Origin of the sequence: Nocardia sp. NPDC019395 (assembly GCF_040632335.1) — a bacterium.
In the GTDB taxonomy this organism is placed as follows: Bacteria; Actinomycetota; Actinomycetes; order Mycobacteriales; family Mycobacteriaceae; genus Nocardia.
The window spans coordinates 170822-283710 of record NZ_JBEYBT010000006.1; the positions used below are offsets into that span (position 1 = coordinate 170822).

General features: G+C 66.5%; 116 protein-coding genes and 1 tRNA gene (2 of these 117 running past the window's edge). 59 read left to right on the forward strand and 58 right to left on the reverse strand.

Annotated elements, in window-relative coordinates; genetic code table 11:
- From ABZ827_RS17875 to kstR, 6 genes are all read right to left on the reverse strand, one after another.
- Positions 1-506, reverse strand: the start of a protein-coding gene (locus ABZ827_RS17875) for an acyl-CoA dehydrogenase (protein WP_357237872.1). 664 nt of this gene lie to the left of the window's left edge; 506 of the gene's 1170 nt are visible here — the first part of the coding sequence; the start codon lies at positions 504-506; the stop codon falls past the left edge of the window.
- 616 nt (positions 507-1122) lie between these two features.
- On the reverse strand, positions 1123-1989 hold the full coding sequence (locus ABZ827_RS17880) for a metal ABC transporter permease (protein ID WP_357237873.1): 867 nt from the start codon (positions 1987-1989) through the stop codon (positions 1123-1125).
- The gene (locus tag ABZ827_RS17885; protein WP_357237874.1) at positions 1990-3027 is read right to left on the reverse strand and encodes a metal ABC transporter ATP-binding protein; all 1038 of its coding nucleotides are present in this window, start codon (positions 3025-3027) and stop codon (positions 1990-1992) included.
- Positions 3028-3058: 31 nt separating this feature from the next.
- Positions 3059-3910 (reverse strand): zinc ABC transporter substrate-binding protein, encoded by an 852-nt coding sequence (locus tag ABZ827_RS17890; RefSeq protein WP_357237875.1) that lies wholly within the window; start codon positions 3908-3910, stop codon positions 3059-3061.
- A 926-nt stretch (positions 3911-4836) separates the two neighbouring features.
- A complete protein-coding gene (otsB, locus tag ABZ827_RS17895) occupies positions 4837-7389 on the reverse strand; it encodes a trehalose-phosphatase (protein WP_357237876.1) in 2553 nt (850 codons plus the stop codon).
- 117 nt (positions 7390-7506) lie between these two features.
- Positions 7507-8151, reverse strand: a complete 645-nt coding sequence (gene kstR, locus ABZ827_RS17900) for a cholesterol catabolism transcriptional regulator KstR (protein ID WP_357237877.1) — start codon at positions 8149-8151, stop codon at positions 7507-7509.
- Between the two features lie 133 nt (positions 8152-8284).
- On the opposite strand from kstR, the gene ABZ827_RS17905 reads away from it, so the two are divergent.
- The 12 genes from ABZ827_RS17905 (at position 8285) to ABZ827_RS17960 (ending at position 21383) form a co-directional block, all read left to right on the forward strand.
- Positions 8285-10456 carry an acyl-CoA dehydrogenase gene (locus ABZ827_RS17905; protein WP_357237878.1) on the forward strand — a complete coding sequence of 724 codons (2172 nt, stop codon included), beginning with the start codon at positions 8285-8287 and terminating at the stop codon, positions 10454-10456.
- 26 nt (positions 10457-10482) lie between these two features.
- Positions 10483-11547 (forward strand): acyl-CoA dehydrogenase family protein, encoded by a 1065-nt coding sequence (locus tag ABZ827_RS17910; RefSeq protein WP_357237879.1) that lies wholly within the window; start codon positions 10483-10485, stop codon positions 11545-11547.
- Positions 11532-12701 carry an acyl-CoA dehydrogenase family protein gene (locus tag ABZ827_RS17915; RefSeq protein WP_357237880.1) on the forward strand — a complete coding sequence of 390 codons (1170 nt, stop codon included), beginning with the start codon at positions 11532-11534 and terminating at the stop codon, positions 12699-12701. The genes ABZ827_RS17910 and ABZ827_RS17915 overlap by 16 nt, the downstream gene beginning before the upstream one ends.
- An 80-nt stretch (positions 12702-12781) precedes the next feature.
- Positions 12782-13669 carry a MaoC family dehydratase N-terminal domain-containing protein gene (locus ABZ827_RS17920; protein ID WP_357238003.1) on the forward strand — a complete coding sequence of 296 codons (888 nt, stop codon included), beginning with the start codon at positions 12782-12784 and terminating at the stop codon, positions 13667-13669.
- Positions 13666-14088 (forward strand): MaoC family dehydratase, encoded by a 423-nt coding sequence (locus ABZ827_RS17925; protein ID WP_357237881.1) that lies wholly within the window; start codon positions 13666-13668, stop codon positions 14086-14088. Before ABZ827_RS17920 ends, ABZ827_RS17925 begins: the two co-directional genes overlap by 4 nt.
- A gap of 199 nt (positions 14089-14287) precedes the next feature.
- On the forward strand, positions 14288-15481 hold the full coding sequence (locus tag ABZ827_RS17930) for a lipid-transfer protein (RefSeq protein WP_357237882.1): 1194 nt from the start codon (positions 14288-14290) through the stop codon (positions 15479-15481).
- A 445-nt stretch (positions 15482-15926) separates the two neighbouring features.
- Positions 15927-16955, forward strand: coding sequence for a DUF4129 domain-containing protein (locus tag ABZ827_RS17935; RefSeq protein WP_357237883.1), 1029 nt, complete (start codon positions 15927-15929; stop codon positions 16953-16955).
- Positions 16952-17446 (forward strand): hypothetical protein, encoded by a 495-nt coding sequence (locus ABZ827_RS17940; protein WP_357237884.1) that lies wholly within the window; start codon positions 16952-16954, stop codon positions 17444-17446. The genes ABZ827_RS17935 and ABZ827_RS17940 overlap by 4 nt, the downstream gene beginning before the upstream one ends.
- Before the next feature lie 28 nt (positions 17447-17474).
- The gene (locus tag ABZ827_RS17945; protein ID WP_357237885.1) at positions 17475-18437 is read left to right on the forward strand and encodes a MoxR family ATPase; all 963 of its coding nucleotides are present in this window, start codon (positions 17475-17477) and stop codon (positions 18435-18437) included.
- The gene (locus ABZ827_RS17950) at positions 18434-19708 is read left to right on the forward strand and encodes a DUF58 domain-containing protein (protein WP_357237886.1); all 1275 of its coding nucleotides are present in this window, start codon (positions 18434-18436) and stop codon (positions 19706-19708) included. Before ABZ827_RS17945 ends, ABZ827_RS17950 begins: the two co-directional genes overlap by 4 nt.
- On the forward strand, positions 19705-20181 hold the full coding sequence (locus tag ABZ827_RS17955) for a hypothetical protein (RefSeq protein WP_357237887.1): 477 nt from the start codon (positions 19705-19707) through the stop codon (positions 20179-20181). Before ABZ827_RS17950 ends, ABZ827_RS17955 begins: the two co-directional genes overlap by 4 nt.
- Before the next feature lie 257 nt (positions 20182-20438).
- Positions 20439-21383 carry a MerR family transcriptional regulator gene (locus tag ABZ827_RS17960; protein ID WP_357237888.1) on the forward strand — a complete coding sequence of 315 codons (945 nt, stop codon included), beginning with the start codon at positions 20439-20441 and terminating at the stop codon, positions 21381-21383.
- Between the two features lie 11 nt (positions 21384-21394).
- On the opposite strand, the gene ABZ827_RS17965 is transcribed toward ABZ827_RS17960, so the two are convergent.
- Positions 21395-22318 (reverse strand): NmrA family NAD(P)-binding protein, encoded by a 924-nt coding sequence (locus tag ABZ827_RS17965; protein ID WP_357237889.1) that lies wholly within the window; start codon positions 22316-22318, stop codon positions 21395-21397.
- A gap of 100 nt (positions 22319-22418) precedes the next feature.
- Here ABZ827_RS17965 and ABZ827_RS17970 point away from each other — a divergent pair, with 100 nt between their 5' ends.
- Positions 22419-22985 (forward strand): helix-turn-helix domain-containing protein, encoded by a 567-nt coding sequence (locus ABZ827_RS17970; RefSeq protein ID WP_357237890.1) that lies wholly within the window; start codon positions 22419-22421, stop codon positions 22983-22985.
- A gap of 140 nt (positions 22986-23125) precedes the next feature.
- Positions 23126-23860 (forward strand): alpha/beta fold hydrolase, encoded by a 735-nt coding sequence (locus ABZ827_RS17975; RefSeq protein WP_357237891.1) that lies wholly within the window; start codon positions 23126-23128, stop codon positions 23858-23860.
- A gap of 9 nt (positions 23861-23869) precedes the next feature.
- On the opposite strand, the gene ABZ827_RS17980 is transcribed toward ABZ827_RS17975, so the two are convergent.
- The 4 genes from ABZ827_RS17980 to kstD form a co-directional block, all read right to left on the reverse strand.
- The gene (locus ABZ827_RS17980) at positions 23870-24556 is read right to left on the reverse strand and encodes a class I SAM-dependent methyltransferase (RefSeq protein WP_357237892.1); all 687 of its coding nucleotides are present in this window, start codon (positions 24554-24556) and stop codon (positions 23870-23872) included.
- A gap of 30 nt (positions 24557-24586) precedes the next feature.
- A complete protein-coding gene (locus ABZ827_RS17985) occupies positions 24587-25240 on the reverse strand; it encodes a Uma2 family endonuclease (RefSeq protein ID WP_357237893.1) in 654 nt (217 codons plus the stop codon).
- Positions 25241-25343: 103 nt separating this feature from the next.
- Positions 25344-26207 (reverse strand): MaoC/PaaZ C-terminal domain-containing protein, encoded by an 864-nt coding sequence (locus ABZ827_RS17990; RefSeq protein ID WP_357237894.1) that lies wholly within the window; start codon positions 26205-26207, stop codon positions 25344-25346.
- 16 nt (positions 26208-26223) lie between these two features.
- Positions 26224-27918 carry a 3-oxosteroid 1-dehydrogenase gene (gene kstD / locus ABZ827_RS17995; RefSeq protein ID WP_357237895.1) on the reverse strand — a complete coding sequence of 565 codons (1695 nt, stop codon included), beginning with the start codon at positions 27916-27918 and terminating at the stop codon, positions 26224-26226.
- A gap of 94 nt (positions 27919-28012) precedes the next feature.
- Between kstD and ABZ827_RS18000 the strand changes: the two genes are divergently transcribed.
- A complete protein-coding gene (locus ABZ827_RS18000; protein WP_357237896.1) occupies positions 28013-29662 on the forward strand; it encodes an FAD-binding protein in 1650 nt (549 codons plus the stop codon).
- Positions 29663-29750: 88 nt separating this feature from the next.
- Here ABZ827_RS18000 and ABZ827_RS18005 read toward each other — a convergent pair whose 3' ends face one another.
- The 3 genes from ABZ827_RS18005 to ABZ827_RS18015 form a co-directional block, all read right to left on the reverse strand.
- Positions 29751-30197: a PIN domain-containing protein gene (locus tag ABZ827_RS18005; RefSeq protein WP_357237897.1), complete on the reverse strand. Its 447-nt coding sequence runs from the start codon at positions 30195-30197 to the stop codon at positions 29751-29753.
- On the reverse strand, positions 30194-30430 hold the full coding sequence (locus ABZ827_RS18010; protein WP_357237898.1) for a ribbon-helix-helix protein, CopG family: 237 nt from the start codon (positions 30428-30430) through the stop codon (positions 30194-30196). Before ABZ827_RS18010 ends, ABZ827_RS18005 begins: the two co-directional genes overlap by 4 nt.
- Before the next feature lie 90 nt (positions 30431-30520).
- Positions 30521-31684 carry an alkene reductase gene (locus ABZ827_RS18015; protein WP_357237899.1) on the reverse strand — a complete coding sequence of 388 codons (1164 nt, stop codon included), beginning with the start codon at positions 31682-31684 and terminating at the stop codon, positions 30521-30523.
- 65 nt (positions 31685-31749) lie between these two features.
- Between ABZ827_RS18015 and ABZ827_RS18020 the strand changes: the two genes are divergently transcribed.
- From ABZ827_RS18020 to ABZ827_RS18030, 3 genes are all read left to right on the forward strand, one after another.
- Positions 31750-32127, forward strand: coding sequence for a MerR family transcriptional regulator (locus tag ABZ827_RS18020; protein WP_357238004.1), 378 nt, complete (start codon positions 31750-31752; stop codon positions 32125-32127).
- A 192-nt stretch (positions 32128-32319) separates the two neighbouring features.
- Complete coding sequence (locus tag ABZ827_RS18025; RefSeq protein WP_357237900.1) at positions 32320-32535, forward strand: type II toxin-antitoxin system VapB family antitoxin; 216 nt, start codon at positions 32320-32322, stop codon at positions 32533-32535.
- Complete coding sequence (locus ABZ827_RS18030; RefSeq protein WP_357237901.1) at positions 32532-32948, forward strand: PIN domain nuclease; 417 nt, start codon at positions 32532-32534, stop codon at positions 32946-32948. Before ABZ827_RS18025 ends, ABZ827_RS18030 begins: the two co-directional genes overlap by 4 nt.
- A gap of 28 nt (positions 32949-32976) precedes the next feature.
- Here the strand turns inward: ABZ827_RS18030 and hsaB are convergent, their stop codons facing one another.
- From hsaB to hsaA, 4 genes are all read right to left on the reverse strand, one after another.
- A complete protein-coding gene (gene hsaB, locus ABZ827_RS18035) occupies positions 32977-33594 on the reverse strand; it encodes a 3-hydroxy-9,10-secoandrosta-1,3,5(10)-triene-9,17-dione monooxygenase reductase subunit (protein WP_357237902.1) in 618 nt (205 codons plus the stop codon).
- Between the two features lie 99 nt (positions 33595-33693).
- Positions 33694-34593, reverse strand: a complete 900-nt coding sequence (gene hsaC / locus ABZ827_RS18040; RefSeq protein WP_357237903.1) for an iron-dependent extradiol dioxygenase HsaC — start codon at positions 34591-34593, stop codon at positions 33694-33696.
- A gap of 2 nt (positions 34594-34595) precedes the next feature.
- Positions 34596-35474 (reverse strand): 4,5:9,10-diseco-3-hydroxy-5,9,17-trioxoandrosta-1(10),2-diene-4-oate hydrolase, encoded by an 879-nt coding sequence (hsaD, locus tag ABZ827_RS18045; protein ID WP_357237904.1) that lies wholly within the window; start codon positions 35472-35474, stop codon positions 34596-34598.
- Positions 35474-36637 (reverse strand): 3-hydroxy-9,10-secoandrosta-1,3,5(10)-triene-9,17-dione monooxygenase oxygenase subunit, encoded by a 1164-nt coding sequence (gene hsaA, locus ABZ827_RS18050; RefSeq protein ID WP_357237905.1) that lies wholly within the window; start codon positions 36635-36637, stop codon positions 35474-35476. The genes hsaD and hsaA overlap by 1 nt, the downstream gene beginning before the upstream one ends.
- A gap of 214 nt (positions 36638-36851) precedes the next feature.
- Here hsaA and ABZ827_RS18055 point away from each other — a divergent pair, with 214 nt between their 5' ends.
- The 3 genes from ABZ827_RS18055 (at position 36852) to ABZ827_RS18065 (ending at position 39987) form a co-directional block, all read left to right on the forward strand.
- Entirely contained in the window at positions 36852-38072 is a 1221-nt protein-coding gene (locus ABZ827_RS18055) for a Rieske 2Fe-2S domain-containing protein (RefSeq protein WP_357237906.1), read from the forward strand.
- A gap of 1 nt (position 38073) precedes the next feature.
- Entirely contained in the window at positions 38074-38403 is a 330-nt protein-coding gene (locus ABZ827_RS18060; protein ID WP_357237907.1) for a hypothetical protein, read from the forward strand.
- Positions 38404-38565: 162 nt separating this feature from the next.
- Positions 38566-39987, forward strand: a complete 1422-nt coding sequence (locus tag ABZ827_RS18065; protein ID WP_357237908.1) for a hypothetical protein — start codon at positions 38566-38568, stop codon at positions 39985-39987.
- A gap of 249 nt (positions 39988-40236) precedes the next feature.
- Here the strand turns inward: ABZ827_RS18065 and rsgA are convergent, their stop codons facing one another.
- From rsgA to ABZ827_RS18095, 6 genes are all read right to left on the reverse strand, one after another.
- Positions 40237-41280, reverse strand: coding sequence for a ribosome small subunit-dependent GTPase A (gene rsgA, locus ABZ827_RS18070; RefSeq protein WP_357237909.1), 1044 nt, complete (start codon positions 41278-41280; stop codon positions 40237-40239).
- Between the two features lie 522 nt (positions 41281-41802).
- Complete coding sequence (locus tag ABZ827_RS18075) at positions 41803-42855, reverse strand: acyl-CoA dehydrogenase family protein (RefSeq protein ID WP_357237910.1); 1053 nt, start codon at positions 42853-42855, stop codon at positions 41803-41805.
- 77 nt (positions 42856-42932) lie between these two features.
- Entirely contained in the window at positions 42933-43967 is a 1035-nt protein-coding gene (locus tag ABZ827_RS18080) for an acyl-CoA dehydrogenase family protein (RefSeq protein ID WP_357237911.1), read from the reverse strand.
- Positions 43964-45103: an acyl-CoA dehydrogenase family protein gene (locus ABZ827_RS18085; RefSeq protein WP_357237912.1), complete on the reverse strand. Its 1140-nt coding sequence runs from the start codon at positions 45101-45103 to the stop codon at positions 43964-43966. The genes ABZ827_RS18080 and ABZ827_RS18085 overlap by 4 nt, the downstream gene beginning before the upstream one ends.
- Entirely contained in the window at positions 45104-46024 is a 921-nt protein-coding gene (locus ABZ827_RS18090) for an enoyl-CoA hydratase (protein WP_357237913.1), read from the reverse strand. It lies immediately after the preceding gene.
- Positions 46024-47592 (reverse strand): FadD3 family acyl-CoA ligase, encoded by a 1569-nt coding sequence (locus ABZ827_RS18095; RefSeq protein ID WP_357237914.1) that lies wholly within the window; start codon positions 47590-47592, stop codon positions 46024-46026. The genes ABZ827_RS18090 and ABZ827_RS18095 overlap by 1 nt, the downstream gene beginning before the upstream one ends.
- 216 nt (positions 47593-47808) lie before the next feature.
- Here ABZ827_RS18095 and ABZ827_RS18100 point away from each other — a divergent pair, with 216 nt between their 5' ends.
- Both ABZ827_RS18100 and ABZ827_RS18105 read left to right on the forward strand, forming a co-directional pair.
- Positions 47809-48960, forward strand: a complete 1152-nt coding sequence (locus ABZ827_RS18100) for an acyl-CoA dehydrogenase family protein (RefSeq protein ID WP_357238005.1) — start codon at positions 47809-47811, stop codon at positions 48958-48960.
- Positions 48957-49754, forward strand: a complete 798-nt coding sequence (locus ABZ827_RS18105) for an SDR family oxidoreductase (RefSeq protein ID WP_357237915.1) — start codon at positions 48957-48959, stop codon at positions 49752-49754. Before ABZ827_RS18100 ends, ABZ827_RS18105 begins: the two co-directional genes overlap by 4 nt.
- A gap of 9 nt (positions 49755-49763) precedes the next feature.
- On the opposite strand, the gene ABZ827_RS18110 is transcribed toward ABZ827_RS18105, so the two are convergent.
- The gene (locus ABZ827_RS18110; protein WP_357237916.1) at positions 49764-50270 is read right to left on the reverse strand and encodes a nitroreductase/quinone reductase family protein; all 507 of its coding nucleotides are present in this window, start codon (positions 50268-50270) and stop codon (positions 49764-49766) included.
- Between the two features lie 298 nt (positions 50271-50568).
- Between ABZ827_RS18110 and ABZ827_RS18115 the strand changes: the two genes are divergently transcribed.
- Positions 50569-51180: a TetR/AcrR family transcriptional regulator gene (locus tag ABZ827_RS18115; protein ID WP_357237917.1), complete on the forward strand. Its 612-nt coding sequence runs from the start codon at positions 50569-50571 to the stop codon at positions 51178-51180.
- Positions 51181-51190: 10 nt separating this feature from the next.
- The gene (locus tag ABZ827_RS18120) at positions 51191-52375 is read left to right on the forward strand and encodes an acetyl-CoA C-acetyltransferase (protein ID WP_357237918.1); all 1185 of its coding nucleotides are present in this window, start codon (positions 51191-51193) and stop codon (positions 52373-52375) included.
- Positions 52376-52565: 190 nt separating this feature from the next.
- Here ABZ827_RS18120 and ABZ827_RS18125 read toward each other — a convergent pair whose 3' ends face one another.
- On the reverse strand, positions 52566-53786 hold the full coding sequence (locus ABZ827_RS18125; RefSeq protein ID WP_357237919.1) for a cytochrome P450: 1221 nt from the start codon (positions 53784-53786) through the stop codon (positions 52566-52568).
- A 181-nt stretch (positions 53787-53967) separates the two neighbouring features.
- Between ABZ827_RS18125 and ABZ827_RS18130 the strand changes: the two genes are divergently transcribed.
- From ABZ827_RS18130 to ABZ827_RS18150, 5 genes are all read left to right on the forward strand, one after another.
- Positions 53968-54513: a helix-turn-helix domain-containing protein gene (locus ABZ827_RS18130; protein WP_357237920.1), complete on the forward strand. Its 546-nt coding sequence runs from the start codon at positions 53968-53970 to the stop codon at positions 54511-54513.
- Between the two features lie 19 nt (positions 54514-54532).
- A complete protein-coding gene (locus ABZ827_RS18135; protein ID WP_357237921.1) occupies positions 54533-54985 on the forward strand; it encodes a MarR family transcriptional regulator in 453 nt (150 codons plus the stop codon).
- A 14-nt stretch (positions 54986-54999) separates the two neighbouring features.
- Positions 55000-56241 (forward strand): MFS transporter, encoded by a 1242-nt coding sequence (locus ABZ827_RS18140; RefSeq protein ID WP_357237922.1) that lies wholly within the window; start codon positions 55000-55002, stop codon positions 56239-56241.
- Positions 56242-56408: 167 nt separating this feature from the next.
- A complete protein-coding gene (locus tag ABZ827_RS18145) occupies positions 56409-57350 on the forward strand; it encodes an alpha/beta fold hydrolase (RefSeq protein ID WP_357237923.1) in 942 nt (313 codons plus the stop codon).
- 157 nt (positions 57351-57507) lie between these two features.
- Positions 57508-58254: a DUF427 domain-containing protein gene (locus ABZ827_RS18150; RefSeq protein ID WP_357237924.1), complete on the forward strand. Its 747-nt coding sequence runs from the start codon at positions 57508-57510 to the stop codon at positions 58252-58254.
- A gap of 21 nt (positions 58255-58275) precedes the next feature.
- Here ABZ827_RS18150 and ABZ827_RS18155 read toward each other — a convergent pair whose 3' ends face one another.
- The 4 genes from ABZ827_RS18155 to ABZ827_RS18170 are packed head-to-tail and all read right to left on the reverse strand — an operon-like array spanning position 58276 to position 61772.
- On the reverse strand, positions 58276-59358 hold the full coding sequence (locus tag ABZ827_RS18155) for a nitronate monooxygenase (protein WP_357237925.1): 1083 nt from the start codon (positions 59356-59358) through the stop codon (positions 58276-58278).
- Positions 59355-60113 carry a CoA-transferase gene (locus tag ABZ827_RS18160; RefSeq protein WP_357237926.1) on the reverse strand — a complete coding sequence of 253 codons (759 nt, stop codon included), beginning with the start codon at positions 60111-60113 and terminating at the stop codon, positions 59355-59357. Before ABZ827_RS18160 ends, ABZ827_RS18155 begins: the two co-directional genes overlap by 4 nt.
- Positions 60110-60991, reverse strand: a complete 882-nt coding sequence (locus ABZ827_RS18165; RefSeq protein ID WP_357238006.1) for a CoA-transferase — start codon at positions 60989-60991, stop codon at positions 60110-60112. The genes ABZ827_RS18160 and ABZ827_RS18165 overlap by 4 nt, the downstream gene beginning before the upstream one ends.
- A gap of 16 nt (positions 60992-61007) precedes the next feature.
- Positions 61008-61772, reverse strand: a complete 765-nt coding sequence (locus ABZ827_RS18170) for an enoyl-CoA hydratase family protein (protein ID WP_357238007.1) — start codon at positions 61770-61772, stop codon at positions 61008-61010.
- 65 nt (positions 61773-61837) lie between these two features.
- Between ABZ827_RS18170 and ABZ827_RS18175 the strand changes: the two genes are divergently transcribed.
- The 5 genes from ABZ827_RS18175 to ABZ827_RS18195 all read left to right on the forward strand — a co-directional run bounded on the left by ABZ827_RS18175 (position 61838) and on the right by ABZ827_RS18195 (position 66763).
- On the forward strand, positions 61838-62644 hold the full coding sequence (locus ABZ827_RS18175; RefSeq protein ID WP_357237927.1) for an SDR family oxidoreductase: 807 nt from the start codon (positions 61838-61840) through the stop codon (positions 62642-62644).
- A 41-nt stretch (positions 62645-62685) separates the two neighbouring features.
- Positions 62686-63597, forward strand: coding sequence for an SDR family oxidoreductase (locus ABZ827_RS18180; protein WP_357237928.1), 912 nt, complete (start codon positions 62686-62688; stop codon positions 63595-63597).
- A gap of 747 nt (positions 63598-64344) precedes the next feature.
- Positions 64345-65196, forward strand: coding sequence for a hypothetical protein (locus ABZ827_RS18185; protein ID WP_357237929.1), 852 nt, complete (start codon positions 64345-64347; stop codon positions 65194-65196).
- A gap of 5 nt (positions 65197-65201) precedes the next feature.
- Positions 65202-65744, forward strand: a complete 543-nt coding sequence (locus tag ABZ827_RS18190) for an ImmA/IrrE family metallo-endopeptidase (RefSeq protein ID WP_357237930.1) — start codon at positions 65202-65204, stop codon at positions 65742-65744.
- Positions 65741-66763, forward strand: a complete 1023-nt coding sequence (locus ABZ827_RS18195) for a hypothetical protein (RefSeq protein ID WP_357237931.1) — start codon at positions 65741-65743, stop codon at positions 66761-66763. Before ABZ827_RS18190 ends, ABZ827_RS18195 begins: the two co-directional genes overlap by 4 nt.
- 235 nt (positions 66764-66998) lie before the next feature.
- Here the strand turns inward: ABZ827_RS18195 and ABZ827_RS18200 are convergent, their stop codons facing one another.
- On the reverse strand, positions 66999-67415 hold the full coding sequence (locus tag ABZ827_RS18200; protein WP_014348820.1) for a helix-turn-helix domain-containing protein: 417 nt from the start codon (positions 67413-67415) through the stop codon (positions 66999-67001).
- Between the two features lie 431 nt (positions 67416-67846).
- Positions 67847-69010: a steroid 3-ketoacyl-CoA thiolase gene (locus tag ABZ827_RS18205; protein WP_357237932.1), complete on the reverse strand. Its 1164-nt coding sequence runs from the start codon at positions 69008-69010 to the stop codon at positions 67847-67849.
- Between the two features lie 158 nt (positions 69011-69168).
- Between ABZ827_RS18205 and ABZ827_RS18210 the strand changes: the two genes are divergently transcribed.
- Positions 69169-70425 (forward strand): cytochrome P450, encoded by a 1257-nt coding sequence (locus tag ABZ827_RS18210; protein WP_357238008.1) that lies wholly within the window; start codon positions 69169-69171, stop codon positions 70423-70425.
- A 263-nt stretch (positions 70426-70688) separates the two neighbouring features.
- Here the strand turns inward: ABZ827_RS18210 and ABZ827_RS18215 are convergent, their stop codons facing one another.
- From ABZ827_RS18215 to ABZ827_RS18235, 5 genes are read right to left on the reverse strand one after another with little or no spacing between them, the layout of a single operon-like run.
- Entirely contained in the window at positions 70689-71105 is a 417-nt protein-coding gene (locus ABZ827_RS18215; RefSeq protein ID WP_357237933.1) for a nuclear transport factor 2 family protein, read from the reverse strand.
- Positions 71106-71123: 18 nt separating this feature from the next.
- The gene (locus tag ABZ827_RS18220) at positions 71124-71999 is read right to left on the reverse strand and encodes a TIGR03619 family F420-dependent LLM class oxidoreductase (protein ID WP_357238009.1); all 876 of its coding nucleotides are present in this window, start codon (positions 71997-71999) and stop codon (positions 71124-71126) included.
- A 2-nt stretch (positions 72000-72001) separates the two neighbouring features.
- Positions 72002-73168 carry a thiolase domain-containing protein gene (locus ABZ827_RS18225; protein WP_357237934.1) on the reverse strand — a complete coding sequence of 389 codons (1167 nt, stop codon included), beginning with the start codon at positions 73166-73168 and terminating at the stop codon, positions 72002-72004.
- The gene (locus ABZ827_RS18230) at positions 73165-74232 is read right to left on the reverse strand and encodes a thiolase domain-containing protein (protein ID WP_357237935.1); all 1068 of its coding nucleotides are present in this window, start codon (positions 74230-74232) and stop codon (positions 73165-73167) included. The genes ABZ827_RS18225 and ABZ827_RS18230 overlap by 4 nt, the downstream gene beginning before the upstream one ends.
- Positions 74233-74245: 13 nt before the next feature.
- Entirely contained in the window at positions 74246-75169 is a 924-nt protein-coding gene (locus ABZ827_RS18235; protein WP_357238010.1) for an OB-fold domain-containing protein, read from the reverse strand.
- A gap of 151 nt (positions 75170-75320) precedes the next feature.
- On the opposite strand from ABZ827_RS18235, the gene ABZ827_RS18240 reads away from it, so the two are divergent.
- Positions 75321-76361: an LLM class F420-dependent oxidoreductase gene (locus ABZ827_RS18240; protein ID WP_357237936.1), complete on the forward strand. Its 1041-nt coding sequence runs from the start codon at positions 75321-75323 to the stop codon at positions 76359-76361.
- Between the two features lie 119 nt (positions 76362-76480).
- Here the strand turns inward: ABZ827_RS18240 and ABZ827_RS18245 are convergent, their stop codons facing one another.
- From ABZ827_RS18245 to ABZ827_RS18260, 4 genes are all read right to left on the reverse strand, one after another.
- A complete protein-coding gene (locus ABZ827_RS18245) occupies positions 76481-76903 on the reverse strand; it encodes a type II toxin-antitoxin system VapC family toxin (RefSeq protein ID WP_357237937.1) in 423 nt (140 codons plus the stop codon).
- Positions 76900-77121, reverse strand: coding sequence for an Arc family DNA-binding protein (locus ABZ827_RS18250; RefSeq protein ID WP_357237938.1), 222 nt, complete (start codon positions 77119-77121; stop codon positions 76900-76902). Before ABZ827_RS18250 ends, ABZ827_RS18245 begins: the two co-directional genes overlap by 4 nt.
- Positions 77122-77294: 173 nt before the next feature.
- The gene (locus ABZ827_RS18255; protein ID WP_357237939.1) at positions 77295-77738 is read right to left on the reverse strand and encodes a hypothetical protein; all 444 of its coding nucleotides are present in this window, start codon (positions 77736-77738) and stop codon (positions 77295-77297) included.
- Positions 77735-78070 (reverse strand): hypothetical protein, encoded by a 336-nt coding sequence (locus ABZ827_RS18260; RefSeq protein ID WP_357237940.1) that lies wholly within the window; start codon positions 78068-78070, stop codon positions 77735-77737. Before ABZ827_RS18260 ends, ABZ827_RS18255 begins: the two co-directional genes overlap by 4 nt.
- Positions 78071-78410: 340 nt before the next feature.
- On the opposite strand from ABZ827_RS18260, the gene ABZ827_RS18265 reads away from it, so the two are divergent.
- Together ABZ827_RS18265 and ABZ827_RS18270 are read left to right on the forward strand one after the other, a co-directional pair.
- The gene (locus ABZ827_RS18265; protein ID WP_357237941.1) at positions 78411-79289 is read left to right on the forward strand and encodes a helix-turn-helix transcriptional regulator; all 879 of its coding nucleotides are present in this window, start codon (positions 78411-78413) and stop codon (positions 79287-79289) included.
- Positions 79286-79492: a DUF397 domain-containing protein gene (locus tag ABZ827_RS18270; RefSeq protein WP_357237942.1), complete on the forward strand. Its 207-nt coding sequence runs from the start codon at positions 79286-79288 to the stop codon at positions 79490-79492. The genes ABZ827_RS18265 and ABZ827_RS18270 overlap by 4 nt, the downstream gene beginning before the upstream one ends.
- 102 nt (positions 79493-79594) lie before the next feature.
- Here the strand turns inward: ABZ827_RS18270 and ABZ827_RS18275 are convergent, their stop codons facing one another.
- The 4 genes from ABZ827_RS18275 to ABZ827_RS18290 all read right to left on the reverse strand — a co-directional run bounded on the left by ABZ827_RS18275 (position 79595) and on the right by ABZ827_RS18290 (position 83775).
- On the reverse strand, positions 79595-80155 hold the full coding sequence (locus tag ABZ827_RS18275; protein ID WP_357237943.1) for an LppA family lipoprotein: 561 nt from the start codon (positions 80153-80155) through the stop codon (positions 79595-79597).
- Positions 80152-81897: an alpha/beta hydrolase gene (locus ABZ827_RS18280; RefSeq protein WP_357237944.1), complete on the reverse strand. Its 1746-nt coding sequence runs from the start codon at positions 81895-81897 to the stop codon at positions 80152-80154. Before ABZ827_RS18280 ends, ABZ827_RS18275 begins: the two co-directional genes overlap by 4 nt.
- 1 nt (position 81898) lies before the next feature.
- Entirely contained in the window at positions 81899-82210 is a 312-nt protein-coding gene (locus ABZ827_RS18285; RefSeq protein WP_357237945.1) for a type VII secretion target, read from the reverse strand.
- Between the two features lie 560 nt (positions 82211-82770).
- Entirely contained in the window at positions 82771-83775 is a 1005-nt protein-coding gene (locus ABZ827_RS18290) for a sigma-70 family RNA polymerase sigma factor (protein WP_357237946.1), read from the reverse strand.
- A gap of 310 nt (positions 83776-84085) precedes the next feature.
- On the opposite strand from ABZ827_RS18290, the gene ABZ827_RS18295 reads away from it, so the two are divergent.
- On the forward strand, positions 84086-84502 hold the full coding sequence (locus ABZ827_RS18295) for a VOC family protein (RefSeq protein ID WP_357237947.1): 417 nt from the start codon (positions 84086-84088) through the stop codon (positions 84500-84502).
- Between the two features lie 138 nt (positions 84503-84640).
- Here ABZ827_RS18295 and ABZ827_RS18300 read toward each other — a convergent pair whose 3' ends face one another.
- Positions 84641-85423 carry a crotonase/enoyl-CoA hydratase family protein gene (locus ABZ827_RS18300; protein ID WP_357237948.1) on the reverse strand — a complete coding sequence of 261 codons (783 nt, stop codon included), beginning with the start codon at positions 85421-85423 and terminating at the stop codon, positions 84641-84643.
- A 61-nt stretch (positions 85424-85484) separates the two neighbouring features.
- Here ABZ827_RS18300 and ABZ827_RS18305 point away from each other — a divergent pair, with 61 nt between their 5' ends.
- Positions 85485-87134, forward strand: coding sequence for an acyl-CoA synthetase (locus ABZ827_RS18305; protein ID WP_357237949.1), 1650 nt, complete (start codon positions 85485-85487; stop codon positions 87132-87134).
- Between the two features lie 63 nt (positions 87135-87197).
- Here the strand turns inward: ABZ827_RS18305 and ABZ827_RS18310 are convergent, their stop codons facing one another.
- Positions 87198-87608 (reverse strand): Fic family protein, encoded by a 411-nt coding sequence (locus ABZ827_RS18310; protein ID WP_357237950.1) that lies wholly within the window; start codon positions 87606-87608, stop codon positions 87198-87200.
- Complete coding sequence (locus ABZ827_RS18315; RefSeq protein WP_357237951.1) at positions 87605-87844, reverse strand: type II toxin-antitoxin system prevent-host-death family antitoxin; 240 nt, start codon at positions 87842-87844, stop codon at positions 87605-87607. Before ABZ827_RS18315 ends, ABZ827_RS18310 begins: the two co-directional genes overlap by 4 nt.
- Positions 87845-87912: 68 nt before the next feature.
- Here ABZ827_RS18315 and ABZ827_RS18320 point away from each other — a divergent pair, with 68 nt between their 5' ends.
- A complete protein-coding gene (locus ABZ827_RS18320) occupies positions 87913-88110 on the forward strand; it encodes an antitoxin Phd (RefSeq protein WP_357237952.1) in 198 nt (65 codons plus the stop codon).
- Positions 88111-88321: 211 nt separating this feature from the next.
- Here the strand turns inward: ABZ827_RS18320 and ABZ827_RS18325 are convergent, their stop codons facing one another.
- Together ABZ827_RS18325 and ABZ827_RS18330 are read right to left on the reverse strand one after the other, a co-directional pair.
- Positions 88322-89428 carry an acyl-CoA dehydrogenase family protein gene (locus tag ABZ827_RS18325; protein ID WP_357237953.1) on the reverse strand — a complete coding sequence of 369 codons (1107 nt, stop codon included), beginning with the start codon at positions 89426-89428 and terminating at the stop codon, positions 88322-88324.
- A 33-nt stretch (positions 89429-89461) separates the two neighbouring features.
- A complete protein-coding gene (locus tag ABZ827_RS18330; protein ID WP_357237954.1) occupies positions 89462-90655 on the reverse strand; it encodes an acyl-CoA dehydrogenase family protein in 1194 nt (397 codons plus the stop codon).
- 248 nt (positions 90656-90903) lie between these two features.
- Here ABZ827_RS18330 and ABZ827_RS18335 point away from each other — a divergent pair, with 248 nt between their 5' ends.
- The 12 genes from ABZ827_RS18335 (at position 90904) to ABZ827_RS18390 (ending at position 102952) form a co-directional block, all read left to right on the forward strand.
- Entirely contained in the window at positions 90904-91092 is a 189-nt protein-coding gene (locus tag ABZ827_RS18335) for a ferredoxin (RefSeq protein WP_357237955.1), read from the forward strand.
- 44 nt (positions 91093-91136) lie between these two features.
- Positions 91137-92042 carry a 3-oxoacyl-ACP reductase gene (locus ABZ827_RS18340; RefSeq protein ID WP_357237956.1) on the forward strand — a complete coding sequence of 302 codons (906 nt, stop codon included), beginning with the start codon at positions 91137-91139 and terminating at the stop codon, positions 92040-92042.
- 300 nt (positions 92043-92342) lie between these two features.
- A complete protein-coding gene (locus ABZ827_RS18345) occupies positions 92343-93107 on the forward strand; it encodes an ABC transporter permease (protein WP_357237957.1) in 765 nt (254 codons plus the stop codon).
- 2 nt (positions 93108-93109) lie between these two features.
- Positions 93110-93967: an ABC transporter permease gene (locus tag ABZ827_RS18350; RefSeq protein WP_357238011.1), complete on the forward strand. Its 858-nt coding sequence runs from the start codon at positions 93110-93112 to the stop codon at positions 93965-93967.
- A gap of 17 nt (positions 93968-93984) precedes the next feature.
- Positions 93985-95277 carry an MCE family protein gene (locus ABZ827_RS18355; protein WP_357237958.1) on the forward strand — a complete coding sequence of 431 codons (1293 nt, stop codon included), beginning with the start codon at positions 93985-93987 and terminating at the stop codon, positions 95275-95277.
- Positions 95274-96299: an MCE family protein gene (locus tag ABZ827_RS18360; RefSeq protein WP_357237959.1), complete on the forward strand. Its 1026-nt coding sequence runs from the start codon at positions 95274-95276 to the stop codon at positions 96297-96299. The genes ABZ827_RS18355 and ABZ827_RS18360 overlap by 4 nt, the downstream gene beginning before the upstream one ends.
- Positions 96296-97357 (forward strand): MCE family protein, encoded by a 1062-nt coding sequence (locus tag ABZ827_RS18365; RefSeq protein WP_357237960.1) that lies wholly within the window; start codon positions 96296-96298, stop codon positions 97355-97357. The genes ABZ827_RS18360 and ABZ827_RS18365 overlap by 4 nt, the downstream gene beginning before the upstream one ends.
- 64 nt (positions 97358-97421) lie before the next feature.
- Complete coding sequence (locus ABZ827_RS18370; protein ID WP_357237961.1) at positions 97422-98732, forward strand: MCE family protein; 1311 nt, start codon at positions 97422-97424, stop codon at positions 98730-98732.
- Entirely contained in the window at positions 98732-100030 is a 1299-nt protein-coding gene (locus ABZ827_RS18375; protein ID WP_357238012.1) for an MCE family protein, read from the forward strand. Before ABZ827_RS18370 ends, ABZ827_RS18375 begins: the two co-directional genes overlap by 1 nt.
- Entirely contained in the window at positions 100027-101496 is a 1470-nt protein-coding gene (locus ABZ827_RS18380) for an MlaD family protein (protein WP_357237962.1), read from the forward strand. Before ABZ827_RS18375 ends, ABZ827_RS18380 begins: the two co-directional genes overlap by 4 nt.
- On the forward strand, positions 101493-102380 hold the full coding sequence (locus tag ABZ827_RS18385) for a hypothetical protein (RefSeq protein ID WP_357237963.1): 888 nt from the start codon (positions 101493-101495) through the stop codon (positions 102378-102380). The genes ABZ827_RS18380 and ABZ827_RS18385 overlap by 4 nt, the downstream gene beginning before the upstream one ends.
- An 86-nt stretch (positions 102381-102466) precedes the next feature.
- The gene (locus ABZ827_RS18390) at positions 102467-102952 is read left to right on the forward strand and encodes a h domain protein (protein WP_357237964.1); all 486 of its coding nucleotides are present in this window, start codon (positions 102467-102469) and stop codon (positions 102950-102952) included.
- Positions 102953-102957: 5 nt separating this feature from the next.
- On the opposite strand, the gene ABZ827_RS18395 is transcribed toward ABZ827_RS18390, so the two are convergent.
- The 4 genes from ABZ827_RS18395 to ABZ827_RS18410 all read right to left on the reverse strand — a co-directional run bounded on the left by ABZ827_RS18395 (position 102958) and on the right by ABZ827_RS18410 (position 104925).
- Entirely contained in the window at positions 102958-103362 is a 405-nt protein-coding gene (locus ABZ827_RS18395; protein WP_357237965.1) for an HNH endonuclease, read from the reverse strand.
- A 54-nt stretch (positions 103363-103416) separates the two neighbouring features.
- Positions 103417-103489 (reverse strand) — tRNA-Thr (locus ABZ827_RS18400).
- Between the two features lie 227 nt (positions 103490-103716).
- On the reverse strand, positions 103717-103947 hold the full coding sequence (locus ABZ827_RS18405) for an MbtH family protein (RefSeq protein ID WP_030522889.1): 231 nt from the start codon (positions 103945-103947) through the stop codon (positions 103717-103719).
- Positions 103948-104091: 144 nt separating this feature from the next.
- Positions 104092-104925 (reverse strand): alpha/beta hydrolase, encoded by an 834-nt coding sequence (locus tag ABZ827_RS18410; protein ID WP_357237966.1) that lies wholly within the window; start codon positions 104923-104925, stop codon positions 104092-104094.
- A gap of 143 nt (positions 104926-105068) precedes the next feature.
- Here ABZ827_RS18410 and ABZ827_RS18415 point away from each other — a divergent pair, with 143 nt between their 5' ends.
- The 4 genes from ABZ827_RS18415 (at position 105069) to ABZ827_RS18430 (ending at position 109283) form a co-directional block, all read left to right on the forward strand.
- On the forward strand, positions 105069-105239 hold the full coding sequence (locus ABZ827_RS18415; RefSeq protein WP_357237967.1) for a hypothetical protein: 171 nt from the start codon (positions 105069-105071) through the stop codon (positions 105237-105239).
- A 106-nt stretch (positions 105240-105345) separates the two neighbouring features.
- Positions 105346-106968 (forward strand): trehalose-6-phosphate synthase, encoded by a 1623-nt coding sequence (locus tag ABZ827_RS18420; protein ID WP_357238013.1) that lies wholly within the window; start codon positions 105346-105348, stop codon positions 106966-106968.
- Between the two features lie 90 nt (positions 106969-107058).
- Entirely contained in the window at positions 107059-107784 is a 726-nt protein-coding gene (locus ABZ827_RS18425; protein ID WP_357237968.1) for a response regulator transcription factor, read from the forward strand.
- Positions 107781-109283, forward strand: coding sequence for a HAMP domain-containing sensor histidine kinase (locus tag ABZ827_RS18430; protein ID WP_357237969.1), 1503 nt, complete (start codon positions 107781-107783; stop codon positions 109281-109283). Before ABZ827_RS18425 ends, ABZ827_RS18430 begins: the two co-directional genes overlap by 4 nt.
- A gap of 1 nt (position 109284) precedes the next feature.
- Here the strand turns inward: ABZ827_RS18430 and ABZ827_RS18435 are convergent, their stop codons facing one another.
- Entirely contained in the window at positions 109285-109710 is a 426-nt protein-coding gene (locus ABZ827_RS18435) for an HIT family protein (protein ID WP_357237970.1), read from the reverse strand.
- Between the two features lie 20 nt (positions 109711-109730).
- Positions 109731-110108: a PH domain-containing protein gene (locus ABZ827_RS18440; protein WP_357238014.1), complete on the reverse strand. Its 378-nt coding sequence runs from the start codon at positions 110106-110108 to the stop codon at positions 109731-109733.
- Between the two features lie 190 nt (positions 110109-110298).
- On the opposite strand from ABZ827_RS18440, the gene purD reads away from it, so the two are divergent.
- The gene (gene purD / locus ABZ827_RS18445) at positions 110299-111570 is read left to right on the forward strand and encodes a phosphoribosylamine--glycine ligase (RefSeq protein ID WP_357237971.1); all 1272 of its coding nucleotides are present in this window, start codon (positions 110299-110301) and stop codon (positions 111568-111570) included.
- Between the two features lie 52 nt (positions 111571-111622).
- Here the strand turns inward: purD and ABZ827_RS18450 are convergent, their stop codons facing one another.
- Both ABZ827_RS18450 and ABZ827_RS18455 read right to left on the reverse strand, forming a co-directional pair.
- Positions 111623-112183, reverse strand: coding sequence for a transglycosylase SLT domain-containing protein (locus tag ABZ827_RS18450; protein ID WP_357237972.1), 561 nt, complete (start codon positions 112181-112183; stop codon positions 111623-111625).
- Positions 112184-112600: 417 nt separating this feature from the next.
- Positions 112601-112889, reverse strand: partial view of a M23 family metallopeptidase gene (locus ABZ827_RS18455; protein ID WP_357237973.1) — the final stretch only. Its footprint extends 776 nt past the window's final position; only the last 289 of its 1065 coding nucleotides appear in the window; its start codon lies beyond the right edge, outside the window; it ends in the stop codon at positions 112601-112603.

A 112889-nucleotide genomic window follows, 5' to 3' on the forward strand; every position in this document is an offset into this window, starting at 1 on the left:
TTCGCGCCGGTGATGAGCCATTTGCGGCCGTCGACGGTGAAATTCTCGCCGTCGAAGGTGGCGGTGGTGGCCAGCTGGCCCGGATCGGAACCGGCGCCGTCGGGTTCGGTCATGGCGAATACCGAACGCTGGTGCCCATCGATGACCGGTTGCAGATAGCGTTCGGTCTGCACCGGGTCGGCGATCTTGGAGAGCAGGAACATATTGCCCTCGTCGGGAGCCGCGCAGTTCATCGCGACCGGGCCGAGGGTGGACCAGCCGGCCGCCTCGTAGAGGACAGCCTGTTCGATATGGGTGAGCCCGCGGCCACCGAGTTCGGCCGGCGCCTGGATGGTGAGCAGTTTCTCGGCCCGGGCGAGTTCGACGAGTTCCTGCCGGAGTTCATCGGTCGGTCCGTGCGCGGTGAGGCGGGGGTCGCGCTCGTAGGGCACGATCTTGTCGGCGACGAATCGGCGGATCCGGTCCCGCTCGGCAGCCAAGTCGGCGGGAATCGTGAAGTCGATCATGTTGTCACCTTCGTTCCGGGAGCGTTGGCATGAGCATACGAAACCCCGCCACCCCGACTGAAGGCACCTGCCAGCACAACCGGGTCCTCGCCACACCCGCACCCCCTTCGCACTTATCCCACACCAACTGCCCGCATCCGACCGCATCCCTTCCCGCCTGCGGCCGGTCCGCAACCAGCGCGCCAAAAACACAGCCCAACCACGGAGCGCGAACCTCCGCCGCAAACCCCGTGCCCGTGCCCACCTGGGAACCTCACCCCCTCCGAATCTCACCACCCGCCCGACCTGGCCGTCGCCCCCGGCGCGTTTGATTCCCTTACCGCCAGTCTGTCCGCATCCGTCCCCGCCCTCGTTTCCCGCATGCGGCCGGTCGACCTTGGTGGTTCGGGGCCCGTCTCGTTCTGGAGCGACCAGAGCGAAGGAGCGCAGCGACTGAGCGCCGGGAGTGAAGAACGAGACCAAGGGGGCCCCGAACCCGCGACGCCGCAGGCGGCGCCAAAAACACAGAACCTTCACGAACTGATCAGCATCTCACCTTCGCGCGCTGGCTCTGCTGATCACCTTCGCGGTCCGGCTCACCTCACGCCTCGACGCCGCAGGCACCACCAAAATACATTTACCGCACCTTCGCGACCTGTCGCCGCTGCGCGCCGATCACCCGGCAGATCAGGTAGATCACAAACGAGATCGTGGTGACGAACGTCGAGACCGGGGCCCCCGGGGCCAGGGACAGCAGGATCCCGCCGACCGCCGAGATCTCGGCGAAGATCACCGCCAGCACCGTGGCCCGCACCGGGTCCGCAGTCAGTTGCGCCGCCGCCGCAGCCGGTGTGATCAGGAGCGCGAGTACCAGCAGCGCGCCCACGATCTGCACCCCGAACGCCGCGGTGATACCCAGCATCACCGCGAACAGAATCGACAGGGCGCGAACCGGCACCCCGCGGGCCACCGCGACCTCGGGATCGGTACTGGCGAACAGCAGCGGACGGTAGACCACCGCGAGCACCGCCAGCACCGCGGCGGTGCAGGTGGCCAGCAACGTCAGCCCACCGAATCCGACACTGACCACCTGCCCCGTCAGCAGCGAGAACTTCGATCCGGCGCGTTCGGGGCCGAGCCAGAGGAACAGCACCGAAAGGCCGAGGCCGAACGAGAGCACCACCGCGATCACCGAGTCGCGTTCCCGTGCCCGGGTGCCGAGCACCCCGAACAACACCGCCGCGACCACCGAACCCGCGATCGCGCCCACCCCCACCCCGGCGCCGACCAGCAGTGCGGCCGCGGCGCCGGTCAGCGACAGCTCACTGGTGCCGTGCACCGCGAACGACATCTGCCGGCTGATGATCAGCGGTCCGATGACCCCGGCCAGTAATCCCAGCAGTGCCGCCGCGAGTACCGCCTGTTGGACGAAGTCGTAGCCGAGCAGGTGAACGGTGGTCTGTAGATCGAAGACCTGGGTGACCACATCGGAGAGCTTGTCCATCTACCTGTGTGCCTGTCGGGATTGTTGGATGAGGTCGGCGGTGTGCGGGGTACCGGGGTCGCCGTGGCAGTGCGCCCCGGCGGTGCCGAGCGCGTCCATCGTGTCTCCCGTGCCGACCACCACCAGCCGGCCGCGTACGCGCAGCACATCGACTTCGGTCTGATACAGCTCGGACAGCACCGCCGAGGTCATCACCTCGTCCGGGGTGCCGATCCGGAACTTCCCGTCGACCAGGTAGAGCACCCGGTCCACCAGCGGCAGGATCGGATTGATCTCGTGGGTGACGAACAGCACCGCGGTCCCGTGTGCCCGGCGCCGGGCGTCGATCAAACCGGCGACCAGTTGCTGACTGGCCAGGTCCAGGCTCAGCAGCGGCTCGTCGCAGAGCAGTACCGCTGGATCGCCGATCAGCGCCTGGGCGACCCGCAACCGCTGCTGCTCGCCACCGGACATACTTTCCAGCGGAGCCTGCGCGAATGCTTCGGCACCTACCTCGGCGATGGCGGCGGCGACTTTGCGACGGCGTTCGGCCCGGCCGCGCAGACCCAGCCCCCAGCGATGTCCGTCGACTCCGAGGCCGACCAGATCGGTGCCGCGTAACTGCACCCCGGCATCGATGGTGCGTTGCTGCGGGATATACCCGATGTCCGGGTGCCCGGCCCGCGGCGCGGCTCCGCCGATCCGGGCAGTGCCGGAAGCCAGGGCGAGTTGGCCGAGCAGCACCCGGAGCAGAGAGGTCTTACCGGACCCGTTGGGTCCGAGCACCGCGATGAATTCGCCGCGGCCCACACTCAGGTTCAGTTCCCGCCACAGGGTGCGGTCGCCGAACGCGAGCGTGGCCGATTCGAGCGCGACGGCCGGCGGCGCGGTCCGTTGCGAGCCGGGCAGGCCGTTGCGGGCGTCGGCCGGCGCATCTCCGGCAGGCGGATGGGCGCCGTTACCGTTCGGCCCGGCCGCGGGGCCCATCGCGCCCGCCGCGGGCGTGGAATCCGCACCGGGCCGTGCGCCGCGACCGCCCGGCGACGCGGTTTCGCTCATCGGTTTCATCCGTTCTCGATCCGGGTTGGTCTCAGCTGATCGCATCGGCCAGCGCCTGCGTGTTCTGGGTCTGCCATCCCACGAAATCGAGGCCGGGCGGCAGGGTCTCGGTCACTTCGACCACCGGAATTCCGGCCGAGTCGGCCGCTGCACGCAGGTCCTGGCTGACCTTGTCCTCGGTTTGGACGTTGTAGACCAGTACGTCGATCTGCTTACTGTTGATCAGGTCCCGGGTTGCGGCGACCGCCGCCGGGGCGGGGTCGGTTTCCTGTTCGATCGCGTTCTGGTACTCGGGCGGTGTCCGGTCGACGGTGCCGGCGTCCTGGAGCAGGTAGTACGCCAGCGGTTCGGTCTGCAGGATCGGGGTTCCGGGGTGATCCGCGGCGATACGGTCGCTGAGGGAGGTGACCTGGTTGAGCCGGTCGGTGAACTGTGCGGCGCGGTCGGCGTATCCGGCCGCATGGGCGGAGTCGAGTTCGCCCAGGGCGGTGCTGATCTGTTCGGCGACGGCGGCGACTGTCTCCATGTCGTACCAGAGGTGTTCGTTCGTATCGCCCTGGATCTCGGGGTCCCGCGCGGCGGCGGCTTCGACGGTCCGCTGGCCACGGCCCTCGATCGCTTTCGACATGAACTCGTCGTAGTGCCCGCCGTTGTAGACCACCAGATCGGCATCGCTGATCTGCGCGGACTCGGCGGCTGAGGTCTCATGGGAATGTGGATCGGCGGCGGGGTCGGAGATGATGGCAGAAACTTCCGCATCCGGGCCGGCGATCGAGGTCGCGATATCGGCCCAGACGTTTGTCGACGCGACTACTGCGGGTTTCCCGGAATCGTCGCCGGTGCCCCCGCAGGCGGTGAGCGTTGCGGCTGTCGTGACGCTCACGGCGAGGAGTAGAGCACTGCGGGCAGATTTCAGTGACACGGCAAAGTCCTACCAGGAATAATGGAAATCGTTTCCGTTTTACTTTAGCAGTCGGTTGGAAGGTGGTTGAACCGACCGCCCGGTCTTGGATGGGGTGTGGAGGGTGTGCCGTTGGGGGAGGAGGGGCTGGGTGTGGGCGGTTCGTGAAGGGAGGGGGGAGCTGGCTTGCGAAGGGTTGGGTGTGGGGTGTGGGGTGTGTTGAGCTCGCGAAGAGTTGGGGTGTGTGGCGTGCTGCGCTCGTGAAGGGGTGGGGGTGTGTGGCGTGCTGCGCTCACGAAGGGTGGGGGTGTGTGGCGTGCTGCGCTCACGAAGGGTGGGGGTGAGCTGGTTTGTGAAGGCGGGAAGCTGATCGGTTCGTGAAGGTTCTGTGTTTTTGGCGCCGCCTGCGGCGTCGCGGGGTTCGGGGCCCCCTTGGTCTCGTTCTTCACTCCCGGCGCTCAGTCGCTGCGCTCCTTCGCTCTGGTCGCTCCAGAACGAGACGGGCCCCGAACCACCAACGCTGACCGGCCGCATGCGGAGAAACGGGGCAGAGGTCGGATGCGGACAGACCGGCGGTAGGGGAATCAAACGCGCCGAGGGCGGCGGCCGGTCGGTTGAGTGAGGGGCGGATGTGGACGGACTGGCGGTTGGGGGATTGAACGCGCCGGGGGCGGCGGCCGGGTCGGTTGAGTGGGGGGCGGATGTGGACGGTTGGGGGATTGAACGCGCCGGGGGTGGCGGGTGAGGGCGGCTACATCCGCGAAGGCTCGGGCGCGCATCGGACCGGACGCGCCCGATGGTGGCGGCTCGGCGGTGGGGTCGGGGGCGTCCGGACGAATACTGGGCCGGGGCGGCAACCGGCCCGCGGCGGCATGGTATGCCGCCGCGGGTGGGGTGGGGTTGTGCTCTCAGGCTCCCAGGAGCTGGGCGCAGCGGAGCAGGCCCAGGTGACTGTAGGCCTGTGGGTGGTTGCCGAGGGACCGTTCGGCGACGGGGTCGTACTCCTCGCTGAGCAGGCCCGTCGGGCCGGCCACGTCCACCAGTTGCGCGAACAGTGCTTCCGCGTCCGAGCGTTTGCCGATCAGCAGGTAGGCCTCCACCAGCCAGGCCGCGCAGAGGTGGAATCCGCCTTCGCCGCCGGGCAGGCCGTCGTCGTGGTGGTAGCGGTAGACCGTGGAGCCGCTGCGCAGCTCGGCTTCGGTGGCCACCACCGTTGCCGCGAAGCGCGGGTCCGTGGGGTCGATCAGGCCGCTGAGTCCGATGTGCAGGGTCGCCGCGTCCAGGTCGGTGCCGTCGTAGGCGGCGGTGTAGGACTGGACCTCGTCGTTCCAGCCCTTGGCTTTGACCTCGTCGGCGATGGTTCGGCGCAGCGGGATCCAGTCGGTGTCGACCGGGCGGTCGAATTTCTCGGCGAGGGTGAGGGCGCGGTCCACTGTGAGCCAGCCCATCACCTTCGAGTACACGTGGTGGCGGGGGTTGCCGCGGATCTCCCAGATGCCGTGGTCGGGTTCGGTCCAGCGGCGCTGTACCGCCGAGACCATGTTGTGCACCAGGTCCCAGTCGGCGTCGGGCAGTACCTTGCGCGGATCGGTGATGCCCTGTTTTTCGCGTGCGTGGGCCAGCGAGGTGATCAGGTCCACGATCGGGCCGAAAACATCCAGCTGCACCTGCATATTCGCGGCGTTGCCGACGCGCACGGGGCGTGATCCGGCGTAGCCGGGCAGCTGGTCGATCACCGCTTCCGGGGGCAGGGTCTCGCCGTAGATGGTGTACAGCGGGTGCAGGCGTTCGGGGCCCGGCAGGGTTTCCAGTACGCGGTGTACCCAGTCCAGATAGCGCTCGGCTTCGTCCAGTGAGCCCAGCGATACCAGCGCGCTCGCGGTGAGCGCGGCATCACGCAGCCAGCAGTAGCGGTAGTCCCAGTTGCGGACGCCGCCGATATCTTCCGGGAGCGAGGTGGTGGCGGCCGCCAGGATCGACCCGGAGGGGGCGTGCACCAGACCGCGCAGAGTGAGCGCGGAACGTTTCATCAGATCCGGTTTGAGCCGGGGCAGGTCCAGCGTCCGCGCCCATTCCGACCAGTACAGCTCCGCGTTACGGCGCCGTTCCGGTTCATCGATGGCGGCCGGGCCGAGATCTTTCGATCCGCAACGCAATTCGAGGATCACGGCACCGAGCGACGGGTCGATGACGGCGGTGGCCGAATCGTGGACGCCGTCGCTGTGGATCTGCCATTGGACGCCGGGGGAGCGCAGTACCACCGGGTCGTTGGTGCCCCACACCCGCAGGCCGTCGCTTTCCACTTCGATGGACACCGGCACCTGGCCGAATTCCGGCCGCGGTGCGAAGGTGACCTCGGCGGGGGTCGCACCGGTGATCACTCGGGTGAGGTCGGTGCGGTCGGGGTCGACGTCGTGTGGGAGATAGTCGACGACCTGTAGTTTCGCCCATCGCGTCTCGACCGTCATGGTGCCGTCGACGTAGCGCTGCGACAGCGGCAGGCCCGGCCGCTGCGGGGTCACGGAGAAATGACCGGCGTCGAGACCGCCGAGCAGGTGCGCGAATACGGCCGCCGAATCCGGTTCCGGATGGCAGAACCAGGTCACGGTGGCATCCGGCGTGAGCAGAGCCACCGACCGTGGGCTGGCGAGCATGGACAGTCGTTCGATCGGCGGTGCGCTGGCCCCGGCCAGCCAGGTCCGCCGCTCCTCGAGCAGGAAAGCCAGCGCGTGCGAGACGGCCTCGGTGCTGTCCACCCGGTACTTCGCGACGGAATCGCCTTCGCCGACCTTGATCCCGATATCGGGACCGCACAGAACCCGGAAGGCTTTCTCGTCGGTGACATCGTCGCCGAAGAACACCGCCGCCGACGCGCTCTCCTGATGCCGCACCGTGCTCAGCGCGGAACCCTTGTCCGTCGGGACCACGGCCAGTTCGATAACGGCCTTGCCCTCGGTGACCTGTACGCCGACCCAGCTGGCCGGACCCTGCTGCGCCTGATCGAGCGCCCGGCGGCCGATCTCGGGGGTGGCGTTGCGAACGTGCAGGGCGACGCTGGCCGGTTTGACCTCCACGGAAGCGCCCGGATTCTCCGTGGCGATCGTATTCAGCGCGGCGACCACTTCGCGCAGCAGTTGTCTGGCGTCGTTATCGATGGCATGGACGAATCCCACATCGAATTCCGAGCCGTGGCTGCCGATCAGTTGTACTTCGACCGGTAACCGCGAGAGCGCGGCCAGATCACGCAGGGCGCGGCCGGAGATGACCGCGGCCGTGGTGCCGGACAGCCCGGCCAGCGCGCGTAATGCCCGCACGGATTCACCGTGCGGGTAGGCCTTGGACGGATCGGAGACGATGGGTGCGATGGTCCCGTCGTAATCCGATGCGACCAGTAGCCGAGGTACGCGCGCGATTGTCGCCAGCGCTCGGCGGAGTTCCAGTGGCAGATCCTGTGCGCTCACACATCCAACCTATGGATCGGAGTTTTCGTTAAGAGGGGGCGCGCATGACAATACTGTGTCATCATCCCTCGTCCGATTCGGCGGGAAGCGTGGACGGTTTCCTGCGGTGTGCGCGGGTTACGAACGGCTGCCGAGTAGCAGGTCGACGGTCAGTTCGAGGCGTTCGGAGACATCGGTCGCGGAAGCGCGGCGGGTGAGCCAGGCGACGAGGTTCGACAGCCACACATCGCTGATGACGCGAGCGATGGCGAGCTGGCGGTCGGTGGGATCGCCGTCGTTCATGGCGCGCGCGAACACCCGGTCCATCACCTTGCCCACTCGGTCCACCTCGGCGGCGGCCGAGGCGTCGGCGAACATGAAGGCGCGGGTCATGGCCTCGGTCAGCAGCGGATCCCGCTGCATCATCCGGGTGATCTGGGAGAGCAGCGTATGCATCCGCTCCTCCGGCGATTGGCCGGCCAGCGGTTTGCGCTTGCCCTCGAACTGCTCGAATTCCCGGGCCAGGGCCGAGACCAGTAGATGGACTTTGGACGGGAAGTACCGGTACAGCGTTCCCACCGCGACATCGGCCCGTTCGGCGACGGCCCGCATCTGCACCGCGTCGTAGCCGCCCTTGGAGGCCAGGGCGAGGGTCGCGTCCAGGATCCGCTTGCGCCGTTCCCGCTGGGCCGCCGAGCTCAATTCGTCCTCCCGCAGCGTGGTGACGGGCGCGGCGGAGGCCGCATCCGAGTCGCCGGGCTGGGAACGGGAGGGGCTGGCCATGGAGCGGAGTCCTTTCCGTGACGTGATCTTGCGCGTGCTGCGGCCGGTGGGCGCCATGCCTTGACTTCCGCCCGCCGAGGATATTAGAACATGTTCTAGGTGTGGGAGTCACGCCGGAAAGGCGGTATGGACTGTGACCATCGCCACCACTGACGAGCATAAAGCCGTTCAACAGTCGATGAGCGGGTGGGCTGCAGCGGCGAAACCGATTGCAACAATGCGGGCCGATACCTCCGGCTTCTGGCGTTCGTACTGGCCAACGCTCACCGAACTCGGAATCTTCCATGTCGCGGTGGCAGAGGAGGTCGGTGGCGCGGGCGGATCGGTCACCGATCTGGCCGTATTCCTCGAACAGGCGGCACACGACCTGGTCGGCGGGCCGGTACTGACGACGGCGGTGGCCGGGCTGGTGACGGCCGGCGCCCTGCCGGAGGATCAGCCCTGCGGGGTCGCGCTGGATACGGTTGTCGCCGACGATGCCGAACCCGGCGCGGATGCGGCCGTCCCGGTGCTCGAATCGGGAACGCTGAACGGCAGCTGGGAATCGGTGCTCGGCGCCGCGCCCGGCACCGCGGTACTCCTGCCGGTTACCACCTCGGGGGGCCGGCGCTGGTGCCTGGTGCCGCCGGATGTGGCCGGGCTGCAGGTCGAACCACTCGAACCACTCGATCTGGCGATGCCGCTGGCCCGGGTGCGTTGCACCGATGTGCGTGTGGACCCCGCCGCGGTGTTCGCGCCCGCATTCGCGGTGGAAGACCTACTGGTCGCGCTGGCCGTCGCGGAACTCGCGGGCGTGACCGGGTGGTGTCTGTCCACCGCGGTCGAATACGCCAAGGTGCGCGAACAGTTCGGCCGCAGTATCGGTTCGTTCCAGGCCGTCAAACATATCTGCGCGTGGATGCTGTGCCGGACCGAGCTCATCCGGGCAGTGGCCGCCGACGCCGCGGCCGCCGTCGATTCCGGTGCCGCCGAACTGCCCATCGCCACGGCGATCGCCGCGGCCATCAGCCTGGACGCCGCGGTGGAGACCGCCAAGGACTGCATCCAGGTGCTCGGCGGTATCGGGTTCACCTGGGAGCACGACGCGCACCTCTATCTGCGGCGGGCGGTGGCGCTGAGCCAACTGCTCGGCGGCGGTGAGTACTGGCGTAGCCGGGTCACCGAATTGACCCGCGCCGGGCAGCGTCGCACCACCGGTGCCGACCGGGTGTTCGCCGACGCGGCCGCGGTCGGCGGCGATTCCGGCGCCGTCACCGATGAACTCGCGACCGAGGTCGCCCGGATCGCGGCCCTGCCGGCCGAACAGCAGCGCACCGCGCTGGCCGAAGCCGGCATGATCATGCCGCACTGGCCCGAACCCTACGGTCGCGCGGCCGATCCGATGACCGGCCTGGTCATCTCCGAGGAGCTGCGCCGGGCCGGGCTGACGGTCCCCGATCTCACCATCGGCGGCTGGGCGATCCCGACCCTGCTGCAACACGGAACGCCCGAACAGATCGAACGTTTCGCCTGGCCGACGCTGCGCGGCGAGGTGGTCTGGTGCCAGCTGTTCAGCGAACCCGGGGCCGGTTCGGACCTCGCCGCGCTGCGCACCAGCGCCGAACGAACCGACGGCGGCTGGATCCTGCGCGGTCAGAAAGTGTGGACCTCGCTGGCCAAGGAAGCGAACTGGGCGATCTGCCTGGCCCGCACCGATCCCGCCGCGCCGAAACACAAGGGCATCAGCTATTTCCTGGTCGATATGCGCAGCGCCGGAATCGATATCCGGCCGCTGGTGCAGATCACCGGTGAGGCCCGGTTCAGCGAGGTGTTCCTCGACGAGGTCTTCGTACCCGACGACTGTGTGGTCGGCGCGCTGGGCAACGGCTGGAAGATCGCGCGCTCCACGCTGTCGGCCGAACGGGTCGCCATGAGCGGCAGCGGGATCGGGCCGGCGCTGGAGGAACTGATCGCCAAACTGCCCGCCACCGGACGGGGTTCGGAACTTCGCAACGACCGGCTGGGCGGTTTCGTCGCCGACGCGATCGCCGGGTTGCTGCTGGAACAACGTGCGGCCGTGCGGATCCTGGCCGGTGCCGATCCGAGCGCGCAGAGCAGTGTGCGCAAACTGGTGGGTGTACGGCACCGGCAAGCGGTCGCCGAGTTCGCGGTACAGGTAGCCGGCCCGGCCGGTGCGCGAACGACCGAGGACACCTCGGAATTCCTGCTCACCCGCTGTCTGTCGATCGCGGGCGGAACCGAGCAGATCCTGTTGACCGTGGCCGCCGAGCGGATCCTGGGCTTGCCCCGCGACGCGGCCGGTTAGATCGTTCGACGACTGGAGAGCAGAACGTGGACTTCACCCGAGACGAAGCTCAGGAGGCGGTGGCCGAGGTCGTCGTCGGACTCCTGGAGCGGGAGGCGGCGCGCGACAGCGAGCTGTGGCCGAAACTGGCGGCGACCGGTCTGCTGTCGGTCGCGCTACCGGCGCGGTTCGGCGGCGACGATATGGGTATCGACGCGGTATCGGTACTACTGACCGAACTGGCCACCGACGCCGTCGCCGCGCCTGCCCTGCCCACCCTGGGTTTCGGCGTACTGCCCCTGCTGGGCGCGGTGCCCGAGGCGGTGGCCGCGGAGGTTTTCCCGGCCGTTGCGGAGGGCGCGGTCCTGACGGCGGCCATCAGTGAACGCGGTGCCCCGCTGACCACCGAGCCCACGACCAAGGCCGAGGTGTCCGGTGATACCGCGCGTATCACCGGCTACAAGGTGGCGGTGCCCTGCGCGGATCAGGCCCGCTGGCTCCTGGTGACCACGGATTCCGGTGTCGCCCTGGTGGATTCGAACGCATCCGGCCTCTCGTTGGCGCCGTCCGCGGTTTCCGGGGAACTACCGGAATTCTCGGTGAAACTGGACGGGGTCGCGATCCCGGCCGACCGGCTGCTACCCGATGCGGGCCCGCGGCTGCACCGGCTCGTGCTCGCCGCCATCGGCGCCGCCGCCGACGGGTTGCTCTCCGGCGCGGTGAAACTCACCGCCGCGCATGTCGGCACCCGGCACCAGTTCAACCGGCCGCTCGCGGAGTTCCAGGCGGTCGCGCAGCAGATCGCCGATCTGTACGTGGTATCGCGAACACTGCACGTCGCGGCGGTTTCCGCGAACTGGGCGCTGGGCCAGGACGACTCGGGCCCCGAACAGCAGCAGCGGATCGACGACGATCTGAACGTGCTGGCCTACACTGTTGCCGCGGAATTGCCGCGTGCCATGCAGAAATGTCACCACCTGCACGGCGGTATCGGGGTGGATGTCACCCACTCCATGCACCGCTACTACTCACAGTCCAAAGACCTCGCCCGCTGGCTGGGCGGCGCCGCGCTGCGGCTCGAACGATTGGGGGCAGGGTGTTCATCGATCTGACCAGCGAACAACGCAAACTTCGCGCCGACCTGCGCGCCTATTTCGCCGATCTCGTCACGCCGGAGGAGGACGCCGAGATGGCGGTCAACCGGCACGGCGACGCCTACCGTGCGGTGGTCCGCCGGATGGGCAGCGACGGCTGGCTGGGTGTCGGCTGGCCGAAGGAGTACGGCGGCCAGGGCTTCGGCCCGGTCGAACAGCAGATCTTCTACAACGAAGCCTCCCGCGCCGATGTCCCGCTGCCCCTGGTCACTCTGCTGACCGTCGGCCCGACGCTGCAGCAGTTCGGTACGAGTGAGCAGAAAGAGAAGTTCCTGCCCGGGATCCTTTCCGGCGATATCCATTTCGCGATCGGCTATTCCGAACCGGAAGCCGGCACGGACCTGGCTGCGCTGCGCACCAGCGCGGTGAAGGACGACGCCGGTGATTGGGTCGTCAACGGCCAGAAGATCTTCACCACCGGCGCGCACGAGGCCGATTACATCTGGCTGGCCTGCCGCACGGGTTCGGTGGAATCCCGGCATCGCGGAATCACGATTCTGATCGCCGATACCTCCGATCCGGGCTATTCGTGGACCCCGATCATCACCGCCGACGGTGCGCATCACACAAATGCCACCTATTTCGACGATGTCCGCGTTCCGGCGGGCATGCTGGTCGGCGAGGAGAACAAGGGCTGGCGGCTGATCACCACTCAGCTCAATCACGAGCGGGTCAGCCTGGGCCCGTCCGGCAAGATCGAACAGCTCTACGACAAGGTCCGCGATTGGGCCCGCCCCCGGGCCATCCTCGACGAACCCGAAGCGCAGCGCGCACTGGGCCGCATCCACGCCATGACCAGGCTCAACGAACTGCTGAACTGGCAGGTGGCGGCCACTGCCGACGATAAGGACATCGATCCGTCCCAGGTCATCGCGGACGCCTCGGCGACCAAGATCTTCTCCACCGAGTCCCTGCAGGAGGCGGGCCGCCTGGCCGAGGAGATCATGGGACGCTTCGGCGACCCTGCGGACCCGGCAACCGCCGAACTGATGACCTGGCTCGACCGCCGCACCAAACAGAACCTGGTGGTCACTTTCGGTGGCGGCGTCAACGAGGTGATGCGCGAACTCGTCGCCTCCGCGGGCCTGAAATTGCCGCGAGTGCCACGCTGATGCGGTACTCCACGTCGACAAGGAGCAGCGTGCCTGATCCCAGTACTCCGGAAGCGATCACCGCCGCCGCCGAGAAGATCATGGCCGCCGGCGCCAGTTCTCCCCGCCCCGGCCGCGACCCGGTGAACCAGCCCATGATCAACAACTGGGTGGAAGCCCTCGGCGACACCAACCCGGTGTACGTCGACGAAGCCGCCGCCAAGGCCGCCGGTTTCGACGGGATCGTCGCCCCACCGGCCATGGCCCAGGTGTGGACCATGCTGGGGCTGGGTGGCCGCCGCCCCGCCGACGATCCGATGGAGTCCACCAACGCCCTGCTCGATTCCGCCGGCTACACCTCGGTGGTCGGCACCAACTGCGAGCAGATCTACCACCGCTACCTGCGGCCCGGTGAAGAGGTGAACATCACCAGCGCGCTGGACAGTATCGTCGGCCCGAAACGGACCGGGCTGGGTGAGGGTTTCTTCCTGACCTACCGCACCAGCTGGTACGTCGGTGACGAACTCGTCACCGAAATGCTCTTCCGCATACTGAAATTTGCGCCCGGTACCGGTGCCCCGGCGAAGCCCTCGGTCGCGGACCGGGTTCGCCCGCTGGTCTCCCACGACACCGAATTCTTCTGGGAAGGCACCAAAGCCGGGGAGCTGCGGATCCAGAAAACCCCCGACGGAACGCTGCGCCACCCCCCGGTGCCCGCGATCTGGCAGGACAAGGCCGAACCGGTCGACTATGTCGTGGCCTCCGGTAAGGGCACGGTGTTCAGTTACGTCGTGCACCACGCCCCCAAGGTCCCGGGCCGTGCTCTGCCGTTCGTGGTCGCGCTGGTGGAACTCGAAGAGGGGGTGCGGATGCTGGGCGAGCTGCGCGGTATCGACCCCGAGAAGGTCGAGGTGGGGCTGGAGGTCGTCGCCGGTTTCGAGAAGCTGGACGACGATACGGTGCTGCCGTTCTGGAAGGTGATCGCATGACCGCCACATTCGATCCGGCCGCTGTCCGGGTCGGTACCGAACTGCCCGAACTGTCGATCCACGCCGATCCGACCTTCGTGATCAGTACCGCACTGGCCACCCGGGATTTCCAGGATGTGCACCATGACCGGGACAAGGCCGTCGAGCGCGGATCCAAGGATATTTTCGTCAATATCCTCACCGATACCGGGCTGGTGCAGCGGTTCGTCACCGACTGGTCCGGCCCGAGCACCGTGGTGAAATCCATATCGTTGCGCCTCGGGGTGCCGCTCTACGCCTACGACACCCTCACTCTCACCGGGAAGGTGACGGCGATCGAGGGCGCCGATATCCACCTCGAGGTCGTCGGCAAGGACAGCCTGGGCGACCACATCATCGCGAAGGTCGTCGCGACCCTTGGACAGGGGGGCCCGGCATGAGCGAGTCAGGCCCGGAGGCGGCAGCGGAGCGTAACCACGTAGGGCCCTCGCTCATGCCGAATCGACACCGCATGAGCGAGTCAGGCCCGGAGGCGGCAGCGGAGCGTAACCACGTAGGGCCCTCGCTCACGCCCATTGGATACGGCGTGAGAACTGCAGGCGGAGCGAGGGCTTTCGTGGCCCGCGGAACGAGGTTCGTGTGACAACATCCGATCATCCACTGTCCGGCCGGGCCGCTATCGCGGGTATCGGCGCCACCGATTTCTCCAAGGAATCCGGTCGCAGCGAACTGCGGCTGGCGGCGGAGGCGGTGACCGCGGCCCTGGCCGACGCGGGACTGACACCGGCCGACGTCGACGGTCTGACGACCTTCACCATGGATACGAACCTGCAGGTCGCGGTGGCGCGGGCGGTGGGTATCCCGCAGCTGAAGTTCTTCAGCCATATCGGCTACGGCGGCGGTGCGGCCTGCGCCACCGTGCAACAGGCGGCGATGGCCGTGGCGACCGGAGTCGCGGACGTCGTGGTGGCGTACCGGGCGTTCAACGAACGGTCGGTATCGCGGTTCGGGCAGTTCTCGAGCTCGCTCGCCGCCGCGCCGACCTCTTCGGGAATCGACGCCGGCTGGTCCTATCCGCACGGACTGGGCACGCCGGCCGCGCAGGTCGCGATGGTGGCCCGCCGCTATATGCACGTCTACGGCGCGACCAGCGCGGATTTCGGCCGGATCGCCGTCGCCGATCGTAAACACGCCGCGGTGAACCCCAACGCCTTCTTCTACAACAAGCCGATCACGCTCGAGGATCATCAGAAATCGCGCTGGATCGCCGAGCCACTGCATCTGCTGGACTGCTGTCAGGAATCCGACGGCGGGGTGGCGATCGTGGTGACCAGTGTGGAACGGGCGCGGGATCTGCCCAACCCGGCGGCCGTGATCACCGCCGCGGCCCAGGGCAGCGGCGCGGACCAATACGTGATGACCAGCTACTACCGTGACGCGCTGACCGGGCTCCCGGAAATGGGTCTGGTCGGCGACCAGTTGTGGGAACAGAGCGGATTGCGTCCCGACGATATGCAGGCCGCCATTCTGTACGACCACTTCACTCCTTTTGTGCTCATGCAGCTGGAGGAACTGGGATTCTGCCCACGCGGCGAGGCGAAGGATTTCATCGCCGACGGGACTATCGAAATCGGTGGAAAGCTACCGATCAATACGCACGGCGGCCAATTGGGCGAGGCGTACATCCACGGGATGAACGGTATCGCCGAAGGAGTCCGGCAGTTGCGCGGAAAATCGGTGAATCAGGTCGACCAGGTGGAGAACGTTCTGGTCACCGCGGGCACCGGGGTTCCGACCTCGGGACTGGTACTCAGCGCCGACCGCGCCTCCTGACGGGCGGAGCCGCGGCCGGCCGGCCCGGCGAATGCGGATGTATGTGGACCACGCGCCCGGAGCACGGGCGTATGCGCTGGGCGCGTGGACCGGCAGCGATAACCGGGGGTGCGGGTAGCCGAGCGATTCCGCCGGGATGAACCGTCGATCCCGATGGACTCGAGCCGGGACGCGGCCGAATCCCCGGCGGATAGCTCGTCTACCGAGACGGCACCCGGTGCGGGTGGCCGCGGCGATATTCACGGGTCTCCTGGAACGCTTGTGAGTTTTCACAGCGGGGAACAAGATATAACTGTCGATTACGCAATGGGCAGTACGTTTGCCGGCCAGGAGCTGGTCCAAGTGGAAAAGTCGCTATTTCATATTGTCGAATCGCCACCGGACCGGCCGTCCGGCATGTAACTATGTGGCTGTTCTCAGCTGTGCAAGTTTTCGAGGTATCGGGTTGGCCGGGTCGCGGGCGCTGATCGCGCGCATTGTGGCGGTGTTCGCGCTGCTGTTCTGCGCTGTCCTCGCCCTGCGCGGATATATCCCCGGGATGCCGGACAGTCCCGAGGAGAACGCGGACAGCACACCCGCCGTCCTTTCCGTCGTCCTCATGCCGGTGCTGCTCACCGTCTCGATCGTGGTGCTGCTGGCCGGTGTCATCGCCAGCCAGCACCGGCTGCCCCTGGCCATGCCCGACCTCGACACCGACGAATCCGAACAGCCCTGGCAACTCGGCCGCCTCGGGTTGATCGTGCTGTTCCTCCTGGCTGTCGCCGGAGTCCTGGCAGCGGTCGCCTTCGCGGTCTATTTCATCGGATTCCAGCGCACCGCCGAACAGGTTCCGGCGGCACCGCCGCAGAGCTCCGAACAGACGACCCGGCCTGTCGCGCCGCCGGGTACCGAAGAAGACCAACCGGTGCTCACCGGCACCGGTCTGATCCTGGCCACCGCCTCGGCCGGCACGCTGGTCGCCGTCGCGGTCACCGGACTGGTCGTCGTCACCGTGAATACGCAGCGCCGGGAGCGCCGGGCGGAGGACGAGGCAGTCGCCGATGCCGCCGCCGAGGAACTGCGCAGCGAAACCCTGTCCCTGGTCAAGGCGGCGGAAATGGGTTTGGCCGCGATGAACGCGCCCGGGCAGGACCCGCGCACCGCGATCATCGCCTGCTATGTGGCGATGGAGCGCGGCCTCATCTATGCCCAGGGAGCCGCCCCGCTGGCCTCCGATACTCCGATGGAGGTGCTGGCCCGGGCGTTCGAACGCGGTGCCCTGCACGATGCCTCGGCCCGTGAACTGGTCGCGCTGTTCGAAGAGGCCCGGTTCAGTCCACACGACATGCTGGCGTGGCAGCGGATGCGCGCCGAACAGCTACTGCGGGTGGTTCTCTCGGATCTGGGTGCGCCGATTCCCGCCCCGGCTGCTTCGGAAGAACCGGACCCGGCCGCCTATATGCCCGGCGCACCGAGCGGGATGGGGGGCCGGTGACCAGACCCTGGATAGTCGTGGCCGCGATCCTCGCGGTCGCCGGATTCGAAGCCGTGGCCTTTGTCCGGGCCCGGGAATTCATGCTGGTCGCCGCCGGAGTCCCGGTGGCGATCGCACTGTGCTGCTTCGTCTGGGTGCTGTTGCGCCCGGAGAAGAAAGAGAAGGAATTCGTCGACGAGATGGCCAACGGGCCCGCCGAAATGCTGCACCACTGGCATGCCCGCGCCCAGATGCTCGCCGACCGTGCCGACGGGAGCCGGGCTGATTGGGACCGGCACCTGCGTCCCCTGCTGGCCAAAGAATTCCAATTGTCCGCCGGGCTGCGAGTCAGCAAGAACCGGCGGGCGCTGGAAAGTGCCGGGGTCCATCTGTTCGGTGCCGAGCTGTGGCGCTGGGTGGATCCGGCGGATTCGGCGTTGCGTGACCAGAACACGCCCGCGCCGGGTCGAGCGGCTCTGGACGAGATCCTGAGCCGCCTTCAGAGAATGTGAAACGGGTCGACACATTGCGAGAAATGACATGACACTGCCCTTGGACGCGACTGTCCAGCGAACCGAAGCCGTGCTCCGGGAGGTATCCCGGGTCGTGGTGGGTAAACGCGAAGAGCTACAGCTCATCATGATCGCGATACTGTCCGGCGGGCATGTGTTGATCGAGGATCTGCCCGGCCTGGGCAAAACGCTGATTGCCCGATCGTTCGCGGCCGCTCTCGGTTTGGATTTCACCCGGGTGCAGTTCACCCCCGACCTGCTGCCAGCGGATCTCCTCGGCTCCACGATCTACGACATGTCCACCGGCCGGTTCACCTTCCGCCGGGGCCCGGTGTTCACCCATATGCTGCTCGCGGACGAGGTGAACCGCACCCCGCCGAAAACCCAGGCGGCGTTGCTGGAGGCGATGGCCGAAGGGCAGGTGAGTATCGACGGCGAAACCTTCCCGCTGCCACAGCCGTTCGTCGTACTGGCCACCGACAACCCCATCGAATACGAGGGCACCTACCCGCTGCCGGAAGCTCAGCTGGATCGTTTCGCCCTCCAGTTGCGGCTCGGCTACCTCTCCGAACTCGACGAAACCGAGATGATCCGCCGGCGGCTCGAACGCGGTGCCGTTTCGCCGCGGGTACATCAGGTGGTTGACGCCCAGGGGCTGATGGAGATGCGGCACGCGGTGGAATTCGTCTCCGTGCACCCGGATGTGGTGGGTTATGTGGTGGCCTTGGCCGCGGCGACCCGCGGTCACGCACAGGTGGAGGTCGGGGCCAGTCCGCGGTCGGAATTGGATCTGGTGCAGATGGCACGCGCCCGCGCGCTGCTGAACGGCCGCGACTATGTCATCCCCGAAGATGTGAAATCCCTCGCCGTGCCCGCGATGGCGCACCGGATCACCCTGCGGCCGGAAATGTGGGTGCGCCGGATCCGCGGCGAGGATGTGATCGGCGAACTACTGCGCCGGCTCCCGGTTCCGCGCGCCGCCACCCGATGAGACACCGCGACGCCAGGGCCACAGTGGAGGCGAAGCTGCGATGGCGCCCCGCCCCACTGACCTATCTGCTCGCCATCGCCTCGGCCGTCGCGCTGCTCGGTGCGGTGATAACGGCCAGCTGGCAGCTGGTGGTTTTCGCGGCACCCATGCTCGGGGTCCTGGCCAGTGCGCCATGGCAGGTGAACCGCACCAGGATCCAGGTGGACGGCGGTGGGACACAGCGGTGTTTCGAAGGTGAGCAGGTCACCGTCACCATCGCCGCGTTCGTCGACCAGGGGCACGCCCTGTTGCGCTGCCGGCCGGTGGCGACCCAGGGGATGACGGTCACCGTGGACGAATCATCGGATTCCGGGACCGCGCCCGCCGGGTTGCGGTTGACGGTATCGGCCCAACGGTGGGGCCGGTATCCGCTGTCGGTGCGGGTGGAAGCGCTGAGCCCGGCCGGGATGGCGCTGGCCACCGCGACCCTGCCCGCCGGCGAAATCTTCGTCTATCCGATCACCGATCCGCAGCGGATGCGCCTGCCGCGCACCGAACTTCCCGAACGCCTCGGGATCCATCTCACCCGTAAGCACGGACCCGGGGTGGAATACGCCGATATCCGCGCCTACGCTCCGGGTGACCAGTTGCGCATCGTGAACTGGCCGGTGAGTGCCCGGCGGGGCCGGTTGTATGTGACCGAACGCCTGACCAACCGGTCCGCCGATGTGGTCGTCCTGGTGGATACGTCCCAGCAGGCGCCCGGCCCGGCCACCGACGCGCTCGAACAGTCGGTCCGCGGCGCGGCGCAGGTGGTGCAGTCCACCCTGCAAGCCGGCGACCGCACCGCCGTGGTCTGCCTCGGCCGGTCGCCGCGCTGGTTGCGCCCCGATATCGGCCGCCGGCAGTTCTACCGGATCGTCGACACCGTGCTCGATGTGGGGGACGAACATATCCCCACCACCGGCACGCTCGCCCCGTACGCCGCGGTTCCGCTCGGCGCGATCGTCATCGCGTTCTCCACACTGCTGGACACCCAGTTCGCGCTCGCCCTGATCGACCTGCGCAAACGCGGGCATGTCGTGGTGGCGGTGGACGTACTGCGCGGCAGCCCCTTCGCCGACGACCTCGACCCCATCATGGAGAAGATGTGGCAACTGGAGCGGATGTCGATGTACCGCGATATGAGCACGGTCGGCGTGGATATCGTCAACTGGGCCGCTGATACCCGCCTCGACCAGACGATGCGCCTGCTGCCCCAGCACCGCCGGAGGATCCGGGTGCGCCGATGATCAAATTTCTCGCCCATCTCTCCGGGACCCTGCTGGTGCTGCTGGTCGCACTCGTCCAGCCCTGGGCGGCACCCGCCGCGATCATCCTGGTGGTTATCGGCCGCTGGTGGCGGCTCGCGGCAGTCGGCGCGGTCCTACTGGTGATCGGAGTCCTGGGTCTGTCGCAAACCAGCCTGATGGCAGCCGCGGCCGCGGGCTTGGTCTCCACTACCTACTTGTTGAATATCGCGACCGTGACAGCGCCGCGCGGGGTGGTCCCCACGACGCTGCCCTCGGTGGTCGGCGCGGTCCTGTGGACCGGCGCGGCGGGCGCGGCGGCAGTGCTACCGATCGAACTGGCCTGGTCGCCTGTGGTGGCACCGGTTCTGGTGATCCTGCTGTCCTCGATCCTCACGTACAGCATCACCGCGACCCGGAGGCGTCCGGCGAAACCGGTACCAGAGGCAGCGGAGGGTTCGGCAGCTCCGGGCTGAGCGGGACGCGGCGAGAACAGTGGCACCTGGGTGCGACATAGTCCGGCAGGCGCCGGTCTTTGTCGATTCGTCAGCGCCTGTCGTGCTCGGGTTCCTGCTCTGACCGGTGCACCCTGGCGTTGAGCAGCAAGCATTACGTGCTCGCCCTCGGTCTCCTGGAATGCGACGGCCGCGCGCTCTCATCGATCCCGTTCGACTCTATCCGGGTCGTGGATGCAGTTTGACTCTCCTGTAAGGGGAGACAGGAAGGTACTCGTATGGACGACGAGACGCTCTTCACTATCGGGGCACTGGCTACGCGGACCGGTCTCACGGTCAAGACGATCCGGTTCTACTCCGATAAGGGGATCGTCCCGGCGACCAGTTACAGCCCGGCCGGCTACCGCCTCTACGACACGCGTGCGCTGGCACGTCTGGAGTTGGTCCGCACACTGCGCGAACTGGATATCGATCTGGCGACCGTGCGGCGCATCCTGGCCCGCGAGACCTCATTGAGTGAGGTGGCGGCGGCGCACGCGGACGCGCTCGATGTGCAGATCCGGACGCTGCGGTTGCGGCGTGCGGTGTTACGGGCGGTGGCCGAACGGGACTCGAACCCACAGGAGATGGATCTGATGCACAAATTGGTGAACCTGTCGGAGGCCGAACGGCACCGCCTCATCCATGATTTCGTCGACGGCACTTTCGGCGGTGTCGAGGCCAACCCCGCTGTCGTGGAGTTGCTGCGGTCGAGCATGCCGGACCTGCCCGGGGAGCCCACCACCGAGCAGGTCCGGGCTTGGATGGAACTCGTGGAACTGGTGCGGGACGACGACTTCCGGGCGGCGGTGCGCCGGATGGCCGAATATCAGGCGAAGGAGCGGGCCGAAGGCGACACCACGGGTCTGCACCATGAGCTCACCGAGGCCGTGCGCGAAGAGGTGAGCCGGGCGCTGGCGGCCGGGATCGCACCGGAATCGGCGGCGGCGCAGCCGGTGATCGCGGGGCTGACCAGGCAGTATGCCGAGACTTTCGGTAAGGAGGACGGCCGTCCGCTGCGACGCTGGATTCTCGAACGTCTGGAGGTCGCCGATGACCCCCGGGTCACCCGGTACTGGCAGCTGGTGGGAACCATCAACGGCTGGCCCCCGCTTCCCGACCTGGAACCGGTGTTCAGTTGGTTCGGCCTCGCGTTACGTGCGTCGCTGGTGACCGAGCGCTGAACTCGACCGTGTCACGCGGTGGCGCGCAGGTACTTTCGTGCCCAGTCGGCGAAGCGGGTGAGCGGGAGGCCGAGATCCCTGGCGTACTGCGGGCGGCCCGGCTGGCCGGCCACGTTCAGCCATTCGTGTCCGGCGCCCATATCCGGCATTCCGGCGGCGCGTGCCTGTTCCTCGGTCATATCCGGTGCGGGGAGTCGCGTACCGAGCGCATCGGAGAGGACCGCGGCGATTTCCGTCATCGATAGGTAGTCGCTGGCCAGTTCCAGCTCTACTCTGTCGAAACGCTCCGGGTCGGCGATGGCCGCGGCGGCCGCGCTGCCGATATCGTCCACGGCGGCCAGCGACAGCCAGGTCTCGGGGTGCAGCACACTCACCAGGCCGCCTGCGATTCCGCGGGGGAAGAGAAATGCCATGGACGGCAGGAAGTTCTCCATGAAGAAGCCCGGTTTGAGCAGGGTCCAGTGCCGAAAACCGGCCGCGCGGACGTAGTCCTGGATCGCGCTCTTGGCGCCGAGCGTGGGTTCCATCGAGGTCCAGCGGCCTTCGGCCCAGCCGGGGGTTTCGGTGTGCTGCCCGGCGCCGGAGACCGATGTGTGCACGAACTGCGGCACCCCGGCGGTCTTCGCGCCGTCGACGAGGTTGACGCCCTGGGTTACTTCTCCTTCGAAATCGAAGCCGGTGGCCGTCATACCCGGCATCTGCACGGAGAAGACGGCGCGTACGCCCTCGGCCGCCCGGGTCACGGAATCCCGGTCGTGCAGATCGCCGGTGACCAGTTCGGCACCGAGCGCCTCCACCGCCTTCGCCCGGTCGGTCGCCGGGTCGCGGACCAGGGCACGGACGGGCACTCCTGCCGCGAGCAGGGCGCGGGCGGTGGCGCCGCCCTGTCTGCCGGTGGCGCCGGTGACCAGTACGGGTGCGGAATCTGTGGACATGCTGCTCCTGAGGTCCGGACGAATAAATGGCGGGGCCCGCCGTTTATATTCCGGTACGATACGGCGGGGCCCGCCACTTAGCAACCCTGGAGATGACGCAATGCCCGAAAGTCAGCGCGCCGACGCCCGGCGCAACTACGCGCGCATCCTCGCCGTGGCCGAGGAGGAGGTCGCCGCCCACGGTGCCGACGCCTCCCTGGAACAGATAGCCCGCACCGCGGGCGTGGGCTCGGCCACCGTGCGCCGGCATTTCCCCACCCGGCAGGCATTGCTGGAGGCGGTCTCCCAGCATCGGATCGAGGCCCTGCGCGTCCGCGCCCGCGACCTGTCCGGTGAGAGCGACAGCCGAAAGGCGCTCCTGGACTGGCTGAGCGATGTTGTCGACTACTGCGTATCCGCCCGGGGACTGGCGGCCGCGCTGTCCTACGACGACTCCGGTTCCGATCCGGTACACGAGAACGCCTGCTCGGCCAGGCTGTACGACGCGGCGGACCCTTTGCTGGACCGCGCGATACGCGACGGCGTGGTGGCGAAAGACGTCACTGTCGCCGAACTGATCACGCTGATCGTCGGCATCGCCCTGGCCACGGAACACGGCGCCGATGCCGCGACCCGTGCCGACCGGCTCTTCCGGCTGGCGGTCGCGGGACTGAGCCCGCAGATCTGAGCGAGGAGCGGGCCTTGCGGGCCCCGGCGGGGGACTCTGCCGCCGCGCCTCCCACGGCTTCCGGGATGCCGCGTTAGCATCCAAGATCGGCGGAGATATTCGCAAGCCCCAGCAGATCGTCGGCTCACGAAAGCAGGTCGATGAAAACCATTCTTGCGCAGCTCGTTCGAATCGTCTTGCTAGCCGTATGCCTGGGCCTCGGCACCGCCGGGGTCGCCCGAGCCGACCCGGTGGCGCCGAACCCCGTGCTGGTGATCGGTGGATTCGATGCCGACCTCGGGATCATGGAGAAGCTGCGGGAGGCGCTGGCCGACGACGGGCATGCGGCCTATTCCATGGTTCTTCTCAGCGTGCCGTCCCTCTCGGGTTCGCCGACCGGTTCCGCTCCGATCGCCGAATCGGCGGGAGCGGTCGCCGACACCGTGGCAACCATCCGGCAGGAGACCGGAGCCGCCCGGGTCGATCTGGTCGGCCATTCGATGGGTGGGCTCGCCGCACGGCACTACGTCAAGTTCCTGAACGGCCTCGAATCGGTGGGGACCTACGTCGATATCGGCACGCCGAATTCCGGCCAGATCCTCGGCGATCTGTGTGGCTTGTTCTGGCCCGGATGCGGCGATATCGCACCCGGTTCGGAGTTCCTGCGGGAACTCAACCAACCGCCCGCGGTGCCGCTCGGTCTTCCCGCCTACCACCTGTTCTCGGAAAACGAGGGTCCCGAACGCAGGCCGCTGCCAGGCGCGTTCAACGCGAGTGTTCAGCAGTTCTGCCCGGGTCGTCACGTGATACACCGTGACGAGCCCCGCGACCGCGCATTCCAGCAACTGATCGCCTCCGCGCTGCGCGGGGGCCCGCTCGCCACGACCTGTCCGTAGCGGTTCGCGCTACGCCTGCGGAGCCGAACCGCCCACCGGGACCCGTTCGATCGTCGCGAGCCAGCCCGGTGCGCCGGTGTCGTGGAACCTCGTCCCGACCCGCTCCGGTTCGATGGACTCGATCCGCCAACCGGTACCGGGCCCGAAGGCGGTGTCCAACTCGTCGCGGCGGACGGGGTGCGGGCCCGGGTCGGGTCCGGTATCGCTGAAGCACAGCACATAGAGGGTTGCCCCGGGTTCGGTCACCGCAGCCAGGCCCGCCACGTACTCGGAACGCTCGCCCGCATCCAAAGTGTGGAACAGTCCGCTGTCGAGCACGGTGTCGAACCGGCGCTCCAAACGTTCCAGGTGGAGGGCGTCGGCCGTTGCGAACTCCGCCTCGATACCGCGCTCGGCAGCAGTCTCGCGCGCGGTCGCCAGCGCGGTTTCGGCGACGTCCACGCCGAGCACCGGTAGACCCTGAGCGGCGATGAGCAGCGTGTTCTCGCCGGTCCCGCATCCCGCGTCCAGTACCGCTCCGCTGAATCCGCCGGCGGCGACCACGCGCTCCACCGCTGGCTGTGGTCCGCCGAGATCCCAGGGTGCGGGACCGTCGTGGTACGACGCGTCCCAGGGCCGCCCGGCCATACGTTCGTGGCTGGTCGGGGTCCGGCCGTCGAATGGATCGTCGGTTGTCGGTCCCGATCTATCCGGCACCTGCGTCACTTCCTGTCGGTTTCGCTGAGATCAGAATTCGAGTGCGGACCAGTCGATTGCGATCGGGAAAGGGAAGCTGATCCGAATCCCTGTGCTATCGGCTCGCGTCCATTCGCCGGCCATCAGGTAATTGGCCGGATGAAGTGGCCGTACACCCGGCGGCAGTTCACCAGGTCTTGTTTCCAGTGCGTACGCGCGGATTGTCGCGATTGCGCTTTCCTCACGCGCGAGGGTGATCTCCCAATACCAGGGGATCCCGGCTCCTGCGTAGCGGGCCTTCTTGGACTCCATATCCGATTGCGTGTTCGACGGCGACAACACCTCGCCGACCAGAAGGGTGTCGGCAGCACGAATGTCTTGGTAAGGCGAGCCCAGACACCGGTGCACCAGGAAATCCGGTGTCAAGAAGTCGATCTTACCGTTCTCCCCGAGGAAGACATTCGTCTCGGTGGTGACCCGCCAGCACTGGTCGGGTGTCGTCCGGTTGACCTCGCGGGTGTGCTGTTCGAGCGCCGCCCACAGCCGGTTGGTGAAAACCTGGTGTTCTGCCGGACCCCGGCGGACCCATACGACACGGCCGTCCCAGAGCTCGATCTGCGCGGCGATCTCCTCGGGGAGCTGCTCGAGTTCCTCCCAAGTCATGTACTCGGGCAGTTCGGGCCGGTCGACGCGCGGCAGGGACATACCGCCATCGTAGGCGTCGAAGGGGCGGGGGCACCGGATACCTGGAAAGCGCGTGGCCGGCTACCTTCGGTGAGGTCGCCGGCCACGCTACGTACGGAATCACCTACTCGGCGTAGGTGAGCACCACATCTCCCAGCACCGGGGCGTTCTCGCGTTCCACGGCCGTAGCGCTGACGGTCAACCGGCCCGGTTCCTGCCAGATCCGCGACCGCAGCGTTTCGCCGGGGAACAGCACGCCCGCGAACCGCGCCTTGAACCCGGTGACCCGTTTCGCCGCCGACTCCAGCACCGTATCGGTGGCGGTTTTGCAGACGATCCCGTATGTGCACAGCCCGTGCAGGATCGGCGCGGGAAAGCCCGCGCCCTTGGCGAACTCGGGATCGGAATGCAGCGGGTTGCGATCACCGCAGAGGCGGTAGAGCAGCGCCTGCTGCGGCAGGGTCGCGGTGGTGACATCGAAATCCGGTTCCCGGTCGGGGAGTTCGGCTTTACTGCTGGGACCGCGTTCACCGCCGAATCCGCCTTCACCACGGGCGAAGATCGAGGACCGTTCGGTCCACAGCGCTTCCCCGTCGGAGCCGGTGATGGTGAATTCCTGCACGATCACCGCGTTCGAACCCTTGTCCCAGAGTTCGCTGATCCGGCCCGTACGGGTCGCTTTACCCGAGGCGGGCAGCGGCCGGTGCACCTGGATCTCCTGTGCTCCGTGCACCACCTTTGCCAGGTCGATATCGACGCCGGGGAACTTCACCTTCGGTGGCTCGGTATCACGCAGGGTGTGCGCGACGGTGGCGAAGGTGGGCAGGACCTGCGGCTCCCGGTCGTCGAGGTAGCGCAGTTCGGCGGGGTCGGTCCAGCGGTGGCCCGCGCCGATACCGAGGTGGTAGAGCGCGATATCGGACGCGTTCCAGGAGAATTCCTTGCTCGGCAGTTCCGCACCGAGCGCGACTTGTGGATCGATGGGCATAACTTCTCTCCTCGCCTCAGGCGGCGGACCCGGTCTTCTTACGTTCGATGATGTCGTGGACCGCCAGATAGCCGAAAGCGATCGCCGGGCCGATGGTGGCGCCGGGGCCGGCGTAGGTGTGGCCCATCACCGGAGTGGAGACATTGCCGGAGGCGTAGAGACCGTCGATCGGGCTGCCGTCTTCGCGGAGCACGCGGGCGGCGGTATCGGCGACCAGTCCGCCCTTGGTGCCCAGGTCGCCGGGCACCATCTTGGCCGCGTAGAACGGGCCCTGTACCAGGGCGGCGAGGCAGGGGTTGGGTTTGACGGTCGGGTCGCCGTAGTAGCGGTCATACTGGCTGTCGCCGCGGTGGTAGTCCTCGTCTTTGCCGGTTTCGGCGAACGAGTTGAACCGTTCGACGGTGGCGGCGAGCTTATCGGCGGGGACCCCGATCTTCTCGGCCAGCTCCTGCAGAGTGGCGGCCTTGACGATGAGATCGTTCTCCATCCAGCGGGAGGGGAACTTCAGGCCCGGCTGCAGGCTGGCGAACATATAGCGGTTCCGGTAGCGCTGGTCGAACACGAGCCAGGTGGGGATGTTCTCACCGGGCCCCTCGCCCTGCCCGTACTCGCCGCCGTACATGGTGTGCACGGCTTCGACGTAGGGAGCGGATTCGTTCCCGAACCGCTCACCCTGCGGATTGATCATGATCGAACCGGGCAGGTTGCGCTCGGACAGGGCGAACCAGGGCTTACCGCCCTTGAAGATGGTCGGGCCCCACCACGCGTCTTCCATGAATCCGATAGCCGCACCCGCGTCCATACCGGCGACGATGCCATCACCGGTATTGGTGGCCGCACCGGTTGTCCACTCAGTGGTGATCGGCTCCCGCTGGTACTTCGAGCGCATCTCGGCATTGTGTTCGAATCCGCCGCTGCCGAGTACCACGCCGTGGCGGGCGGTGAAGCGAACTGTCTCGCCGTTATGAGTGGCCTCAACTCCGGTGACCTTGCCGTCTTCGATAATTAGCTTGGTCATCGGGGTGTCGAGCAACAGGGGCACATTCGCGTCCATGAGCCCCTTGCGCATTCCGGCGATGATCGCCTGGCCCATCACCATCAGATGCTTGTTCGTGAACTTGGCCCAGTAGGTTCGTGCGCCGACCCGCAGGGCCCGCAGCATGCCCTTCGGATGGCGGCGGATCAGATTCAGGCGGACGAAGTCGGCCTGGGTGACCGCCACGTTCAGCGGAGCCTTGGAGTAGGGCGGATGGATATTGAACCGCTCTTCGCCGAGGATTTTGGCGTTGAAGGGTTTCGGCTCACAGGAACGTCCGCCGGCCCGGCCGCCGGGAGCTTCGGGGTAGTAGTCGGAGTACCCCTTTACCCAGGTCATCTTCAGGGGAGAGTGTGCGAGGACGAAGTCCATGGCTTCGGCGCCGCGGTCGATATAGGTGTCGATGCGCTCGGCGGGCACCACGTCGCCGATGATGCTGTGCAGATACCTGCGGGCTTCCTCGCGGTCGTCGGGACCACCCGACTCGCGCAGCGCCTTGTTGCCGGGGATCCATACCCCGCCGCCGGAGCGTGCGGTGGATCCGCCGTAGTACGGCGCCTTCTCCAGGAGCACCACACTCAGCCCGTTGTGCGCGGCGGTGAGGGCGGCGGTCATCCCGGCGGCGCCGCTGCCGACCACCACCACATCGTATTCCCGATCGTTCATGTAGAACACGTTATAGAATGAGGGCGCTGTTGGTCTATGTTGTGTGGCAGAAGACTTGCCGACGGCTGAGAAACTCGTTTCAGTTTCCGATGGAGTTGGATAGATGGCGCAGGATTGGGACCAGACCGCGGACGTGGTGGTCGTCGGCTACGGAGCGGCCGGAGCCGCGACGGCTCTACAGGCCACCGAGGACGGTGCCGAGGTCCTCGTCCTGGACCGGTTCACCGGTGGGGGAGCGACATCGCTGTCCGGTGGCATCATCTACGCGGGTGGCGGGACCTGGGTGCAGCGCGCGGGCGGTGTCGAGGACACCTCGGAGCTGATGCTGGCCTATCTGGAGCGCGAGGTCGGCGACGCGGTCTCCCCGGCCACGCTGCGCCGGTTCGTCGAGGGCAGCCCGGCCATGATCGACTGGCTGACCGGGCACGGTGTGCCGTTCGAGGCATCGCTGTGCCCGTACAAAACCTCCTACCCGAACAACGACTACTACCTCTACTACTCCGGTAGCGAGATCTCCGGAGCCTTCGCCGATATCACCCCGCGGCAGCGCGGCCACCGCGTCAAGGGGTGGGGCACCTCGGGTAAGAAGCTGTTCGCGCCGCTGGCTCGCTCGGCGGAGAACAAGGGTGTACGGGTCGAATCCCTGACCACGGCCACCGCGCTTGTCACCGACGACACCGGCGCGGTGGTCGGCGTCGAATGCCGCACCCTGCGCGACGCGCCCGCCCGGGTCCGTACGCGCTATACGCGGATGGCCGCGGTCGCCGCCAAACCGGGTATCTACTACCCGCCCCTGCGCCGTGCCCTGGAAAAGCAGCTCGCCCGCCTCGACCGGCGATACGGCACCACCATCCGGGTGCTGGCCCGGCGCGGTGTGGTGCTGACCGCGGGCGGGTTCATCGCCAACCGGGAAATGCTGCACGCCTACGCCCCCGCGTACAAGAACGGGCTCGCACTGGGCAGTTCCGGCGACGACGGCAGCGGTATCGAGCTCGGCCGCGGTGTCGGGGCCGCCACCGACCGGATGGGAAACGTCTCGGCCTGGCGGTTCCTGCTGCCGCCGAGTTCATTCGCCGGAGCGCTGCTCGTCGACGGAAAAGGGCAGCGGGTCATCGACGAGACGCGCTACGGTGCCGCGGTCGGTGACGCACTCATCAACCGGCACGACGGTACCGGCTGGCTGCTCGCCGACGACGCATTGATGCGCACCGCTCTTTCGCAGATCGGACCGCAGGCCGCCTGGTTCCAGCGGATGCAGTTCGAGGTCATGCGGCGCAAGGCCAAACGCGGCAAGACCCTGGACGCGGTGGCCGCCGCCGCGGGTATCGACCCCGTCGGACTGCGGGAAACGGTGGCGGCGCACAACAGCGCCTACGCCACCGGCGCACCGGATCCGGTGGGTAAACCCGCCGAATATGTCCGCCCGGTCGGTGCCGGGCCGTACTGGTTGCTGGACGTCTCGATCAAGCCCAGCCTGACCAACCCGTGCCCGATGTTCACCGTCGGCGGCTTGAAGGTCGACGAGGACACGGGTGCGGTCAAGGACGCCGCCGGCGGAAACATTCCGGGCCTGTACGCCGCCGGCCGGACGGCCGCTGGGATCTGCGTGAACTCCTACGTCAGTGGCCTTTCGCTGTCGGACTGTATTTTCTCCGGCCGCCGGGCGGGCCGGAGCGCGGCGGGTGAACAGCCCGTCGTCGAGGGTTCCACCGGCCGCACTGCCGTTCGAGGAGGCCGGGCGGAAGACGTCTGATCTGCATGAAACGGCTTGGGCGCGGCCGGTGAGGTTGTCGAGTCGGTCCGGGCAGCACCGGCGGCGAAACGATGGAGCGCTACCGGTCTCAGGAGGGATTGTCGGTCGGCAGGATTTCGAAGTAGCTGTGCCTGTCCAGTGGCGATAAACGTCGGAAGTCGCTCTCGTCCAGGGTGAAGATTCGGTTTGTTTCGTACCGCGCAGCCAGAACGACGCCGAGGGCGTCCGCGAGATCGAGTTCCATAGCGGCGTACTTGTCCCGTATATCTGCGGCTTGGGTGAAATCGTCCAAGCCGAGAGGGGCGAACTCGTCGTACGATTTGGTCACTCTGTCGACCAGCGCTCGGAGTGCGGCTTGCGCGATGGAGAAGTTGTTGGTGCGGGCGCGGATCAAGTGGTCGAGTTCCGTCATGACCAGCGGGGAGTAAATGAAGTCCCGGCCTGCGGTGTTGAAGAATTCCGCGCACCGCTCGTGGTCGGGGTCGCGGCGCGCGAAGACTGCCATCAGGGCCGACGTGTCCGCGACGATGATCATCGCTTGCCTGCCCGGCGCTGCATGGATTCGACCATGGTTCGCTTCTGCTCCGGAAGGTCCATCGGTTCCATGTCGAAAGTTGGCAGTGGCGGTGGTCCTTCCTGGCGCTTGACGTATTCCTCGACAGCTTCCGCGATGATCTCTGACCGTGATCGGTGCATTTTGTGTCGCAGCCGTTCGAGGCGATTCAAGGTGGTCGCCGTAAGCGACACACTCACTTGGCGCGTAGTCATGTATACATGATAAATGACCCGAGGCCTGTTGTGCAGGAGCACGGCCGACGCCGGCTCGGGCGCCCGTCGTCGGTGCCGAGAGCTGATGCTTCAGCGGCTCCGGCTTGCCGATACCGGCGAAGGGGTCGGCAAGTGCGGCGTCGATCTGCCTGTTCGCCCGGCCTCCGCGAGAGTCGGGTAGTCGATGTAGCCTTCTGGGCCGCCCACGTACATCAGGTGAGTGTCACGTATCTCGTTCAGGGGAGCGCCGATACTGAGGCGCTGCACCAGGTCCGGGTTGGCCAGGAAGGCGCGTCCCAGGGCGATGAGGTCGGCTCCGGCGGCCAGCAGGCGTTCGGCCTCCCGCACGATGGTGCCGGGGTCGCGGGTATCGCCCGATTTCGCTGGATTGGTTATCAGAATGCCGGGCCAGATCTCCCGGAGCCGCCGCAGAAGTGGATCGCCGGGATCGATTTGGACGATATGCAGGTAGGCGAGGTTCGAGTCGGCGAGCGCGGTGACAAGTGCCGGATAGATGACCGCGGTATCGTCTTCTTCGATCCCGTTGGCCGGGTTCGCGGGCGAAATACGCAGCCCGACCCGCTCGGGCCCGATGGCCGCGGCCACCGCCTCGACGACTTCGACAGTGAAACGGATCCGGTTCTCGACCGAACCGCCGTAGGCATCGGTACGCCGGTTGGTGTTCGGGGCCAGGAACTGATGCAGTAAGTAGCCGTTCGCGCTGTGCACCTCCACCCCGGCGAAACCGGCGGCGACAGCGTTGCGTGCGGCGGCAACGAAATCGTCTACGGTCGAGTGGATCTCGTCGATTGTCAGTTCCCTGGGGATGACAGCCTCTTGACGACCGGTCGGTGTGTGGATCGTTTCGGGTAGTGGGACCGGCGACGGGGCAACCGGCACCAGGCCGCTGTTATCGGGATGGCCGACCCGGCCGCCGTGCTGGAGCTGCAGGAACATATGACCCCCGGCCCCGTGCACAGCGTCGGTGACGCGCCGCCAGCCTCGGATGTGCTCGGCGCGGTGGATGCCGGGAATGTTGGCGTACGTCTGGCCCACTTGGTTCGGGGTGGCGGCCTCGGCAATGATCAGCCCCGCGCCTGCTCGCTGGGTGTAGTAGGTCGTCATCAGGTTCGACGGGGTGCCGTCGGCTTCGGCCCGGTTACGGGTCAGCGGTGCCATGACCAGGCGGTTCGACAGTTCGAGGTCGCCGAGGTGGGCCGGGGTGAATAGAACGCCGGTTGCTGTGGTTGTCATGGCGGTACGGTAAGACCTGACATTGATGTGAGTTTCAAGTCCCAGGGCGGAACTGCGAGGTGAGTATGCGGATCGGGGAGCTGGCGCAGCGTACGGGTGTCAGTGAACGATCACTGCGCTACTACGAGGAGCAGCGGATGCTTATCGCTGACCGGACGCCGGGCGGACACCGTGACTACCCGGAACAGGCGGTGGACCGGGTGATTCATATCCAGGAGTTGTTCGCGGCCGGGTTGTGCAGCAAGAAGATCGCGCAGATTCTGCCCTGTATGCGGGATACCGACGGCGGCGGGAACGAATCGGCGACACCCGAGCTGGTCGGTGAGCTGGAGGTAGAGCGTGATCGGATCAACCGGATGATCGCCGACCTTCTCCGCTCCCGTGAGGTGCTGGACGAGGTGATCGAACGAGCCGGTTCGGGATTCGCCGCCACGCGAGTGTGAGTCCGGAATCCGAACCCCGGGCTCTCGAACTGGCCGACGGGCGCACCTGTCGTGTCCGAGTGGGCGGTGCGTGGGGCGGTCGGTCCGATGGCACGGTCGGCGCCTACCGTCCGGTGCGGTCTCGATCGCCACTGGGCTGTATATCCATCGTGATATCATCGACATACGACCTGATATCCCGGAGGTGGTTTTGTGGCCAGGACCGTGATCGATCTCGACGATGAACTGCTGGCCGAGGTTTCCAAAGCGCTCGGGACCGGCACAAAGAAAGAAACAGTCAATGCCGCGCTCCGCGATGTTCTCGAAACACGCCGGCGGGCATTGGCGTTGACTCGGCTACAGGACGCGGCGGCTGCGGGCGCGGTCGATCTGGAGTTGTTCGCGGACAAGCGGAACTATCGGCGGTGAGTGCCGCCGAGTTTCTGATCGACACCAGTGCGCTGGTACCCCTCGTTCGTCGGGACCCGGAGACTGCGAGCTGGTTCGGCGCCGCCGCGGCCGGGCTTTTAGCGGTATGTCCCATCGTCGAACTCGAGTTCTTCTTCGGTGCCCGGTCCACAGCCGACCGGGAGCGGTTGATCGCGGATATGCGCACACTGTTCGGCTGGGAGCCCGTCGATGACCGGGCCTACACCCGGGCCTGGGAGGTGCAGAGCCTGCTGACGGCTCGCGGCGAACACCGCAGTGCCGGTCCGGTGGATCTCGTGGTCGCCGCCACGGCTGAATTGCGCGGACTGACGCTGTTGCACCGCGACCGGGATTTCGAATGTGTGGTCGCGGTTACCGGGCAGCCGCATCAGTGGATCGGCCGGAACCGCTGACACCGCCCAGCGACTTCAGGCCGTCTGGCTAGAGCCAGGTGTCCAGCGTGGTGGTGGTGAGGAAGTGGTCCAGGTCGGCGCGCCACGGGGCCGGGGTGGTCTTCTCCGGTTCGATGGCGGTGTATTGGCCGCGGTAGAACAGCAGGGGGCGGCCGTTCGTGGTCGCGGCGGTTTCGGTCATACCCTCGACGCGGCCGATGACTATGTAGTGGTCGCCGCCGTCCACCACCCGGTCCACCGAGCATTCGATGGTGGCCAAGGAATTGTCGAGCCGTGGGAGCCCGAGTTCTGAAGTGTGCCAGTCGGTTCCGCCGAACTTATCGGGTTCGCGGGAGCCGAACTTCGCGCAGACGGATTGCTGTTCCTCGGCGAGCACGTTCACACAGAAGCGACCGTTGTCCTCGATGGCCGCCCAGGAACGGGAGCCTTTGGTCGGGCAGAACAGGACCAGCGGTGGGTCGAGGGAGAGCGCGGCGAAGGACTGGCAGGCGAAGCCGATCGGGGTGTTCTCGCCGGTGAAGGTGGTGATGACCGTGATACCGGTGCAGAACTGCCCCAGGATATTGCGGAACTGCCGCGGGTCGATGGTGGGCTGATCGGCCGCTGCTTCGGTCGCGCCGTCCGCCGGGTCCGCTGGTGCCGTCACGTTCATACCGTCCTCGCCTCGTACCTGGTACTGCCGGCGTGCGGAGCGCCGGATATCAGCCGTGCCCGGTGCGAGTATCGCACCGGGCACGGCCGGAGATCACTTGAAACCCACCGAGAAATCGTGGCCCCACAGGCTCACCGCGGTGGATTCCCGGGCTGTCCATTTCTCGTCTTCGACTTCCAGTCCCTCGCAGCCGAATTCGACATCGAAACCGCCCGGGGTCTTCATATAGAACGACAGCATCTTGTCGTTGATATGGCGGCCGAGGGTGGCCGACATCTTCACCTTCTTGCGCATCGCCCGGTCCAGGCACAGGCCGACATCGTCGGAGTTCTCCACCTCGACCATGAGGTGCACGATCCCGGTCGGGTTGGGCAGCGGCATGAACGCCAGCGCGTGATGGCGGGGGTTGCAGCCGTAGAACCGCAGCCAGGCCGGATCCCCGTCGGACGGCCGCCCCACCAGCTCGGGCGGCAACCGCATCGAATCACGCAGCCGGAATCCCAGTACGTCCTGGTAGAACGCCTGCGCCGCGGCGTCGTCGGTGCAGGTCAGCACCACATGCCCCAGGCCCTGTTCGGCGGTGACGAATTTGTGGCCGTAGGGGCTGACGAACCGGCGGCCGAGGTACTGCGCACCGTAGAACGCTTCGAGGGTGTTCTCGGAGGGATCCCGGAACCGGATCATGCCCTCGACGCGGCGCTCCGCGAGCTCCTCCTTGGTGCCTTCCTCGAAGCTCACACCGGCCTTGTCCAGCGCCTCCCGCAGCCGTTGCAGCGCCGGCCCGTCGGTGACCTCCCAGCCGGAGACCAGCAGGCGGTCCGAATCGCCCGGCTCGATCACCAGACGTGCGGCGAAATCGTCCATCCGCAGGTAGAGCGCGTCGGGGTTCGCGCCGTCGCCCTCCATCATGCCGAGCACCTTCAGCCCGAACTCGCGCCACGCCGCCATATCGGTGGCTTGGATGCGCATATATCCGAGTGCCTTGATACTCATCGCTACTTCTCCTTGACGCCGCTCAGGAAATCGGTTGCCAGCCGGTTGAACTCGGCGAACTTTTCCAGCTGCGCCCAGTGCCCGCAACCGCCGAAGACGTGCAGCTGAGCCCGCGGGATGTTCTTCAGCGCCACCAGGGCCCCGTCCAGCGGGTTAACCCGGTCTTCGCGGCCCCAGATCAGCAGAACCGGCTGGCGGAGCTTATAAGCGTCGCGCCAGAGCATGCCCTTTTCGAAATCTGCGCTCGCGAAGGATTTGCCCATGGCACGCGTGGCGGCCAGCGCTTCGGGAGTGCTGGCGGAGGCGAACCGTTCGTCGATCAATTCCTCGGTGACCAGGGATTGATCGAACACCATGATCCGCAGGAACGCCTCGAGGTTCTCCCGGGTCGGTTCCATATTGAATTTGCCGAGCAGTTTGACGCCCTCGGTGGGGTCGGGGGCGAACAGGTTGCTGCTCAACCCGCCGGGACCCATCAGGATCAGTTTCCCGGCGCGGTCGGGGTAGTCGAGTGCGAACCGCACCGCGGCGCCGCCGCCGAGCGAATTGCCCAGCAGGTGGACGCGGCCGGTGATCTCCAGGGTGTCCAGCAGGTCTTTCAGCGCCGAGGAGCTGTGCACGAAGTACTGCGGATGCTCGGTCGGCTTATCGGACTGCCCGTAGCCGGGCTGGTCCACCGCGATCACATGGAAATCGCGGGCCAGCACCGGGATATTGCGGGAGAAATTCGACCACGACGAGGCGCCGGGCCCGCCGCCGTGCAGCAGCACGATGGTGGGACCGTTACCGACGCCGGCCTCGTGATAGTGCAGTTTCAGATCCGGCCGGACCTGCGCGAACTTCGAGGTCGACTCGTGGGTGAGTTCGGCGGTCGAGGTCATCACACCATCCCGTCGGAAACCGGGAGTCCGAACTCGTGCGTGCCGTACATGACGTAGGCCCGCTCGGGATCGTTGGAGGCGTGCACCCGGCCGGCGTGCGCGTCACGCCAGAAGCGCTGCAGCGGGGTGCCGTTGACCAGGGCGGTGGCGCCGGAGCTCTCGAACAGTTTGTCGATCGAGGCGATGGCCCGGCCGGTGGCGCGGACCTGATCGCGCCGGGCGCGGACCCGCAGGTCGAACGGGATCTCCTTACCCTCCAGCAGCAGCGCGTACTCGTCGGCGACATTGCCCGACAGCTGCCGCCACGCGGCATCGATATCGCTGGACGCCTCGGCGATCCGCACCTTGGTGAACGGATCTTCCTTGGCCTTCTCGCCCGCGTAGGCCGCGCGCAGCCGCTTGCCCTGGTGCTCGACATGCGCTTCGTAGGCGCCGTAGGCCATACCGACGATCGGCGCCGAGATGGTGGTGGGGTGGATGGTGCCCCACGGCATCTTGTACACCGGATCGGTGTTGCGCTCCAGACCGGGCGACTTCAGGTCGTTCATGGTCTTGTAGCTCAGGAAGCGGTGCGTGGGGACGAACACATCCTTGACCACGAGGGTGTTCGACCCGGTGCCGCGCAGTCCGACTACGTTCCAGACATCGTCGATCTCGTATTCCGACCGCGGAATCAGGAAGCTGCCGAAATCGACCGGCTTGCCGTTCTTGATCACCGGGCCGCCGACGAAGGTCCAGTCGGCATGTCCCGAGCCCGACGACCAGGCCCACGAGCCACTGACCATGTAACCGCCGTCGACCACGGTCCCCGCGCCCATCGGCGCATAAGAGGACGAGATCCGCACATCGGTGTTCTCGCCCCATACCTCTTCCTGGGCCTCCTGGCCGAAGAGGGCGATATGCCAGTTGTGCACGCCGATGATTCCGGCGACCCAGCCGGTGGAACCGCAGGCGCTGGCGATCTTGCGGACGGTGTCGTAGAAGACGACCGGGTCGGCGGCGTGGCCGCCCCACTGCTTCGGCTGCAGCAGCCGGAAGAACCCGGCTTCCTGCAGGTCCTTGATGGACTCGTCGGGGATCTGCCGAAGATCTTCGGCTTCCTGTGCGCGGGCGCGCAGCGTGGGCAATAGCGCTTCGACCCGTTCGGTCACTTCTCGCGTCATCTCCGGCCCTGCTCCTGCCTGGTTGTTTTGCTAACCGGTAGTTATCTGCTCAACGCAGAATTTACTTCTGAGACTAGAACAGGTTCTCGTTCATGTCGAGAACCGGTGTCTGTGTGCTGCGAATATGGGACATGTGCTGGATGTGGTGCGAATCGCTGGCGTTCGGGACGCCAGTTTTGTAACGTGTTCTAGTACAGCAGGAGGAGGAATCGCGATGGCAGTAACCCCGGCAAGCGGTGGGGGCAAGGTACGGGAGCTCGACGTCGGATCGACCCCCGACCGGTACGCGCGCGGATGGCATTGCCTGGGCCTGGCGCAGAACTTCCGAGACGGCAAACCGCACTCGGTCCAGGCCTTCGGTACCAAACTCGTGATCTGGGCCGACAGCGCCGACGAACTGCACGTACTCGACGCGTACTGCCGCCATATGGGCGGTGACCTCAGCATGGGCGAGGTGAAGGGCGACGATATCGCCTGCCCGTTCCACGATTGGCGCTGGGGCGCGAGCGGCAAATGCACGTCCATTCCGTACGCCCGGCGAGTGCCGCCACTGGCCAAGACCCGGCGCTGGACCACCCTGGAACGCAACGGTCAGCTCTTCGTCTGGCACGACCACGAGCGCAACGAGCCGCCGCCCGAGGTGACGATCCCGTATATCGAGGGCCCCTATACCGATGCCGACGGCAATCCGGTGGAGGAACTCGACAGCGGCTGGACGCAGTGGACCTGGAACCAGCTGCTGATCGAAGGCGCGAATTGCCGCGAGATCATCGACAACGTCGTGGATATGGCGCACTTCTTCTATATCCACTACGCGTTCCCCACGTTCTTCAAGAATGTTTTCGAGGGGCATGTCGCCACTCAGTTCCTGGAGACCAAGGGTCGTCCCGACGTGGGGCTGGGCGCCAAGTACGCCGGTGATCAGCTGTTGAAATCGGAGGCTTCGTACTTCGGGCCCTCCTATATGATCAACCCGCTGGTCAACAGCTACGGCGGCTACGAGATCACGATCAACCTGATCAACTGCCACTATCCGGTGTCGCAGGATTCGTTCATGCTGCAGTGGGGCCTGACCGTCGAGAAGCCGAAGGGCCTCGACGACGAGACCGCGCAGAATCTCGCGCAGACCATGGCCGATTTCTTCGGCGACGGTTTCCTGCAGGACGTGGAGATCTGGAAACACAAGTCCAAGGTCGAGAATCCGCTGCTCTGCGAGGAAGACGGGCCCGTCTACCAGCTGCGACGCTGGTACGACCAGTTCTACGTCGACGTCGCGGACGTGACCGACAAGATGACCCAGCGTTTCGAGTTCGAGGTCGATACGACCAAGGCGAACGAGGCCTGGGAAGCCGAGGTCGAGGACAACCTGCGGCGCAAACGCGAGGAAGAGGCGGCTGCCGAGGCGTCCGCCGACCAAGCGGAGGCAGGAGTCTGACATGCCCAGCTGGGCGAAAGCACCCGACTTCGCCGACCAGCCCGCGCGGCGGGCCGAGGTGCGGGCCCAGACGGTCGTGGACCGCGAACGGTACCTGGAGGAGGGCCTGACACCGCTGCGGTGTCAGGCCTGCCATACCGAGGTGCTGGTTCGTAAGAGCAGCTCCCGGCAGACCTCGGTGCAATGGACCGGGAACCCCGCGACGCAATGTCCGGTATTCGCCGAACTCAGCGCCAAGGGGTACGGTCCGGGTCGCCCGGATACCTGTGAACGTTTGCAGAAGACCATCAAATGGGCCGTCGACGAGGGAGTTCTCGACGTCCCCGAGTAGTTCACCGGTGGTGGCGGACGTTCGGGCCGTGTGCTTCGTCAGTCTCATGACGACCGGCGCGCCGCTCGGCTGTTACCAGGGGGACTTCCCGGGCCGGGTGATATACCGATGTGCCCGGCCCGATTCGGTCCGAACTGGAACAAGTTCCAATAATATGCCGGCATGCGAATTGCCCGCTCCGCCTGCCGGCTGCTGCCGGTGCTCGCCGCCGCGCTCGCGCTGACCTCGATTCCGTCGAGTGCCCAAACCGGCTGGGGCCCGGTAGGTCCGGCGAACCCGCACCTCGGGCCGCTCGGCACCGCGACCATGCACGGTGACGCCGGATCCTCGGATGTGACTCCGCTGGCCGGGCCCGGTACGGGCTGGGTGGCACCATCCGGTGATCCGCTGGCGGCCGCCTGCCCGACCATCCTCCAGGGCTCGGACGATATGGTCGTCGCCCTGTGCACGGCAATTGCCGACCGCGCGCCCACCGTCTATCTGTTCGACCCCGCGAAGGGGCCTATCGGCCCACCGGCCGCGAAACTGAGTCTCACCAAAGGCAGCCTGCTCGGCGGCGTGTACGCCTATCTGGACAACGAGAACCGCCTGGTGGTCGTCGACGGGGAGCGGCGGTTGCTGCGGATCGCCCACGCCCGCGACGGGGCGGGCAAATGGAATCTGGCGGTTGCGGAGAACACCGACCTGACCGCGGCGATACCGGAGGGTGACGCGGTAACCGGTCTCGTACCGGACTGGTCGGGCAATGTCTGGTTCGCCACCGGGGCGGGACTGGTCGGCAAGGTCGGGCGCGGCGGTGCGGTGACCACCCACCGGCTGCCGGCCGGGGAGCGAGTGGCCAACAGTATTTCGGCGTCACCGGACGGCGTGGCCGTCGCGACCACCCACGCACTGTACGAATTCGCCGCGGGTGGATCCGGTGCGCCGCAAGTGAAATGGCGCGCTTCCTACGATCGCGGCCCGGCCCGGAAACCGGGCCAGCTCAGCTGGGGCACCGGTTCTACGCCGACCTACTTCGGGCCCGGCGACGGCACCGAGTACCTCACGATCGTCGACAACGCCGACAACCAGGTCCATCTGCTGGTCTACCGCGCCGGCACCGGCGAACTCGTCTGTAACCAACCGGTGCTCACCGAAGGCGGCCCCGGCAGCGAGAATTCTCCCATCGGTATCGGCCGCTCGGTGTTCGTGGCGAGCACCTACGGCTACCCGTACCCGACGGTGCCCGACGACGCGGGCCCCGCCGAACCCGCCATTGCGCCGTTCTCCGGCGGCATGACGCGGGTCGATATCGACGATCAGGGCTGTCACACCGTATGGGAAAACAATGTCCGCAGCGCCGCCGTACCGAAGCTGTCCGCCGCCGACGGCAATATCTACACCGTTCTCCGGCTCGGCCTCGGCCTGACCACACCCCTGGACGGCTACGCCTACGGCGTTATCGACCCCGCCACCGGTGATATCACCGAAAAACAACCGATGTCGGCCACGATCGTCGCCGACACTCTGCAGATGGCCGGCCTGACAACGACGAACGGCGAACTCTGGCAGGGCACCATCACCGGCATCATGCGCATCCGCTGACCCGCCCGGCTCATGCGTCCGTCCGTGGGGCCGGTACGACCTCGGGGTCGTCGAAGTAATGCAGATCCGAGGCGTCTACGGCGACTGCCGGATCCGCGTACGCCTCGGCGGTGCTCTTCCACGCTTCGAGGGTGGGTGATCGTAAGCCGGTCGAAACGGCTCACAGCGAGGCAAGCCCGCCCAGGGCGGTGGCCACGGGGAGTGACTCTCGCGCCACTGCCCTGGGCGGTCGCTACCAGCTATTCCGGTTCAGCGGGTGCCGCGTTCCCGGTACATGCGACGCTGCTGTTTGGCGATTCCGCGCCAGACTTGGGCGCGCTCGGCCTGCAGCCGCTTATCGGTGCGGGCCTGCAGCCACGCGTTCTCCCGGGCCAGTTTGCGGTAACTGTGCAGGCGGCGTGGGGTGAGGATGCCGGAATCGACGGCTGCGCGGACCGCGCAACCCGGTTCGCGGTCGTGTGCGCAATCGTCGAAGCGGCAATCGCGGGCCAGCTCCTCGATATCGCGGAAGGTCCGGCCGATACCTTCGGCGGCATCCCACACACCCACGCCGCGGAGGCCGGGGGTGTCGATGAGTGTGCCGCCGCCCGGGAGCGGGCGGAGTTCCCGGTGCACCGTGGTGTGCCGGCCCTTCTTGTCGGTGCCGCGCACCTGATTCGTGGCGAACACCTCCGCGCCCAGCAGGGCGTTGGCCAGTGTGGATTTGCCGGCGCCGGACGGCCCGAGCAGTGCGACGGTGCCGTCGAGTACGGCAGTCAGCACGTCGAGACCGGCGCCGGTTTCCGCGCTGACGGCCAGTACCGTCGCACCCGGGGCAACCGCGCGGACCTCGTCGAGTGGCAGGTGCTCCGCGGCGTCGGCCTTGGTCAGGACGACGACCGGCTGGGCGCTACCCTCCCAGACCAGGGCGAGCATTCGCTCGATACGCCCAAGATCCACATCGCCGTCGGCGGCTGTGCAGATCAGCACGATGTCGACATTGGCGGCGAGTACCTGGCTCTCGGAGCGACCCGAGACGGACGAGCGGGCGATCACCGAGCGGCGCGGCAGCAGCGCCCGCACATTCGATCGTGCGTCGAGTGATACCCAGTCGCCGGTGCACAGCCCACTGACCTCGGAATCCGACCGCGGGCAGATGGCACGGGCCGGGCCGGACGGGGTGACCACATCGCATTCGCCGCGGTCCATCCGCACGATCCGGGCCGGAACGAATCCGGGATCGATATGCGGCAGATAATCCTCGGCCAGGGAGTCGGTCCAGCCGTAGGGGATGAGCAGGTCGTAATCGACCATGATGAGAGATTCTTTCGTCGGGCGCCGAACCCGACCGGGTTCAGCGAGGGAGATTCGGGGTGGAGAACAGGCCGGCGACCGGCACGACCGGCCACGGCACGACAATCCGACCGACTGTCACGTTCTCCACCTCCCTCACGACTCGCTGTTGTCCACACATTGCCACCGTGCCGTCGGCCGTGCAATGAGTTTTCTGCCCTGGATGTCCGAAGCTGCCGTACCTTGTCCCACGGTTGCCCGTGGCCGGCGACCATGGGCGCAGCGAGTTCCCGCGATCGGGCAGGCTCGATCTGTGAATTCCGCGCAGCTGTGCCCGTTCCTCAGTTCAGGAGGCCCGAAATGGCAAACAACTCGGCGGCCCGAACCGGGTGGGGATCTCTCAGGGGTGCGCTCGATCTCGACACCGACTGGGACTCCGAGGAGACGAATGCGGCGCTGGCCGAGGATTTCTACTCCTGCCACAACGATCCTGCGGCAGGTCGGTCGAGGCCTGCTGTGACGCAGGACTGACGACGGTATCGGTCAGCCCTGGGCCACGGGTCGTTTCGGGGTGCCGAAGAGGTGGGCGTCGCCGTGGGCGCGTTTGAAGTAGAGGTGGGCGTCGTGTTCCCAGGTGATGGCGATACCGCCGTGTAGCTGGATGGTTTCGGCGGCGATCGTGGAGAACGCCTCGGAGCACTGGTTGCGGGCGACCCAGACATCTTCGGCGGCCGAATCCCTGTTCTCGGCGAGGGCGAAGGCGGCGGCCAGGGCGGTCGATTTCGCGGATTCGGCGAGGACGTACATATCGGCCATCCGGTGTTTGAGGGCCTGGAAACTGCCGATGACGCGGCCGAACTGTACCCGCGATTTGGTGTATTCGACCGTGGCCGCGAGGCAGTGCTCCGCGGCACCGACCTGCTCGTTCGCGAGTGCGGCCCAGGCGATCTGCCGGAGGCGTTCGATGGCCGGGCCCGCGTCGGCGGTGCCGAGACGCCGGGCGGGTGCGCCCGTGAAGGTGATTTCGGACAGTGCGCGGGACGGGTCCATGGCCGCCGTCTTCCGGCGTTCCACACCGGCCGCGGACGGGTCGACTTCGAACAGCCCGGCCTCGGTGACCACGATCAGCGTGTCGGCGATGGTGCCGTCGAGTACGTAGTGTGCGGTGCCGTCGAGGGTTTCCCCGTCGGCACGGACACCGAATTCGTCCCAGCCCGAGGCGGCGGCCCAGCCGAGGGCGAGGGTGCTGCTGCCCTCGGCGATACCGGGCAGCAGGCGGGCGCAGGCATCGCTGTCGCCGGACAGCAGCACCGCCTGCGCGCCCAGCACCGCCGAGCCGAGCATCGGAACATCGGCGAGGGTCCGGCCGAGTTCACCGACGACCAGCAGGGATTCGACCAGGCCGGCGCCGAAGCCGCCGTACTCCTCGGGAATCGCCAGCGCGGCCACCCCGACCTGCTCGCAAAGCTGCGCCCACAGCTGCGGGTCGTAACCCAGGTCGGTGTCCATGGCCTGCCGGATACCCGCCCGGGCATCGCGTTTGGCCAGCAGTCCGCGGACCGCCGACACCAGCTCCTGCTGTTCCTCGCTGATCATCTCTTCTCCCGTTTATCGCCGGACGGATTCCGGGGCAGCGCATCCGTCCGGCATCGGCCGCTGCCCAGATTCTGTTGTCAGGTGAGCGCGCCCGACGGATCCGTCGCGGGTCCGGTGCGCAATGCGTCGGCCACCCGGCCGCGGTGCAGGTCCGGGGTACCCCAGGCGCTACGCAGGGCGGTGACCCTGGTCAGCCACAACGACAAGTCGTATTCGGCGGTGTAGCCGATGGCGCCGTGTACCTGCAACGCGGTACGGGCCGCGCGGTAGGCGGCGTCGGCGCAGGCCACGGCCGCGGCGGAGATATCGCGGGAGCGATTGGCGGCCGCCGCGGTCAGCGCCGCCCGGTACAGCAGTGGTTCGGCGAGGTCGAGACCGATGAAGACATCGGCCAGTTTCTGCTTGATCGCCTGGAACTCACCGATCGGGCGGCCGAACTGTTTGCGCTGTTTGACGTACTCGGTCGACGCGTCGAGCAGCGCCTTACCCGCGCCGAGCAACTGCGCGGCGTTGGCGAGGGCGCCGAAATCGAAACCGGTGGTGGCGGCTTCGGCCACCTGGGGTCCCTCGGCGATCAGTTCGTCCGGCTCGATCACGAACAGCCGCCGGGCCGGATCGACCGAGCGCACCTGTTCGGCCACACGGCCCGTGCTCAGGCGTTCGCCCTCGGCCAGCAGTACGAGATCGACCCGGTCGGCGTCCACGGCGATCGCGCGACCACCGCGTCCGGCGAACCCGATGGTGGCCGACAGTGTTCCTTCCGCGATACCCGGCAGCCACCGGCTCGCCGGTCCGGGGTCGGTGGCGGCCAGCGATTGGAGGAGCGCGGGTATCGCGGCCGCCGATTCCACCAGCGGTCCGGGCGCCGCGGCCCGGCCCACCTCGACGAACGCGACCAGCTGGTCAAGTGGTTCGGCGCCCAGGCCACCGAACTCCTCGGTGATGGTCAGACCGAGTGCTCCGGCCGCGGCCAGCTGCTCGAGCAGCGCGCGACCCGGTGCGGGATCGTCGGCGCTCCACGCGCGCACCGCGATCGGGGTCGAACCGGACTCGAACAGTTTGCGAATACTTGCCCCGAAGTCCAGATGCTCCGGGCTGAGCGCGAATTTCATCGTCCGCCTCCCCTGGGTAGGCCGAGGAGCCGCTCGGCGATGATATTGCGTTGGATTTCGTTGGTACCGGCGTAGATCGGGCCGGACAGCGAGAACAGGTAGCCGTCGGTCCAGCGGCTCGCCTGCTCGGCCTCGGCGCCCAGCAGGTCGAGTGCGGTCTCGTGCATCGAGATATCGAGTTCGGACCAGAACACCTTGGTGATGGAGGATTCAGCGCCGAGTTTGCCGCCCTCGTTCAGCCGGGTGACGGTGCCGAAGGTGTGCAGGCGGTAGGCCTCGCTGCCGATCCAGGCGTCCACCACGGCGTCGCGGGCGGCGGTGCCGGTGTCACCGGTTCCGGTCCACAGGTCGATGAGCCGCTGGGCGGTCGCGCTGAACCGGCCGGGGCTGCGCAGTGAGAGGCCGCGTTCGTTGCTGGAGGTGCTCATCGCGACCCGCCAGCCTTCGTTCGGGGCGCCGATCACATCGCTGTCCGGGACGAAGACATCGTCGAGGAAGATCTCCGCGAAGCCGGGTTCACCGTCCAGTTGCGGGATCGGCCGGACGGTCACGCCTTCGGCAGTGAGCGGGAACATCAGATAGGTGAGACCGCGGTGCCGCTCGGCTTCGGGGTCGCTGCGGAACAGGCCGAAGGCCCAGTCCGCGAACGCCGCCCGCGAACTCCAGGTCTTCTGGCCGCTCAGCACCCAGCCGCCGTCGGCGCGGCGCGCGGTGGACCGGATACCGGCCAGATCGCTGCCCGCTTCGGGCTCGGACCAGGCCTGCGCCCAGATATCGTCGCCACGCGCCATCCGCGGCATGATCCGTTCCAGCTGTTCGGGTGTGCCGTGTTCGAACAATGTGGGCGCGAGCAGGAAGATACCGTTCTGGCTCACCCGGCCCGGTGCGCCCGCCGCGTAGTACTCCTGTTCGAACAGCACCCATTCCAGCAGGGAGGCATCGCGTCCGCCGAATTCCCGGGGCCAGGAGACCACCGAAAGCCGGGCGTCGGCCAGTGTGCGTTCCCATTCCCGATGGGCTTCGAACCCGGCGTCGGTATCCATCGAGGGCAGTGGTTCGGACGGCACATTCGCGGCCAGGAACTCACGGACCTCCCGCTGGAATTCCCGGGTGCTGTCGTCGAGATCGAGATCCATCTAGGCTTTCCCGTCGTTCGATTTCGCGTCGGCCGAACTTGCCTGCGCTTTCATGGATTTGGCGTTCATACCGCCGAGGGAATCGGCGCCGACCTCGGCGTTGTGCGCATGGGCGAAATGATGCAGGCCGAAAACCGAATCCATCCCCGTGCGCATACCCATCAGGTCTTCGGACTGGTTGACCGCTTTTTTGGTCAGCGCCAGGCCGAATTGCGGCATCGCCGAGATCTTCTCGGCCAGTTCCATGGTTTCGGTTTCCAGTTCCGCGCGCGGAACCACCCGGTTGACCATGCCCCATTCCTTGGCCTGTGCGGCGCCGAAACGGTCACCGGTGTACAGGAATTCCTTGGCGGCGCGTGGACCCATAACCCACGGATGCGCGAAGTATTCGACTCCCGGAATGCCCATGCGCACCACGGGATCGGAGAAGAACGCATCGTCGGAGGCGATGATCAGATCGCAGACCCAGGCCAGCATGAGCCCGCCCGCGATGCAGGCGCCCTGCACCATGGCGATGGTCGGTTTGGGGATCTCGCGCCAGCGGCGGCACATCCCCAGGTAGACCTCCATCTCCCGGGAGTAGCGCTGATCGCCGCCGGGGCGGTCCACATGGTCCCACCACAGAACGGCCTTGTTCGGGTATTTCACGTGATGGTCGCGGCCCGGGGTACCCAGATCGTGCCCGGCGCTGAAATGTTTCCCGTTACCCGCCAGCACGATAACCTTGACCTCGGGGTCTGCCACCGCGCGCTCGAACGCGGCGTCGATCGCATAGGTCATCACGGAGTTCTGCGCGTTCCGGTAATCCGGCCGGTTCAGCGTGACGACCGCGATGGCGCCCCGGCGCTCATAAGTCACCACATCGGGCTCGTACGGAATGCTCCCGTCCGCACCCGTGCTGTCGGCGGTATTGTCGGCCATTACGAATTCTCCTCACGTAGCTGGCGTTTGAGAACCTTGCCGGCGGCGTTGTAGGGCAGCTCGTCACGGAACTCGACGAAACGCGGCACCTTGAAATTGGCCAGCGTTTTGGTGGCATAGGAGAACACCTGGTCCTCGGTGAGCGATACGCCCGGTTTACGGACGACGAAAGCCTTACCGACCTCACCCATCCGGGCATCGGGGACCCCGATCACCGCGGATACGGCGACACCGTCGAGCCGGGCGAGGGTCTGTTCTATCTCAGCGGGATAGACGTTGAATCCACCGCTGACGTACATATCCTTCAGCCGGTCGGTGATCTTCAGATAGCCGCGTTCGTCGACCACCCCGATATCGCCGGTGTGCAGCCATCCGTCGGCGTCGACGGTTTCCGCGGTGCTCTCCGGATCGTCGAGATAACCGAGCATCACATTGGGTCCGCGCAGCAGCACTTCCCCCGCATCGCTCAACTTCAGTTCGAATCCGGCCATGGGGCGGCCGCTGGTCCCGGCGATGGTTTCGGCGTCGTCGTCGACCCGGCACATGGTGCCGAAGCCGGTGGACTCGGAGAGACCGTAGGCGGTGAGCACCACATCGAAATCCAGTTCCGCGCGCATCCGCTCGACCAGCACGACGGGTACCTGCGCCGCGCCGGTGATCGCGACGCGCAGACTGCTCAGATCGAATTCGCCGCGGTCCGGGAAATCCAGAATGGTCTGGTAGATGGTGGGCGGCCCGGGCAGTACGTTGATCTTCTCCTGATCGATCAGGCGCATGGTGGTCGGCACATCGAAAACGATCTGCGGCACCATGGTCGCCCCGGTCAGCAGGCAGGCGACGATGCCCGCCTTGTAGCCGAAGCTGTGGAAGAACGGGTTCACGATCAGGTAGTTGTCGGCACTGTCCAGGGTCGCGCATTCGGCCCACCCGCGGACGGCGGAGAGGGTCTGCCGGTGCGCGATGAGTACACCCTTGCTGCGGCCGGTGGTGCCCGAGGTGAACAGGATGTCGGACAGATCGTCACCGGTGATCGATTCGGCGCGCTCCCGGGCTTGCTCACGGGGTACCGACGCACCGGTTACGGCGAGATCGGACCAGTTCAGGGCGTCTTCGGGCCGATCCTGCGGGCCTTCGACCGGGAGTACCACGACAGTGTCGATCCGCAGGTCCGGCGCGGCCGCGCGCAATTCGGCGAGGCGGTCGCGCTTCAGGAATGTGCCGGCGATGAAGAGCGCCTTGGCGTCGACCCGGCGCAGCACATCGACCACTTCGTCCGCGACATAACGGGTGTTGAGCGGGACCAGTGTCGCCCCGGCGTAGTGCGCGCCCAGCGCGGCGACCACCCAGTGCCAGGTGTTGGGCGACCAGATCGCCACGCGGTCGCCGACCTGGATACCGCGGGCCAGCAGGGCCCGCGCTACGTCCTGGACCTGTTCGAGTAGTTCGGTCCAATCGAGCCGGACGGGCCCGTCGGCCAGCGCGGGCGCGGTGCCGAAGGTCTGGGCGGCGGCATGCAGTGCCGCGGGGGTGGTCTGTGCCACCGGCGGTATGTGCGCAGGGGTTGTCACGCGTGTCCTCATATCGTGCGGCCGTGTGCGGTGCGCGCGGTCTCGGAGCGGAGTCTACAAAGCAAGTGCTTGGTAGGTTATCCTACCGTCGTGGGTGCTATCCAGACCTCAGAATCCGGTACCGGTCGCGACGGCGGGCGGCAATCAGCCGAACCGGCCGCCGGGACGCGTGTCGCCGAGCCGCGTATCGCCGTCGAGCGGACCAGTGTCGCCGCGATGAGTGACGCCGAATTCGCCGCGCAGGTCCGCGGCTGGCTCGACGAACAGCTCAACGGCGAGTTCCGGGAGCTGCGCGGACTCGGGGGACCGGGCCGTGAACACGAGGCATTCGACGAACGCCTGGAATGGGACCGCGCCCTGGCCGCCGCGGGCTGGACCTGCCTCGGCTGGCCCGTCGAATACGGGGGCCGCGCGGCGAGCGTCGATCAGCAGATCATCTTCCACGAGGAATACGCCAAGGCGAACGCGCCGGCCCGCGTCTCCCATGTGGGTGAGGAACTACTCGGACCGACCCTGCTGGCCTTCGGCACCGACGCGCAGCGCGACCGGTTCCTGCCGGGTATCCGCACGGTCACCGAACTGTGGTGCCAGGGCTACTCCGAACCCGGCGCCGGATCCGATCTGGCCGCGGTGTCGACCTCGGCCCGGCTCGAGGGCGACCAATGGTCGATCAACGGGCAGAAGATCTGGACCTCCCTGGCCCACGTGGCGGACTGGTGTTTCGCGGTATGCCGCACCGAACCCGGTTCGAAGCGTCACAAAGGGCTGTCCTACCTGCTGGTTCCGATGGACCAGCCGGGTATCGAGGTCCGGCCCATCGTGCAGCTCACCGGAACCTCCGAATTCAACGAGGTGTTCTTCGACAATGCCCGCACCGAGGCCGATCTCGTCGTCGGTGAACCCGGTGACGGCTGGCGGGTCGCCATGGGCACCCTCAATGTCGAACGCGGGATCTCCACGCTCGGGCAGCAGATCCGCTTCGCCCGCGAACTGGCGGCCATCGAGGAGCTCGCCCGCAACTCGGGTGCGCTCGACGACCCGCTGCTGGCCGACAAGGTCGACCGGGCGTGGGTCGGCCTGCGGGTGCTGCGCGCACATGCCGTGCGCACGATGGCCGAGACCGCCGACGACGGTGGGCAGGCTTCGGTGGGCAAACTGCTCTGGGCCGATTGGCATCGTGGTCTCGGTGAACTCGCCATGGCGGTGCGCGGTGCCGCCGGCCTGGTCGCCGCCGACGGCGATCTCGACGAATGGCAGCGGCTGTACCTGTTCACCCGCGCCGATACGATCTACGGAGGTTCGAACGAAGTGCAGCGCAACATCATCTCCGAGCGGGTGCTCGGACTCCCCCGTGAGGCCCGGCAGTGAGCGGCCCGCTGTCGGTCGCCCCGCAGCAGACTCCCGGCCACGGACTGCTCACCGGACGCCGCGCCGTGGTCACCGCGGCCGCCGGAACCGGGATCGGATCCGCCACGGCCCGCAGGCTGCTGTCCGAAGGCGCCGATGTGGTGGTATCGGACTGGCACGAACGGCGCCTCGAGGCCACCCGGGCCGAACTGTCCGGTGAGTTCGCCGATCGCAAGGTGCACGCGATCGTCTGCGATGTCACCAGCACCGAACAGGTCGACGAACTGGTGCGCGGATCCGCTGCCGCGCTGGGCGGTGTCGATATCTTCGTCAACAACGCCGGGCTCGGCGGTGAGACGCCGGTGGTCGATATGACCGACGAACAGTGGGACCGTGTCCTGGACATCACGCTCAACGGCACATTCCGCTGCACCCGCGCCGCCCTGAACTACTTCCGGACCGCGGAACACGGTGGGGCGATCATCAACAACGCCAGTGTGCTCGGCTGGCGCGCCCAGTACGGTCAGGCCCACTATGCCGCGGCGAAGGCCGGGGTTATGGCGCTGACCAGGTGCAGCGCCGTGGAAGCGGCCGAACTGGGGGTCCGCATCAACGCGGTGTCGCCGAGTATCGCCCGCCATGCCTTCCTGGACAAGACCAGTTCCACCGAACTGCTCGACAGTCTCTCCGAACGCGAGGCATTCGGCCGGGCGGCCGAGCCGTGGGAAGTCGCGGCCACCATCGCGATGCTCGCCAGCGACTACACCACGTATCTCACCGGTGAGGTGGTCTCGATCAGCAGCCAGCGCGCGTAAGCGGCCGGCTCAGGCCTTGGTGAGTGCGAAGATGCGCAGATCGCGGGTGGTTCGCCCGCGGTAGGCGGAATACGCGCTCACCAGGTCGACGAAACGCTGGAAGATCTCCTCTTTCGCCGGTCCCTCGACCAGCGCGGCGGTTACGGGGATTCGCTCGCCCGCGATGGCGACGGTCGCCCGGGGCTCGGCGAGCAGGTTGGCGCTCCAGGCCGGGTGCCGGGTCTGCCCGAAATTACTGCCGATCACGTACAGGGTGTCGCCGCCGTGCACATACAGCAGCGGCTGGGTGCGCGGCTGTCCTGATCTACGGCCGGTGGTGGTGAGCAGGATCAGGGGTACTCCGACCGGACCCAGCACCGTGTACTTGGCGCCTGTCCGTTCCAGCAACCGGCGATCCAGCGGCGTCAGTGCGCGGATCACCCACGAGCCTGCTTTCGTGGCGGCGAACCTGTCCGCCACCTTGGACAGCGGGCTGTGCGGTGAACCCCACTGCCACTGCGGGAAAGGCGTCGTCATGAGCCGGAATATACCGGCGGCCGACGGATCCACCTCGTATCCGACCGGGATCGATCGGCCGGCGCTCCCGGCACGGCGGTGTGAGCCGTATCGCTATACCGGTCGAATGCCGGGGCGGGCGGAACCGGGCCCGGGTAGCGCGCGTCCAACTGATCGGAAAGTAGTGCCGAGGGCATTTCTTTCGAGATTCGGGCCCGGCGGGTCCGGCTCCGATTAGAGGGGGGAGCCGGAATCGCCGGGCTCGTTTCATATCCGGTCACCATGGACCCAAGCAAATGCTTGGTTGTATTATGGCGGGGTGACCGCACCCGACCCCTCGAAATCGGCCCGGCGAAACGAACTCCTCGACTTGGCGGCCGACCTGTTCGCCGAGCGGGGCGTGCGCGCCACCACGGTACGAGATATCGCCGACGCGGCAGGCATCCTCTCCGGCAGCCTCTACCACCATTTCTCCTCGAAAGAGGGGATGGTGGACGAGATCCTGCGCGGATTCCTGGACGACCTCTTCGGCCGCTACCGCGAGATCGTCACCGCCGGCCTGAGCGCCCGCGCCACCCTGGAGGCCCTGGTGCTGGCCTCCTACGAATCGTTCGACCGCTCCCATGCCGCGGTCGCCATCTACCAGTCCGAAGCCAAACGGTTGAGTTCGTCCGAACGGTTCGCCTACATCGGCGACTACAACCGCGAATTCAAGGACCTGTGGCGTCGCGTGCTCACCAACGGCGTCTCCGACGGCAGTTTCCGCGCCGAACTCGATATCGACCTTGCCTACCGCTTCCTGCGCGACACCGTCTGGGTGGCGGTCCGCTGGTACCAGCCGGGAGGCGGATCGGTCACCGTCGACACTCTCGCAAAGCAATACCTCACCATCGTGCTCGACGGGCTCACCGTGCCGGGCCACACCGATTAGGAGACAACCCATGGCTACAGCTGCCCGCCGCCCCTACGCACCGCTACGTGAGGCGTACGTGATCGACGCGGTGCGCACCCCGGTCGGCAAGCGCGGTGGCGCGCTGGCGGAGGTACATCCGGCCGACCTCGGGGCGACCGCACTGCAGGGGCTGCTGTCGCGCAACCCGGTCGATCCGGCGCACGTCGACGATGTGATCGTCGGCTGTGTCGACAATGTCGGCCCGCAGGCCGGGAACATCGGGCGGACCGCGTGGCTGGCCGCCGGATATCCGGAAGAAGTCCCCGGGGTCACCGTCGACCGGCAGTGCGGATCCAGCCAGCAGGCGATCAACTTCGGCGCACAGGCGATCATGAGCGGTACGGCGGAGATAATCGTTGCCGGCGGTGTGCAGAATATGAGCGCCATCCCGATCTCCGCGGCCATGCTGGCGGGCAAGGAATACGGATTCGACTCCCCGTTCGTCGGTTCGAAGGGCTGGGACACCCGATACGGCACCGGCGAGGTATCCCAGTTCCGCGGTGCCCAGATGATCGCCGAGAAGTGGGGGATCAGCCGCGAGGATATGGAGCGCTGGGCGCTGCGCAGCCACGAACGTGCCCGCGCCGCAATCGAAAACGGCCGATTCGACAAAGAGATCGTCCCGGTGGGCGATTTCCGGATCGACCAGGGGCCACGGGAAACCAGCCTGGAGAAGATGGCCTCGCTGCCGGCGCTGGAAGAGGGCAGCCCGCTGACTGCCGCTGTCGCCTCACAGATCTCGGACGGGGCCAGCGCCACGCTGCTGGCTTCGGACTGGGCGGTCCAGGAATACGGTCTGACGCCGCGTGCCCGGATCATCAATGTCAGTGCCCGCGGCGCTGATCCGCTGTACATGCTCACGGCGCCGATCCCCGCGACCAAATGGGCGCTGGAAAAGGCGGGCCTGAGCATCGACGATATCGACGTGGTCGAGATCAACGAGGCGTTCGCACCTGTCGTCCTGGCCTGGTTGAAGGAGACCGGGGCCGATCCGGAGAAGGTCAATGTGAACGGCGGGGCGATCGCGCTGGGGCATCCGCTCGGTGCGACGGGGGCGAAGCTGTTCGCGACGTTGCTCAACGAGTTGGAGCGGGTCGACGGGCGTTATGGGTTGCTCACCATTTGTGAGGGTGGGGGGACGGCGAACGCGACGATTATCGAACGTCTGAGCTGAGTTTTTGGCGCCGCCTGCGGCGTCGCGGGGTTCGGGGCCCCCTTGGTCTCGTTCTTCACTCCCGGCGCTCAGTCGCTGCGCTCCTTCGCTCTGGTCGCTCCAGAACGAGACGGGCCCCGAACCGCCAAAGTGGACCGGTCGCATGCGGGAAACGGAGGTGGGTCCGATGCGGACGGACTGGCGGGGCTATTCAGGTGATCTGGACGGGGACGTTCGTCCAACCGGCGACATTCGTTGTTGTGGCGCGGCGGAGGCCGGTGCGGTCGACGGTGAACTCGGGCATGACGTCGAGGAGGGCGTCGAGGGCGATCCGGCCTTCCAGGCGGGCCAGGGCGGCGCCGAGGCAGCTGTGGATGCCGTAGCCGAAGCCGAGGTTGTGGCCGGAATGGGGGCGGTCGATATCGAAGCGGCCGGCGTTGTGGAAGGCGTTCTCGTCGCGGGTGGCCGAGGCCAGCAGCATCAGGACGTGGCTGCCCTGGGGGATGGTGCGGTCGTGCAGGTGGACGTCGCGCAGGGTGTAGCGCAGGTCGTATTGCACCGGCCCGTCGTAGCGGAGTACTTCTTCGAAGGCGCCGGGGATCTTCGAGCGGTCGGCGCGCATGGACTGCCATTGTTCGGGGTGGTCGGCGAAGAGCACTGTCGCGGTGCCGATGAGTTTCGCGACGGTTTCGGCGCCCGCACCGCCCAGAAGTGAGATGAATCCGGCGATTTCGATATCGGTGAGTTTGGTGGAAACTCCGTCGCCGCGGTCCACCTCGGCTTCGATGAGGCGGCTGATCATATCGTCGCGGGGGCGTGCCCGGCGCTCCAATATCAGCTCGTAGTGGTAGCGGCCGGCCTCCTCTATCGCCTGCCGCGCTTCCGGGCGCATACCGGTTTCCCCGGGCCGGCGTTCCAGTGGTACGGCGTGCAATTCGCGCAGCCAGGCCCGGTCTTCGGCGGGTACGCCGAGCATGGAGCTGATCACCTCGATGGGGAAGTGGGTGGAGAAGTCCGCCACCATATCGAATGCGCCGGTGGGCAACTGCCGGACGAAGGTGTGGATGATCTCCCGGATCATCGGTTCCAGCTCCGCGATCGCGCGTGGGGTGAACACCTTTCGCACCAGGTTGCGCATTCTGGTGTGGTCGGGTGGGTCCATCATGATGATCATCGGTACGGAGGGTTTGGTGTGCTCCGGGTCCAAGACCATATCCAGGGTGATGCCTTCGGCGGAGGAGAAGGTTGCGAAATCCTTCATGCCGGGTGCGACATCGGCGTAGCGGGACAGGGACCACAGCCCGTGTGTGGGATTGAAATGGACCGGTGCCTCCGCGCGTAGGCGCCGGTAGATATCGTGCGGATCGCGAAAGAATTCCTCGGAGAACGGGTCGAAATCGATCTCGTCGCCCGAAACGCAGGTGTCCGTCATCGGACTCACCTCGATGCAGCTAGAGCTGAATGGTACGTGCCGCATCGAGCTGTCCGGAGCGGCTGGCTGGTGGCCGGCGCGCGACTGGAATATCGCGGCTGACCAGTGGAAAGATGCTGACGGACCGGTCGAGCGGTACCGTTGAGTGTTACATAACTTACAAAATGTGTAAAGGATGTAAATGGCATTGGAAGAGGGCTCGAACGGATCGACCCGGACGCGGATCCTGCGGGCGACCTTCGAGGTGCTGAGCCGGCACGGGCACAGCAAACTGAACCTGTCCGATGTCGCCGCGACAGCGAAGATCTCGCGCCCGACGCTGTACCGGTTCTTCTCCTCGAAGGAGGAACTGCTCGCCGCCTTCGGCCGCTACGAGCAGCAGAACACTCAGGATTCGTTCGCGGCCGCGACCCAGGGGCTGGACGGGGCTGCCCGGCTGGACGCGGCCCTGCGCTACATGGTCGATCATCAGGAGTCGTATTCGCTGGCGCGGCTGGTCGATGTGGAGCCGGACCATGTGCTGGCCGAACTGGCTCGTGTGATGCCCTCCATGCGTGACCTCATCCGTCCCATGATCGAGGGGGAGAACGCCGATATTGCCGCCGCGGCGATCGTTCGTCTCGCTGCCTGTCACTACATGGTCCGGGGTGACGACCGGGCGACCTTCCTCGCTCAGTTGCGGCATGTGGCGGGCATCCCACCGGCAGGGCTGGAAATAGATAGTTAGCCTATGTAATAATATTTGGGTGCAGCCGAGCCCGGTGACCGATGTGGACGACACCGTCGTCGATCTGCTGGTCACCGCGGGTCGGCTCACGCGCGCGGCGGGAACGCTCAGCGTCGACGACCTGCCACGCGCCACGGTGCGCGCACTGGCAGTACTCGAAGAACACGGTTCGCTGCGCATCAGCGAATTCGCGCGTATCGATCGCACGTCGCAACCGACGGCGACCGCGCTCATCGCCCGGCTGGTCGGGGAGGGCTACGCCTCCCGGCGCCGTGACCCGGACGATTCCCGCGCAGTCGTCGTAGCACTCACCCCGGCCGGGCTTTCCCGGCTCGCCGCCTCCCGTGCGGCCATGCGTGAGGCGCTGTCGAGCCCGCTACCCGGATTCGACGCCGAACGCCTGACCGGACTCGCCGCCGATCTGCGGGAACTACTGGCGGCGATCCGGGAATCGACCGGGAACCCCACGTAACCGAGGAAGCATCGATGAGCACCACTACCAGGACGGCCGCCGAGCCGGCCAGCACATCGACCGGGCAGCCGAAGGCCGTCTGGGCGGTCGCCTTCGCCAGCGTTATCGCGTTCATGGGCATCGGCCTGGTCGATCCGATCCTCAAACCCATCGGTGAACAGCTCAACGCGTCCCCATCGCAGGTATCGCTGCTGTTCACCAGCTATATGCTCGTCACCGGCGTGGCCATGCTCGTCACCGGTGTCGTCTCCAGCCGCTTCGGTGCCAAGAAGACACTGTTGGCCGGGCTCACGCTGATCATCATCTTCGCCGCGGCGGCAGGACTCTCGAACTCGGTCGGCCAGATCGTCGGCTTCCGGGCCGGCTGGGGTCTGGGCAACGCACTGTTCATCGCGACCGCGCTCGCCACGATCGTCGGCGCCGCGAGCGGTGGGGTCGCGAAAGCGATCATCCTGTACGAGGCGGCACTCGGTATCGGTATCGCCACCGGACCGCTGGTCGGTGGCCTGCTGGGCGGAATCAGCTGGCGTGGACCGTTCTTCGGTGTCTCGGTGCTGATGGCCATCGCCTTCGTCGCCATCATCGTGCTGCTCCCCGACGGGCCGCGGGCCGCCAAACCGACCTCGCTGGCCGCGCCCTTCAAGGCGCTGCGGCACCGCGGGCTGCTGGTGGTGAGCGTGACCGCGCTGCTGTACAACTTCGGTTTCTTCACGCTGCTCGCCTACACCCCGTTCCCGCTGGATATGGGCACCTACGCGATCGGCTTCATCTTCTGCGGCTGGGGCATCCTGCTCGCGGTCTCTTCGGTGTTCCTCGCTCCGAAGCTGCAGGCGCGGTTCGGCACCCTGCCGATGATCGCGGTCGCGGTCGGCCTGTTCGCCGCCGACCTGGCGGTGATGGCGCTGTTCGCCGAACACAAGCCGGTGCTGATCGCCGGGGTTGTCGTGGCGGGACTGTTCCTGGGCGTGAACAACACGCTGATCACCGAAGCCGTCATGATCTCCGCGCCGGTCGAGCGCTCCACCGCCTCCGCGGCCTACAGTTTCGTCCGGTTCTCCGGTGGCGCCGCGGCACCCTGGCTGGCGGGAAAGCTGGGTGAGTCCAGTATCTCGCTGCCGTTCTGGGTCGGCGCCGTGTGTACCGCCCTGGGTGTGGTGGTCCTGCTGGCAGGCCGATCCGCCCTCTCCCATATCGATGACCATGACCCCGCCCCGCACAGTGTGGAGGAAGCGCAGGCGGTCACGGTCGGTGACTAGACCTTCACAAGAGGTCGCCCGGCAGGCCCCGCCCATCGGCGGGGCCTGCTTCTTTTTGCGTCCGAGCGCAGGGGCATTGTGGGCGACTGTTCTTCCGGCACGGATGGTTGTGACCGGAGGTTCGAAAAATCACCCTGTGCACACCAAGCATTTGCTAGGTTCCGCGTATGAGGAAGCTGTTGGCGGTCTTCGGGGCGGTGGTGACAGGGCTGGCGGTTATCGCTGGAGCCGGCCCCGCGTCCGGTGACGAACTCCCGGTGGATTTCAACTTCTTCGCCGGTATCGGACCGGAGCTCGCGAATCCCGGGGGCTCGCTGCCCGGTTCCAACGACTACGGGTGCGTACCTTCGCCGGCCCATCCCGATCCGGTGGTACTGGCTCACGGCACCGGGGGGTCGCAACAGACCAATTGGGGGGCCTACGTGCCCCTGCTGAAAAATGCGGGGTACTGCGTATTCTCGGTCACTTACGGCGCACCGGCCGGTCTGCCGTGGCCGGCCACGGCAGTCGGGGGAATGGGGGATATGACCGACAGTGCCCACCAGTTCGGCGCCTTCGTCGACGGTGTTCTCGCCGCGACCGGTGCGTCACGGGTCGACGTCGTGGGTCATTCGCAGGGGACGGTGGTGCCGGCGTACTACGCCAAGTACCTCGGTGGCCGAGACAAGATCAGGAAGTATGTCTCGCTGGCCCCCGCGTGGAACGGCACCACTGTGGCCGGCGCGGATATCGTTTTCGACCTCGCCCGGCGGCTCGGCATGAAACCGGAGCACTTCCCGATCTGTCACGCGTGTAGCGAATTGGACCCCAATTCGCCTTTCATGCAGGCGATCAGAGCAGGCGGGCACTACCTTCCCGAGATCGAATACACCAATATCGCCACGCGATACGACGAACTTGTCGTTCCGTACGCCTCGGGTCTACCGCCGGGCGGGAGCAATGTCCGCAATATCGTGGTTCAGGAAGGATGCCCGGTCGATTACACGGAGCACGCGGGCGTAGCCGGGTCACGCCGAGCGGCCGATTTCGTTCTCAACGCCCTCGACCCGCAGCATCCGCGACCCGTACGCTGCGACCGCGCCGCACCCTTCTCCGGCTCGGCTTTCTGAGCGCGGTCAGGCCGTGAGCTGCGGGTCCGGCCCCGGACTCGAGCGGCCGCCCGTCCGAGGCCGGACCGATCTCAGGCCGGCGATTCCCCGGCTCGCGTCAGCGCGGCGGCGGCATCGATCCGGTCCGGCCGCGTTTGCCGGGCGTAGGGTCGCAGATATGACCGAGGAGCAGCGAGACGAGGTCCGGGTCGAAACGAGTCAGAAGCGGGTGCGGGTCTACTTCGGTGGGCAGTTGGTCGCCGATACCGCCCGGCCCGCGCTGGTATGGGAGGTCCCCTACTACCCGGCCTACTACATACCGACCGCCGATCTCCGTGCGAAGCTCGAACCGGACGGTACTACCCACCCCTCGCAACGTCGTGGGGAAGGAATCGGTTACGACGTGGTGGTCGACGGCGCCACCGCCCCCGGCGCGGCCCGGATCTACCCGGACTCACCGCGGCTGAGCGAGCTGGTGCGGCTGGAGTGGAACGCGATGGACGAATGGTTCGAGGAGGACGAACCGATCTACGTCCACCCGCGCGACCCGTACTCGCGCGTCGATATCCTCGCGAGCTCCCGGCACGTGCGGGTGGAGATCGGCGGGGTCACCGTCGCGGATTCGCGGACCCCGCGCATCCTGTTCGAAACGGGCCTGCCCGCCCGCTACTACCTACCGCTCACCGATCTCCGGATGGACCTGCTGCGGCCGTCGGATACCCGTACCAGCTGCCCGTACAAGGGCAATGCCGATTACTGGTCCATCGAGGTCGGCGGGAACGTATACCCCGATCTGGTGTGGATCTACCGCACACCGACACCGGAGAGCCAGAAGGTCGCCGGGCTGGCCTGCTTCTACAACGAGAAGGTCGATATATACATCGACGGCGAGCTGCAGGACCGGCCGAAGACCCCGTTCGGGTGAAACCGGCCTTCGACCGGTGTTTCAGTTCGCCGATCCGGCTCCTTCGGGGAGGGTGGCGAGGGTGCCGATCCGGGTCACCGCGTCGGCGACGATTCGGTCGATGAGTTCCTGGCAGGTCGGCAGATCCTCGAGGATTCCGCTGACCTGGCCCGCCGCCAGTACACCGGCTTCGGTATTGCCCTCCACCAGCCCGGCTTTGAGAAGCATGGGGGTGTTGGCCGCCATGATCACCTGTGACCAGGTGAGGTCCTTGGCCTTGCGCATGGCCAGGCCGTCCTTGACCAGAGTCGACCATTTCATTCCGGTCATGCTCTTGAACCGGGCCGCGTTCCCGACCGCCGCGGAGAGCCCGCGGATGCGTCCGGAGTTCTCCAGCTTCTGCACGAGTTCGGTGTTGAGAACCCGGTGCGGCATACCGTCGACCTTGGTGGAGACAACGGTCTGGCCGAGCGGGCGGCGCAGGTATTCCTGTTTCACCGAATCGGGCACGCTGCTCTCCTGGGTGAGCAGGAAGCGGGTGCCCATGGCGACGCCCGCGGCGCCGTAGGCGAGGGCGGCGGCCAGACCACGGCCGTCGTAGAAACCGCCCGCCGCGACCACCGGGATATCCACCGCGTCCAGTACCGACGGCAGCAGCAGGGTGGTTGCCACCGGACCGGTGTGGCCGCCGCCTTCACCGCCTTGGACGATCACCGCGTCAGCGCCCCACGAGGCGACCTTCACCGCGTGTTTGGCCGCGCCGATGGACGGGACCACCACCACGCCCGCGTCTTTCAGCTTGGCGATGAGATCTTTCTTCGGCGCCAGGGCGAAGGACGCGACCTTCACGTTCTCGCGGATCAGCAGGTCGATCCGCTCGCCGGCGTCGGACGCGTCGGCGCGGATGTTCACGCCGAACGGTTTATCGGTCTGCGCCTTGGTTTTGGCGATCGCCGTTTCCAGCTCGTCGTAGGTCATGGTGGCCGAGGCCAGAATGCCCAATCCGCCGGCGTTGGAGGTGGCCGAGACCAGACTCGGGCCCGCGACCCAGCCCATACCCGTCTGCACCACGGGATGTTCGATCCCGACGAGTTCGGTCAGCGGGGTCCGCAGCCGGGATGTCACTGCGGAACCTCCTTCTCGCGGATCTTCTTGGGATCCAGGACCTCGCGGATGATCCGCAGTTCCTCGTCGGAAGGCAGGCGGGTCGGCGCGGCGGTGGCCAGGTCCGCGATCTCGAACGAGGTGTTCTCGGCGACCTCGTCGGCGGTGACCCCAGGGTGCAGGCTCAGTGCGCGCATCGTGTGATCCGGCCCGTTGAAATCGAAAACGCCCAGGTTGCTGACCACTCGGTGGATGTGGTGGAACCGGAAGGCGGGGTTGTCCGGATCGACCTTGTCGTAGCCGACGCCGGCGACGATATCGACCTTCTCGCTGAACACTCGTTTGCTGTGCCGCGCTACCCAGTAGCTGGTCGGGTGGTTGATGGTGTTGCCGGGCGCTCCGCGGACACCGAACATCTGCCGGGTCGGCTGCTGCAGCGGGCCGAAGGCCGAAAGGTTCTGGTTGCCGAAGCGGTCGATCTGGTTGGCGCCCATCACCACATGGCGGCGGCCCGAGGCCAGCACATCGAAGACCCGGCGGAACGGGATCCAGCCTTCTACCGGGGCTTTCCCGCCGATCGGCGGGGTTTCGGCGAGGAAGAACGCCTCACCGTCGGAGAGCAGCAGATCCGGTTCGAAGGTGAGTTTCGCCAGCCGCGCCCCGAGTTGCGCCATCGGGGTCATGGGGCTGGCGAAGATCTCCCCGGCGTCTCGGAAGATTTCGGCGCAGGCGATCGCGCAGACCTCGGCGCGGGTGCTGGTTTCGGTGCTGGTCACCGCTGCTCCTCCTTGAATCGCGCGACGGCGGCCTGGTAATCGGCTTCGGAGCCGCTGAGGTAGGTGTCGACGAATGTCTGCCAGGTCTCCGGCGACCCGGCGGCCTCGACGTAGTGGCGCTGGAACTTCTCGTCCCGGCCGTAGCTCTCACCGCCGAGGGTGAAATGGGCGCCGTTCGGGGCCTCGGCCACCGCGTCGACCATCATGCGGTTGAGCAGCAGCGACTGCGGGGGAACCGATTTCACCAGTTCCTCGGTTTCCACGATCCGCTCGACCGACAGGTAGCGCTTCTCGGCCGCCAGGCAGAAGAGGTCGTCCATATAGGGGTCCACGCCCTGGTAGGCGGCATTGCCGTGCGCGTCGCCGATGTTCAGATGCACCAGTGCCGCGTCGAGGTTCAGCGCCGGCATGGCGGTCAGGGTTTCGGCGCGGCCGTCCGGGCCCGGATACGGCGAGGTGACGGTGGTCAGTTCGCCGTCCCAGAAGTTGGGGACGTCCGAGCCGAGTCCGGCGCGGATCGGCAGGAACGGCAGCCGCGCGGCGGCCGCCTCGAGGCCGCATTTGAGCATGCCCTCGTCCATCTCCCGGGCGACGATCTGCCCGGAGGTGCGGGCCTTGGCGAACCAGGGATCGTAGAACGGCGCCGAATCCAGGGATACGAAGCCGTAGTAGGCCTTGCGGACCTTGCCGGCCGAGAGCAGCAGGCCGAGGTCCGGACCGCCGTAGGTGACCACGGTGAGGTCGGTGACATCGGACCGCAGCAGCGCGCGCACCAGGGCCATCGGCTTACGCCGCGACCCCCAGCCGCCGATACCGATGGTCATTCCGCTACGCAGTTCGCCGACGATATCGTCGAGCGATTTCCGCTTGTCTCGCATGGTTTTCCGTTCCATGTCAGTTCTTGTCCTTCTGCGCCGCCAGGTCGGCGTCGAATCGTTCGCGGATCTCGTCGGATGCCCCGGACAGGTTCAGTTCGAAGGTGAAACCTTGTTCGAACCGGTAGCTGCGGTGCACGTCCTGTACGTCGATACCGTTGAGGGCGCGTTTGGCGGCCCGGATGACCCGCCCGTCCTTGGCGGCGATGTCCTTGGCGACCTCGAGCGCGGCGGCGTCGAGTTCATCGCGGGGGACCACCTTCAGCACCGAGCCGAAGTGGTGCAACTGCTGCGCGGTGGCTGCACTCGCGGTGAAGAACAAAGCTCGCATCAGATGCTGGGGGACCAGCCGCGCGAGGTGGGTGGCGGCGCCGAGCGCACCGCGGTCGACCTCGGGCAGGCCGAAGGTCGCGTCTTCGGAAGCGATGATGATGTCGGAATTGCCGACCAGGCCTATTCCGCCGCCGAGGCAGAAGCCCTGGACCGCGGCGATGACCGGTACGGGGCAGTCATAGACGGCGGCGAAGGCTTCGAAGCAGCCGTGGTTGGCATCGATCAGCGCCTGGTGGCCCGGTGTGCGCTGCATTTCCTTGATATCCACACCCGCGTTGAAGCCGCGGTTCTCGGCCCGCAGGACCACCACCCGGATCTCCGGGTCGCGCCCGGCGGCGCGGATCTCGTCGGCGAGGGCGAACCAGCCGTCCGAGGGTATGGCGTTGACCGGCGGATAGTCGACCGTGACCACGGCGATACCGGCGGATTCCGTATGGCGGTTGATCCCCATCGCGTATCCCATCTCGCATCTCGAGCATCTTGGCTAAGCAAGCAATTGCTTGGTAGGTTAACACGGTGGCACTCGAAATCGACCTGTCCGATCGCGTCGTTCTGGTAACCGGGGGCGTCCGCGGTGTCGGTGCCGGAATCAGCCGGGTACTCCTGGCAGCCGGTGCGACAGTGGTGGCCTGTGCGCGCCGGCCTGCGGAAACTGCGGTCGAGTTCGACGGCCGCGGAATCGACTTCCTGCCCTGCGATGTGCGCGATGCCGACGCCGTGCAGGCGATGATCGCGGAGATCGTGCGGCGGCACGGCCGGCTGGACCATGCGGTCAACAACGCCGGGGGCGCGCCCTACGCGCTCGCCGCCGACGCCAGCCCGAGATTCCACTCCAAGATCATCGAGTTGAACCTGGTCGCGGCCCTGCACGTCGCGCAGGCGGCGCACGCGGTGATCAGTGAACAGGAATCCGGCGGGGCGATCGTCAATATCTCGAGCCTCAGCGGGCACCGGCCCTCACCCGGCACCGCGGCCTACGGCGCGGCCAAGGCCGGGGTCGACGCGCTGACCGTCTCGCTCGCGGCGGAATGGGCGCCCCGGGTCCGGATCAACTCACTGGTCGTCGGCGCGGTGGAAACCGAACTCAGCGAACTGCACTACGGCGACGCCGACGGTGTGGCCGCGGTCGGAAAGACCATTCCGATGGGCCGGCTGGCCCGGCCCGAGGATGTCGGCAACGGTGTGGCCTTCCTGTTGTCCCCGCTCGCCGCGTATATCAGTGGTGCCACGCTGCAGATCCACGGCGGTGGCGAACCGCCGGCGTTCCTCTCGGCCGCCACCGCGGCCCATTCCACCGACGCGGCCGGCTCCGCACACCCTTAGCTCGACGACCACCAGATACGACATCGACGATAGGAACGGATATGGCAACCGAGGGCATCTGCGCCGGACGGACAGTGATCATCACCGGTGCCGGCCGGGGGATCGGCCGGGCGCACGCGCTCGCCTTCGCGGCCGCGGGCGCGAAGGTCGTGGTCAACGACATCGGAACCAGCCTCGCCGGTGAGTCGACGGCGGAGACACCGGCCGAGCAGGTGGTCTCGGAAATCCGCGCGGCCGGCGGCGAGGCCGTCGCCAACGGCGACGATGTGGCGAGCTGGGACGGTGCGCAGCGGCTGATCCAGCAGGCGGTGGACACCTTCGGCGGGCTGGATGTACTCGTCAACAATGCCGGATTCGTCCGCGACCGCATGCTGGTGAACCTCAGCGAAGACGAATGGGACGCGGTGGTACGCGTCCATCTCAAAGGACATTTCGCCACCATGCGGCACGCCGCCGCGTACTGGCGTGCGGAATCGAAGGCCGGTCGCGCGGTCGACGCCCGGATCATCAACACCAGTTCCGGTGCCGGACTGCAGGGCAGCGTCGGACAGGGCAATTACGGTGCCGCGAAAGCGGGTATCGCGGGACTGACTCTCACCGCTTCCGCCGAATTCGGGCGCTACGGCGTAACAGTGAACGCCATCGCCCCCTCGGCGCGCACCCGGATGACCGAAACCGTTTTCGCCGATATGATGGCCGCCCCCGATCAGGGCTTCGACGCCATGGCACCGGAGAACATCTCGCCGATCGTGGTGTGGCTGGGGAGCCCGGAATCAGCGGGTGTCACCGGCCGGATGTTCGAGGTCGAGGGTGGCCGCATCGCGCTGGCCGAGGGCTGGCGGCACGGTGTACCGGTGGACCGCGGTGTCCGCTGGGATCCGGCCGAACTCGGCCAGGTGGTCACGGAGTTGATCGCGAAGGGTGCTCCGCCGGAGCCGGTCTACGGCGCGTAACCGGCCGGGCGTGGCGGCTGTCCAGTTACCGGATCCGCTATCCGGTAACTGTGATCGATTCCATCCCATATCACACCTAATGCCCCGGTAGATCGACACTTCACCTGCGGTTATCCAGATGGCGGTCGCCGTTTCGAGACTTCGTCATGCGCCGGTCGGAGCGCTGGTTTACCATGGGCAACCATCTGTTCGTTCTGCCCGGAAGCCGCGATAACCGGGGGGATCCGCGATATCGATCGAGGGGATGGCTGGCGCATGGCCGTTGGTCGCAGTAAGCGATTACTCGCAGTAGCCGGGGCACTGGGTTGCCTGACGCTACTCGGGGGGCCGGGATATGCCGCAGCCGAACCGGGCCGCTCTCCTATCCGGGAACAGGGGCCGACCGGAAGTGGGGATCGAGGGTCCGCGCCACCGGCGGATACCGCCCCCGAATCCGAGAGCGCTGGACCGCTTGCGATCCCGGACCGGTCATCGGGCCCCGGCGCCGGGGCGAACTCGGGAGTTGCGCCCGTACCGGGTCTCGGTACCGGAAGTGCCGCCGCCCCCGCTCCGGTGAACGTTCCCCCCGCTCCGCCGGGTAACCCTCCCGCGGCTCCGGGGACCACCGATACCGGAAGCAGCGGAACGGATTCCGGGGATGTGGCGCAGTGGCAGCCCCTGGGCATCCCAGGAAGAAGCGATGCCGCGGACACCGGGCAATCGACTGAGGACGTCACTCCGTCAGAGTCCACGCCCGCGCCTGCTCCGGTGGCGGAACCTGTTGGGCCCGTGGGCCTGGGCACGGCGCTGGGCACGATCCTCGCCACCGGGTCGGCGGCCGTCGGGTCGGCTGCGATCTCCCCGTTGGCCGTGACGGGCTCCGCCGCCGCGGGTACCGGATCAGCCGCCGCGGGTATCGGTTCGGCTGCTGCCGGATCCGCCGGTCTGGGTGCCGGCGTGACCGGGTCGGCTGCTCTGGGAACGGGATCCGCTGTATTGGGGACGGGTTCAGCGGCCGTGGGTTCGGCCGGTGCCGGTGTATTGGGAACCGGTTCGGCGGCATTGGGTTCGGCCGGTATCGGCGTGGTCGGGACAGGTTCGGCGGGTCTCGGATCGGCCGCCGTGGGTTCCGCGGCGACGGGTTCGGCCGCGGCCGGTTCGGCGGCGACAGGTTCGGCCGCACTGGGTTCCGCCGGCGTGGGTTCGGCGGCGCCACTACTTCTTCTGCTGCTACCCGTACCACCCGTGCCGTCGGCGCCGGTCGGTCCACCGCTGGCGCTCCCGGCCCCGGGCGGTGGTGCGGGTGCTGGTGCGCCCACTGTCGCGGATGTCGCGGTCGGCGCTGGTCTCACTGTTCCTATCGCACCACCCGGCGGCGCCCCCGGTGCTACTGTCCCGGACTCGGCGCCGTCGGTTGTCGCCGCACCGCCGAGCCATACCGTGCGACCGACCAGCGCCGAGGGGCTGTTACCCGAACCGAAAGTGCTTTCGGTGATCGGTGGTCTCATCGCCTTGGCCATCGCCGGCGGTGGCTCGGCCGTGATGAGCTATCAGAGCGCGGCCCAGGCGCAGGCGCGGATCGATGCCGCGCGTGCCGAATTCTTCGGAACGGGTGCGTGATCGCGATGACGCAGCACAGCACCGGGAACATCCGTGCCGCGCAGGGCAGAACACCGAGCACTCGTGCCTATCGCCGGGTGGCGGCCGCGGTCGACGCGGTCTGCGCGATAGCGGCCGACGCGGACGCCACCACTCTCGAACAGGTGGTGGACGCGGTGGCCGCCGAACGTGGCCGGCCGATCGAGATCGCCGATGCCGATCTCGGCCCCGGCGTATGCGGGCAGCGGCGGTACTACCCGGCCAAGGACATCATCGTGCTGGCCAGCGCCTTGCCGAGCCGCGACCATACGCTCGCGCACGAACTGGGCCATATCGTCTTCGACCACGAAGGCGCTCCGGCCACCGATGTCACGCTCGAGGTGAGCGATGACCTGATCGCCTACATGCTGAGTCAGCGCGCACATCAGACCGCGGTCGAGGACGGCGAGGACGACCAGTCCGAATGGGAGGCAGAAACCTTCGCCGCCATGCTGATGACGCGGCTTCGCGTATTCAACAGCCGGGGCGCGGGCGTCTCGGTCCTTCGATTCGATGAGGCTCTGGGATGACGTTCTGGTTGACCGCCCTGGTGGTGTGGGTCGCGGCCGGCGCCCGGGTGGGGCGCGTACTCGTCAAACCGGCCACCACAGCCCGGGTGGCGATCGTGGTGGCCGTATCCGCCGTGGCCCTGGCCTGCACCGCGGCCATTCCCGATGTCGGCCTGGCGGTCGACAACCTGCTGCCCGGCGGATTGCCGGGCGGGCTGCTGTCCGAAGGGGTGGTGGCCGGTTCCTGGCTGCTGTTCGTCACCGCGACATCGGTGGTCGCATCAGCGGCCTGGCCGGTGGTTTCGCGCCGGAATCTGCGCCAGATCGCCTGGGGTATATACGGTATCGGCCTACTCGCCGTTGTCGGTGCGCTGGCCTGGAGCTTCGTCCTCGGCTGGGCGGTGACGGGTGCCGCGGGGATCTTTGTGGTGGTGACCGGCCTGCGGAATCTGAGTTGGACGGCGCTCGGACGTGGTATCGCGATCTATATCGTCGGGACTGCGCTGGTCATCGTGCTGGCCGCCGGCCAGATCCAGCGCGGTCTCACCGATACTCCCGGCGCCGAGCCGGGACAGCCGGCCTGGGCGTGGCCACTATGGCAGCTGGCGGCACTGATGATCGCGGTCGGCGCGGTATGGATCGTGGTCGAGATGTGGTTGCGCGCGCGGTTGTTGTTGCGCCGGGTGCGGAGCTTGCACAACGTGCTGGTGAAGCGTTTCCCGGAGGTGGTCCAGGAGGAGACCGGGACTTCCACACAGCTCAAGGCATCGGACCGCGTGGCGCAGATCATGGACGCGCTGTACCTGCAGTCGGGCGGTGGTGTCGAGCTCGCCGCGGCCGGCGAACCTCCCGCGGCGGTCGGCCGCCGTGCCGAGCGGGTGGCGCAATGGGCGAAGCATCCGATGGGCCCGGCAGTGGTCGATGCCCGGTGGGTCGCACCTCCGGAAGGTGTGAGTCCGCGTGGCTGGGTGCAGGCGATCGCGCAGGCTTTCGAGTCTGCCCCGGAACCGGCCGCGCACCGGGAGGCTGCGGTTCGCTAGTTGCCCGAGGTGTGCGGTATGTCCGTTACGTCACTGTGATAAGGCGGCCGCGGGCCCGAAAATCGTGCCGATTGGTCGGTACTGTGATTATCGGGTACCGCAGATCTTGGCGTCTGGCCATACTGTCGCCGCAGGAATTCTTCCCGATACTGGGAACGTTGCGATCGTGATTTCTGGCGAACAGAAGCAGACGCGGTGCGACCCGCTTCGGATCGCACCGCGTCTGCTTCCGGTCTTATTCGGTCCCGTCCGGGGGGACTTCGGGTAATCCCTCGCTTGCGCGCAGCTTCTCCGCCATGGAGGTGAGAAGATTCTGCGACTCTTCGGAGAGGTCGAAGGCCCTGCTGGAGAGCCGCCGAAGCCCGTAACCCTGTAGCTGCGATAGGAGTTCGAGGTCGTGGTCGATCTTCGCGGCATATATGTCGTTGAAGAAGTAGTCGGGCTTGACCTTGAAGAACTTCGCCAGGGCTGCGACCGTCTCATCGGACGGATTCGTCCGCTGACCCGACCGTAACTGCGACAGGTACGGCTTCGAGATCGGATGACCGGATGCCGTCAGCGCGGCCGCTACCTCTGCATTGGTATGCGGCTTACGCCCCGGGGGATGCACGGTTTCGAACAGCTTGTTCAGCCGCGCCGCGAAATCAGCCATTGTGAGCCGCCCAATTCCCTTCACTGTACTAACAGTCGTTATCTCGGATACCTATCATTGATATTAGCGGCTCAGTAACTGAAAACCTACGCCTGATTCGGGATTTCCTTGAAGCTTCTAGGTATGTATCCGGAGAAGTGGACCGTGGTATCGCGTTTGCGGGTTACCCGCACGGATCTTGTGGACTCATGATCGCACCAGGTCGCCGCCCGTCGCAGGGGTCTTCCCGGGCGGGCGGCGAGTAACCCTCGGATAGCTGTTACCCCTTCGAGAGCCCTGTATGCAGTCTGTGTGGCGTACGACACGTCTGCCGAACGCTGAGATGAACGTTCAACCTACAGTGTGGAATTTCCAGGGGTTCCGGGGCTTCGGTATGTGATGGAGCACGAGTACCCCGGATCCTGGGATGTACCGAGAATTGGACGGATGATTCAGAGTCGTTCGATGATCGTTCCCGTCGCGAGTGCGCCACCGGCACACATGAGCACCATGGCGACATTGCGGTCGGACCGTTCCAGTTCGTGCAGGGCCGTGGTGATAAGTCGCGATCCCGTCGACCCGACCGGATGGCCCAGTGCGATTGCTCCGCCGTTTACATTCACCCGGTCGAAATCCGGCTGGTGAACCTGGGCCCACGACAATGCCACGGAGGCGAATGCCTCGTTGATCTCGAACAGATCAATATCGTTGATGCTCATCCCGGACCGCTCGAGCAGCCGGGTGCAGGCCTGGACCGGGCCGTCGAGGTGGAATTCCGGCTCCGCACCGACCAGGCACTGGGTCACCACCCGGGCCCGCGGGCGCAGGCCTTCGCGCTGAGCGGCCTTCTCGTCCATCAGCAGTACCGCCGCGGCGCCGTCGGAGATCTGCGAAGAGGTGCCGGCGGTGTGGATACCACCCTCCAGAACCGGCTTCAGCTTGGCGAGGCTCTCGGCGCTCGTCTCCCGCAGACCCTGATCCCGGCTCACTTCCTGCTTCTCGCCGGTCGGGTTGCCCTCTTTGTCGACGACCGGGGCGGTGAGCGTCAGGACTTCGCGGTCGAACCGGCCCTCGGCCCAGGCCTGGGCGGCCAGCCGCTGCGACCGGACACCGAGTGCGTCCACATCTTCGCGAGAGATACCGCGCCGCTTGGCGATCCGTTCGGCGGCCTCGAACTGATTGGGCATATCGATATCCCAGGATTCGGGCCGCCGCGGGCCGGCGTTCTCGCCGACGTTGGCGCCCAGCGGGACCTGGCTCATCGCCTCGACGCCGCAGGCGACTCCGATATCGATGGCGTCGGTGGCGATCAGGCCCGCGATGAGATGGTTGGCCTGCTGGGCCGAACCGCACTGGCAGTCGATCGTGGTGCAGCCGATCTGCCACGGCAGGCCGGCGGTGAGCCAGGCGGTGCGGGTGATGTTGTTGGACTGGGCGCCGGCCTGTGTGACGCAGCCGCCGATGACCTGTTCGACCTTGGCTGGGTCGAGGTGGGCGCGATCGAGCAGCCCGCGCTGGGCGAGACCGAGGATCTCGGCCGCGTGCAGACCGGACAGCCAGCCGTTGCGCTTGCCGATGGGGGTGCGAGCTGCCTCGACGATAACGGGAGTGCCCATGGTGAACCTTTCGTTTCGGACATAAAACTGTAACGTGTTCCGCACACAGGCAAGGGCAAGATCAGTCCGGTTTCTTTCCTCATTCACACGCCTGTGCTTCAATGATTGTAGAACGTGTTTCAGTTTGTCGAAGGAGACATCTGGTGGTGGATACGCGCATGGGCCGGCCGAACCTGCCGGACGGGTTCGACGTCACGGACCCCGACATGTACGTGCAGCGGGTGCCGGTCGAGGAGTTCGCCGAACTCCGCCGTACCGCACCGATCTGGTGGCAGGAGAAATCGCCGGAGGTCGGCGGTTTCCACGACGACGGCTTCTGGGTCGTCAGCAAACATGCTGATGTCAAGGAGGTGTCGCGGCGCAGCGATGTGTTCTCGACGTTCGAGAACACCGCGCTGCCGCGCTTCAACGACGATATCGAGCGTGAGCAGATCGAACTGCAGCGTTTCATCCTGCTGAACATGGACCCGCCCGAGCACACGCGGATGCGCAAGATCATCTCCCGCGGGTTCACCCCCCGCGCGATCAACTCGCTGCGGGAGGAGCTGTCCAAACGGACCGAGGCCATCGTCAAGGCCGCTGCCGAGGCCGGGTCCGGCGATTTCGTCACCCAGATCGCCTGCGAACTGCCCCTGCAGGCGATCGCCGAACTGATCGGTGTCCCGCAGGAAGACCGGATGAAGGTGTTCACCTGGTCCAACGAGATGACCGGCTACGACGATCCGGAAATCGATGTGGATCCGGTGCAGGCCTCCACCGAACTGCTCGGATACGCCTACGCGATGGCCGAAGCCCGCAAGGCGTGTCCGGCCGGCGATATCGTCACCACCCTGGTCGAAGCCGATATCGACGGCGAATCCCTCAAGTCCGAGGAATTCGGTTTCTTCGTGATGCTGCTGGCGGTCGCGGGTAACGAGACCACCCGCAACGCCATCACCCACGGCATGATCGCCTTCCTGGAGAACCCGGACCAGTGGGAGCTCTACAAGAAGGAACGCCCCAAGACGGCCGCCGACGAGATCATTCGGTGGGCCAGCCCGATCACCACCTTCCAGCGCACCGCGCTGGAGGACACCGAACTCGGCGGCGTGCAGATCAAGAAGGGCCAGCGGGTCCTGATGCTGTACCGGTCGGCGAACTTCGACGAGGACGTCTTCGAGAACCCGGAGAAGTTCGACATCATGCGCGAGGACAACCAGCATGTGGCCTTCGGCGGTACCGGCGCGCACTACTGCATCGGCGCCAACCTGGCGAAGCTGGAAATCGACCTGATCTTCAACGCGATCGCCGATCACATGCCCGACATCACCAAGCTGGGCGATCCCAAGCGCCTGCGTTCGGGCTGGCTGAACGGTGTCAAGGAGTTCCAGGTCGACTACAAGACCTGCCCGATCACGGGTAAGACCGCGAGCTGAATCCACGGTAGGCCCCGGTTCCGCGCGTGAGGACGCACGGAGCCGGGGTTTTCTTGTGCGCGTCGAGGGCGGGTACCGGCGAATATGACGCTTTCTGTCAGGTGCCGTAGGTAGAAGGCCGCGGGTCTGTGGGCATACCGCGCCTGTGCTCGACGGCGCATACTCCTCAGCTATGACGAAGCCGGCCCCGTATATCCCGAAGGATATGCGGGGCCGGCGTTTCCGTAGGGCATGAACCGGGAGGGGGACCGGTTCGCCCCTCGTCAGGTGGTCGGTGTGGCGGTCGCCATCGCTCGGTCGACTTCCCAGAAGGCGCGCAGTGCCAGGATCTTGCCGGCGTCGTCCACCTTGTAGGTGAAGACCCCGTCGGCGTCGATGCTGTGACCACCCAGGATGCTGCGGATCGTGCCGGTGAAGGCGACCTCGGAACCGCAGGCGAAGGAATCCCCGAACAGGAACTCGATCGAGTCGGTACCGGCGATGGCCTTGTCCCAGAACGCGGAGATCGCGTCACGTCCGCGGTGACCCTTACCTTCCGGGTCGAACCCGGAAGGACCGATGGGGTCCTCGACGATGCCGTCCGCCGCGAACAGCGCGAGCCAGGCATCCTTGTCACGCGCACGGACAGCGGCCTGTGAGGCCAGGCCCGCGGCCCGTGCGGGGTGTTCGGCAGTACTCATCGGATCTTCTCCCGGAACTCAGGTGATCGGGTTCTGGATATGCTCTTCGGCGAATTTGCGCAGGGCGTCCTTCTTCGCCTCGAGATCACCGTCGAATCCGATACCCGCGGCGAGCCAAGGGATCACGATCGCATCGGTGACACCGGCGTCGTACTGCTCCTGGTAGCCGTCGCGCCCGAACTTGTCGATGCAGACGGCCTGAATTTCGAACGGAACATCGGCGCGTCCGTTCTCCGCCCGCAGTTCACCCAGGCGGGCGATGGTGGTCTGGAGATCGTCGAATTTCATCATCGCCGAGGTCCAGCCGTCACCGACCCGGGCCGCGCGGCGCAGCGCCACATCGGTATGGCCGCCGATGTAGAAGGGAACCGGTTCGCTCGGCGCCGGGCTCATCTGCAGTTCGTCGAAATCGAAGAACTCGCCGTGGTATTCGACCATCCCGCCGTCGAGCACCCGCTTGATGACCTCGATCATCTCGTCGACCCGGGCGCCCCGGCGCGCGTAGGGCACACCGCACCATTCGAATTCCTCCGGCGCCCAGCCGATTCCCACGCCGAACCCGAACCGGTTACCGGACAGATTCGCCACCGACCCGACCTGCCGGGCCAGCAGCAGTGGATTGCGCGAACCGAGTTTGAGCACATTGGTATAGAAGCGGAGCCGGGTGGTCACCGCGGCCATGGCGGTCGCGGCGATGAGCGGATCCACCCACGGGGTGTCCGGACCCCAGAAACGGCTGCCGTCCGGGGTGTAGGGGTAGTCCGCCTGCTGCGATTTCATGTAGAACAGCGAATCCGGCAGAGCGATCGAGCTGAACCCGACTTCCTCGGCGGTGCGGGCGAGTTCGGGCAGCTGTTCCAGCGGGCTCAGCGCGACCCCGAGACTGAATTTCAGTGTCATGGACGTTCCGATCCCACAACCCACATGGAGAAGTACTGCGAGCCACCGCCGTACGCGTGACCCAGCGCCTTGCGGGCATTGTCGACCTGGTAATCCCCGGCCCGGCCCATCACCTGTTTGGCGGCTTCGGCGAACCGGATCATGCCGGAGGCGCCGATCGGGTTCGAGGAGAGCACGCCACCGGACGGGTTGACCGGCAGGGCACCACCGATCTCGGTTTCGCCTTTATCGGTGAGGTGCCAGCCCTCACCCTGGGCCGCGAAACCGAGGTTCTCCAGCCACATCGGCTCGAACCAGGAGAAGGGGACGTAGATCTCGGCGGCATCGATCTCGGCGAGCGGGTCGGTGATACCGGCCTGCGCCCACAGCGCCTTGGCGGCTTCCTGGCCGGCCTGCGGATTCACCTGATCGCGGCCGGCGTAAGCCAGCGGTTCGGTACGCATCGCGGTCGCGTGGATCCAGCCGACCTTCTTGCCCGACGCTTCCACCGCGGCCGCCGACTTCTCGCCGCCGATGACCACCGCGCACGCGCCGTCGGAGGAGGGGCAGGTCTCGTCGAATCGGATGGGGTCCCACAGCATCTGCGAGGCCAGCACCTCTTCGACGGTTTTATCGCCCTGCTTGAGATGGGCGTGCGGGTTCTTGGCCCCGTTGCGCCGATCCTTGGCCGCGACAGTGGCACCGATATGCAGCGGCGCGTTGGCCCGCCGGATATACGAGCGCACATGGGGTGCGAAATAGCCGCCCGCGCCCGCGCCGACCGGCATGGTGAAGGGCACCGGAATCGACAGGGCCCACATGGCGTTCGATTCCGACTGCTTCTCCCAGGCGATGGCGAGCACCTTTTCGTGCACACCACCCTGCACCATATTGGCGGCCACACAGGCGGTGGAACCGCCGACCGAGCCCGCGGTGTGCACGCGCAAAAGCGGTTTCCCGGGCGCTCCCAGCGCATCGGCCAGGTACAGCTCGGGCATCATCATGCCCTCGAACATGTCCGGCGCCTTGCCGATGACGATCGCGTCGATATCGGCCATGGTCAGGTCGGAATCGGCGAGCGCCCGGTCGATCGCCTCACGGCACATTCCGGCCATCGAGACATCGCTGCGCTTGGCTACGTGATGGGTCTGTCCGGTGCCCAGCACCGCGGCGGGGAAACTCATCGGCGGGCCTCCGAATCCAGGACGGTCACAAGGTTCTGCTGCAGGGCCGGGCCGCTGGTGGCGTGTGCCAGGGTGCGTCCGGCGTCGCCCGCCATGATGGGCAGCGCGGCGTAGCCGATACGTTCCAGCCCGGTGGCGAACATGGGGTTGCCGGCGAGTGCGCCGCCGGACGGGTTGACCGAGGTCTCCGGTTTCAATCCGAGTGCTTCGGCGAGGATGAGCTGCTGGTGGCTGAACGGCGCGTGCACTTCGGCCACATCGATACCGGTGGTGTCGCCGCCGGTCACCGACTGTCCCGCGGCCGCCGCCGAGGGGGAGGTGGTCAGATCGCGGGCACCCAGCGCACTGGAATCGATCCGGTGCGCCATTCCGGTGATCCACGCGGGACGTTCGTTCAGTTCGCGGGCGCGGTCACCGACCGCCAGCACGATGGCCGCGGCACCGTCGGTGATCGGCGCGCAATCGTGCGCCCGGAGCGGGTCGGCGACGTACGGGTTGGCGAGCAGGTCGTCGACCGAGGTGCCGTGGACGGTATGCGCCGCCGAGACGGCGGCCATATCGCGTTCGGTCCACCGGCCGGCATCCAGTCCGGCACGGGCCTGAAGTCCGGCGACGGCCAGCGAATCCGGCCACAGCGGAGTGACCAGATAGGGGTCGAGCTGGGTCGCCAGTACTTGACGCAGCGTGCTCGCGGAAGATTTCCCGAAGCCGTATACGAGGGCCGTTTTCGCCTGCCCGGAGCGCAGTTTCACCCACGCCTCGTACAGGGCCCAGGCGGCGTCCATCTCGACATGGGATTCGTTGATCGGCGGTACGGCGCCGATCGAATCGATCGCGGAGATGAACGAGAAGGAACGGCCGGCCAGGTAATCCGACGATCCGGAGCACCAGAAGTCGATATCGGACTTGGTGATGCCGAGCTGGTCGTAGAGCTGCTGGAAACAAGGCACCAGCATCTCTACGCCGTTGGTGGTGCCGTAGGTCTCCGACACATGCGGTGCGTGTGCGAAGCCGACGACGGCGATATCGGTGGCGTTATCGGTGGAACGCTCGGTGATGGTCACGCGGGGAGCCCTCTCACAGGTGATGCTTGTAGGTGTCGTAGTCGGCATCCGGCTCGCCGGTCGGCTCGAAATGGTCGATATTGGCCATGGTGTAGTCCCACTCCTCGCGGGGCTTCCACACGGCCTTGACTCGCATACCCATCCGCACCTCGCTGGCCTCGCAGCCGAGCACCAGATGCAGGAACGGGATATCGGCGCCGTCGATCAGCACGTACGCGGCCACATACGGTGGTTTGAGCCGCTGGCCCATGAAGGGAACGTTCACGATGCAGAAGGTGGTGACGGTCGCGGTATCGGCCAGCTCCACCATGTCCGCGGTCGACCGTCCATCGACGGGGTCCACGCCGCGCGGCGGGAAGTACACCTTGCTGTTCGCGTCGGCCCGGCCGCCGATGAGCTTGCCCTCCTTGAGGCCGCGCAGGAACGCGGATTCCTCGGGGGAGGCTGTGTGCTTGTAATCCATCTGGATCGGCGTGGTGATCATGGTGACCGGTTCGGCGTCGCTCGCCGGAGCGGGCTCCGCAGTGGGGGTCTCACCGGGTTCGAAGCAGACGATGTCGTGGATGGTGCCGGTGAGCTCGTCGGCCCAGCGGGCGGTGACGCGCATACCGGTGCTGATCTGCTCCGGGCTCTGCACATCCACCGCGTGCAAGAGTGCGGTGTCGGCACCGTCGAGCTGGATCAGCGCGTAGGCGAACGGCCGGTCGAAGGGCTGGCCCGGGAGCGGATCGCCGACCCAGCTCCAGGATTTCACCGTGCCGGTCGAGGCGACCTCGACGTACTCCGACAGCGGTTCGGCGGTCACCGGATCGTATTCCGCCGGCGGAACCAGCACCCGGCCGTCGGAACCGCGGTTGCCGAATACGCGGCGCTCGCGGAGTCCGGTCAGGAACTTGCCGATGGTGGGTCCCACGGAACGCGTGTAGTCGAACTGCATCCGCAGGGGCGCACTGAGCACATCGCTCGGTTTCAGTCCCGGCGGGCGTTCCTGCGTAATTACCGTGGGTGCAGTATTCCCATGAGTCACGATATCGAGTAGAACAGGTTCTTATTCTGCTGGCAAGCAGTAGGCCGGAAAGGGGTCGGATGTGAAGTTCGGATTGCAGCTCGGATATTGGAGCGCGGGACCGCCGGAACATGCCGCCGAAGTGGTCGTGGCGGCCGAGGAAGCCGGGTTCGACGCGGTGTTCGCCGCCGAGTCCTGGGGGTCGGACGCGTTCTCCCCGCTGGCCTGGTGGGGTTCGGCGACCGAACGGGTGCGGTTGGGGACTTCCGTGGTGCAGTTGTCCGCGCGCACCCCCACGGCCACGGCCATGCACGCGCTGACCCTCGACCATCTCAGCGGCGGTCGGGCGATTCTCGGCCTCGGCGTATCCGGTCCGCAGGTCGTGGAAGGCTGGTACGGCCAGCCGTTTGCCAAACCGTTGCAGCGCACCCGCGAATACGTCGATATCGTGCGTCAGGTCCTGGCCCGGAAGGGGCCGGTGATCAACGACGGCCCGAACTATCCGCTGCCCTACACCGGTCCGGGGGCGACGGGTCTGGGTAAACCGCTCAAGCCGATAACCCACCCCCTACGTGCTGATCTGCCGATCTGGCTGGGCGCCGAAGGTCCGAAGAACGTGGCCCTGACCGCCGAGATCGCAGACGGCTGGCTGGCCATCTACTACACACCGCGGATGGCCGGGGTGTACAACGAATGGCTCGACGAGGGCTTCGCGCGGGCGGGTGCCAGGCGTTCGCGGGAGAACTTCGAGATCGCCGCCACGGCGCAGGTGATCATCACCGACGACCCGGCGGCCGAGATCGAACGGATGCGCTGGATCACCTCGCTCTATATCGGCGGCATGGGCGCGCCCGAGCTCAACTTCCACGCTCAGGTGTATCGCCGGATGGGGTACGAGAAGGAAGTCGACGAGATCGGCAAACTCTTCCAGGCGGGCAAGAAGGCCGAGGCCGCTGCCGCCGTACCGGACGAACTGGTACTGGAGACCGCGATCATCGGCAATGAGGCCCAGGTTCGCGAGCAGATCGGCGTCTGGGAGGCATCCGGCGTCACCATGCTGCTGGTCTCGGTGCCCGATGTGGAGCAACTGAAGCGTTTGGCGCCTCTGGTCGGCGCCCGCTGAACTTGTTTCAGAAAACCCTCCCCTGCGGGCACCCGTCGGACGTCGCCGACGGGTGCCCGGGAGTAACCTCCGGCACGCGGCGGCGGGGCGGTACCGAACATCGAACGTTCGACGCCGATTCAGTGGGGATCAGTCGTTTCCCAGGGATTGATGATGGCGAGACCGAGGTCGGTGAAGTCCTTGACGTTTCGGGTCGCTACCGGGCAGTCGTTCGCGAGGCAGATCGCGGCAATCTGTGCATCTGCATATCCGATCGGCCGGCCGCGGCGCCGACGTTCGGCGACAATTCGACCGTAGATGCGGGCCGCCCGGAAATCGTAGGCCTCGACCTCGTCACCGAATTCGTCGAACAGGTCCGTCGCCAATGCGGCCAGCCCTGCCCTGCGGGTTCCCTCCGGTAGGTTCTCGATGCCCGCCCATATCTCGCCGGTGGTCACCGTGCTGATCGTGACGTCGGTGGATTTCTCCAGCCAGGTGAGTACGTGGTGGTCGGGACTGGGTCTGAACAGCTCGGACACCACGTTTGTATCGGCGATGATCACAGCTGTGCCGCTCCGGCCTCTGGCTGTTCCGGGATGTCCAGCTCGGCTGCGTAGGGTCGGCTGCGTTCGTAGAGCTCGTGCAGTAACCGTTTCGGACGCACCGCCGCGGCCAGTATGTCCCGGGCTTCGGCTTCCATGCTCCGTCCGTGCGAAGCGGCCCGCCGACGCAGGCGCTCCTTGACGTCGTTGTCCAGGTCACGGATAGTTATCGATGCCATGCAATCAATGCTAGCAATGATCGCATAATCGTTTCGTGATCGACTGTTTCCAGGTGTCATGGCCTTCTCGTCGGGATTACCTGCGTGGACACAGGTCCGATAGGGAGTGATTGGTTGCCGCTATCGTGCCGAAGACTCCCCAACCCCACCTGTGCCCCGGGGGAGCGCGGCGCTCATCGGTAATCCTGTGCGGTGAGCAGCGGTGGATAAAGGCCCTTCTCGACCACTCGGGTACCGGTCCAGGGGCACGGCGGATGGCTGTGCGGGCCGATACGGCCGGCTCGGACCGATGCGAATTCCCGGCATCCGCCGGGGCAGGCGATCGAAGCGATCTGCCCCCACGGTGTACCGCCGTGACGGATCACTATGCGCAGTTGCCGGGTGGTGATGAACGGCCCGCAACCACACGGCGGCGCGGTATGCAGCACCCCGACTCCGATCCATGGACACAGGCCGGCGACGTTGCGGAAATGTGGTGCGATCTGTCCACCGGTGACCAGTGCGCCGCGCAGGCAGTACAGCGAATCGGGACACCGGATGATGAGCTCGTCCTCGTCGTGACGGGCAATGGTGAGCGCGCCCAGCGGGACCCAGGGTTCGCAGAGTGCACGTGTCACCGGACATGCCCCGCCTCGGGGTGGGTCGCGCGGTATCGGGCGATGACTCCGTCGATTTCGTGCTGGGTGCGGGTCCGGTATTCGCTACCGGTGTCGAGGTCGCGCAGGCTCCGCGCGACTCGTTCGAGCACGCCGAGGTCGTAACATTCGGCTGCCCGCCAGAGTCGTGCCACCGCCACACTCGTCCGGCGGTTCGGGGCCGTCCGCTGCGATAGCGCGGGTTCCCAGGTCTCGGACTGCTCGCTGTGGATCCCCGGCATGGTTGCCTCCCGATCGTCGATCGCTTCTCGTTGGGCCGTGCTCTTTCGCAAGCGCCAGTAGAGCGGATCCATCGGCAAATCCGGCCGCGCTGCGGATGATCCGATCGAATTGATGCGAAGGCCGAGAACAGGATCCGGCAATCAAACCGCGGTCATCCATGAATCGCTGCGGTCGCATCCAAAGAAAACGGATGTCGATTGTGGATATCGGCTCGATCCGGCGCACGTGGGACAGGCCCGGGCCTTTCACGACGGAAAAGTCGTGGCCGTGTGTAATGATTCGCATTGGGGCAGTGGTATTTCGGTTCGATTCGGTCGGTGTATCGGCTGACACCGGCGCCGCGCGTGGAGATGATCCGACCGGATCGATCAGGACAAGTTCGAGGGCGTGATCCAGGGGAAGTAGGTTGTCATGGCAGATATCGGCTCGACCCTCCCGCGTCGCCAAGTGGGGCGATATCTCCGGGACCTACGGCAGGGTGCGGGATTGACGATCGCGGAAGTGTCGCGGCGTATCGAACGTGGCGCCACCACCGTGCAACGCCTGGAAACCGGCGCGGCCGACCGGATCCGGCTCTGGGATATCGAGGCGATCTGCCGAGTGTGCGGTGCCGACGAGACCACGATCGATGCACTGAAAGGCCTTGCCCAGCAAGGTAACAACAAGAGCTGGTGGCATCAGTACGGCGATCTGATCCCGCTGAACTTCGACGTCTACATGGGGCTGGAAGCGGCGGCGCGGAAACTGACCTCATTCCAGGAACTTGTTCCCGGGTTGCTCCAGACACCGGACTACGCACGGACGCTGACCCGGCTGGCGCACCCGTCCGAGCCGGACGGCGAGATCGCCCGGAGAGTCGAGTTACGCGGTCGCCGCCAGATCATGCTGACGAAGAAGAACGATCCTGTCCTGTTCGATGTTGTCGTCGATGAATCGGTGCTGCACAGGGTGATCGGAAGCCGTCGAATCATGGAAGCGCAGCTCCGGCACCTCGCGGATATCGGCACTCGGGCGAATATCGACATCCGAATTCTCCCGTTCGGCGCAGGTATTCCGCTGGGTGATCTGACCGGACCATTCATGATTCTGGACTTCGAAGATCTCGCGGAGGGTACTCCCATCGAGCCGCCCGTGGTCTACGCCGAGGGCTACACCGGGGATATGTACTTCGAGGATCCGGAGGTAATCGACCAGTATCGCAACGCGCATGCTGACCTGCGGCGGGTAGCCTTGACCGTGCAGGACAGCAGGCAACTGCTCCGCGAGAAGGCAAGGGAGTTCGCAAGGTGAGCGTCGATAGATCCGAAACCCGCTGGTTCAAGAGCAGTTACAGCGGCGGCAGCCGGGAGTGTGTCGAGGTGGCGTTCATCGAGGGCGATGTGGTGGGTGTGCGCGATTCCAAGGATCGCGGCGGCCCCGCTCTGTCCTTCTCTTCTGCGGCTTGGGCCGCATTCACCGTAAGTGCGCGTTCTGGTCTATTCGGCCGGCCATAGTTCACAACTCAGGGGCCCGACCGTGTGGCCCCGGCCGCGGCGTCCAACGAACACAGCTCCGGGGCCTCTGCGAGATATCTGTGCCCGATCCCGGTTTCGGTGTTACCGGGTGGGTGTGGTTTTCGGCGGCATCTTCGCGGCAGGTAGGTGGCATCCTGTTTTGGGTCCGATCACCGTGTTGAGCTGGGTCCCGAAGTAGATACTGATGCTGTTTCCGGTGCCGTAGATTTCGACGCTGTGGTCGCCGGGCCGGTCGGAGTATCCCGAAACCTGATCGGCGCCGTGCTGTGCTGCGATCGCTTGGACTCGTCGAAGGGCTTCCGGCCACGCCTCATCCGGGATCGGCATGTCGGAAACGAAGTTCCCCAGATATGCTGCTCTGGCACCGATTCCGTCGAACCGCCGCTGCGAGCAGTTTCTCCTACCGGGGTCTCCGTTGTTGTACCAGTTCATACCGGGAATCAGTGCGGAGAGTTCGTCCTGCATCTGCAGGGTGGCGGCGAGCAGGTCGTCGCGGGCTTGTTCGAGTGGGGGCCGAGTTTGTAGTTCGCCGAGCGGGCTCGGTGTCGCCGGCGGGGTGACGCTCTCTGCGCAGCCGGACAGGAGTATCGCGCAGGTCGCCACGGTGAGCGCGGCACGCAGCGGGGTTGAATTCCGGGTCATGGTCCCTCCGAAACCGCGTAGGGAAGGTTGGGGAAGCCTGCCACGCGTGCCTGGCTGTATGTGCCGGTGAGAACGGCGGCCATGTTGTGCACGGTGGTCCGCGTCTTGTGTTGGCCGTTGCCGAGGTCGTCGCCTTCACGCGGGTAGTCGCTATGGCCGTTCGCGCCCTGATATTCGGTGCCGTCGATGGTGATGCCCTGGGTTTCCAGTTGCACCCAGCCGGGTGTATCGGTGGGGCCGAAGCCGAAGCGGTTGAGTGTGGCGATCGGGTCGTCGGGTGTGGCCATGGTGAACACGTGACCGAATTCGAGGCCGTAGTCGTCGGCCTGCACGATGTCGTCGCCGGGGCGCACGGTGGTGTGGTTGGGCATTTCGCCGCCGAGTCCGGGGGATCCGTAGAGGATTACGTCGTCGACCGGGTTCTTGCCCTGATCAGCCAGCTGCTGCAAGGCGAGGCTGGTGGTGGTCGAGCCGTAGGAATGGCCGAGCGCGGTCAAGTGTGGATCACCGTTGCCCGCAGCGTTGTGCGAGACATCGAGACCGTCGTAGAAACGCGCCAGATCGACCGCACCGACCTCTGCGCGGTCCTGGCTCGTCACACCGGCAAGACCGACAGCCGCGCCGACCGGGTCCTCGGCCGCACCGTCCACGGACACGTTCTGTGGCGGCTCATAGCCCAGCCATGCGATCGTCGCGACCGTTTCGTTTCCATGTTCAGCTTGGTTGAGTAACTGTTGCGAATGGTCTCGCAATGCCTCCGCCTCGTCCACCATCCCTTCCATCGAGCCCTTCGCGTTGGTGTTGAGACCCGGTGTGGTAACCGACACGTGGGTCGCCGTGTCCGGGTTGCCAATGGCGACGGCGGCTTTCACACGTTCGCCGCCCTTCGCATCCAAGACCATCAGCAGGCGGCCCGGGTCACCTTCGACTTGCTGACGCACGGCCCGGAGGTCGTCGAGCTTGTTCTGGTAGACGATCCGCATCTGGGGATTGTCGGCGCCGGCGACCTGGGTTTGCAGGTCGCGTTCCAGATAGCCGAGGACGCTACGGTTCGCCTTGTCGCGGTCCATCGCGGGTAGCCCGTCGAGCCCGCCGACGGTCATGGGCTGGGTGGCGATCAGGTACGCGCGCTGGTCCGCAGTGAGGGAATCCCACCAGGCCCGGTTCGCGCCGGGGTCGGATTCGGTGGGTGGTTTGTCCGCACCCGGGCGTGTCGGGATGGCCGCGATCGTACCGGCTTCGGCGGGAGCCATGGCCCGCAGCTCCGCGACGGCCGCGGCGATATCGGGCGCCCAGCGGGCATCCATACGACCCAGATCGTCGGCCAGTCCCTGAAGCCGGACGGTCTCGTTGGCCTCCTCCTGGGAGTCGTTCAGCCCGGTCACCACCCAGTCCGGCGACACTGCGCCGCCGGCACCTTCGACAGTCGTTACCGCTGATTGCAGTGTCTGGATCGGGTGGCTCATCTCGCGATGGGCGGCGCGGCAGGAGCTTCCGATATTGCTGTAGGCGGTGACGATGCGGCCGATATCGGTCCATTCCTCGTCGGCGCGGCCGGTTGCCGCGGTGGCCGCCTCGCCCGACCAGGCCAGGTCGTGGATGGTGCGGCGCATGGACGCGCGAATATCGTCGATACCCGGTTCGATTCCGCCGTGACCCTGTTCTGTTTCCACGGATTCGGCGATCTCACGAAGGGCGTCGATCTTCCAGGCCAGCACCTGATCCTTGCTCGGACGCGCCATCTCAGACCTGCTGATTCAGATCGGGCAGGACGTTGAGACGGTTCGCGACCTCGGTGTCCTGACCGCTGTAGAGATGGGCCCCGGTATCCAGAAGCTGACCCAGGACTCCGAGCCGGGACCGGAGCACGGTCTTGGCCTGGGTACTGGCGGCATCCGCGTCGGCCAATGCCGCCGCGATCGCCGACCCTGCCATGCCGGTCACACCGCGACCGGCATCGAGACGCGGAACCTTCGCGGTATCCGCGACCTCATCACTCAACGTTCGCAGCTGAGTCGCCGCCGCGCCCAGATTTTCCGGATCGACCTCGAGCACGGGCCACCCCTCCCGGTATTCAGCTGCCCACCCCTGGACAGATTGGATCTGGATCAATCCCGAGCCGGCTCCTCGCGAGAGCGGGCGGGACTCCACCGACACGGTACCTGGTATCCGGTTGCGTCGATTTCGAAGCTGAAGCGCCTGCGCGTTGATCGTGCCGGCCGTCCACCCGGAATTCGCCACCGGATCGGACGAAATCCGCGCGCACCAGAACAGGTCGGCGGGTCCGTCGTGAAGGTCGCTGTTGTGCCGGCGCAGCCGGTGCTCGTCCGACCGGCGCGAGTCGCCAGAGCGCATCCATCCGCACCACATGTGGACACTTGGACGGTAGATCAGTGGACATCTGGACGGCGGGATGCTGGCCATCTGGACGGTGGGTTGGTAGGCATTTGGACGTTCCGTTGCTGACTGCTCGGACGGAGCCCGCGCGATCGGCCGGCCGCGCGGGTTCGGACTGATACGGCCGAGCTGTTCCCACCGGCCCCGGCGAATACCTCCGCACGGCCACTCGGATCGCGTCCTGGCCGGCGGTGCACACCGTCGGCCAGGGGCGGTTTTCAGGCCGGTTCGCTCGCCGGTGCCTCGGTCCATTCCGGTGGCAGGTCGAACAGCGGGAACAGGCGTTCGGTATCGAGGAAGAAATTGAGCCCCGCGATGACGCCGTCCCGCATTTCCAGCACCGTGATCGACCACGGCACCCAGCGGCCGGGTTCCCCGCTCGGCTTGTAGTGGCCGAAGGCCGGGTGGCCGTTGGCGCCGCCCAGCGGGACCAGCCGGGAATTGCGGCAGGCCGCGCCGGTGCCGAGCATGAAGGCGGCGACATTCTCCGGACCGGAGATCCAGAGATCGAAGGGCGGCATGGACAGTGCCACATCGGTTTTCAGCAGGGCGGTCAGTGCGTCCATATCGTAGGACTCGAACGCGGTGACGAAATCGTCGATCAGTTTGCGCTGATCTTCATCGGATGCGTCGTAGCTGTCGGTTTCGGCCGGCCCGACCTTGCTCATGGTGGCCCGGGCGCGCTGCAGGGCACTGTTCACCGAGGCGGTGCTCATGGTCAGTGCTTCGGCTGTTTCGTTGGCCGAGAAACGCAGCACCTCGCGCATGATCAGAATGGCGCGCTGGGTGGCGGGCAGATGCTGGCAGGCCGCGACGAACGCCAGGCGCAGGCTGTCCTTGGCGGTGGCGTACTCAGCGGGATCGGCACCGAAAGCGAGCGAGTTGGGGATGGGCTCCACCCAGACGTAATCCGGTTTGGGCGGGCCGAGCGGGTGGTCCGGATTGGACGGGCTCGACAGATCCATCGGCCGGGCCCGGCGCTGCGGGCCGTCGAGCATATCGAGGCAGATATTCGTGGTGATCTTGTAGAGCCATGAGCGCAGACTGGCCCGGCCCTCGAACGAGTCGTAGGACTTCCAGGCCCGGGTGAAGGCGTCCTGGACGGCATCCTCGGCCTCGAAGGAGGAACCCAGCATGCGATACGCGTAGGCGCAGAGCTCACGCCGATGTGATTCGAAGGATCTCAGTACGTCGGCATCGATCGTGCCGGTCTGCTCGCTCATGGATGCCACTGTGACACAGCGCACCGACATGTGAACAGGGGATGAAACACGCAGTTCACGACTTCACCACTGCCGTCTCACCCGGCGCAGACGCCACACCGCGGACTGGTCGGTCGCCGTCCCGTAAAGGTTCCGGCGCGGTGCCGGGTTTGCCGGTAGTACCCGAGGTGGCGACGGCGGCGGACAGCGGAATTGCCGCCGACGCCCGGTTCCGGAAATTGTCCGTCACCGCCGATGAGTTCCGGGGGCGGTCCGCGTCTCTACCTGTGCAGCCGGCGAAACAGACCACCGCTTCGAAAGGACCGAAACCGTGAGCAGCAAAATGATTTTCGTGAACCTTCCCGTTACCGATCTGCCTCGCTCGAAGAATTTCTACGAATCGCTCGGGTGGAAGGTCAACACCGATTTCACGGACGACAATGCTGCCTGCATAGTGGTCGACGACAATATCTGCCTGATGCTGCTCACTCACGAGCATTTCGGGGTGTTCAGCAAGCGCCCGATCGCCGATACCCGGGCAGCCACCGGCGCGGCCTATGCTCTGTCGCTGGGTAGCGCCGAGGAGGTCGACCGGCTGACCGACGCCGCGGTGGCCGCGGGCGGGACCGAAGAGGTCAATGCCGATAAACAGGCGCAGGAGGCGCAGGTCGGTATGCACGGCCGGACCTTCCTGGATCCGGACGGTCATCAGTGGGAGCCGTTCTTCATGGATTACCCCGGCGCGTAGTCGGCGAACACCGGCGCGAATGCCCCCTTTCGATACGCATCGAAAGGGGGCATTCAGCTCGTTCCGGGCACATCGGCTGCCGAGTCCGGTTCGCGGACGGGATTGCGGTTGTGTCGCCCGCAACGCCGCAATCCGCGGCTACTTACCGCTGAAGTTCGGCTTGCGCTTCTCCTTGAACGCCTGGGGGCCTTCTTTGGCGTCGGCGGACTGGAAGACCGCGGTGCCGAGTTTGGCGTCGATCTGGAACGCCTCTTCCTCGGGGATGCATTCGCTGTCGCGGATAGTCTGCAGGATCGCCTGCACCGCGAGCGGGCCGTTGGCCGCGATCAGGTCGGCCAGTTCCAGCGCCTTGTCCAGGGCGGTACCGTCCGGCACCACATGACCGATGAGGCCGATGTCCTTGGCCTCGGCGGCGCTGAGGTGGCGGCCGGTGAGCAGAATATCGGCGGCGACGGTGTAGGGGACCTGACGGACCAGGCGTACTGCCGAGCCGCCCAGCGGGAACAGACCCCAGCGCGCTTCGGATACTCCGAACTTCGCGCTTTCGCCCGCCACCCGGATATCGGTGCCCTGCAGGATCTCGGTGCCGCCGGCGATGGCCGCGCCTTCGACTGCCGCGATCAGCGGTTTCGTGAGCCGCCGGCCCTTGAGCAGCGCCTCGATCTTGGACAGATCCCAGCCGCCGCCCTTGAAGGAATCACCTGGATGTTGCTGGGTCATGCCCTTGAGATCGGCGCCCGCGCAGAAGGCGCCGCCCGCGCCGGTGAGGATGGCGACCCGGATTTCCGGATCCTGGTCCACCTGGTCCCAGGCATCGCGCATGATTGCCATCATCTCGGTCGAGAGCGCGTTGCGCGCCTCCGGCCGGTTCATGGTGACGATGAGGACGTGGCCGCGCTTCTCGACGAGGCATTGAGGCATCGTTGTTTCTCCTGTTACTCGGACCTTGCAAGAAACAGTAACACGTTCTATTTTTGACCTTGTGACGTACAACATAGCCGACCTCGTCGAACACACCATCGATCTCGTGCCGGACCGGGTTGCGCTGGCTGACGACCACCGCTCGATCACCTTCGCGCAACTGGAGGACCGGGCCAACCGGCTGGCCAACTACCTGCTGGAACACGGTGTCCAGCCGGGTGACAAGGTCGGTATCTACTCGCGCAACACCATCGAGGCCGTGGAGGCCATGGTGGCCGTGTTCAAAGCCCGCGCGGTGATGATCAACGTGAACTTCCGGTACGTCGAGAACGAGTTGCAATATATCTTCGAAAATTCGGACATGGTGGCGCTCATTCACGAGCGGCGCTACACCGGCAAAGTGGCGAATGTGCGGCCGAAGGTCGCGAAGCTGAAGACGGTCCTGGTGGTCGACGACGGCAGCGACGAATTCGCGACCGCGGAAGGCTCCGTGGATTACGAAGCGGCACTTGCGGATGCGTCCGGCGAGCGGAACTTCGGTGACCGCTCCGCCGACGATATCTTCATGCTCTACACCGGCGGCACCACCGGCATGCCCAAGGGCGTCATGTGGCGGCACGAAGACTGGTGGCGGGTCCTCGGCGGCGGTATCAACTTCATGACCGGCGAATACATCCAGGACGAATGGCAGCAGGCCAAAACGGGCGCCGCCGGCGGCCAGATGGTGCGCTACCCGATTCCGCCGCTGATCCACGGCGGTTCGCAGACCGCGGTGTTCCACGGGCTGTTCGACGGCGGTAAGACCATCATGCTGCCGGAGTTCAGCGGGCACGGAGTCTGGCAGGCGGTGGACCGCCACAGCATCAACATGATCTTCATGACCGGCGATGCGATGGCCCGTCCGATGATGGACGCGCTGAAGGAGGGCAACCCGGAAACCGGTGAGCCGTACCAGCACGCCAACCTCTGGGCGATGGCGAGCAGCGCGGCGCTCTTCTCGCCGACCCTCAAGGACGAGTTCATCGACCTGCTGCCGAATACGGTCATCACCGATTCAATCGGCTCCTCGGAGACGGGCTTCGGCGGTATCTCCATCGCGGCCAAGGGTGCCACCCATACCGGCGGGCCGCGGGTGAAGATCGACGCCTCCACCGCGGTACTCGACGAGGACGGTAACCCGGTGGCCCCCGGTTCCGGCCAGTCCGGTGTTCTCGCCCGTAAGGGGCATATCCCGGTCGGCTACTACAACGACCCGGTGAAGACCGCGGCGACCTTCAAGGAGTTCAACGGGGTCCGCTACTCCATCCCCGGCGACTGGGCGCGGGTCGAGGAGGACGGGACCGTCACGATGCTGGGCCGCGGTTCGGTGAGCATCAACAGCGGCGGCGAGAAGATCTACCCGGAGGAGGTCGAGGGTGCGCTGAAATGCCATCCCGAGATCTTCGACGCGCTGGTGGTCGGTGTCCCGGACGAGCGGTGGGGTCAGCGAGTGGCCGCCGTGGTGCAGTGTCGCGGTGACAAACGCCCCACTCTGGAGGAACTGCGACCGGTACTGACCCAGGAGATCTCCTCCTACAAACAGCCCCGCAGCCTGTGGTTCGTCGACGAGATCAAGCGGTCCCCGGCGGGCAAACCCGACTACAAGTGGGCCAAGGCGCAGACCGAGGAGCGCGACGCCGACGAGCACGGTTCGGCGGGCAGTTCGTCGTAGTGTTCGAAGGGCTGCCGCATCCAGGCGGCAGCCCTTCACTCTGCACGGCCGGTTGAATGGCCGTTACCCGGATGAATCCGGAGGCGTTGCCCCGATCGCTTTTCTGAGTTGTTCAGCGATATCCGCTACCTCATCCAGTTCACCGGTGGCGACCGCGATCATCAGGTCGTACGTCAGATCCTCGTCCAAACCGTCGATATCCACGCCGTTGCGGGCGAGGAAGACCGCACCGGCTGCGATGGCCAGCTGTTCGTTGCCATCGATCAGCGGACGGTGCCTGGCAATGGAATGCAGCAGCGCCGTCGCCTTGTCCCACAATGAGGGGTAGGCGTCGATACCGAAAACAGTCGCCTGTGGCCGGGCCGTGGCGGACTCGAGGAGTCCCGGGTCGCGAATAATGTGCCCACCCGCGATTTGGTCGGCGATTGCGCGGAGATCTGTGATGTTCAGGTAATAGATCTCTGCGCCGGTCATTCGGCCAGCTTGTCGAGTAGTGCAGGATGATCGGACGCGAACCGCCGTGACAGTTCGCGTACCTGGCGGTCGGCAGTCTCCGCCATTGCCTGGGGAACAACTGCCGCGACGCGGTGACCGTGTCTGGTCAGGTGGACCACTTTGCCCGATTCGGCCGCCGCGACCACCTCGGCCAGCTTGTCGCGTGCCTCGCTGACGGGTAGTTCCCAGGCATCGGAATCGTGAAGCGCAGTCATACAGAGAAATCGTACATATCTGTCTAATTTTTGTACGAAACTATCAAATCTGGGCGGTACGATGCGGTATGGCCGACTTGACTGTCAGATTCGATGAGGATGAATTCGAGGCTCTTCGCCGGCGCGCCGAACTCGAAGGCCAGGGCACGCGGCAATTCGTCCACGACGTGGTGATGAGCGCAGTTCACGAGCATTCCGGCGTATTCCGTCGAGCCGCCGATCACGTGGCGGGGGCAAGCGAGGAACTGAACCGGAGACTCGCCTGATCCGGGAACTCTGTCGGGCGGTGCGGTTCCCTACGGCGTTGGAACAATCAGCTCCACAGTAGGCAAGTAACCGCTGAAGCGTTGCTCGTTTCGCCTTTCGGTAGCGGGGATGGGCCTTGCCGGCCAGGACGCCGATCCGGAAGCCTACTGGGGTCGCCCCGGTGCTGGTCAGCGTACTGGGTGCGGCCGCCGACCAGCACCGGCGCGTGTATCAGGCGGATTCGGGGACGAATTCGGCCAATGGGAGCAGGTGGTTCGTCGCTCCGCCGAGGGTGAACTCGTTGTGTTTGGCGGCGGTGAAATAGTTGTGCGCGATGTGATCACGGTCGATCCCGACGCCGCCGTGCACATGGACCAGAGTATGAGCCACCTGGTGGCCGGCCTCGGCGGCCCAGAACTTCGCGGTGTGAATCGCGGCGGTGGCGTCGAGGTCTTCGGCGAGCTGCCAGGCGGCCTGGGTGACGGTGAGGCGCAGGCCCTGGACGCTGATGTAGCCGTCGGAGAGGCGCTGGGCCACAGCCTGGAAGCTGCCGACAGCGCGGCCGAACTGTTCACGCTCCCGGGCGTAGCCGCCGACCAGATCCAGTGAGCGCTCGAGGGTTCCGAGCTGCTGGGCGGCCAGGCCCAGCCAGGCGCGGTCGAGTAGCCAATCGAGGATCTGCGCACCGTCTTCCACTGTGCCGAGCAGTTCGGCGGGGGAGTCGGTGAATTCGACGAGCGATTCCGCGCTGCGATCGGTCACCTGTTGTTCGGTCACAGTGACGGATTCGCGGGAAGGGTTGACCAGGAAAACCGCGGGCTTACCGGATACCGAGGCGGGCACCAGGATTCGTGCGGCGCGGTCGGCTACCGGGACGGTGGTCTTCACGCCGGTGACGTGCCAGCCGTCGCTGGATTCGGTCGCGGTGGTCGTGGGGCGGGCGGGCTCCCAGTTGTGTTCCTCGGCCAGCGCGACGGTCAGGATCGCGGTACCCGCACCGGCCGCTGTCGCGAGTTCACGGTGATCATCGGAGCCGAACCGGGCCAGCGCACCCGCGCCGAGAACGATCGACCACAGATACGGGACGGCCGCCACCGCCTTGCCGAGTTCGCGCAGGATCGCGGTCTGTTCCAGTACGCCGAAACCGCTGCCGCCGATCTCCTCGGGCAGCGCGGCCGACAGCACGCCGGTCTCGGCCAGCGATTTCCACAGCGGTTCGTCGAATTTTGCCGTACCGCCGTCCAATTCGCGGAGACGGTCGGCGGTGACCAGTTTCTCGCAGACCTCGCCGGTGAGCCGGGCCAGATCCACTTGGGCTTCGGTGGGAGTGAAATCCATGGTGACTACCTAATTCTGGAATGGGCGAGACGGTCAGCGGGCGGAGGCGGGCTGCTTCAGGGCGGTCATGGCGATGATGTCGCGCTGCACCTCGTTGGTGCCGCCACCGAAGGTGAGGATCAGGGCGGCGCGGTGCATCCGCTCCAGCCGACCCCGCAGCACCGACCCCGGCGAGTCCTGCCGCAGCGAGGCTTGGGGTCCGAGGACCTCCATGAGCAGGCGGTAGGCCTCGGTCGACAATTCGGTGCCGTACACCTTGCACGCGGATGCGTCCCAGGGGCGGGGTGCCGCGTCGCCGCCGGCGTCGGCCCGGGTGGCGATTTCCCAGTTCATGAGCTTGAGGTATTCGACCTTGGCGTGCACCCGCGCCAGGTTCAGCTGGACCCATTCCCGGTCGAACACCCGGGAGCCGTCCGCGGCCTTCGTCTCCTTCGCCCAGGCCACCGTCTGGGCCAGTGCCAGTTGCAGCGCGGCGGCGGAGGTCAGCGCGACCCGCTCGTGGTTGAGCTGGTTGGTGACCAGCGGCCAGCCGCCGTTCTCCGGGCCGACCAGCGAGGTCACCGGGACGCGCACGTCCTGGTAGTAGGTGGCGCTGGTATCCGGGCCGGCCATGGTGTGCACCGGTGTCCAGGAGAAGCCCTCGGCGGTGGTGGGCACGATGAGCATGCTGATGCCCTTGTGCTTCTTGGCGGTGGGGTCGGTGCGCACGGCCAGCCATACGTAGTCGGCGTAGGCGATGAGGCTGGTCCACATCTTCTGGCCGTTGATCACGTAATCGTCGCCGTCGCGGACCGCGGTCGTGCGCAGGGCGGCCAGGTCGGTGCCGGCGCCCGGTTCGGAGTAGCCGATGGCGAAGTGCAGATCGCCGGCGGCGATCTTGGGCAGGAAGAATTTCTTCTGTTCCTCGCTGCCGTAGTGCATGATCGTCGGCGCCACCGAGTTGATGGTCAGGAACGGCACCGGGGCGCCGGCGATGGCGGCCTCGTCGGTGAAGATGAGCTGGTCGATCATGGGCCGGTCCTGGCCGCCGTATTCCTTCGGCCAGCCGAGGGCCAGCCAGCCGTCGCGTCCCATTTCCGCGACTACCTCGCGGTACACATTGCCCTGGCCGTATTCACCGGTCTGGGAGCTGAGCGCGGCCCGTCGTTCCGGGGTTATCAGGCGCGCGAAGTATTCGCGCAATTCGGCGCGTAGCTGCTGCTGCTGCGGGGTATACGCGATGCGCATAGCGGGACCTCGAGCCTTCGTTGTGCGGAATGGAGATGGGCCGGACGTGGGATCGCGCCGCACCCTGTTCGAGGGCGCGGTGCCGCGCTCTGCTCGGGGAGCGCGGCACGGATCTCGAATGCCTGGCTCCGATCATTGCATATGCACTGAAACATGTTCCAGTATTGAAGGGTAATCAGCCCATGTTGCCAGCCCCGGCGCCCGTCGCTTGTTACGCTTCGGCCGCTACGTGGGGAAAAGGAGTTCCGATGAAGGTCAGCGTTGACTTCGATCAGTGTGAAGCGAACGGAATCTGTGCGGGAATCGCTCCCGACGTCTTTGAACTCGATGACGAGGATATGTTGCACGTCGCCGAGGGGGAGGTCGCCGCGGATCAGGAGTCCCAGGTCGCCGAGGCAGTGGCGCAATGCCCGAAAGCGGCATTGCGGTTGCTGTGAATCGGCTCTTGCCGTGAATAAGAACACGTTCTAGAGTCGGCCCGGTGAGCGATACAGATAACAGCCTCGCCGGGCGAGTTGCGATCGTGACCGGAGCGGGTGCGGGCCTCGGCAAGGCCGAAGCGCTCGCCCTGGCCGGGGCCGGGGCCTCGGTGGTGGTCAACGACCTCGCCGAGTCCGAAGCGGTCGTCGAGACGCTGGAGCAGATACGCGCGCTCGGCGCAAAAGCGGAATTCGTGCCGGGCAGTATCGCCGAGCGGTCCACGGCCGACGCGTTGATCACCGCTGCCTCCGAATCGTTCGGTGGCCTGGATATCGTGGTCAACAATGCGGGCATCACCCGCGACAAGATGCTGTTCAACCTGTCCGACGAGGACTGGGACGCGGTCCTCTCGGTGCATCTGCGCGGACATTTCCTGCTGACCCGTAATGCCGGCGCCTACTGGCGCGCGCGGTCCAAGGAGGCCGGCGCGCCCGTGTACGGGCGGATCGTCAATACCTCTTCCGAAGCCGGTTTGCTCGGGCCGGAAGGTCAAGCCAACTACGCGGCCGCCAAGGCCGGGATCACCGCCCTGACGCTGTCGGCTTCGCGCGCGCTGAACCGCTTCGGTGTCCGCGCGAACGCGATCTGCCCGCGGGCGCGGACCGCGATGACCGAAAAGGTGTTCAGCGCGGCACCCGAGGACGAGGTGGATCCACTCTCGCCGGATCATGTGGCGCGCCTGGTCGCCTACCTGGCGTCTCCCGCTGCCGACCTGGTCAATGGGCAGGTTTTCGTGGTCTACGGACCGATGGTCGCGTTGATGGCCGCGCCGGTGGTCGAGCAGCGCTTCGATGCGACGGGTGCGCAATGGTCAGATGACGATCTGGCCACCACGCTGAGTGGCTACTTCGCCGAACGCGACGCAGGTCGTACCTTTTCGGCAACGGCACTACACGAATTGGGTTGAATCCGTCCCGCTGGGGCGGTTTGCCCGATTCGTTGGTGGAATCCGGCCGACAAGAGTTGAACAACCGTCCAGTCATTGGTAAACAAAGGGGTCGTACTGTGCCCGGCCTCACACAATGATGTCCAAGGCGAATGAATCCTGTTCCAATCTCGCTGTCTGGGATTGCGACAAGTTTCCAGTTCACAAGCCTCAAAATGGCCCCAAATAGGAAATGAACGTGTTCTACTTAGCGGGGCGTGTCCCAGGGTGTATCCCAAGCGGCCGCCAGCGGGACCAGTGGTTAGGCAAGGAGGATCCATAGTGAACGAGGTCCTTGCTGTCCCATTGCGGGCCGTCGGCGGATTCTTCGAACTGGCCGCATCGGTGGCCCGGGCGAGTTTTCGCCGCCCGTTCCAGCTGCGCGAATTCATCGACCAGTCATGGTTCGTAGCGCGCGTATCGATCCTGCCGACCGTATTGGTCGCCATTCCGTTCACCGTGCTGGTGAGCTTCACGCTGAACATTCTGCTGCGCGAAATCGGCGCCGCCGATCTCAGCGGTGCCGGTGCGGCCTTCGGCGCGGTGACTCAGGTCGGGCCGATCGTCACGGTGCTCATCGTCGCCGGTGCCGGCGCCACCGCCATCTGCGCGGATCTCGGCGCCCGCACCATCAGGGAAGAGATCGACGCCATGAAGGTGCTCGGTATCGACCCCATCCACCGGCTGGTGGTGCCCCGGGTGCTGGCCTCGATGTTCGTCGCGCTGATGCTGAACAGCCTGGTCTGCACCATCGGCATCGTCGGTGGCTTCCTCTTCTCGGTTTTTCTGCAGGACGTGAACCCGGGCGCCTTCGTCAACGGCATCACGCTGCTGACGAACCTTCCGGAGCTGATCATTTCCGAGGTCAAAGCCGGTCTGTTCGGCCTGATCGCCGGATTGGTCGCCTGCTACCTGGGTCTGAATGTCAAAGGTGGTCCCAAAAGTGTCGGTGATGCGGTGAACCAGACAGTGGTTTTCGCCTTCATGGCGCTGTTCGTGGTGAACGTCGTGGTCACGGCGGTCGGTCTCAAGTTCTCGGTGCGGTGACGATGTCGGCCTCGGTGATCATCCAGTCCCGTTTCCCCAAGATCACGCGGCGCGTCCGCAGGTTCTCGACCTCGCTGGACGAACTCGGCAAACAGGCCGTGTTCTACGGCAAGACGGTCGGTTCGATGCCCCGTGCGCTGACCCATTACCGCACCGAGACCATCCGGCTCATCGCGGAGATCAGCATGGGTAGCGGGGCTCTCGCGGTGATCGGCGGCACGGTCGTGATCGTCGGCTTCCTGACCCTCTTCTCCGGTGGCACCATCGCCGTCCAGGGCTACAGCTCGCTCGGCAATATCGGTGTCGAGGCGCTGACCGGCTTCTTCGCCGCCTTCCTCAACGTCCGTATCGCGGCACCGGTCATCTCCGGTATCGGCCTCGCCGCCACCATCGGGGCGGGCTCCACCGCGCAACTGGGCGCCATGCGGGTGGCAGAGGAGATCGACGCGCTCGAAGCCATGGCCATCCGCCCGATGCCGTACCTGGTCGGTACCCGGGTGCTGGCCGGAATGATCGCGATCGTGCCGCTGTACGCCCTCGCGGTGATCGCCTCGTTCATCGCCAGCCGCTTCGCGACCGTGGTCATCTACGGACAATCAGCCGGCGTGTACGACCACTACTTCTCGACATTTCTTATCCCGAGCGACATCTTGTGGTCGTTCGCTCAGGCCATTGTCATGGCGTTGGCGGTAATGATGATCCATACGTATTACGGGTACAACGCGGCGGGCGGCCCCGTCGGGGTCGGTATCGCGGTGGGGAACGCGGTTCGTACCTCGCTGATCGCGGTGGTCACGGTGACACTGCTGATCTCCCTGGCCATCTACGGCACTTCCGGCAACTTCAACCTTTCCGGATAGGCGCCATGACGGAGATGATGCGAGCTGACAGGAAACGGCTACGGGGACAGCCCGGGACGAACGGAACCGCGGGTGGGTCGTCCCGCGGTGACGACGATCCCTGGGCTCCGCTGCGGCCGACGAGCAAATGGGTCGCAGCGCGGGAAAAGTACGGGCTCAAGCTGGCCGGCACGGTTATGGTGCTCGCCGCGGTGGCGGCCGTGGCCGTCTCGATGACGATGTTTTTCGGTGGTTTCACGCCGACCGTCACAGTCACTCTCGCCGCGCCGCGTAGCGGCCTGGTGCTCGATCCGGACGCCAAGGTCAAGGTGCGCGGGGTGCAGATCGGCCGGGTCGCCGGGGTGGACCGCACCGACGACGGCGCCGACCTGCGCCTGGCCCTGGACCCCGATATGTTGCACCTGGTCCCGGCGAATGCCACCGTCGATATCCGGTCCACCACGGTGTTCGGTGCGAAGTACATCAACTTCGTGATCCCGCAGGAGCCCGAATCGCAATCGCTGCAACCCGGCGCCCGGCTCGCCACCGATAAGGTGACCGTCGAGTTCAACACCCTGTTCCAGCATCTCAGCGATGTCCTGGCCGATGTGGAGCCGGAAAAGCTCAGCGCCACCCTGACCGCGCTGGGCACGGCCCTCCAGGGTCGTGGCGAATCGCTCGGTCAGCTTCTGGTCAACGGTGACGCCTACCTGCGCGAGATCAACCCGACGCTGCCGACCCTGCAGCGTGACCTCGGCACCACCGCGGCTGTGGGCAATCTGTACGCCGACGTTTCCCCCGACCTGCTGCGCACCGTCGACAACGCCACGGTCAGCAGCCGGACCATCAGCGAATCCGAATCGGACGTCGACTCACTGCTGGCCAACCTCACCGGCCTCGCCGATACCACCGGCGCGGTACTGCACGAGAACGAGGCACAGATCGGCACCGCCCTCGACCTGCTGCGTCCCACCGGGGAACTGCTCAACCAGTACAGGGACTCGCTGTTCTGCCTGATCGGCGGTTCCGCCAAGGCGCTGCCGCTGGGCGAGCAGGTCTTCGGCGGCGGACAGGAGGGCGTGGCCCTGAACACCGGTTTCATGTATGGGATCCAGCCCTACACCTATCCGAACGACCTGCCGAAGGTCGCCGCGACAGGCGGACCGCGATGCGGCGGGCTACTGGACCGAGTGCCGGACAGCCATTCCGACTACGTCGTCACCGATACCGCCGAGGGCCACCCCTACACGCCCTCGACCAAGTTGAACCTGAACGCGCCCAAGGTCTTCCAGGTACTGTTCGCCGGACTCCCGGGGGTGAGTCAGCCGTGAAAAACACCGCCACGACAATCAAACTCGCCATCTTCACTTTGGTGATGACCCTGGTCTTCGCCGGGCTGGCGATCGTCTTCTCGCAGATGCGTTTCTCCAGCGAGAACAGTTACAACGCCGTCTTCACCAGTGCGTCGGGAATGCTGCCCGGTGACAAGGTACGGATCGCCGGGGTACCGGTCGGCTCGATCGCCTCGGTGAAGGTCGACGACGAGTATCACGCCCACGTCGAATTCGATCTCGACAGCAAATACCAGGTGCTCACCAGCACCAAGGCCACGGTGCGCTACGAGAACCTGGTCGGCGACCGCTATCTGGAACTGCTCGAGGGGCCCGGTGATGCCACTGCCCTGCACGAAGGTGGCACCATCGGCCTGGACAAGACAGCTCCGGCACTGGACCTGGATATGCTGCTCGGCGGTTTCAAACCGCTGCTGCGCGGACTGAACCCGGACCAGGTCAACGATCTGACCAACGCGCTGCTGCAGATCTTCCAAGGGCAGGGCGGCACGCTCGTCGAATTGCTGAACAGCAGCGGGTCGTTCACCAAAACCCTCGCCGACCGGGACGCGCTCATCGGCAGCGTTATCAACAATCTGAACTCGGTGCTGAAAACCATCGACGACCGCGGCGACCAGTTCGCCACCACGATCGACGAACTGCGCCGGCTGGTGAGCGGTCTGGCCGCGGATCGCGACCCGATCGGCGCCGCGCTGCCGCGTATCGCCGACGCGACGGTCGCGACCAACGATCTGCTGGCGCAGGCACGACCCGATCTGGCGGCGACCATCGCCCAGACCGGTCGCCTGGCCACCAACCTCGACAACGGTTCGGACACCGTGCAGTGGGTGCTGGACAAACTGCCGGAGACCTATCGGAAACTGATCCGCATCGGTTCCTACGGTTCGTTCCTACAGCTGTACGTCTGCGGGACGAACATGCTGGTCGACGGTCCGGACGGGAAGCCGCTGCTGGTCGAGCTGCCCGGTGAGCAAACGACCGGAAGGTGTGCCCGCGAATGAAAGAGCAATCGCGTGCGGTGACCATCGGCATCGTCGGCCTGGTGCTGGCGGTCGCGGTGGCACTGTCGGCGCTGCAGTTCGAACGGCTGCCGTTCATCCGCGGCGGCGCGACCTTCACCGCGTACTTCGCCGATGCCGGGGGACTGGTGACCGGCGACGATGTGGAGGTCGCCGGGGTCAAATCGGGCAAGGTCGAGGATGTGAGCCTGGACGGCGCGCAGGTGCTGGTCCGGTTCAGCCTGACCGAGTCCATCGTTCTCGGGGACAAGACCTCCGCGGCGATCAAGACCAACACCGTCCTCGGCCGCAAATCGCTGTCCGTGACCCCGGACGGTCCCGGGGCGCTGAAGGTCACCGACACCATTCCGCTCACCCGCACCACCTCGCCGTATTCGCTGAACGAGGCGCTCGGTGATCTCGCCGGTACGGTCGGCGATCTGGATCTGCCGAAGGTGAACCAGACGCTGGACGAACTGTCGGCCGCCTTCGCCGACACTCCGGCGCCGCTGCGTTCGGCACTGGACGGGGTAACCGCGCTCTCGCGCACCATCAATGCCCGCGACCAGGCACTGTCGGATCTGCTCGCCCGCGCGCAGAACGTCACCAAGATCCTGTCCGACCGCGCCGATTCGATCAACGCGCTGCTGGTGGACGGAAACCAGCTGCTCGGCGAACTGGATCGCCGGCGGACCGCGATCAGCCAGATGATCGTCTACGTCAATTCGCTCGCCCAGCAGCTGTCCGGGCTGGTTCACGATAACGAAGCGCAGCTCAAACCGGCGCTGGACAAACTCAATTCGGTGCTCGACCTGCTACAGCGCAACCGGGACAACATCACCGGCGCGCTCGACGGCCTGGGCCCGTTCGCCGCGGCGCTCGGTGAACAGGTCGGCAGCGGGCCGTACTTCAACGCCTACGTCGTCAACGCCAGCAGCGAGACACTGCATCCGCTGGTGGACGCGCTGGTCTGGCCGCAGCATCTACCCGAATCGCTGCGCGCCTATCTGCTCGAGCCCGGTCCCAAGATCGGCCCGTCCGCACAGGAGCCGCCGCGATGATGAGAAACCTCCGTCAACGCTTCGGCTTCCGCGGACCGCATGAACCTGCTCCGAGGAGAAGCCGATGAAAACTCTGCGGGACAAGGTCCGCGCCGTACCCCGCAAGTGGGTGACGATTGTTGCCGGGGTGCTGGTGGTCGCGCTGGTGGCCGTCGGCGGTTACGCGGCGTACAACCGGCTCACCAAGCATGAGATCACCGCCTATTTCACTTCCACCAGTGGCCTTTACGCCGGCGACGATGTGCGGGTCCTGGGTGTGCCCATCGGCAAGATCGACTCCATCGAGCCCGGTAAGGACCAGGCGAAGGTGACGATGACGGTCGACGGCAGCGTCGATCTGCCCGCCGACTCGCGGGCCGTGATCATCGCGCCGTCACTGGTCGCGGCACGGTTCATCCAGATCGCCCCCGCCTACACCGGCGGAGACAAACTGAGCGACGGCGCCGAGATCCCGCTCGAGCGCACCGCCGTCCCGGTGGAGTGGGACGACATCAAAACCGAGCTCAACAAACTGTCCACCGCGCTCGGCCCGGTCGGCGACGACCCGCAGGGCTCCTTCGGCCGCTTCGTGGATACCGCCGCGAACAACCTCGACGGAAACGGCGACGCGTTCCGCACCACCCTGCACGAACTCTCGGCAACGCTGACCACACTCTCCGACGGCCGCACCGACCTGTTCGGCACCATCCGCAATCTGCAGAAGTTCGTGGACGTGCTGTCCAAGAGCAACGATCAGATCGTGGAATTCGGCGGCCGGCTGTCCTCGGTGTCCGGGGTTCTGGCCGGAGTGTCACAGGATCTGGGCGCGGGTCTGGACAACCTGGACCTGGCGCTGGCCGATGTGCACCGATTCCTGGACGGCAGCGGAACCGAACTCACCGAGGGCGTGCAGCGGCTCGCCGACGTGACCCAGATCCTGGTCGACAAACGGCCGGAACTGGAACAGGCGCTGCATTCCGGGCCGACCGCGCTGGTGAACTTCTATCAGATCTACAAACCCGCCCAGGGCACGCTGACCGGCGCCATCTCGCTGAACAACTTCGCCGACCCGGTGAGCTTCATGTGCGGTTCGGTACGAGCGCTGGAACAGCATGAATCCGATACCAGCGCCGACCTGTGCGCGCAGTATCTGGCCCCGGTGCTCAGCTCCCTGGCGATGAACTATCTACCGATCATGACCAACCCCGCGACCGGGGTGACCGCATTCCCGAATCAGCTGGAGTACACCACCCCGGACCTGGCCGGGAAGGTGGATCCGCAGAAAGTGGGGCCGCCGGCGGCGCCCGCGCCCGCACCCATATCGGTTCCGGCCGGTGTCGCGGGACTGGCGATCCCGGGTATTTCGCTGCCCGGAATGCCCGGAGGAGGACGATGATGCGCCGGCTCGAGCTGCGGGCGCCGGGTATCCGGCCGAAATCCCGGACCCCGGGTACCCGGCGGCGCCGGGGCGTGGCCCTCGCTGTCGGGATCGCGCTGGCCCTGCCGATCACCGGTTGCCAATACGACGGGCTCAATTCGTTGCCGATGCCCGGTACCGAGGGCACCGGCGACGGCTCGTACGAGGTGAAGATCCAGATGCCGAATGTCACGACGCTGACCCGGAATTCGCCGGTGCGTGTCGATGATGTCGCGGTCGGGGCGGTCACCGATATCGAGGTCGAGGACTGGCACGCACTGGTGACGGTCTCGCTGAATCCCGGTGTGGTGCTCCCCGCGAACGCGACCGCCAAGATCGGTCAGACGAGCTTGCTGGGCAGCAATCACGTAGAACTCGCCCCGCCGGCCGATATCCCGCCGCAGGGACGGCTCGCCGAGGGGGATGTGATCCCGCTCGACCGGGCCGGGGTCTACCCGACCACTGAGCAGGTCCTGTCCTCGCTGTCCGTGGTGCTCAACGGCGGCGGTATCTCCCAGTTGGAGAACATCACCCGTGAACTCAATACGGCCCTGGTCGGCAACGAGGACGAGGTCCGCGACCTGATTCCGCAGATGAACGATCTGATCGGCAATCTGAACGCGCAACGCGACGACATCATCGCCGCGATGAGCGGATTGGACCGGGTCTCCGGGCAATTCGTCGAACAGACCGATGTGGTGGAAGCGGCGATCGAGGAGATCCATCCCGCGCTGACCGTCCTGGCCGATCGCCGGCAGAACATCACCACCACCATCACCAAACTCGGTGATCTCAGTGATGTGGTGAACCGGTTGATCACCGCGAGCGGCGACGATCTGAAGGCGAACCTGGCGAATCTCGCGCCGGTGCTGCAGACGCTGGCCGATACCGGCGCCGACCTCACCGAATCGCTGAAGATCATCGCGACCTTCCCGTTCCCGCTGAAGAACCTGGACAACGCGATCAAGGGCGACTACCTGAACCTGTTCATGACCTTGGATCTCACCGGTAAACGGCTGGATTCGAACTTCCTCACCGGTACCGGTCTGGGCGGCATGTTCGGCGGTGTGGAACTCGCTCTCGGTCAGGCGGCCGGGGCCGGCGGCCAGCAGGGCAACCCGCTGGCGACGCCGCTGGCGCCGCCGCCCGGTACGCAGCCGCCCGGCGATCAGCCGCAACCGACTATTCCCGGGCTGCCGCCGATTCCCGGCCTGCCCGCCATCCCCGGGCTGACCGTGCCACTGCCCGGCCAGCCGCAAGGGGGCGAGGGCCGGTGACGCTCACCCGATTCGTACGAACCCAGCTCATCATCTTCTCCATCCTCACGGTGGTCGGCCTGACCGTCATGGGCGGTACCTATGTGGGCGTGCCGGCGATGCTGGGTATCGGCCGCTACGAGGTCACCTTGGAACTCGCCGCCACCGGCGGGCTCTACCAGAACGCCAACGTCGCCTATCGCGGCACCAATGTCGGTGTGGTCAACGAGGTCCGGCTCACCAGTGAGGGGGTCGTAGCGAAACTGTCGGTCGACAGCGACTACAAGATCCCCGCCGATTCCACCGCGCTCGTACGCAGTGTCTCGGCGATCGGTGAGCAGTACGTCGACCTGGTGCCGCCGGAGGATCCCGGCGACGCGAACCTCTACGACGGCAGCGTGATCCCGGTGGATCGCACCCAATTGCCACAAGACGTCGGCGCGCTACTGGATCAGGCAGACCGGCTGCTGGCGAGTGTCGCCGATACCCGGCTGCGTCAGGTGATCGACGAGGCGTTCCGGGCGTTCAACGGTGCCGGACCGGATCTGCAGCGGTTCATCGACTCCGCGTCGCTTCTCGTGCAGGAGGCCAACGACAATGTCGAGCCGACCAAACAGCTGATCGAACAGATCGGCCCGCTGCTCGACACCCAGGTGAACTCCGATGCCGCGATCCGCTCGTGGACCCGTGACCTGGCGACAGTCACCGACACATTGCGCGCCCACGACCCGGCGCTGCGCAGTATCCTGGCCAACGGCCCGGCCGCGATGGACCGGGTGACCCGGCAGTTCGAGGACCTGCGACCGACCCTGCCGCTGCTGCTGAACAACCTGGTGAGCCTGGGTCAGGTCGGCGTCACCTACCACGCAGGTCTGGAACAGATCCTGGTCGTCTACCCGCCGCTGATCGCCGCGCTGCTCACCGCGGTGCGTGGGCCCATGGAGTACGGCGCACTGGTCGACTTCATGACCGTGCTCAACGACCCCCCGCCGTGCACCACCGGCTTCCTGCCGCCCGATCAGCGCCGCAGCCCGACCGAAACCGAACCCCTCCCCACCCCCGAGGGTCTGTACTGCAAGGTTCCGCAGGACGACAAGACCGCTGTACGCGGTATCCGCAATACGCCGTGTATGGAATATCCCGGCCGGCGGGCACCGACTCCCGAACTGTGCCGCACGGGATACGTTCCGCTGGGGACGAATCCGCCGTTCGGGCCTCCCCAGCCGGTGGCCCCCACCGAACCGCCGGCGCCCGGCGTCGCACCGGCCGCCGCGCCCGACACGGGGCCCGGGGTTGCGGGAGTACCCCCGGCACCTGCTAGTTTCTCGGGCGCAAGTACCCCCGCCGCCGCTCTCTCGTACGATCCGGCCTCCGGGGTCTATACCGGCACCGACGGTCGTAGCTACCGTCAGGGCGATATCCAACCCGGCGGATCAGGCGCCGTACCCGCGGATTGGCAGGCAATGTTCGAGGAGCAGCAACGATGAGCGAGACCAAGGACCCCCGCCGTACCCGCAGGCGGTCGAGCCGGACTGCGGGTCCGCCGGTCGAGGGCGCGACCGAGCAGGTCGAATCCGGTACCGCGGCGAGCGCCGAGACCGAGAAGCTCACCGCCGCCGAGGTCGGATCCACACCCGCCGCGCGGACGGATGCCGACGCTGCGAGCACTGCCGAAACCACCGTCGGTGGCGCGGGTGAAGCATCCGAGGACAGCGCCGAGGCCGCCGAGACGACTGTCCGGCTCGGAAAGCCCGACGCCCAACCGGAGGGTTCCGGCGATAAGGAATCCGAAGTACCCGCGGCTGCCGTCGTAGCGCTCGAGAAGGACGAATCCGGTTCCGCCGACCCCGATAGCGAGCCGGGGGAGAAGACCCGGTCCGGGCGCTCCTGGAAACGGATCCTCGCGGTCGCCGCCGCCGCTGTTCTGGTGATCGGATTGGTCGCCGCCGCGGTGGTCTCGACGATCGCCGTCCAGTCCACCGAACAGCGGGACGAACGCCGGGCCGAATATGTCGCGACCGCGCGGCAGACGGTTCTCAACCTGACCACCATCCGGGCCGATACGGCCAAAGAGGATATCGACCGGATCCTCACTATGGCCTCCGGCGAATTCAAGACCGAGTTCGACGGCCGGATCGATCCGTTCACCGAAATCGTCAAACAGGCCAAGGTCGTCTCCACCGGCGAGGTGGTCGAGGCCGCGGTGGAGCGGGACGACGAGAAGTCCGCGGTCATCCTGGTCGCCGCCAAGCAGACCCTCACCAACGCCGGGGCCGAAGGCGAACAGCAGCGGTTCTACCGGTTCCGGGTGACCGTCCAGCGTGCGGACGACGGCACCCAGACCGCCTCCGACGTCAAGTTCGTGCCATGAGCGAGTCACGTAACCAGAAAGGATCCTTGCTCACGCCGGATGAAAACAGCGTGACCGAGGAAAAGCGTTCCGCCGAGAGGACCGGCATGAAATTGCGAAACAAGATCCTGCTGGGCCTGACCGCGGTGGTGGTCGTCGCGGCCGCTGTCGTCGCCGGAATCGGCGGCTACCGCTACTGGGACTACCGCCAAGCCGAACAGTCGCGCACCGACGCCGTCGACGCCGCGAGCCGCACGGTATCGGCCATGTTCAGCTACGACCACCAGACGGTGGAAAAGGAACTGCCCAAGGCGGCGGACAGCCTGGCCCCCGATTTCAAGGCCGACTATCTCAAGCTCATCGACCAGGCGATCGTGCCCGGTGCCAAGGAGAAGGAACTGACGGTCAAGGCCACCACGCAGGCCGGCGGAGTGGTCTCCGCGGACCGCGCGCACGCCGTGGTGCTGCTGTTCCTGAACCAGGTGACCACCAGCAAGGACAGCCCGCAGGGCAACACCTCCGGTAGCCGGGTCCGGGTGGCCGTGGACAAATCCGACGACCAGTGGCTCGTCGCCTCCGTCACCCCGATCTGAATCGGCTAGTAGGACTGGCCGCGCGCGTACCGTGCGCGACGCAGGTATCGTCCGTTGCCACGGTTGCGGCTCTTATAGGTCGGTAGCTGGGAGTCACAGTTCGGGCAGATCAGCCGCAGGTTCTCACGCCGATTATCGGTCGACTCCCCGTTCACGTGGTCGAGTACGAAGCTGAGCGGCGCTCCGCACCATTCGTTGCCGATCATGCATATGGCGCAGCGGTCTTCCTGGGCCCGGGCGAGATAGTCACGGATGTAGTGGCCCTGGTAACTGCCTACGTCGGCCTCGCCCGTGGCGAGCCAGTGCCGGGTCTTCTCCTGACGCTGCGCGGCTTGCTGACATCTCGTTGCGCAATACAGCTTCTGGCTGCGTTTCACCAGCAGCGCGGAGCATCCTCGGCACCGTCTCATAGCGCGAAAACTAGTCCGGCCCACCGACATGTCGGTGGGCCGGACCAAATCAAGAGCCGCCTGGGGGACTCGAACCCCCAACCTACGCATTACAAGTGCGTTGCGCTGCCAGTTGCGCCAAGGCGGCGGAGTGGCTCGAAAATCGAGTCACTCGGCTGCCGATCATACGGGGCCGCTACCGGGTTCGCGAAACGGATTCGCCATCACCATATGCCGAACCGGGTATCCCGACGCCGTGGCCACGGCCGGGCCGGAAAAGCGCAAGCCCGGCCGTCGAGCTCGAACCCTTCTCGCGCGGCACCCGAACTGGTGTCGCACAGGGCGGAGATGCGTCGGCCGGACCGCGGGGCGAAGCTACTTACGGGCCGCTTCGTCGGCCGCCATGGCGTCGCGCAGGCTCTTGGGCCGCATATCGGTCCAGTTCTGCTCCACGTACTCCACGCAGGCGGCGCGGCTGTCCTCACCGAAGACCACCCGCCAGCCGGCCGGGACCTCGGCGAACGCCGGCCACAGGGAGTGCTGTTCTTCGTCGTTGACCAGAACGAAGAAGCGGCCGTCCTCGTCGTCGAACGGGTTGGTGCTCATTTCACCTCACAGGGGTGCTCGCGCGTATATGTACGGATCTGTCCGGGTTCGGCACGGCCGGCGCGGGCTGCCCCGCGGCTGCCGTGTCACGAACCCAACGATGTGTCGACCCTAGCAAGGCCGGCGTTAACTGTGGGTCTCCCCTCAGGAGGCGAAGAACTCCAGGAGGATCTTGTTCACTGTATCCGGTCGCTCCAGGTAGCCGTAATGGCCCGCGTCCGGAACTTCCTGGTAGCGCGCGCCCGGGATGGCCTCGGCGACCTCACGGGACAGGTACGGCGGGATCATCCGGTCGTCGGCGAAGCCCACGGCAAGGCATGGCACCCGGATACCGCGGTAGGCCTGCACTCGATCGAAGTCGTGATCCATCCGGCGCTGGGCGCGGATACCCGGCGTCACCGGACCGCCGGTGAACTCGAACAGGTCCAGCCAGTCCCGTGCCGCGTGCGGATCGGCCATCGTGGCGGGCGAGAGATTCATCACCGCGGTGAGCGCGGCATCGTATTTCGGCGGCAGCTTCACCCCCTGTGCGTCGATTTCGTGCTCACCCAGCGAGAGGGTCTTCTGGAACTGGTCCAGCCTGCCGTGCCCGGCCAGGAACACGGCCTTACGCACCAGGTCGGGACGGGCCAATGCGAGTTCCTGGGCCACCCGGGCACCCATCGAGGTGCCGGCGACCAGGGCCGGGCCCTCGTCCAGGAACTCGATCAGGCCGGCCGTATCGGCCACCATCTCCTGGATGGTCATCCCGTCGGCGGCCTCGTAGGAGGGTGCGATACCCCGGTTGTCGAAGGTGCAGACCCGGTAACCGGCGGATACCAGCGCGGGGACCTGATGTAGCTGCCACACCCGCCCGGGGCTGCCGGTCCCCATGATCAGCACCACGAGCGGACCGCCGCCCTTCACATCTGTGCCCTTGGAACGGTCTCCCTTGATCTGATAGTTGAGCGATATTCCGTTCACCGTGGCCAACGGCATGCTGACGGCCCCTTCCTCATCGTTTCCGCTGCCCACGGTATAGCCACACAGGTGCCGTTGTGTTACCGCGGCCGCAGCAACCGTGTGGCGGGGCAGATACCATTGACATTTCACATACCAGCGCACCTGCCGGGAGGATTGAGATGGCCACGAAGAGCAGCGCCAACGGTATCGCCGACGACGAACTGGAGCCCCTCGCCGACGAGACCGCTCGTCAGGCGCAGCGAGTCGTGGCCGCCTACGCCGCTGATGCCGACGAATGCCGGATGCTTCTGTCGATGCTCGGTATCGGCCCGGGTGGTCGCACCGAGTAAAAGCACCGCCGGCGCCAACGGCGACGTCCGCGGATCCACACAACTACATGGCGTGAGCGAGATAAACGGCGTACAGCGCCGCGCAAAGGATGCGTGAGTGGACCAGATGACCGATCAGCCGTCCAGCGATTCCACCCCTCGGGATGAAACCGGCGTATCCACGGGCCTGCCCGGTGACCGTAACGGTTCCGGGCCGGTCGCCGGTCCGATAGATCCACCGGAGGCAGTTCCCGAACCGGTGGACGCCGAACCGCTGCGCGAGCGCGGGGCCGGTTCGGGTTTCGTGGTCGTGGCCAACCGGCTACCCGTGGATCTGGAGAAACTCCCGGACGGGAGCACTCGCTGGAAACGCAGTCCGGGTGGTCTGGTCACCGCGCTGGAACCTGTCCTGCGGGCCAACCGAGGGGCCTGGGTGGGATGGGCCGGCGTTCCCGATGTCGACGTGGATCCGATCGTCGAGGACGGGCTGGAACTGCATCCGGTGCCGCTGTCGGCGGCAGAGGTGACCGACTATTACGAAGGCTTCTCCAACGCCACACTGTGGCCGCTGTACCACGATGTGATCGTCCGGCCGGTCTACCACCGCGCCTGGTGGTCGGCCTATGTGCAGGTGAACCGGCGTTTCGCCGAAGAGACCGCGAAGGTCGCCGCGGAGGGTGCGACGGTCTGGGTCCAGGACTACCAACTGCAGTTGGTGCCGAAGATGCTTCGGATGCTGCGCCCCGACCTCACCATCGGCTTCTTCCTGCACATCCCGTTCCCGCCGGTCGAGCTGTTCATGCAGATGCCGTGGCGCACCGAGATCGTGGAGGGTCTGCTGGGCGCGGACCTCATCGGTTTCCACCTGCCGGGCGGCGCCCAGAATTTCTTGTACCTGGCCCGGCGGCTGGCCGGCCAGCCCACATCGAGGGGCACCGTCGGGGTGCGTTCGAAGATGGGCGTGGTGCAGGTCGGCTTCCGGACCGTCCGGGTGGGCGCCTTCCCGATCTCCATCGACTCCGCCGGGTTGGACGAGCATTCGCGGCGCCGCTCGGTGAAGGAGCGGGCCGCCCAGATCCGCGCCGAACTGGGCAGCCCGAAGAAGATCCTGCTCGGGGTGGACCGGCTCGATTACACCAAGGGCATCGATATCAGGCTCAACGCCCTGGAAGAACTACTGGACGAGGGCCGCGTCGATCCCGCCGATACGGTCATGGTGCAGCTGGCGACCCCGAGCCGGGAGCGGGTGGAAAGCTATATCCAGATGCGCGGCGATATCGAACGGCAGGTCGGCCGCATCAACGGGGAATTCGCCCGGGTCGGCTACCCCGTGGTCCACTATCTGCACCGCCCGATCGCCCGCGAGGAACTCATCGCCTTCTTCGTCGCCGCCGACGTCATGCTCGTGACCCCGCTGCGCGACGGTATGAACCTGGTCGCCAAGGAATACGTGGCCTGCCACAGCGGCCTCAACGGCACCCTCGTACTCAGCGAGTTCACCGGCGCTGCCGCCGAACTACGCCAGTCCTATCTGTGCAACCCGCACGACCTGGACAGCGTCAAGGACGCTGTGGTCTCGGCGCTCACCGACGACCGCGAAACCCGCCGCCGCCGTATGCGCGCCCTCCGCCGCCAGGTCCTGGCCCACGATGTCGACCGCTGGGCCCGCGCCTTCCTCGACGCCCTCGCCAAGGGCCAGGTCGCCGGCAAAGCCCTGATGGCCGACGCAGACCAGGAGTATCCCGGGTAATCGGTGCTGCGTTTCCGGCACGCCACCCCGCACAGCGTGTTCACAGGGAGTACGCAGGTATGTACCAGCGGGTTGGTTCAGGATGGGGTCATGAGTGGTGCGCCGGATGCAGCGCCCGAGGCCCGGGTGCTCGTGGTCGATGACGAGGCCATGATCGTCGAATTGCTGACCGTGAGCCTGCGGTTCCAGGGGTTCGAGGTCGCTGCCGCGGCCGATGGGGCCCAGGCGCTCGATGTGGCTCGGGCGTTCCGGCCGGATGCACTGATCGTCGATGTGATGATGCCCGGAATGGACGGGTTCGGGTTGCTGCGCCGGTTGCGGGCCGACGGGATCGACGCCCCCGTGCTGTTCCTGACCGCCCGTGACGATGTGCAGGACAAAGTCACCGGTCTGACCTTGGGAGCCGACGACTACGTCACCAAACCGTTCAGCTTGGAAGAGGTGGTGGCCCGGTTGCGGGTGATCCTGCGGCGTGCGGGTGGTGCCGCGCCCGAGCGGGAGCGGTCGCGGATCCGATTCGCCGATATCGAGTTGGACGATGACACCCATGAGGTTTTCAAGGCCGGTGAGCCCGTATCGCTGTCGCCGACCGAATTCACCCTGCTGCGGTACTTCATGGTGAACGCGGGAACCGTGCTCAGCAAACCGCGGATCCTGGACCATGTGTGGCGCTACGACTTCGGCGGTGAGGTCGGGGTTGTGGAAACTTACGTCTCCTACCTGCGTAAGAAGGTCGATACCGGACCGGAGCGGTTGATCCATACCTTGCGCGGGGTCGGGTACGTCATGCGTGAATCGCGCGCGGGCCGGTCGTGAGTACCGATGTCGCGCCGGTCGAGGAGGAGCTGCCCGCGGGGCTGACCGGCCGGGTCGCGGCGATTCCGCTGCGGGTGACGCTGGTGCTGGCGCTGGTCGCGCTGGCCGCCGCGGGGTTGCTGGCCTCCGGGGTGGCGGTGACCTCTGCCCTGCGTACCGCGCTTATCGATCGGGTGGATCAGCAACTCGACGAGGCGGCGCACACCTGGGCCCGGCCCGGCGGTCCTCGGCCGCCGGTGCCGCTGCCGGGGGAGCCGGGGCGGGAACGCCCGCCGGTGCGGTTCTACACACAGGTGCAGGACGCCAACGGCAGGATGTACCTGCAGGACGATCGCAACGGCGCACCCGATCTGCCCGATGATCTCCGGCCCGGCACGTTCACCACCGGGTCGACCGGGGGTGATTCCGGTGAGTGGCGGGTCCGCTACACCGAGAACTCGGAGGGCACCAGCCTGGTCGCCCTGCGACTGGACGAGACACAAGCGATCGTCGAGCGGTTGGTGCTGCTGCAACTTGTGATCGGCGCGGTGGTGCTGCTGGCGCTCGCGGTGGCCGCGTATTTCGTGATCCGGCGCAGTCTGCGCCGGCTGGAGCAGGTCGAGGAGACCGCCGCCGATATCGCGGCCGGGGATCTGCATCGCCGGGTGCCGATGCGCCCGACGAACACCGAGGTGGATCGGCTGGCCCGGTCGCTGAACACCATGCTCGCGCAGATCCAGCGCGGTTTCGCGGCCACCGAGGCCTCGGAGGAGGCTGCCCGGCGGTCGGAAGAGAAGATGCGCCGGTTCGTCGCGGACGCGAGCCATGAACTGCGTACCCCGCTGACGTCGATCAAGGGTTTCGCGGAGCTGTACCGGCAGGGCGCCACCGGTGATACCGATATGCTGCTCGACCGCATCGAACGGGAGTCGAAACGGATGGGTCTGCTGGTCGAGGACCTGTTGATGCTCGCCCGGCTGGACGCCGAACGGCCGGTGGAGTACGCGCCGGTCGATCTGCTGTCGCTGGCCAGCGATGCTGTGCACAGTGCCCGCGCCATGGCCGCGGCAGAGGGCGGCGGCAACCCGCGGCGATCGATCGATCTGCAGGTGCGGCCCGGCACCGGCACCGCCGAGGTCCCGGGGGACGCGGCCCGGCTACGGCAGGTGCTGGCGAATCTGCTGAACAACGCGCTCGCGCACACCCCGCCGGAGGCCGCGGTAACGGTCGGGCTCACGCCCGGCCCGGACGATGTGCTGCTCGAGGTCACCGATACCGGCCCGGGTATGTCACCCGAACAGGCCGAGCGGGTGTTCGAACGGTTCTATCGTGCCGATGATTCACGTAGCCGCGGCAGCGGCGGGTCCGGACTGGGTCTATCGATTGTGCAGGCGCTGGTCGCGGCGCACGGCGGCACGGTGGCGGTGCGAAGCGAACTGGGTAGAGGCACCACTTTCACCGTCCGGCTGCCGCGGTCTCGGCCGGCGGCCGCCGAACCGCCGCCGGGCGAGAGCCGGTGAGTCAGGCGGGGACGTTCGCGCCGTAACCGAGATCGCGCAGTGCCTGTTTGATCCTGGTCTGGGCGTCGTCCATCGATTCGGGGGCCGGGTTCGGGTCGGCGCCGGAGATATCGAAGTTGCCCATGGTGAAGGCGGGGAAGACATGTACGTGGAGGTGCGGGACCTCGAGCCCGGCGATCAACAGCCCGGCGCGGGGGGCGTCCCAGGCCGACTTCACGGCCTGCCCGATCTTCTGCGCCACGCCGTTGAGACGGGCGAAGGTCTCGGGCTCGATGTCCTGCCACTGGTCGATTTCTTTGCGGGGCACCACGAGGGTGTGGCCGGGGGTTACGGGCGCGATGGTGAGGAAGCCGACGAATTCGTCGTCTTCCCAGACGAACCGGCCCGGGAGGTCCCCGGCGATGATCGCACTGAAAACAGAAGCCATGGGGTGAGCATATTGGGCGGTTATGCGGATACGAAGTGGGAGAGGATGCCCTGGACTTCGTAGATGTCGACCTGGCGGTTGAACTTTTTCTGGAGGGGGGTGTCGCTGCCGGAGATCCACAGCACCAGTTCCGCGTCCAGGTCGAAGGTGCCGGCGGTTTCGACCGCGAAATGGGTGATGGCACGGTACGGGATGCTGTGGTAGCTCACCTTGCGGCCGGACAGTCCCTGTTTGTCGACGAGAATGAGGCGGCGGTTGGTGAACAGCATGGCGTCGCGGACCAGGATGTAGGCCGAATAGATCTGTTCTCCGTTGCCGAGCAGCCGCTGGTATTCCTGTTGGGCGCGGGCCGGTTCGATCTGCCCGGCATTGCCCATGATTCCGTCCATCAGACCCATGACGTCCATCCTCCCGTGCGCGCAGCGGTGGCCATCGGTGCGCGAGTTCTCCACCCGCTGCGGGTGTTTCACCACCATCATCCACAAGTTGGCGGCGTTCGGCCGCGGTCGGTGTGAACCCGCTGGTACCGGGCGGGCCGGGGTGAGCCTGGCCCGGTGGACGGCGAACGGGCCCCTATAAGCTGTCCGGGTGCGAGTACTCGTCATCGGTTCCGGAGCCCGTGAACACGCCCTCGTCCTTGCGCTGCGCCGTGACCCGGCGGTGAGTGCCGTCGTCGCGGCACCGGGGAACGCCGGTATCGCGCAGCACGCCCAGGTGCGGCCGGTGGATGCCGGGTCCGCCGAGGCGGTGGTCGCGCTGGCGCGGGAGGCGGCCGCCGATCTGGTGGTCATCGGACCCGAGGTGCCGTTGGTCCTGGGGGTGGCGGACGCGGTGCGCGCGGCGGGGATCGCGTGTTTCGGTCCGTCGGCCGCGGCGGCCCGGATCGAGGGTTCGAAAGCGTTCGCCAAGGATGTGATGGCCGCGGCCGAGGTCCGCACAGCGCACAGTGAGGTGGTGGACAGTCCCGCCGAACTGGACGCGGCGCTGGACCGGTTCGGCCCGACCTGGGTGGTGAAGGACGACGGGCTGGCCGCGGGTAAGGGCGTGGTGGTCACCGCCGACCGGCTGGCCGCCCGCGACCATGCCGCCGAACTGCTCGAACAGGGGCATCCGGTGCTGTTGGAATCCTTCCTGGACGGACCGGAGGTATCACTGTTCTGCCTGGTCGACGGGGAAACCGTGGTTCCGCTGCTGCCGGCCCAGGACCATAAGCGGGTGGGGGACGGGGACACCGGGTCGAATACCGGCGGTATGGGCGCTTATACGCCGTTGCCGTGGCTGCCCGAAGACATGGTGCGGCAGATCGTCGACGAGGTCGTGACCCCGGTGGCGGCCGAACTGGTGCGGCGCGGGAACCCGTTCAGCGGTCTGCTGTACGCCGGGCTGGCGATCGGCGCGGCCGGACCGGCGGTGGTGGAGTTCAACTGCCGGTTCGGCGATCCGGAGACCCAGGCGGTGCTGTCACTGCTGGAGAGCCCGCTCGGTGAACTGTTGTACGCCACCGCGACCGGTAGCTTGGCCGATGTTCCCGCGCTGCGCTGGCGCAGTGGGGCGGCGGTCACGGTGGTGCTGGCCGCCGAGAATTATCCGGGACGGCCGCGGACCGGTGATGTGATCACCGGCGCGAGTGACGGGGCCACCGACGACGCCTCGACCGTCCTTCATGCCGGGACGGCATTGCGCGAGGACAACGCGCTGGTATCCGCGGGTGGCCGGGTGCTCAGTGTCGTCGGTACCGGTGCGGATCTGGCCGCGGCCCGGGGGGCCGCCTACGACAGGCTGGCCGGAATCAAACTGACCGGTGGCCACTACCGAACCGATATCGGTCTGGCCGCGGTCGAGGGGCGGATAGAGCTCTGAGCGGTATCCGGGTGCGAGGCGTCGCGCAGCGCACCCGGATACCGCCCGGCGGTCAGTACGCGCCGAAGACGTTGTCGATGGAGCCGTAGCGGGCGGCAGCATAGTTGCAGGCCGCGGCGATATTGGCCACCGGATCGTAGATATCCCACGATGTGCCGTCCACGTGGTAGCGGGTGAAGGTGGGGTCGATGACCTGCATGAGCCCCTTCGAGGGGATACCGGCCGCGGCGTTGGAGTCCCAGGTGTTGATCGCGCGCGGATTACCGCCGGATTCCCGCATGGCGTTGCGGTGGATGCCTTCGTAGCTGGCCGGGATGCCGCGCTGTCCGAGGATCTGCAGGGCGTTGTGGATCCAGCCGTCCAAGTTGTCAGCGTAGGCCGGCGGCAGGAATTGCGGCAGCGGCTGGGGCAGCGGCTGGATGAACTGCTGCAACTGCTCCTGCTGCGGTTGCGGCAGTTGCTGCTGCCACTGGCGGGCCTGCTGTTGCAGTTGCTGTGCGGGGTCCTGCATCTCCGCGGGCACTCCGGCGATCGGGGCGTCGGCGTATGCCTGTGCGGGGACCGCGAGGGCGGCGGCGGCAACGGCTACGGGCAACAGTTTTCGTAAACGCATGAGGGGCTCCGGCAGCGCGGGATCACCACGCCGCCTGTGATCACTGTCGCGGGCGGCGTCGTTGCGCTGTTTCTTTTGTGGCATGGATTGTGGAATCTGGAGATTCAGTTGTCCGCGGCCAGTGACGCGGTGCGCCCCACGCCGTTCCTGAGGCGGTGGCGTGGGCTTCGCCGTCGCGGCGGAACATTCCGATGAATGCGATTCCGGGCGACATCACGGACTTGCGGTCCGTTGTCTGGCGAATCACAGAATGGTTGCGAAACATGAACAAAAGGTGAACTGGCAGCAAACGTACAGTTCTATTCTGCTGAGAGAAATCGCTGGAACAGGTATTTCTGCGGGATCGATCACACTGAGCCGTTACCCGCGCGGTCACGAGATCCGGCTACCGGATATTTGCCCGATGCGGCGGCGAGGTCAGCCGTAGGAGAGTCCGTGCAGGGCCAGCCAGCGCTGGGGGTCGACGTGACGGCCGTCCATGATGATCTCGAAATGCAGATGCGGTCCCGTGGAGTCGCCGCGGTTGCCCATCCGGGCGATCTGCATACCGGCGGGCACCCGCTCGCCGACGGAGACGAAGAAGTCGTACATATGGCCGTAGACCGAGATGGTGCCGTCGTCGTGCCGGATCCGGACCCACAGGCCGAAACCCGAGGCAGGGCCGGCGTCGATAACCGTACCGGCGGCGACAGCGTAGATCGGCGAC

Coding starts and splice junctions, on each gene's coding strand:
- ABZ827_RS18350 (WP_357238011.1), top strand. CDS start 93,110: ATGTCGGCCTCGGTGATCATCCAGTCCCGTTTCCCCAAGATCACGCGG.
- ABZ827_RS17920 (WP_357238003.1), top strand. CDS start 12,782: ATGGCCGCCGGCGCCAGTTCTCCCCGCCCCGGCCGCGACCCGGTGAAC.
- ABZ827_RS17925 (WP_357237881.1), top strand. CDS start 13,666: ATGACCGCCACATTCGATCCGGCCGCTGTCCGGGTCGGTACCGAACTG.
- ABZ827_RS18355 (WP_357237958.1), top strand. CDS start 93,985: ATGCGAGCTGACAGGAAACGGCTACGGGGACAGCCCGGGACGAACGGA.
- ABZ827_RS18195 (WP_357237931.1), top strand. CDS start 65,741: ATGACGTTCTGGTTGACCGCCCTGGTGGTGTGGGTCGCGGCCGGCGCC.
- ABZ827_RS17880 (WP_357237873.1), bottom strand. CDS start 1,989: ATGGACAAGCTCTCCGATGTGGTCACCCAGGTCTTCGATCTACAGACC.
- ABZ827_RS18110 (WP_357237916.1), bottom strand. CDS start 50,270: ATGACGACGCCTTTCCCGCAGTGGCAGTGGGGTTCACCGCACAGCCCG.
- ABZ827_RS18150 (WP_357237924.1), top strand. CDS start 57,508: ATGACCGAGGAGCAGCGAGACGAGGTCCGGGTCGAAACGAGTCAGAAG.
- ABZ827_RS18225 (WP_357237934.1), bottom strand. CDS start 73,168: ATGAGTTTCCCCGCCGCGGTGCTGGGCACCGGACAGACCCATCACGTA.
- ABZ827_RS18335 (WP_357237955.1), top strand. CDS start 90,904: ATGAAGGTCAGCGTTGACTTCGATCAGTGTGAAGCGAACGGAATCTGT.
- ABZ827_RS18125 (WP_357237919.1), bottom strand. CDS start 53,786: ATGACGGACACCTGCGTTTCGGGCGACGAGATCGATTTCGACCCGTTC.
- ABZ827_RS18280 (WP_357237944.1), bottom strand. CDS start 81,897: ATGGCGCGTCCGAGCAAGGATCAGGTGCTGGCCTGGAAGATCGACGCC.
- ABZ827_RS18130 (WP_357237920.1), top strand. CDS start 53,968: ATGGCATTGGAAGAGGGCTCGAACGGATCGACCCGGACGCGGATCCTG.
- ABZ827_RS18090 (WP_357237913.1), bottom strand. CDS start 46,024: ATGGCCGACAATACCGCCGACAGCACGGGTGCGGACGGGAGCATTCCG.
- kstR (WP_357237877.1), bottom strand. CDS start 8,151: ATGGCCAGCCCCTCCCGTTCCCAGCCCGGCGACTCGGATGCGGCCTCC.
- ABZ827_RS18200 (WP_014348820.1), bottom strand. CDS start 67,415: ATGGCTGATTTCGCGGCGCGGCTGAACAAGCTGTTCGAAACCGTGCAT.
- ABZ827_RS18410 (WP_357237966.1), bottom strand. CDS start 104,925: ATGCCGTTGGCCACGGTGAACGGAATATCGCTCAACTATCAGATCAAG.
- ABZ827_RS17955 (WP_357237887.1), top strand. CDS start 19,705: ATGATCAAATTTCTCGCCCATCTCTCCGGGACCCTGCTGGTGCTGCTG.
- ABZ827_RS18180 (WP_357237928.1), top strand. CDS start 62,686: ATGGCAACCGAGGGCATCTGCGCCGGACGGACAGTGATCATCACCGGT.
- ABZ827_RS18010 (WP_357237898.1), bottom strand. CDS start 30,430: ATGACTACGCGCCAAGTGAGTGTGTCGCTTACGGCGACCACCTTGAAT.
- ABZ827_RS18300 (WP_357237948.1), bottom strand. CDS start 85,423: ATGCCTCAATGCCTCGTCGAGAAGCGCGGCCACGTCCTCATCGTCACC.
- ABZ827_RS18075 (WP_357237910.1), bottom strand. CDS start 42,855: ATGATCAGCGAGGAACAGCAGGAGCTGGTGTCGGCGGTCCGCGGACTG.
- ABZ827_RS18000 (WP_357237896.1), top strand. CDS start 28,013: ATGGCGCAGGATTGGGACCAGACCGCGGACGTGGTGGTCGTCGGCTAC.
- ABZ827_RS18055 (WP_357237906.1), top strand. CDS start 36,852: ATGGCAGTAACCCCGGCAAGCGGTGGGGGCAAGGTACGGGAGCTCGAC.
- hsaA (WP_357237905.1), bottom strand. CDS start 36,637: ATGACGCGAGAAGTGACCGAACGGGTCGAAGCGCTATTGCCCACGCTG.
- ABZ827_RS18205 (WP_357237932.1), bottom strand. CDS start 69,010: ATGGGCACTCCCGTTATCGTCGAGGCAGCTCGCACCCCCATCGGCAAG.
- ABZ827_RS18375 (WP_357238012.1), top strand. CDS start 98,732: ATGCGCCGGCTCGAGCTGCGGGCGCCGGGTATCCGGCCGAAATCCCGG.
- ABZ827_RS18235 (WP_357238010.1), bottom strand. CDS start 75,169: ATGCAGTTCGACTACACGCGTTCCGTGGGACCCACCATCGGCAAGTTC.
- ABZ827_RS17985 (WP_357237893.1), bottom strand. CDS start 25,240: ATGTCCCTGCCGCGCGTCGACCGGCCCGAACTGCCCGAGTACATGACT.
- ABZ827_RS17950 (WP_357237886.1), top strand. CDS start 18,434: ATGAGACACCGCGACGCCAGGGCCACAGTGGAGGCGAAGCTGCGATGG.
- ABZ827_RS18365 (WP_357237960.1), top strand. CDS start 96,296: ATGAAAGAGCAATCGCGTGCGGTGACCATCGGCATCGTCGGCCTGGTG.
- ABZ827_RS18005 (WP_357237897.1), bottom strand. CDS start 30,197: ATGATCATCGTCGCGGACACGTCGGCCCTGATGGCAGTCTTCGCGCGC.
- ABZ827_RS18425 (WP_357237968.1), top strand. CDS start 107,059: ATGAGTGGTGCGCCGGATGCAGCGCCCGAGGCCCGGGTGCTCGTGGTC.
- ABZ827_RS18215 (WP_357237933.1), bottom strand. CDS start 71,105: ATGAGTACTGCCGAACACCCCGCACGGGCCGCGGGCCTGGCCTCACAG.
- ABZ827_RS18085 (WP_357237912.1), bottom strand. CDS start 45,103: ATGGATCTCGATCTCGACGACAGCACCCGGGAATTCCAGCGGGAGGTC.
- ABZ827_RS18325 (WP_357237953.1), bottom strand. CDS start 89,428: ATGGATTTCACTCCCACCGAAGCCCAAGTGGATCTGGCCCGGCTCACC.
- ABZ827_RS17965 (WP_357237889.1), bottom strand. CDS start 22,318: ATGTCCACAGATTCCGCACCCGTACTGGTCACCGGCGCCACCGGCAGA.
- ABZ827_RS18120 (WP_357237918.1), top strand. CDS start 51,191: ATGGCTACAGCTGCCCGCCGCCCCTACGCACCGCTACGTGAGGCGTAC.
- ABZ827_RS18405 (WP_030522889.1), bottom strand. CDS start 103,947: ATGAGCACCAACCCGTTCGACGACGAGGACGGCCGCTTCTTCGTTCTG.
- ABZ827_RS18015 (WP_357237899.1), bottom strand. CDS start 31,684: ATGACAACCACAGCAACCGGCGTTCTATTCACCCCGGCCCACCTCGGC.
- ABZ827_RS18140 (WP_357237922.1), top strand. CDS start 55,000: ATGAGCACCACTACCAGGACGGCCGCCGAGCCGGCCAGCACATCGACC.
- ABZ827_RS18450 (WP_357237972.1), bottom strand. CDS start 112,183: ATGCGTTTACGAAAACTGTTGCCCGTAGCCGTTGCCGCCGCCGCCCTC.
- ABZ827_RS18020 (WP_357238004.1), top strand. CDS start 31,750: ATGCGGATCGGGGAGCTGGCGCAGCGTACGGGTGTCAGTGAACGATCA.
- ABZ827_RS18440 (WP_357238014.1), bottom strand. CDS start 110,108: ATGGGTCTGATGGACGGAATCATGGGCAATGCCGGGCAGATCGAACCG.
- ABZ827_RS18170 (WP_357238007.1), bottom strand. CDS start 61,772: ATGGGGATCAACCGCCATACGGAATCCGCCGGTATCGCCGTGGTCACG.
- ABZ827_RS18210 (WP_357238008.1), top strand. CDS start 69,169: ATGGGCCGGCCGAACCTGCCGGACGGGTTCGACGTCACGGACCCCGAC.
- ABZ827_RS18415 (WP_357237967.1), top strand. CDS start 105,069: ATGGCCACGAAGAGCAGCGCCAACGGTATCGCCGACGACGAACTGGAG.
- ABZ827_RS18250 (WP_357237938.1), bottom strand. CDS start 77,121: ATGGCATCGATAACTATCCGTGACCTGGACAACGACGTCAAGGAGCGC.
- ABZ827_RS18420 (WP_357238013.1), top strand. CDS start 105,346: ATGACCGATCAGCCGTCCAGCGATTCCACCCCTCGGGATGAAACCGGC.
- ABZ827_RS18165 (WP_357238006.1), bottom strand. CDS start 60,991: ATGCGAGACAAGCGGAAATCGCTCGACGATATCGTCGGCGAACTGCGT.
- ABZ827_RS17945 (WP_357237885.1), top strand. CDS start 17,475: ATGACACTGCCCTTGGACGCGACTGTCCAGCGAACCGAAGCCGTGCTC.
- ABZ827_RS18100 (WP_357238005.1), top strand. CDS start 47,809: ATGAGTGACGCCGAATTCGCCGCGCAGGTCCGCGGCTGGCTCGACGAA.
- ABZ827_RS18330 (WP_357237954.1), bottom strand. CDS start 90,655: ATGCGCATCGCGTATACCCCGCAGCAGCAGCAGCTACGCGCCGAATTG.
- ABZ827_RS18320 (WP_357237952.1), top strand. CDS start 87,913: ATGGCCGACTTGACTGTCAGATTCGATGAGGATGAATTCGAGGCTCTT.
- ABZ827_RS17975 (WP_357237891.1), top strand. CDS start 23,126: ATGAAAACCATTCTTGCGCAGCTCGTTCGAATCGTCTTGCTAGCCGTA.
- ABZ827_RS18145 (WP_357237923.1), top strand. CDS start 56,409: ATGAGGAAGCTGTTGGCGGTCTTCGGGGCGGTGGTGACAGGGCTGGCG.
- ABZ827_RS18060 (WP_357237907.1), top strand. CDS start 38,074: ATGCCCAGCTGGGCGAAAGCACCCGACTTCGCCGACCAGCCCGCGCGG.
- ABZ827_RS18370 (WP_357237961.1), top strand. CDS start 97,422: ATGAAAACTCTGCGGGACAAGGTCCGCGCCGTACCCCGCAAGTGGGTG.
- ABZ827_RS18265 (WP_357237941.1), top strand. CDS start 78,411: ATGGCAGATATCGGCTCGACCCTCCCGCGTCGCCAAGTGGGGCGATAT.
- ABZ827_RS18310 (WP_357237950.1), bottom strand. CDS start 87,608: ATGACCGGCGCAGAGATCTATTACCTGAACATCACAGATCTCCGCGCA.
- ABZ827_RS17990 (WP_357237894.1), bottom strand. CDS start 26,207: ATGCCCATCGATCCACAAGTCGCGCTCGGTGCGGAACTGCCGAGCAAG.
- ABZ827_RS18385 (WP_357237963.1), top strand. CDS start 101,493: ATGAGCGAGACCAAGGACCCCCGCCGTACCCGCAGGCGGTCGAGCCGG.
- ABZ827_RS17960 (WP_357237888.1), top strand. CDS start 20,439: ATGGACGACGAGACGCTCTTCACTATCGGGGCACTGGCTACGCGGACC.
- ABZ827_RS18390 (WP_357237964.1), top strand. CDS start 102,467: ATGAAATTGCGAAACAAGATCCTGCTGGGCCTGACCGCGGTGGTGGTC.
- ABZ827_RS17970 (WP_357237890.1), top strand. CDS start 22,419: ATGCCCGAAAGTCAGCGCGCCGACGCCCGGCGCAACTACGCGCGCATC.
- ABZ827_RS17885 (WP_357237874.1), bottom strand. CDS start 3,027: ATGAGCGAAACCGCGTCGCCGGGCGGTCGCGGCGCACGGCCCGGTGCG.
- hsaD (WP_357237904.1), bottom strand. CDS start 35,474: ATGACCTCGACCGCCGAACTCACCCACGAGTCGACCTCGAAGTTCGCG.
- rsgA (WP_357237909.1), bottom strand. CDS start 41,280: ATGGTCGATTACGACCTGCTCATCCCCTACGGCTGGACCGACTCCCTG.
- ABZ827_RS18315 (WP_357237951.1), bottom strand. CDS start 87,844: ATGACTGCGCTTCACGATTCCGATGCCTGGGAACTACCCGTCAGCGAG.
- ABZ827_RS18275 (WP_357237943.1), bottom strand. CDS start 80,155: ATGACCCGGAATTCAACCCCGCTGCGTGCCGCGCTCACCGTGGCGACC.
- hsaC (WP_357237903.1), bottom strand. CDS start 34,593: ATGAGTATCAAGGCACTCGGATATATGCGCATCCAAGCCACCGATATG.
- ABZ827_RS18190 (WP_357237930.1), top strand. CDS start 65,202: ATGACGCAGCACAGCACCGGGAACATCCGTGCCGCGCAGGGCAGAACA.
- ABZ827_RS18080 (WP_357237911.1), bottom strand. CDS start 43,967: ATGAAATTCGCGCTCAGCCCGGAGCATCTGGACTTCGGGGCAAGTATT.
- ABZ827_RS18435 (WP_357237970.1), bottom strand. CDS start 109,710: ATGGCTTCTGTTTTCAGTGCGATCATCGCCGGGGACCTCCCGGGCCGG.
- ABZ827_RS18290 (WP_357237946.1), bottom strand. CDS start 83,775: ATGAGCGAGCAGACCGGCACGATCGATGCCGACGTACTGAGATCCTTC.
- ABZ827_RS18260 (WP_357237940.1), bottom strand. CDS start 78,070: ATGGATCCGCTCTACTGGCGCTTGCGAAAGAGCACGGCCCAACGAGAA.
- ABZ827_RS18065 (WP_357237908.1), top strand. CDS start 38,566: ATGCGAATTGCCCGCTCCGCCTGCCGGCTGCTGCCGGTGCTCGCCGCC.
- ABZ827_RS18395 (WP_357237965.1), bottom strand. CDS start 103,362: ATGAGACGGTGCCGAGGATGCTCCGCGCTGCTGGTGAAACGCAGCCAG.